The organism is Burkholderia sp. DN3021 (genome assembly GCF_049805555.1).
GTDB lineage: Bacteria > Pseudomonadota > Gammaproteobacteria > Burkholderiales > Burkholderiaceae > Burkholderia > Burkholderia pyrrocinia_C.
In genome coordinates, this window is the sequence record NZ_JBNCAB010000006.1 from 1 (window position 1) to 115,343 (window position 115,343).

The 115,343-nt window shown below is 67.0% G+C and carries 98 protein-coding genes and 5 tRNA genes (1 of these 103 running past the window's edge); 30 read left to right on the plus strand and 73 right to left on the minus strand.

Annotated elements, in window-relative coordinates:
- On the minus strand, positions 1–815 hold an 815-nt coding region (locus ACPUER_RS05130; protein WP_425130544.1), incomplete at its 3' end, for a condensation domain-containing protein.
- A 9-nt stretch (positions 816–824) separates the two neighbouring features.
- Positions 825–10,490, minus strand: coding sequence for an amino acid adenylation domain-containing protein (locus ACPUER_RS05135; RefSeq protein WP_425130545.1), 9,666 nt, complete (start codon positions 10,488–10,490; stop codon positions 825–827).
- A 268-nt stretch (positions 10,491–10,758) separates the two neighbouring features.
- On the opposite strand from ACPUER_RS05135, the gene ACPUER_RS05140 reads away from it, so the two are divergent.
- A complete protein-coding gene (locus ACPUER_RS05140; protein ID WP_425130546.1) occupies positions 10,759–12,504 on the plus strand; it encodes a cyclic peptide export ABC transporter in 1,746 nt (581 codons plus the stop codon).
- Positions 12,505–12,683: 179 nt separating this feature from the next.
- Here ACPUER_RS05140 and ACPUER_RS05145 read toward each other — a convergent pair whose 3' ends face one another.
- The 11 genes from ACPUER_RS05145 to ACPUER_RS05195 form a co-directional block, all read right to left on the minus strand.
- Complete coding sequence (locus ACPUER_RS05145; RefSeq protein ID WP_425130547.1) at positions 12,684–13,706, minus strand: ABC transporter substrate-binding protein; 1,023 nt, start codon at positions 13,704–13,706, stop codon at positions 12,684–12,686.
- On the minus strand, positions 13,703–14,503 hold the full coding sequence (fhuF, locus tag ACPUER_RS05150) for a siderophore-iron reductase FhuF (RefSeq protein WP_072441448.1): 801 nt from the start codon (positions 14,501–14,503) through the stop codon (positions 13,703–13,705). Before fhuF ends, ACPUER_RS05145 begins: the two co-directional genes overlap by 4 nt.
- Positions 14,500–16,590, minus strand: coding sequence for a Fe(3+)-hydroxamate ABC transporter permease FhuB (fhuB, locus tag ACPUER_RS05155; RefSeq protein ID WP_072441451.1), 2,091 nt, complete (start codon positions 16,588–16,590; stop codon positions 14,500–14,502). The genes fhuF and fhuB overlap by 4 nt, the downstream gene beginning before the upstream one ends.
- The gene (locus ACPUER_RS05160) at positions 16,587–17,435 is read right to left on the minus strand and encodes an ABC transporter ATP-binding protein (protein ID WP_175961465.1); all 849 of its coding nucleotides are present in this window, start codon (positions 17,433–17,435) and stop codon (positions 16,587–16,589) included. The genes fhuB and ACPUER_RS05160 overlap by 4 nt, the downstream gene beginning before the upstream one ends.
- Complete coding sequence (locus ACPUER_RS05165) at positions 17,425–18,444, minus strand: TauD/TfdA family dioxygenase (protein ID WP_425130548.1); 1,020 nt, start codon at positions 18,442–18,444, stop codon at positions 17,425–17,427. Before ACPUER_RS05165 ends, ACPUER_RS05160 begins: the two co-directional genes overlap by 11 nt.
- Before the next feature lie 44 nt (positions 18,445–18,488).
- The gene (locus ACPUER_RS05170; RefSeq protein WP_047900635.1) at positions 18,489–18,731 is read right to left on the minus strand and encodes an MbtH family protein; all 243 of its coding nucleotides are present in this window, start codon (positions 18,729–18,731) and stop codon (positions 18,489–18,491) included.
- An 88-nt stretch (positions 18,732–18,819) separates the two neighbouring features.
- Complete coding sequence (locus tag ACPUER_RS05175; protein WP_072441460.1) at positions 18,820–19,488, minus strand: RNA polymerase factor sigma-70; 669 nt, start codon at positions 19,486–19,488, stop codon at positions 18,820–18,822.
- Positions 19,489–19,654: 166 nt separating this feature from the next.
- The gene (locus ACPUER_RS05180; protein ID WP_425130549.1) at positions 19,655–20,677 is read right to left on the minus strand and encodes a fimbrial protein; all 1,023 of its coding nucleotides are present in this window, start codon (positions 20,675–20,677) and stop codon (positions 19,655–19,657) included.
- Entirely contained in the window at positions 20,674–21,420 is a 747-nt protein-coding gene (locus ACPUER_RS05185; RefSeq protein ID WP_425130550.1) for a fimbrial biogenesis chaperone, read from the minus strand. The genes ACPUER_RS05180 and ACPUER_RS05185 overlap by 4 nt, the downstream gene beginning before the upstream one ends.
- A gap of 16 nt (positions 21,421–21,436) precedes the next feature.
- Entirely contained in the window at positions 21,437–23,890 is a 2,454-nt protein-coding gene (locus ACPUER_RS05190) for a fimbria/pilus outer membrane usher protein (RefSeq protein WP_425130591.1), read from the minus strand.
- A gap of 122 nt (positions 23,891–24,012) precedes the next feature.
- Positions 24,013–24,525: a fimbrial protein gene (locus ACPUER_RS05195; protein ID WP_034184132.1), complete on the minus strand. Its 513-nt coding sequence runs from the start codon at positions 24,523–24,525 to the stop codon at positions 24,013–24,015.
- 594 nt (positions 24,526–25,119) lie between these two features.
- Between ACPUER_RS05195 and ACPUER_RS05200 the strand changes: the two genes are divergently transcribed.
- Positions 25,120–25,272, plus strand: coding sequence for a hypothetical protein (locus ACPUER_RS05200; RefSeq protein WP_310143794.1), 153 nt, complete (start codon positions 25,120–25,122; stop codon positions 25,270–25,272).
- 108 nt (positions 25,273–25,380) lie between these two features.
- Here ACPUER_RS05200 and ACPUER_RS05205 read toward each other — a convergent pair whose 3' ends face one another.
- The 3 genes from ACPUER_RS05205 to ACPUER_RS05215 are packed head-to-tail and all read right to left on the minus strand — an operon-like array spanning position 25,381 to position 31,202.
- On the minus strand, positions 25,381–26,844 hold the full coding sequence (locus ACPUER_RS05205; protein WP_425130592.1) for an efflux transporter outer membrane subunit: 1,464 nt from the start codon (positions 26,842–26,844) through the stop codon (positions 25,381–25,383).
- Positions 26,844–29,981: a multidrug efflux RND transporter permease subunit gene (locus ACPUER_RS05210; RefSeq protein ID WP_310143792.1), complete on the minus strand. Its 3,138-nt coding sequence runs from the start codon at positions 29,979–29,981 to the stop codon at positions 26,844–26,846. Before ACPUER_RS05210 ends, ACPUER_RS05205 begins: the two co-directional genes overlap by 1 nt.
- A 15-nt stretch (positions 29,982–29,996) precedes the next feature.
- Positions 29,997–31,202, minus strand: coding sequence for a MexX/AxyX family multidrug efflux RND transporter periplasmic adaptor subunit (locus tag ACPUER_RS05215; protein WP_175961470.1), 1,206 nt, complete (start codon positions 31,200–31,202; stop codon positions 29,997–29,999).
- A gap of 149 nt (positions 31,203–31,351) precedes the next feature.
- On the opposite strand from ACPUER_RS05215, the gene ACPUER_RS05220 reads away from it, so the two are divergent.
- On the plus strand, positions 31,352–32,014 hold the full coding sequence (locus ACPUER_RS05220; RefSeq protein ID WP_425130551.1) for a TetR family transcriptional regulator: 663 nt from the start codon (positions 31,352–31,354) through the stop codon (positions 32,012–32,014).
- Between the two features lie 323 nt (positions 32,015–32,337).
- Positions 32,338–33,603, plus strand: coding sequence for a M23 family metallopeptidase (locus tag ACPUER_RS05225; RefSeq protein ID WP_425130552.1), 1,266 nt, complete (start codon positions 32,338–32,340; stop codon positions 33,601–33,603).
- A gap of 165 nt (positions 33,604–33,768) precedes the next feature.
- Here the strand turns inward: ACPUER_RS05225 and ACPUER_RS05230 are convergent, their stop codons facing one another.
- The 24 genes from ACPUER_RS05230 to ACPUER_RS05345 all read right to left on the minus strand — a co-directional run bounded on the left by ACPUER_RS05230 (position 33,769) and on the right by ACPUER_RS05345 (position 67,219).
- Positions 33,769–34,494: an amino acid ABC transporter permease gene (locus tag ACPUER_RS05230; protein ID WP_425130553.1), complete on the minus strand. Its 726-nt coding sequence runs from the start codon at positions 34,492–34,494 to the stop codon at positions 33,769–33,771.
- Between the two features lie 2 nt (positions 34,495–34,496).
- On the minus strand, positions 34,497–35,219 hold the full coding sequence (locus tag ACPUER_RS05235) for an amino acid ABC transporter permease (RefSeq protein ID WP_175961474.1): 723 nt from the start codon (positions 35,217–35,219) through the stop codon (positions 34,497–34,499).
- A gap of 94 nt (positions 35,220–35,313) precedes the next feature.
- A complete protein-coding gene (locus ACPUER_RS05240) occupies positions 35,314–36,129 on the minus strand; it encodes an ABC transporter substrate-binding protein (RefSeq protein ID WP_175961475.1) in 816 nt (271 codons plus the stop codon).
- Positions 36,130–36,332: 203 nt separating this feature from the next.
- A complete protein-coding gene (locus ACPUER_RS05245) occupies positions 36,333–37,436 on the minus strand; it encodes a fimbrial protein (RefSeq protein ID WP_310143782.1) in 1,104 nt (367 codons plus the stop codon).
- A gap of 131 nt (positions 37,437–37,567) precedes the next feature.
- The gene (locus ACPUER_RS05250; protein WP_425130554.1) at positions 37,568–40,579 is read right to left on the minus strand and encodes a GLUG motif-containing protein; all 3,012 of its coding nucleotides are present in this window, start codon (positions 40,577–40,579) and stop codon (positions 37,568–37,570) included.
- Between the two features lie 80 nt (positions 40,580–40,659).
- Complete coding sequence (locus ACPUER_RS05255) at positions 40,660–41,307, minus strand: fimbria/pilus periplasmic chaperone (RefSeq protein ID WP_425130555.1); 648 nt, start codon at positions 41,305–41,307, stop codon at positions 40,660–40,662.
- Positions 41,308–41,461: 154 nt separating this feature from the next.
- Positions 41,462–44,098, minus strand: a complete 2,637-nt coding sequence (locus tag ACPUER_RS05260) for a fimbria/pilus outer membrane usher protein (protein WP_425130556.1) — start codon at positions 44,096–44,098, stop codon at positions 41,462–41,464.
- A gap of 179 nt (positions 44,099–44,277) precedes the next feature.
- A complete protein-coding gene (locus ACPUER_RS05265; RefSeq protein WP_175961480.1) occupies positions 44,278–45,036 on the minus strand; it encodes a fimbrial biogenesis chaperone in 759 nt (252 codons plus the stop codon).
- Between the two features lie 24 nt (positions 45,037–45,060).
- The gene (locus ACPUER_RS05270) at positions 45,061–45,645 is read right to left on the minus strand and encodes a fimbrial protein (protein WP_175961481.1); all 585 of its coding nucleotides are present in this window, start codon (positions 45,643–45,645) and stop codon (positions 45,061–45,063) included.
- 997 nt (positions 45,646–46,642) lie between these two features.
- The gene (locus ACPUER_RS05275) at positions 46,643–47,947 is read right to left on the minus strand and encodes an MFS family transporter (RefSeq protein WP_034184126.1); all 1,305 of its coding nucleotides are present in this window, start codon (positions 47,945–47,947) and stop codon (positions 46,643–46,645) included.
- Positions 47,948–48,182: 235 nt separating this feature from the next.
- Positions 48,183–49,862 (minus strand): SpoVR family protein, encoded by a 1,680-nt coding sequence (locus tag ACPUER_RS05280; RefSeq protein ID WP_175961482.1) that lies wholly within the window; start codon positions 49,860–49,862, stop codon positions 48,183–48,185.
- Positions 49,859–51,127, minus strand: a complete 1,269-nt coding sequence (locus ACPUER_RS05285; protein ID WP_034184124.1) for a YeaH/YhbH family protein — start codon at positions 51,125–51,127, stop codon at positions 49,859–49,861. The genes ACPUER_RS05280 and ACPUER_RS05285 overlap by 4 nt, the downstream gene beginning before the upstream one ends.
- A gap of 125 nt (positions 51,128–51,252) precedes the next feature.
- Positions 51,253–53,175, minus strand: a complete 1,923-nt coding sequence (locus ACPUER_RS05290) for a PrkA family serine protein kinase (protein WP_175961483.1) — start codon at positions 53,173–53,175, stop codon at positions 51,253–51,255.
- Positions 53,176–53,727: 552 nt separating this feature from the next.
- The gene (locus ACPUER_RS05295) at positions 53,728–55,509 is read right to left on the minus strand and encodes a methyl-accepting chemotaxis protein (protein ID WP_175961484.1); all 1,782 of its coding nucleotides are present in this window, start codon (positions 55,507–55,509) and stop codon (positions 53,728–53,730) included.
- A gap of 283 nt (positions 55,510–55,792) precedes the next feature.
- Positions 55,793–56,722, minus strand: a complete 930-nt coding sequence (gene rbsK / locus ACPUER_RS05300; RefSeq protein ID WP_425130557.1) for a ribokinase — start codon at positions 56,720–56,722, stop codon at positions 55,793–55,795.
- Positions 56,719–57,750: a LacI family DNA-binding transcriptional regulator gene (locus ACPUER_RS05305; RefSeq protein WP_175961486.1), complete on the minus strand. Its 1,032-nt coding sequence runs from the start codon at positions 57,748–57,750 to the stop codon at positions 56,719–56,721. Before ACPUER_RS05305 ends, rbsK begins: the two co-directional genes overlap by 4 nt.
- 35 nt (positions 57,751–57,785) lie before the next feature.
- Positions 57,786–58,805, minus strand: a complete 1,020-nt coding sequence (locus tag ACPUER_RS05310; RefSeq protein ID WP_175961487.1) for an ABC transporter permease — start codon at positions 58,803–58,805, stop codon at positions 57,786–57,788.
- On the minus strand, positions 58,802–60,415 hold the full coding sequence (locus ACPUER_RS05315; protein WP_425130558.1) for a sugar ABC transporter ATP-binding protein: 1,614 nt from the start codon (positions 60,413–60,415) through the stop codon (positions 58,802–58,804). Before ACPUER_RS05315 ends, ACPUER_RS05310 begins: the two co-directional genes overlap by 4 nt.
- 145 nt (positions 60,416–60,560) lie before the next feature.
- A complete protein-coding gene (locus ACPUER_RS05320) occupies positions 60,561–61,511 on the minus strand; it encodes a sugar ABC transporter substrate-binding protein (RefSeq protein WP_175961489.1) in 951 nt (316 codons plus the stop codon).
- 618 nt (positions 61,512–62,129) lie between these two features.
- On the minus strand, positions 62,130–63,056 hold the full coding sequence (locus ACPUER_RS05325; protein WP_425130559.1) for a CysB family HTH-type transcriptional regulator: 927 nt from the start codon (positions 63,054–63,056) through the stop codon (positions 62,130–62,132).
- Positions 63,057–63,131: 75 nt separating this feature from the next.
- Positions 63,132–64,190: a sulfate/molybdate ABC transporter ATP-binding protein gene (locus tag ACPUER_RS05330; RefSeq protein ID WP_175961491.1), complete on the minus strand. Its 1,059-nt coding sequence runs from the start codon at positions 64,188–64,190 to the stop codon at positions 63,132–63,134.
- A gap of 13 nt (positions 64,191–64,203) precedes the next feature.
- Entirely contained in the window at positions 64,204–65,154 is a 951-nt protein-coding gene (cysW, locus tag ACPUER_RS05335; protein WP_175961492.1) for a sulfate ABC transporter permease subunit CysW, read from the minus strand.
- The gene (cysT, locus tag ACPUER_RS05340; protein ID WP_175961493.1) at positions 65,151–66,059 is read right to left on the minus strand and encodes a sulfate ABC transporter permease subunit CysT; all 909 of its coding nucleotides are present in this window, start codon (positions 66,057–66,059) and stop codon (positions 65,151–65,153) included. Before cysT ends, cysW begins: the two co-directional genes overlap by 4 nt.
- A 122-nt stretch (positions 66,060–66,181) precedes the next feature.
- Positions 66,182–67,219 carry a sulfate ABC transporter substrate-binding protein gene (locus tag ACPUER_RS05345; protein ID WP_175961494.1) on the minus strand — a complete coding sequence of 346 codons (1,038 nt, stop codon included), beginning with the start codon at positions 67,217–67,219 and terminating at the stop codon, positions 66,182–66,184.
- Between the two features lie 264 nt (positions 67,220–67,483).
- Between ACPUER_RS05345 and lexA the strand changes: the two genes are divergently transcribed.
- Genes lexA through ACPUER_RS05360 form a run of 3 tightly spaced genes read left to right on the plus strand, consistent with a single transcriptional unit; the run spans position 67,484 to position 69,239 of the window.
- The gene (gene lexA, locus ACPUER_RS05350) at positions 67,484–68,131 is read left to right on the plus strand and encodes a transcriptional repressor LexA (protein ID WP_009689103.1); all 648 of its coding nucleotides are present in this window, start codon (positions 67,484–67,486) and stop codon (positions 68,129–68,131) included.
- A 26-nt stretch (positions 68,132–68,157) separates the two neighbouring features.
- On the plus strand, positions 68,158–68,493 hold the full coding sequence (locus tag ACPUER_RS05355; RefSeq protein WP_175961495.1) for a hypothetical protein: 336 nt from the start codon (positions 68,158–68,160) through the stop codon (positions 68,491–68,493).
- A gap of 29 nt (positions 68,494–68,522) precedes the next feature.
- The gene (locus ACPUER_RS05360) at positions 68,523–69,239 is read left to right on the plus strand and encodes a DUF2939 domain-containing protein (RefSeq protein WP_425130560.1); all 717 of its coding nucleotides are present in this window, start codon (positions 68,523–68,525) and stop codon (positions 69,237–69,239) included.
- Between the two features lie 87 nt (positions 69,240–69,326).
- Here ACPUER_RS05360 and ACPUER_RS05365 read toward each other — a convergent pair whose 3' ends face one another.
- Positions 69,327–69,824 carry a universal stress protein gene (locus tag ACPUER_RS05365; RefSeq protein ID WP_034184109.1) on the minus strand — a complete coding sequence of 166 codons (498 nt, stop codon included), beginning with the start codon at positions 69,822–69,824 and terminating at the stop codon, positions 69,327–69,329.
- 331 nt (positions 69,825–70,155) lie between these two features.
- Between ACPUER_RS05365 and nodI the strand changes: the two genes are divergently transcribed.
- A complete protein-coding gene (gene nodI, locus ACPUER_RS05370) occupies positions 70,156–71,070 on the plus strand; it encodes a nodulation factor ABC transporter ATP-binding protein NodI (protein ID WP_425130561.1) in 915 nt (304 codons plus the stop codon).
- Between the two features lie 6 nt (positions 71,071–71,076).
- Complete coding sequence (locus ACPUER_RS05375; protein WP_034184108.1) at positions 71,077–71,910, plus strand: ABC transporter permease; 834 nt, start codon at positions 71,077–71,079, stop codon at positions 71,908–71,910.
- A gap of 37 nt (positions 71,911–71,947) precedes the next feature.
- On the opposite strand, the gene ACPUER_RS05380 is transcribed toward ACPUER_RS05375, so the two are convergent.
- The 4 genes from ACPUER_RS05380 to ACPUER_RS05395 form a co-directional block, all read right to left on the minus strand.
- Positions 71,948–72,370, minus strand: coding sequence for a hypothetical protein (locus ACPUER_RS05380; RefSeq protein ID WP_175961498.1), 423 nt, complete (start codon positions 72,368–72,370; stop codon positions 71,948–71,950).
- Positions 72,371–72,471: 101 nt separating this feature from the next.
- A complete protein-coding gene (locus tag ACPUER_RS05385; RefSeq protein WP_175961499.1) occupies positions 72,472–73,530 on the minus strand; it encodes a permease in 1,059 nt (352 codons plus the stop codon).
- A complete protein-coding gene (gene mnmH, locus ACPUER_RS05390) occupies positions 73,527–74,654 on the minus strand; it encodes a tRNA 2-selenouridine(34) synthase MnmH (protein WP_425130562.1) in 1,128 nt (375 codons plus the stop codon). Before mnmH ends, ACPUER_RS05385 begins: the two co-directional genes overlap by 4 nt.
- Before the next feature lie 64 nt (positions 74,655–74,718).
- Complete coding sequence (locus ACPUER_RS05395; RefSeq protein ID WP_425130563.1) at positions 74,719–75,672, minus strand: LysR family transcriptional regulator; 954 nt, start codon at positions 75,670–75,672, stop codon at positions 74,719–74,721.
- A 165-nt stretch (positions 75,673–75,837) separates the two neighbouring features.
- On the opposite strand from ACPUER_RS05395, the gene ACPUER_RS05400 reads away from it, so the two are divergent.
- Together ACPUER_RS05400 and ACPUER_RS05405 are read left to right on the plus strand one after the other, a co-directional pair.
- Positions 75,838–77,259 (plus strand): M20 family metallopeptidase, encoded by a 1,422-nt coding sequence (locus ACPUER_RS05400; protein ID WP_425130564.1) that lies wholly within the window; start codon positions 75,838–75,840, stop codon positions 77,257–77,259.
- Between the two features lie 35 nt (positions 77,260–77,294).
- Positions 77,295–78,581 carry an MFS transporter gene (locus tag ACPUER_RS05405; protein WP_175961503.1) on the plus strand — a complete coding sequence of 429 codons (1,287 nt, stop codon included), beginning with the start codon at positions 77,295–77,297 and terminating at the stop codon, positions 78,579–78,581.
- 77 nt (positions 78,582–78,658) lie between these two features.
- Here the strand turns inward: ACPUER_RS05405 and ACPUER_RS05410 are convergent, their stop codons facing one another.
- Together ACPUER_RS05410 and ACPUER_RS05415 are read right to left on the minus strand one after the other, a co-directional pair.
- A complete protein-coding gene (locus ACPUER_RS05410) occupies positions 78,659–79,711 on the minus strand; it encodes an NADP(H)-dependent aldo-keto reductase (RefSeq protein WP_425130565.1) in 1,053 nt (350 codons plus the stop codon).
- Between the two features lie 184 nt (positions 79,712–79,895).
- Complete coding sequence (locus ACPUER_RS05415) at positions 79,896–80,333, minus strand: PaaI family thioesterase (protein ID WP_034184101.1); 438 nt, start codon at positions 80,331–80,333, stop codon at positions 79,896–79,898.
- Positions 80,334–80,509: 176 nt separating this feature from the next.
- Here ACPUER_RS05415 and ACPUER_RS05420 point away from each other — a divergent pair, with 176 nt between their 5' ends.
- Complete coding sequence (locus ACPUER_RS05420) at positions 80,510–80,998, plus strand: winged helix-turn-helix transcriptional regulator (protein WP_425130566.1); 489 nt, start codon at positions 80,510–80,512, stop codon at positions 80,996–80,998.
- Positions 80,999–81,328: 330 nt separating this feature from the next.
- Positions 81,329–81,952 (plus strand): phospholipase D family protein, encoded by a 624-nt coding sequence (locus tag ACPUER_RS05425; RefSeq protein WP_175961506.1) that lies wholly within the window; start codon positions 81,329–81,331, stop codon positions 81,950–81,952.
- A 149-nt stretch (positions 81,953–82,101) separates the two neighbouring features.
- Here the strand turns inward: ACPUER_RS05425 and ACPUER_RS05430 are convergent, their stop codons facing one another.
- Positions 82,102–82,329, minus strand: a complete 228-nt coding sequence (locus ACPUER_RS05430; protein ID WP_034184098.1) for a hypothetical protein — start codon at positions 82,327–82,329, stop codon at positions 82,102–82,104.
- Positions 82,330–82,631: 302 nt separating this feature from the next.
- On the opposite strand from ACPUER_RS05430, the gene ACPUER_RS05435 reads away from it, so the two are divergent.
- On the plus strand, positions 82,632–82,796 hold the full coding sequence (locus tag ACPUER_RS05435) for a hypothetical protein (RefSeq protein WP_244137325.1): 165 nt from the start codon (positions 82,632–82,634) through the stop codon (positions 82,794–82,796).
- Between the two features lie 64 nt (positions 82,797–82,860).
- Here the strand turns inward: ACPUER_RS05435 and ACPUER_RS05440 are convergent, their stop codons facing one another.
- From ACPUER_RS05440 to ACPUER_RS05455, 4 genes are all read right to left on the minus strand, one after another.
- Positions 82,861–83,334 (minus strand): VOC family protein, encoded by a 474-nt coding sequence (locus ACPUER_RS05440; RefSeq protein ID WP_175961508.1) that lies wholly within the window; start codon positions 83,332–83,334, stop codon positions 82,861–82,863.
- Positions 83,335–83,499: 165 nt separating this feature from the next.
- Positions 83,500–84,039 (minus strand): aspartyl-tRNA synthetase, encoded by a 540-nt coding sequence (locus ACPUER_RS05445; RefSeq protein ID WP_425130567.1) that lies wholly within the window; start codon positions 84,037–84,039, stop codon positions 83,500–83,502.
- Between the two features lie 183 nt (positions 84,040–84,222).
- Positions 84,223–84,456: a hypothetical protein gene (locus ACPUER_RS05450; protein WP_347880604.1), complete on the minus strand. Its 234-nt coding sequence runs from the start codon at positions 84,454–84,456 to the stop codon at positions 84,223–84,225.
- Positions 84,457–84,660: 204 nt separating this feature from the next.
- Positions 84,661–84,969 carry a phosphatidylserine/phosphatidylglycerophosphate/cardiolipin synthase gene (locus ACPUER_RS05455; RefSeq protein ID WP_072441557.1) on the minus strand — a complete coding sequence of 103 codons (309 nt, stop codon included), beginning with the start codon at positions 84,967–84,969 and terminating at the stop codon, positions 84,661–84,663.
- Between the two features lie 198 nt (positions 84,970–85,167).
- Between ACPUER_RS05455 and ACPUER_RS05460 the strand changes: the two genes are divergently transcribed.
- Positions 85,168–85,911 (plus strand): DUF695 domain-containing protein, encoded by a 744-nt coding sequence (locus ACPUER_RS05460; RefSeq protein ID WP_175961510.1) that lies wholly within the window; start codon positions 85,168–85,170, stop codon positions 85,909–85,911.
- 131 nt (positions 85,912–86,042) lie between these two features.
- Here ACPUER_RS05460 and ACPUER_RS05465 read toward each other — a convergent pair whose 3' ends face one another.
- Together ACPUER_RS05465 and ACPUER_RS05470 are read right to left on the minus strand one after the other, a co-directional pair.
- Positions 86,043–86,405, minus strand: a complete 363-nt coding sequence (locus tag ACPUER_RS05465; RefSeq protein WP_425130568.1) for a hypothetical protein — start codon at positions 86,403–86,405, stop codon at positions 86,043–86,045.
- A gap of 206 nt (positions 86,406–86,611) precedes the next feature.
- A complete protein-coding gene (locus ACPUER_RS05470; protein ID WP_425130569.1) occupies positions 86,612–87,007 on the minus strand; it encodes a hypothetical protein in 396 nt (131 codons plus the stop codon).
- Between the two features lie 313 nt (positions 87,008–87,320).
- On the opposite strand from ACPUER_RS05470, the gene ACPUER_RS05475 reads away from it, so the two are divergent.
- A complete protein-coding gene (locus ACPUER_RS05475; protein ID WP_425130570.1) occupies positions 87,321–87,785 on the plus strand; it encodes a plasmid fertility inhibition factor family protein in 465 nt (154 codons plus the stop codon).
- 75 nt (positions 87,786–87,860) lie between these two features.
- Here ACPUER_RS05475 and ACPUER_RS05480 read toward each other — a convergent pair whose 3' ends face one another.
- The 9 genes from ACPUER_RS05480 to ssuD all read right to left on the minus strand — a co-directional run bounded on the left by ACPUER_RS05480 (position 87,861) and on the right by ssuD (position 94,538).
- On the minus strand, positions 87,861–88,109 hold the full coding sequence (locus tag ACPUER_RS05480) for a hypothetical protein (protein ID WP_425130571.1): 249 nt from the start codon (positions 88,107–88,109) through the stop codon (positions 87,861–87,863).
- 1,319 nt (positions 88,110–89,428) lie between these two features.
- A tRNA-His gene (locus tag ACPUER_RS05485) sits at positions 89,429–89,504 on the minus strand.
- Between the two features lie 56 nt (positions 89,505–89,560).
- Positions 89,561–90,547, minus strand: a complete 987-nt coding sequence (gene dusA, locus ACPUER_RS05490; RefSeq protein WP_425130593.1) for a tRNA dihydrouridine(20/20a) synthase DusA — start codon at positions 90,545–90,547, stop codon at positions 89,561–89,563.
- 130 nt (positions 90,548–90,677) lie between these two features.
- Positions 90,678–90,926, minus strand: a complete 249-nt coding sequence (locus tag ACPUER_RS05495) for a hypothetical protein (RefSeq protein ID WP_072441576.1) — start codon at positions 90,924–90,926, stop codon at positions 90,678–90,680.
- Positions 90,927–90,981: 55 nt separating this feature from the next.
- A complete protein-coding gene (locus ACPUER_RS05500; protein WP_011351863.1) occupies positions 90,982–91,179 on the minus strand; it encodes a hypothetical protein in 198 nt (65 codons plus the stop codon).
- A 143-nt stretch (positions 91,180–91,322) separates the two neighbouring features.
- Positions 91,323–91,538: a TOBE domain-containing protein gene (locus ACPUER_RS05505; RefSeq protein ID WP_006400187.1), complete on the minus strand. Its 216-nt coding sequence runs from the start codon at positions 91,536–91,538 to the stop codon at positions 91,323–91,325.
- 56 nt (positions 91,539–91,594) lie between these two features.
- Complete coding sequence (locus ACPUER_RS05510) at positions 91,595–92,554, minus strand: ATP-binding cassette domain-containing protein (protein ID WP_425130572.1); 960 nt, start codon at positions 92,552–92,554, stop codon at positions 91,595–91,597.
- Positions 92,551–93,363: an aliphatic sulfonate ABC transporter permease SsuC gene (gene ssuC / locus ACPUER_RS05515; protein WP_152861527.1), complete on the minus strand. Its 813-nt coding sequence runs from the start codon at positions 93,361–93,363 to the stop codon at positions 92,551–92,553. Before ssuC ends, ACPUER_RS05510 begins: the two co-directional genes overlap by 4 nt.
- 17 nt (positions 93,364–93,380) lie before the next feature.
- Complete coding sequence (ssuD, locus tag ACPUER_RS05520; RefSeq protein WP_072441762.1) at positions 93,381–94,538, minus strand: FMNH2-dependent alkanesulfonate monooxygenase; 1,158 nt, start codon at positions 94,536–94,538, stop codon at positions 93,381–93,383.
- Between the two features lie 341 nt (positions 94,539–94,879).
- On the opposite strand from ssuD, the gene ACPUER_RS05525 reads away from it, so the two are divergent.
- Positions 94,880–95,308, plus strand: coding sequence for a hypothetical protein (locus ACPUER_RS05525; protein ID WP_111017165.1), 429 nt, complete (start codon positions 94,880–94,882; stop codon positions 95,306–95,308).
- Positions 95,309–95,416: 108 nt separating this feature from the next.
- On the opposite strand, the gene ACPUER_RS05530 is transcribed toward ACPUER_RS05525, so the two are convergent.
- Genes ACPUER_RS05530 through ACPUER_RS05540 form a run of 3 tightly spaced genes read right to left on the minus strand, consistent with a single transcriptional unit; the run spans position 95,417 to position 97,442 of the window.
- Entirely contained in the window at positions 95,417–96,571 is a 1,155-nt protein-coding gene (locus ACPUER_RS05530) for an enoyl-CoA hydratase/isomerase family protein (RefSeq protein ID WP_425130573.1), read from the minus strand.
- Between the two features lie 31 nt (positions 96,572–96,602).
- A complete protein-coding gene (locus tag ACPUER_RS05535) occupies positions 96,603–96,941 on the minus strand; it encodes a DMT family transporter (RefSeq protein WP_175961519.1) in 339 nt (112 codons plus the stop codon).
- Positions 96,942–96,944: 3 nt separating this feature from the next.
- The gene (locus tag ACPUER_RS05540) at positions 96,945–97,442 is read right to left on the minus strand and encodes a heme-degrading domain-containing protein (protein ID WP_425130574.1); all 498 of its coding nucleotides are present in this window, start codon (positions 97,440–97,442) and stop codon (positions 96,945–96,947) included.
- Between the two features lie 197 nt (positions 97,443–97,639).
- Between ACPUER_RS05540 and ACPUER_RS05545 the strand changes: the two genes are divergently transcribed.
- The 7 genes from ACPUER_RS05545 to ACPUER_RS05575 all read left to right on the plus strand — a co-directional run bounded on the left by ACPUER_RS05545 (position 97,640) and on the right by ACPUER_RS05575 (position 102,932).
- A tRNA-Met gene (locus tag ACPUER_RS05545) sits at positions 97,640–97,716 on the plus strand.
- Between the two features lie 181 nt (positions 97,717–97,897).
- Positions 97,898–98,443 carry an NUDIX hydrolase gene (locus ACPUER_RS05550; protein WP_021161562.1) on the plus strand — a complete coding sequence of 182 codons (546 nt, stop codon included), beginning with the start codon at positions 97,898–97,900 and terminating at the stop codon, positions 98,441–98,443.
- 10 nt (positions 98,444–98,453) lie between these two features.
- Entirely contained in the window at positions 98,454–99,218 is a 765-nt protein-coding gene (aat, locus tag ACPUER_RS05555; RefSeq protein WP_425130575.1) for a leucyl/phenylalanyl-tRNA--protein transferase, read from the plus strand.
- Positions 99,219–99,251: 33 nt separating this feature from the next.
- Complete coding sequence (locus tag ACPUER_RS05560) at positions 99,252–100,082, plus strand: arginyltransferase (protein ID WP_072441596.1); 831 nt, start codon at positions 99,252–99,254, stop codon at positions 100,080–100,082.
- Between the two features lie 97 nt (positions 100,083–100,179).
- Positions 100,180–101,217 carry a quinone-dependent dihydroorotate dehydrogenase gene (locus ACPUER_RS05565; RefSeq protein WP_111017170.1) on the plus strand — a complete coding sequence of 346 codons (1,038 nt, stop codon included), beginning with the start codon at positions 100,180–100,182 and terminating at the stop codon, positions 101,215–101,217.
- A 105-nt stretch (positions 101,218–101,322) separates the two neighbouring features.
- Positions 101,323–102,117 (plus strand): cystine ABC transporter substrate-binding protein, encoded by a 795-nt coding sequence (locus tag ACPUER_RS05570; protein ID WP_204426282.1) that lies wholly within the window; start codon positions 101,323–101,325, stop codon positions 102,115–102,117.
- A gap of 122 nt (positions 102,118–102,239) precedes the next feature.
- A complete protein-coding gene (locus ACPUER_RS05575; protein WP_034184073.1) occupies positions 102,240–102,932 on the plus strand; it encodes an amino acid ABC transporter permease in 693 nt (230 codons plus the stop codon).
- A gap of 52 nt (positions 102,933–102,984) precedes the next feature.
- On the opposite strand, the gene ACPUER_RS05580 is transcribed toward ACPUER_RS05575, so the two are convergent.
- From ACPUER_RS05580 to rnr, 6 genes are all read right to left on the minus strand, one after another.
- Positions 102,985–103,971 carry a Gfo/Idh/MocA family protein gene (locus ACPUER_RS05580; protein ID WP_034184072.1) on the minus strand — a complete coding sequence of 329 codons (987 nt, stop codon included), beginning with the start codon at positions 103,969–103,971 and terminating at the stop codon, positions 102,985–102,987.
- A 101-nt stretch (positions 103,972–104,072) separates the two neighbouring features.
- Complete coding sequence (locus tag ACPUER_RS05585) at positions 104,073–104,789, minus strand: FadR/GntR family transcriptional regulator (protein ID WP_175961523.1); 717 nt, start codon at positions 104,787–104,789, stop codon at positions 104,073–104,075.
- A gap of 273 nt (positions 104,790–105,062) precedes the next feature.
- Complete coding sequence (gene rpiA, locus ACPUER_RS05590; RefSeq protein WP_034184070.1) at positions 105,063–105,764, minus strand: ribose-5-phosphate isomerase RpiA; 702 nt, start codon at positions 105,762–105,764, stop codon at positions 105,063–105,065.
- Positions 105,765–105,855: 91 nt separating this feature from the next.
- Positions 105,856–106,728: an N-acetylmuramoyl-L-alanine amidase gene (locus tag ACPUER_RS05595; protein ID WP_425130576.1), complete on the minus strand. Its 873-nt coding sequence runs from the start codon at positions 106,726–106,728 to the stop codon at positions 105,856–105,858.
- A 97-nt stretch (positions 106,729–106,825) separates the two neighbouring features.
- Complete coding sequence (gene rlmB, locus ACPUER_RS05600; protein ID WP_034184068.1) at positions 106,826–107,569, minus strand: 23S rRNA (guanosine(2251)-2'-O)-methyltransferase RlmB; 744 nt, start codon at positions 107,567–107,569, stop codon at positions 106,826–106,828.
- Positions 107,570–107,717: 148 nt separating this feature from the next.
- Positions 107,718–110,195, minus strand: a complete 2,478-nt coding sequence (rnr, locus tag ACPUER_RS05605; RefSeq protein WP_175961525.1) for a ribonuclease R — start codon at positions 110,193–110,195, stop codon at positions 107,718–107,720.
- 249 nt (positions 110,196–110,444) lie between these two features.
- Between rnr and ACPUER_RS05610 the strand changes: the two genes are divergently transcribed.
- The 3 genes from ACPUER_RS05610 to ACPUER_RS05620 all read left to right on the plus strand — a co-directional run bounded on the left by ACPUER_RS05610 (position 110,445) and on the right by ACPUER_RS05620 (position 112,032).
- A tRNA-Leu gene (locus ACPUER_RS05610) sits at positions 110,445–110,531 on the plus strand.
- A gap of 314 nt (positions 110,532–110,845) precedes the next feature.
- Positions 110,846–111,835 (plus strand): aliphatic sulfonate ABC transporter substrate-binding protein, encoded by a 990-nt coding sequence (locus tag ACPUER_RS05615; protein ID WP_175961526.1) that lies wholly within the window; start codon positions 110,846–110,848, stop codon positions 111,833–111,835.
- Positions 111,836–111,945: 110 nt separating this feature from the next.
- A tRNA-Leu gene (locus tag ACPUER_RS05620) sits at positions 111,946–112,032 on the plus strand.
- Positions 112,033–112,299: 267 nt separating this feature from the next.
- Here the strand turns inward: ACPUER_RS05620 and ACPUER_RS05625 are convergent.
- The gene (locus ACPUER_RS05625) at positions 112,300–112,863 is read right to left on the minus strand and encodes a flavodoxin family protein (RefSeq protein ID WP_175961527.1); all 564 of its coding nucleotides are present in this window, start codon (positions 112,861–112,863) and stop codon (positions 112,300–112,302) included.
- Positions 112,864–113,294: 431 nt separating this feature from the next.
- Between ACPUER_RS05625 and ACPUER_RS05630 the strand changes: the two genes are divergently transcribed.
- The 3 genes from ACPUER_RS05630 to ACPUER_RS05640 all read left to right on the plus strand — a co-directional run.
- Positions 113,295–113,381 (plus strand) — tRNA-Leu (locus tag ACPUER_RS05630).
- Positions 113,382–113,726: 345 nt separating this feature from the next.
- Positions 113,727–114,974, plus strand: coding sequence for an ROK family protein (locus tag ACPUER_RS05635; RefSeq protein WP_425130577.1), 1,248 nt, complete (start codon positions 113,727–113,729; stop codon positions 114,972–114,974).
- Positions 114,961–115,343: the 5' end (the start) of a sugar ABC transporter ATP-binding protein gene (locus ACPUER_RS05640; RefSeq protein ID WP_310134314.1), read on the plus strand. It continues 1,168 nt past the right edge of the window; only the first 383 of its 1,551 coding nucleotides appear in the window; it begins with the start codon at positions 114,961–114,963; the stop codon falls past the right edge of the window. Before ACPUER_RS05635 ends, ACPUER_RS05640 begins: the two co-directional genes overlap by 14 nt.

Sequence of the window (115,343 nt, forward strand, 5' to 3'; positions counted from 1 at the left end):
CCGCGCGCGCTGCGGCGCGCCGGCCGTGCGGCCGCACCCGGCAGCGTCAGCACGCCACGCTGCGGATCGAGCCGTTCGCGCCAGAACGCGAGCTGGCGGTCGCGTTCGCCGGCGTCGAGCCAGCGGCGCTGCCACAGCGCGTAGTCGGCGTACTGGATCGGCAGCGGTGCGAGCGCCACCGGCTGGTCGGACGCATACGCGCGGTAGAACGCCGCGAGCTCTTCCAGCATCACGCCCGACGACCAGCCGTCCGACACGATGTGGTGCACGGTCAGCGCGAGCCAGTGATGCGTCGCGTCGAAGCGGACCAGGTGCGCGCGCACGAGCGGCGCCGCACCGAGATCGAACGGCTCGGCTTCGTCGGCCGTCGCGACGGCCTCCGCGCGCGCGGTGCGCTGTGCGTTCGGCAACGCTTCGAGATCGGTTTCGCGCCACGGGCAGCGCAGCGGCGCGTGGATCGTTTGCGCAACACCGTCCTGCGCTTCGTCGAAGGTCGTGCGCAGCGCTTCATGGCGCGCGATCAGCGCGTCGCAGGCAAGACGCAGCGCATGCGTGTCGAGCGGACCCGTCAGCGCCAGGCGCTCGGTGATGTGATACGCGTCGGGCGCATCGATCAGCCGCGCGTGCAGCCACAGCCGCGTCTGCGCGAACGACGCCGGCACGCGATCGCTGCGCGGCGTGCGCGGCGGGATCGGCAGCACGCGGAAGTCGATGCCGGCCGCGCCGAGCTTGTCGATGAAGACCGCGCGCTGCGCGTCGGGCAGCTGCGCGAAACGCGTCGCGAGCGCGAGCCAGTCGGGTTGAACCTTCGTCATCCGTCGTCCTTATTGGGTTTCCAGTTCGCCGAGCAGCGCGTCGATCGCGCTCGCCGCATCGGTCGCGCCGCGCGCCGCGCAGGCCGCGTCGATCGCTTGCGCGCAGCGCGCGAGCGTGCGCGTGTCGAACAGCGTGCGCAGCGGCAGCGCGAGCCCCCAGTGCAGGTTCGCCTGTGCGTGGGCTTGCGTCGCGAGCAGCGAATGGCCGCCGAGCAGGAAGAAATCGCCGTCGCGGCCGATCGCGTCGACATGCAGCACGCGTTGCCAGATATCCGCGAGCGCGCGTTCGGTGTCGGTCGCGAGTTCGACGGCTTCGGCCGCTTCGCGCACCGGCGCGGGCAACGCGTGGCGGTCGCACTTGCCGTTCGGCGTGACGGGCAATGCGTCGAGCTCGATCAGTTGCGACGGCACCATGTAGGCCGGCAGTTGCGCGCGCAACGTGTCGAGCAGCGCCGCACGGTCGAGCGGGCCCGCGTCACCGCGCGCGACATAGCCGACCAGTTGCTCGTCGCGCACGATCACGACCGCGTCGTTCACGCCGGGCGCCGCGCGCAGCAGCGCCTCGATCTCGCCTGGCTCGATCCGCTGGCCGCGCAGCTTCACCTGCGTGTCGACGCGGCCGAGGTAGTCGAGCGCACCGTCGGCGCGCCGGCGTGCGAGGTCGCCGGTGCGGTACATGCGGGCGCCCGGCACGAACGGATCGGGCACGAAGCGCTCGGCGGTCAGCGCCGGACGGCCGAGATAGCCGCGCGCCAGGCCCGCGCCCGCGAGATACAGTTCGCCGGTCGCGCCGGCCGGCACCGGCTGCCATGCGGCATCGAGCACGTGCAGTTGCAGGTTCGCGATCGGATGGCCGATCGGCACCGCGGCCGCATTCGCGTCGCCGGGGCCGCAAGTCCAGTGCGACACGTCGATCGCGGCCTCGGTCGGCCCGTACAGGTTCACGAGCGTCGCGTTCGGCAGCAGCCGTGCCATCTTCGCGACGAGTTCGGGCGCGAGTGCCTCGCCGCTCGCGACGATCAGGCGCACGCTGTCGCATTGCGCGGCGGCCGGGAAATCGTCGAGATACGCGGCGAACGCGGCGAGCATCGACGGCACGAAATGCAGCACCGTCACGCCGTGCGCATGGATCGCGGCCGCGAGACGCGCCGGATCGCGATGGTCGCCGGGCGCGGCGATCGCGAGCTTCGCGCCGATCGCCAGCGGCCACACGAATTCCCAGACCGACACGTCGAAGCCGAACGGTGTCTTGTGCAGCACGACGTCGTCGCGCGTCAGACGGTATGCATGCTGCATCCACGCAATCCGGTTCGCGAGCGCGCCGTGCGTGTTGCCGGCGCCCTTCGGCTTGCCGGTCGAGCCCGACGTGTAGATCAGGTATGCGAGTCGCGCGTCGTCGATGGCGATGCCCGCAGGTGCTTCTTCACCTTCCTCCGCTTCATCGGCAAGCAGGTCCGCAACCGTCAGCAACTGCGTCGCGGCACCGTCGCCAAGCGCGGCCTCGACCTGCTCGCGCAGATGGGCCTGCGTGATCGCGACGGCCGGCCGCGCGTCGCGCAGCAGGTAGGCGATGCGCTCGGCCGGATAGTCGGGATCGACCGGCAAGTAGGCGGCGCCGGCCTTCAGCACGCCGACGAGCGCCATCACCATGTCGAACGAGCGCTCGACGCACAGCGCGACCGGCGTGTCGGGCCGTACGCCGCGCCGGCGCAGCGCGGCTGCGATGCGCGACGTGCCGACGTCGAGTTCGCGATAGGTCGCGCGATGCACGCCGCCGTGAACGTCCGCGTATTCGAGCGCGATCGCGTCGGGCGTCGCTTGCGCCGCATCGGCGAATTGCAGGTGCAGCGGCTGCCGTTGCGACGCCGGCCATGACTGCGCGGTGTCCTGCGCCAGCGCCAGTGCGTCGCGGGTTGCGTCGTCCGCGATCGACAGCGCGCCGAGCAGCGCGTCCGGCGTGCAGGCCAGCGCATCGAGCGCGCACGCGAACGCATGGTGCCAGGTCCCGACCTGCCGCGCGTCGATGCGCGCGGTGTCGTAGCCGTAGTCGATCGTCAATTCGGTGCCGCTCTCGATCACGAGCGTCAGCGCGAAATCGGTCGCTTCGATGCTGCGCACGCCGCTCAGCGCAAGCGCGCGCGGATCGGCGTCGCGCGCCGTGTCGTCCACCGGGTAGTTCTCGAACACGACCAGCGTGTCGAACAGTGCGCCGCCCGCGCCGCGCGCCCAGCGCTGGATGTCGGCGAGCGGCGTGTGGGCATGCTCGGCGGCCGCCGCGTTCTCGCGCTGCAGCGTTTGCAGCCAGTCGGCCGCACGCTGCTGCGGCGCGGGTGCGGTGATCACCGGCAGCGTGTTGATGAAAAGACCAAGTACCGTGTCGATGTCCGCGAGCGCATCGGGGCGGCCCGCGACGGTCGCGCCGAACGCGACGGCCGGCTGGTGCGTCATCCGCTGCAGCGCGAGCGCCCACGCGCCCTGCACCAGCGTGTTGACCGTCAGCTTCAGTGCGCGCGCCGTCTGCGCGACGCGCGTCATCGCGTCCGCATCGATCGTTGCTCGCCATGTGACCATGTCGGCATCCGCGCGGTCGGCCGCGCGTTCCGCGATCAGCGTCGGCGCGTCGAGCCGCGCGAGGCGCTCGGTCCAGAAGCGTTCGTCGGCATCGCGGTCGCGCGTGCCGAGCCACGCGATGAAGTCGCGATAGCGCAGCGCCGGACGGCTCGCGAACGGCGACACGGCGTCCGGGTCGCGATAGTCGCGCAGCACGTCCGCGAGCAGGCGCGCGGTGCTCCAGCCGTCGAGCAGCACGTGGTGACGCGTCCACACGACGCACCATGCGTCGTCCGTCACGCGGATCAGCGTGAGCCGCATCAGCGGCGGCTCGCGCCAGTCGAAACCGCGTGCGCGGTCGGCCGCGAGCCATGCGTCGAAATCGGCGTCGAGCGTGTCGCCGCGCGTGCGCCAGTCGAGCTGCTCGACCGGCATCCGTGCGTGGCGATGCACGCATTGCAACGGCGCGGCTTCGTCGGGCATCACGCTCGTGCGCAGGATGTCGTGGCGCGCGACGGATGCGTCGAACGCATTAATGAGACGCTCGGCATCGAGCGCGGTCGCGGTCGCGACGAGCTGGTTCACGTAGCTTGCGTGGCCGGGCGCGAACAGCGCATGGAACAGGATGCCCTGCTGCATCGGCGACAGCGGATACACGTCGTCGATCGTGCGCCAGTCCAGCGGCGTGCGTTCGATCGCTGCCTGCGTGAGGCCGGCAGCCTGCGCGAGCGGGAAATCGCCCGGCGTCGCACCGCCGCCGCGATGCGCGACGCGCGACGCGCAGGCATCGACGAGTTCCCGCAGCGCGGCCGCGAAGCGTTCGGCGAACGCGTCGATCGTCGCGCGCTCGAACTGCGGCGCGCCATAGACCCAGCGCACTTTCAGCGTGCGTGCGCCGTCGCGGTCGGTATCGAGGTACGCGTGGATCGCGAGCGTATTGCCGAGCGGCCCTTGGCGGTCGCGCTCGACGCCGGTGCCGCCGAAGCGTGGCACGAGCGTCGCGTCGCGCGGCGCGTCGAACTGGCCGAGATAGTTGAACGTGACGCGCGGGCGCGGCACGGCGGCCAGCGCCGCGCGCGTCGCCGCATCGCCGTAATGCGCGAGCACGCCGAAGCCGAGCCCCTTGTGCGGCACCGCGCGCAGCGTGTCCTTGACCGCGCACAGCGTGTCGCGCGCGGTCGCCTCGACCGGCAGCGTCACCGGGTAGTGGCTCGTCAGCCAGCCGATCGTGCGGCTCGCATCCGCATCGTCGAACAGCGCCTCGCGACCGTGCCCTTCCAGTTCGACGCGGCACGATGCCGCGCCTCCGCGTGCGCCGGATAGCGCCAGCGCGAGCGCCGCGCCCAGCAGTTCGATCGTCTGCGTGCGATAGGCCGCATGCGCATCGGTCAGCACCGCGCGAGTCAATGCCGCGTCGATGGTCTGCACGACGACGGCTGCATCGGCATTCGTCGCCGCTGCGTCCGGATGATCGGGCACGAGGTCATCGCCCTGCGCCATCCCGGCCCAGTACGCGGCTTCGGCCGCGAACGGCGATGCCGGTTCCGTCGCGGCGCGCGCGAGTCGTGCGGCCCATGCATCCGCGCGCAGGCCCGGCTGCGACAGCCGGACCGGCGTGCGGTCGCACGCGGCGCGGTAGGCCGTGTCGAGGTCGTCGAGCAGGATGCGCCACGACACGCCGTCGACGATCGCGTGGTGAATCGCCAGATAAAGCTGTGTCGAGCCGTCCGGCAGCCGTACCGCGCACGCGCAGACGAGCGGCCCGCGGCCGAGATCGAGACGGCACTGCAATGCGTCGAAACGCGCGAGCGCGTCGGCTTCGTCGCGTGCGGCGACTTCGACGAACGGCAGCGCGTCATACGGCTGCGCGGCATCGCTGGCGTGCCACGCGCCGTCCGCACCACGCGCGAAACGCTGGCGAAACGCGTCGTGATGCGTCAGCAGCGCATCGAATGCGCGTGCGAACGCGTCCGCGTCGAACGGCCCGCGCACGTCGAACGCGACCGACTGGTTCCAGTGGCCGCGATGCGGGACGTCGAGCGCGAAGAAGCGTTGCTGCGCGGGCGTCAGGATCGGCGCGGCAGCCGGCGTCGCCACTGCGGTTGCCGTTGCAGGCTGCGCGGTAGCAGTCGCGCCCTCGGTCTTCGCGATACGCGCGAGTTCGGCAACCGTCGGGCCGTCGAACAATTGCTTCGGCGTGAAACGCACGCCGCGCTTGCGCGCCCGGGCAATCACCTGCAGCACGAGGATCGAATCGCCGCCGAGTTCGAAGAAGTTGTCGTCGCGGCCGACCCGCGGCGCCTTCAGCACGGCCTGCCAGACTTCGGCGAGCACCGTTTCGACGGCGCCCTGCGGCGCGTCGCCGGACGCGATCGCGACCGGCGCGGCCGCCAGTTCGCGCAGCGCCGCGCGATCGATCTTGCCGTTCGCGGTCACCGGCAGGCGCGCGAGCGCGACGAACTGCGCGGGCACCATGTAGTCGGGCAGCGTCGCGGCGAGCGCCGCGCGCATCGCGGCCTCGTCGAACGCCGCGCCGTCGCGCATCACGACGAAGGTCGCGAGCCGCAGGCGGCCGTCGTGCTCGATCGCGAGCGTTTCGGCTTGCGCGACCGGGCCGGCCGCGCGCACGGCCGCGCTCACCTCGCCCGGTTCGACGCGATAGCCGCGAATCTTCACCTGGTCGTCGATACGGCCGAGGAACGCGAGACGGCCGTCCGCGCGCAAGCGCACGCGGTCGCCGGTGCGATACAGCCGCGCGCCGGGCGTGAATGGATCGGGCACGAAGCGTTCGGCGGTCTGCGCCGGACGCCCGAGGTAGCCGCGCGCGACGCCCGGCCCGCCCAGATACAGCTCGCCCGTGGCGCCGGCCGGCACGCACGCGCCGAACGCATCGAGCACAAGCGCGCGCGCATTCGGCAGCGGCAGGCCGAGCGGCACGCTGCTCGCGGGATCGCGCACATCGGCGGCGATCGACGCCGTGTCGCACGCAATCGCGCCGACCGTCGCTTCGGTCGGCCCGTAATGGTTGATCACGCGGCAGGCCGGCGCGAGCGCGGCCAGGCGTGCAACGAGCGCCCACGTGAGCGTTTCGCCGCCCGTCACAAGCGCGTGGCGCGGCAGCACGTCGGCCGGCACGCGCGCGTCGAGCAGCGCCTGCAGATGGCTCGGCACGATCTTCAGCACGCCGACGTCGCGGCGACGCATCTCGTCCGCGAACAGGTCGGGATCGAACGCACACGCGGCCGGCAGCAGGTGCAGCGTGCGGCCCGCGCACAGCGCGCCGAACAGCGTCGTGTGGCCAAGGTCGGCGGCGACGGTCGACACCATCGCGAACGATGCGTCCGGCGCGAACGCGAGTTCGTCGAGCATCCCCTGCACGTAGTCGGCCAGTGCGCCGTGCGACACGACGACGCCCTTCGGCGCGCCGGTCGAACCCGACGTATAGATCAGGTACGCGCCCTGTTCCGGATGCGGTGCGACGCGCACGCCGGCTGCATGCGCGAGCGTCGCGTCCTGTGCGAGCGTATCGACGTCGAGCGGCTGAGCGTCGATGCCGGCCGGCCACGCGGCCGTATCCGCGACGAGCGCCCAGCGCGCGCCGCAGTCGGCTGCCGCCGCAGCCAGTCGCGCGGCCGGCTGTGCGGGATCGAGCAGCACGGCAAGCGCGCCGGCCTTCAGCGCGCCGAGCAGGCCGACGACGAAGCGCGCCGAACGTTCGATGCACACGATGACGGGCGCTTCGGCGGCGGCACCGCGCTGCGTCAGCGCGCGCGCGGTGCGGTTCGACGCATCGTCGAGTTCGGCGAACGTCAGCGACGCCGACGCATCGGCGAGCGCGACGCGATGCGGATACGCGGCCGCCTGTCGCGCGAACGCGGCGACGATGTCGGCATGTTCGACGCACAGCGCGCGGCCGTCGCGCGGCTGGCGCAATGCAGCCGATGCGTCGCACGGCAGCGCGGCCGTCGCCCGTTGCGGATCGTTCGCGGCCGCGCCGACGAGCGCAGCATAGCTGTCGAGCCACGCGCGTGCGGTGTCGGCGTCGATGCAGTCGGTCGCATAGGCTGCGACCAGTTCGATCCCGTTCGCGTCGTCGGTGAAATCCAGCGCGAAGTCGAAACGCGCGGCCAGATCGGGCCCCGGCGTAGCAACAGCGGTCGCACCCGGCAGCACGCTGTCGTGCCGCGCGTCGAACTGCTGCGCGAATTTCACGCGCAGCCATTCGTCGCCGCGCTTGACCGGCGGCTTCACCGCATCGACGACACGCTCGAACGGCACGTCCTGGTGCGCGACCGCGTCGAGCGCCGCCGTGCGCGCCGCGTCGACGAGCGCGCGGAACGGCAGCGTCGGCGCCACGCGCACGCGCAGCGCGACAGTATTCAGGAACAGCCCGAGCAACGCGCGCGTTTCAGCGCGCTGACGATGCGCGACCGGCACCGCGACGACGACGTCCGTTTCGCCGGTCAGGCGCGACAGCCATGCGTCGAGCGCGGCCAGCAGCACCGTGAAGACGGTGGCCTGCGCGTCGCGCGCGAGTTGGCGCACGTCGGCCGCGACCGCGTCGGGCAGGCGCACCGACACGCGTGCACCCTGCAGCGTGCGCGCAGCGCCCGGCTGACGGTCGACCGGCAGCGCGATCGGGCCCGGCACGTCGCGCAATGCGCCGCGCCAGTAATCGAGCTGGCGTTCGCCCTCGCCGCCGGCCAGCATGTCGCGCTGCCAGTCCGCGTAGTCGGCGTACTGGATCGGCAGATCGGGCAGCGACGGTTCACGGCCTTCCGCATACGCGCGGTACGCGGCCGACAGTTCGTCGAACGCGCAGCGCGAGCTCCAGCCGTCGGTGATCGCGTGATGCACGGTCAGCAGCAGGCGGTGACGGTCGTCCGCGAGCACGACGAGCGTCGCGCGCAGCAGCGGGCCGCGTGCGAGGTCGAACGGCTCGGCCGCGTCGCGCTCGGCGAGCCGCGCGGCTTGCGCGTCGCGCGCGGCCGGCGGCTGGTCGCGCAGGTCGATGTCGGCGATCGACACCGGCAGTTGCGCATGAATCCGCTGCATCACGACGCCGTCGTCGTTGTCGACGAGCGTCGTGCGCCACGCCTCATGACGCCCGATCACGTGATCGAGCGCGCGCTGCAGTGCGTCGCGATCGAGCGTGCCGTCGATCGTCCAGTGCGCGGCGATGTGATACGCGGCGCTAGCATCGCGCGTTTGCGCGAGTACCCAGAAGCGTTGCTGCGCGAGCGACGCCGCACGGTCGACATGCGGCGCGCCCGATGCGGCCGTATCGGCCGGCGCGCGACGCGCGGAAATGGCGGCCAGCGGCTCGCCGGTCTCGCGTTCCGCGCGATCGACCGTTTCGGCCAGTTCGGCGAGCGCCGGATCGGCGAACAGCGTATCGAGCCGCAGGTTCACGCGCGATGCAGCGCGAATCGCGGCCTGCAACTGCATCGCGGCGAGCGAATCGGCGCCCAGCGCGAAGAAACGGTCGTCGCGCGACGGCGCGGCGTCGAGGCCGAGCAGCGTCTGCCAGAGGCCTGCGAGTTGCTGTTCGGTCGGCGTGCGCGGCGCGTCGCCGGCGCGTTGCGTCGTGTCGCGCGCGGCGGCAATCCGCTCGCGCAGCGCGGCACGGTCAATCTTGCCGTTCAACGTATACGGCAGCGCATCACAACGTACGAACCGGTGCGGTTGCCATGCCGCCGGCAATTGCGCTCCCACATGAGCCTTCAGCGCCGCATCGACGGCCGCCGCGCGCAGCGCGACGCACGCGATCAGCCGCGTCGGCCCGTTGCCGGTCTCGGCGACCACGGCCGCGTCGGCCACGGCCGGATGCGAACGCAGGCACGCGGCGATTTCCGCGGGCTCCACGCGCACGCCGCGCACCTGGACCTGGTCGTCGAGACGACCGAGATAGTCGAATGCACCGTCGTCGCGCAGGCGTGCGAGATCGCCCGTGCGGTAGACGCGCGAGCCGGGTTCGCCGTCCGGATCGGGAATGAAGCGTTCGGCCGTCAGCGCCGGGCGGCCGTGATAGCCGCGCGCGATGCAGACGCCGCCGAGCAGCAGCTCGCCCACGCCATCGGCCTCATCGCCGTCAATACGCGCGACGCGCGGGCCGATCACGCGGCCGATCGGCAGCGACGCATACGCGTCGTTAGCGGCCAGCACCGGCGTCTCGCCCGGCTCGACCGGCCACAGCATCGGCGAGATCACGGCCTCGGTCGGCCCGTAACCGTTGATCAGGCGTACCGACGGAAACGTGCGGCGCACGAATTCGAATGCCTGCTGCGGCAGCGCTTCGCCGCCGAACGCGAGCACGCGCAATGCCGGCGGCATGCCGTCGCGCGCGGCGACAGCCGCGAATTCGCGCAGGTACGCGGGCGGGAACGCGGCGACGTTGACCGATTCGCGCACCATCAGCGCATGCGCGGCGTCGGGCGCGAACGGCTGTGGCGGCGCCACGACGATACTGGCGCCGATCGCGAGCGGCGCGAGCCAGCACTCATGAGCGGCGTCGAAATTGACCGACGCGAAATGCAGCAGACGGTCGCCGGCCTCGATCGGCAGCGCTGCCGCGAGCGCGTCGCAATGCGCGGCGAGCGGCCCGTGTTCGACGACGACCGCCTTCGGCGTGCCGGTCGAGCCCGACGTGTAGATCATGTACGCGGCCGCACGCGGGTGCACAGGCACCTCTTCGTCATCGGCAGCGAAGTTCTGCTCGTCCGCCGCTTCCGCTGCCGCTTCGAACGCGTGTTCGAACGGCGCGCCGAGCGCCGCGCGGCCGGCTTCGTCGACGATGCCGTGCCGCAGTTGCGCATCCTGGACGATCCAGTCGAGGCGCGCGGCCGGATGACGCGGATCGAGCGGCACGAACACGCCGCCCGCCTTCAGCACGGCCAGCAGCGCGACGAACAGCTCGCACGAGCGCTCGACGCAGACGCCGACCCGCACTTCCGCGCCGACGCCGGCTGCGCGCAGTTGCCGGGCCAGCCGCGACGCACGCGCGTCGAGCGCGCCGCGCGACAGGCGCAAGTCGTTCTGGAAAGGTACCGCGATTGCCGGTGCGTCGGGCGCGACGCGCGCCAGTTCGCGGATTCGGTGATGCAGCGCAGTCGGGAAACTCGTCATGTGCGTGAAGTCCTTCGGTCCGGCCGCTTCGGCCAAGTCTCGGGGCCGCTTGGGGCGGCTTCACTGGTGTGACGAACGGCGCGGCCGATTTTTTACCGTTTTGCGCTCAAAGCGTGCTTGGGCGTCTTTTTTGCGGCGCTGCTAAATATTTGCGCGGCCCGTTCGTCTATCAGTGAGGAAAGCCGGAACGGGCGCACGTTGCCCGCCGCTTTCACGTCACCTTTCCGTTTCCGCGTATTCGCTTGCCTTCCCTTTACCGACGTTGCCGATGACTGCTGCCCACGAGCCTTCTTCCCCGCCGTCCCTCGACGCCTCGCCCGCCCGCCCCGCGGCGCGCCTGATCCTCGCGCTGCTGCGCGAAAGCCGTACGTCGCTCGCGCTGGCGCTTACCGCGTGCGTGCTGAACGGCGTCGCGAGCGTGCTGCTCGTCGCGACGCTGAACCGCGCACTCTCGCAGCCCGGTGCGGCCGATGCGTCGCTCGCGTGGCGCTTCGCGCTGTGCGCGGTGATCGCGCTCGTCACGCGGATCGTGTCGGGCACGCTGTTCGCGCGCCTGTCGCAGGACACGATGGCGCGGCTGCGCGTGCATCTCGCGCGGCGCGTCGGCGCGGCCGAGCTGCGCGACATCGAGCGGATCGGCGCCGCGCCCGTGCAGTCGGTGCTGACCGACGACGCGACCAACGTGTCGATGCTGTTCTTCGCGCTGCCGAACCTGGTCATGCACGGCTCGATCGTGTTCGGCTGCCTCGGCTATCTCGCGTGGCTGTCGTGGCCCGTGTGCGTGCTGGCGCTGGCCGCGATCATCGCCGGCTCGCTCGGTTATCACACCGGCGACCGCCGCGCGATCGCGTCGCTCGAAGCGGCCGGCCAGGCGCAGGACCGCCTGTTCGGTTATCTCGGCTCGCTGTTTTCCGGCGCGAAGGAACTGAAACTGCACGATGCGCGCGCGCGCCAGTTCGTCGACGGCCAGCTCGGCGCCGCGATCGGAGAAGTGCGCGACCACCGCCGCCGCGCGTTCAGCGCGTACGCAGTCGGCGTCGGCTGGATCATCTTCCTGTTCTACGTATTCCTTGGCGTGGCGTCGTTCTGGCCGCAACTCGGCGTGCATGCCGATCCGGGCGCGGCGGCCGGCTACGTCGTCGTGTTCCTGTTCATGCTCGTGCCGCTCGACGGGCTGCTGAACAACCTGCCGACCGTCAACGCGGCACGCGTGTCGCTCACGCGGATCGAGGGCGTGATGGCCGAATTCGGCGCGCTGCGCACGGTGCCGCCCGCGGCCGACGCGCCCGACGTACCGCCGGCCGGCGCCGTCACGTTGCGCGGCGTCACGCACGCGTATTTCCACGAGCGCGACGAACGGATGTTCAGCATCGGGCCGATCGACCTGACGATCAAGCCGGGCGAGCTCGTGTTCATCGTCGGTGGCAACGGCAGCGGCAAGACGACGCTCGCGAAGGTGCTGACCGGACTCTACGAGCCCGAGGAAGGCACGATCGAGGTCGACGGCCGCACGATCGGCTGGCGCGAGCGGGCAGCGTATCGGCAGCGCTTCAGCGCGGTGTTCAACGATTTCCACCTGTTCGATGCGCTGCTCGGCATCGTCGATCCCGACGATCCGGCCCGTGCGCAGGCCGATGCGCGGGCGAACGCACTCGTCGCGAAGCTGGCGCTCGACCACAAGGTGAAAGTCGTCGACGGTGCATTCTCGACCCGCGCGCTGTCGACCGGGCAGCGCAAGCGGCTCGCGCTCGTCGTCGCGTATCTGGAAGACCGGCCGTTCTACCTGTTCGACGAATGGGCGGCCGACCAGGATCCGTCGTTCAAGGCCGTGTTCTACGAGCAGCTGCTGCCCGAGCTGCGCGCGCGCGGCAAGGCCGTGATCGTGATCACGCACGACGACCGCTATTTCGACCTCGCCGACCGGCTGCTGAAGCTCGACAACGGGCGCATCGTCAGCGACACGATGCCGGCGCGTTTGCGTGCTCAGGACGGTGTCGACGCGCTGAGCGCGTAAGCCATTCATCGACAGATCGCCGACGCGCGGCAATGGCACCGCGTCGGCGATGTTCGGTCAAGAAGGGAATGTATTGTCGACGCATGGCGGAAAGGGAAAGCCGAGACTATCCACCCTCATGCCGATGACAGCGCCACGTCCGTCAAAGCGGCGTTATCCGCCGACAAACCGCCGCGCGCTCAACGCGCGGCCGGCAGTTTCAACATCGTATCGGTCATCACGTCGGCCAGCTTCAGCGCCGACATCGGCCCGCCGAACCCCCAGATATTGCGTTCGATGAGCGCGATCCGGCGGTCGCGCAGCGCGGGCACGAAGCGCCACACCGGCGAATCGAGTTTCGCCGACAGCGGCACGTCCATCCCCGACGCGGTCACGAACAGCACGGCCAGGTCGCGCTGCGTGAGCAGGTCGGCCGACGTCACGTACAGCGTGCCTTCCCGCGTCGGTTTCTTCGGCCACGGATCGAGCCCGAGCGCACGCGCGAGACCCGCCGACGTGCTGTTGCCCGTATAGGCCCAGTAACGGTCAGGCAAGCCGAGATCCTGCAGCAGCGCGATGCGTTCGCCCTTGCGGCCCGCAGCCGCGAGCCGCGCCGCATTGCGCGCGATCCCCGCATCGAGTTGCGCATCGACCGCCTGCGCGCGCGCGTCGCGCCCCGTCACCGCACCGATCGTCCGGAAGATCTGCCGCATCCAGTCGAGCTGCGTGACGGGCACGCCGCCGTCGGAAACATTCGGGCTGAACTGGAACAGGATCGTCGGCGCGATCCGGTCGAGCGCGTCGAAGATCGGCGCATGCCGGAAGCCGACGCCGATGATCAGGTCGGGCTTGACCGCCGCGATCGCCTCGAGCCCCGGCTCCTGCCGCGAGCCGATGTCGGTCACGTGCGCGAGCCGGTCGCTCTGGTAGCCGAGCCAGCCCGGATAGAACGCGGTATCGGCCATCCCGACCGGCACGAGGTCGAGCGCGACCACGCTTTCCGCGAACATGAAGTCGAGCGCGACCACGCGCCGCGGTCGCGCGGGCATCTTCGCGCTCGCCTGCGACACGACGGGGTTGCCGGCCAGCGACACGGCGCCCGGCGTGCCGGGTCCGCCGCCGGCAACGGCAACCGCACCGGCCGACGCGGGAAACACGCCGCAGCACGCGGCACCGAGCGCGGCGAGTGCGCCCAACGCGTGCCGGCGGCCGGCATGCGTCACCGGATCGCGTCCTGCCCGGCCAGCGCCGCGTCGTCCATCGTCAATAGCAGGGGGCAGCTTCCACACAGTTGCGTTTCTCCAGGAATTTCGTAGCGCAGGCAGCACACGCGGCGCGCGCGAAACGGCGTCGGCAGCAGCGGCGAGCGCGGCACGGCGTCGCGCACCGGCATGCGCAGCGGATTCGGTTCGCAAGCGAAGCACGTCGAGCCGAACAGCCAGCCCGCGTCGCGCACGGGATCGGCCGCGCAAGGCAGCGAACGGCAGGTGTCGAGCAGATAGTCGAGCAGATTGCCCGCGTTGCTCCACAGCACGCGCGGCGTGACGCGGCCCATCGCCGCGAGCAGGTCGATCACCGCGCCGAGATGCTCGACGAGCCCCGCATAGCGCGGCGCGGGATCGTCGCACGGCGCGCCGAGCGCGTCCGCCGCGAAATACAGCGCGGCGGGCATCCCGTCGTCGAGCGCGACGAACGTGCGTTCGGGCGCCATGTCGAGCGGCCGGCCGAGCGTCAGCGCGGCGACGACGCCGGCCGGCGCCGCACGGCCGAAATAGTATTTGCTCCATTGCGAGATCAGCGCGCGCGCATGCCGTGCCGGATCGCCGCCGTAGTGACGGACCATCGCGTCGAGCACGGCCTCGCGATGCGAGGGCAACGCGCTGACGGGCACGACGATGCGGCCCGGTGCGTGTGCGTCGTCGGGCATGCCGAGCCAGACGACGTCGAGATGTTCGGCGAACGGTTCGGGCGCGAACGCCGAGAAGCGCGTGGCCCGCGCGCCGTCGAACGACGGCGTCATCGCCCGGCGCGCCGGGCGCGGCGCCCCTCGAGGATCAGCAGCCCGAGCAGGTACGGCGCGCCGATCAGCGCGGTCAGCACGCCGGCCGGCACTTCGCGCGGCGCGACGACCGTGCGCGCCGCTAGATCCGCGACGCCGAGGATCAGCGCGCCGCACGCGGCCGCGAGCCACAGCCGCGTGCGATGCCGGCGCGCGCCGAGCATCGTCGCGACGTGCGGCGCCATCAACCCGATGAAACCGACCGGCCCGACCGCCGCAACGGCCGCGCACGCGGCGAGCGTCGCGATCGTCAGCGCGAGCGGCCGCAGCGCGGCCACCGGCAGGCCGAGCGCGGCCGCCTGGTCGTCGCCGAGCGCGAGCATGTCGAGCGGTCGCGCGAGCCAAGCGAACACGGGCACCGCAAGCACGCACCACGGCAGTAGCATCGACACCTCGCCCCAGCTGCGGCCATAGGTACCGCCGACGAGCCACACGACGAAGCGCGCGGGCTGCACGCTTTGCTGCGTGATCAGCCATTGCGCGAGCGTCGTCCATAGCGCGCCGATCACGATACCGGTCAACGCAACCGCGAGCGGCGCATAACGATGCCGGTGATTCAGCGCGAGCGTGATCGCGAGCGACAGTCCGCCGCCAATCAGCGTGGCCGCCGCGAGCGTCACGTGACCCATCAACGGCCACGTCGACAATGCGAACAACGTGACGAGCCCCGCGCCCTGCGTGACGCCGAGCACTTCGGGGCCCGCGAGCGGATTGCGCACGACGCTCTGCATCGCGACGCCGCTCACGGCCAGCAGCGCGCCCGCGAGCAGCGCGCACAGCAGGCGCGGCATGCGCAGGCCGATCAGCATTCGCGCGAGCGCATCCTGGCCGGACAGCGCGGCGGACCAGCGCGCGGGCGACAGCCACTCGGGGCCGGCCGACACGCCGACCCACACCACCAGCGCGCCGACCACGACGAACAGCGCCGTGCGCAGCGGCCAGCCGAGCCGTTCGAGCCAGCCGACGAGCCGAGTCGAGCCGCCGCCCGCCGCACGTTCCGCGTCCGCGTGCAGCACGCCCGACCACGCGGCGCCGCGCCGGACCATCGCGAGCATCAGCGGCGTGCCGACCAGCGCGATCGCGACGCCGGTCGACAGTGTCGCGTCGAGTCCCGACGCGAGCACCGCGCTGTCGGTGACGAGCACGAGCGCGCCGCCGGCGAGCGCCGACAGCGGCACCAGCACGCCGAGCCGCGCCGCGCGCGCACCGCGCACCTGGCGCAGCAGGTTCGGCGCGACGAGGCCGACATACGACAGCGGGCCCGCGATGCTGACGGCCACGCTCGTGAACGCGACCGCGACGAGCGTCGCGGCGAGCCGCGTCGCATCGACGCGCACGCCGGCCGCGGCCGCCGCGTCGTCGCCGAGCGTGAGCGGGTTCAGCGGCCGGATCACGAACGGCAGCGCGACCAGCGGCACGACGAGCCAGCGCGCGGCGAGCGCGAGGCCTGTCGCGCCCGGCTGGTACAGGCTGCCGTTGGTCCACAGCGCGGCGCCCGCGATGTTCTGCTCGAAGAACGCGAGCACGAGCGTCGACAGCGCCGCGAACAGCAGCATGCACACGCTGCCCGCGAGCACGAGCCGCAACGGCGTCGCGCGCCAGCCGCCGGCCGCGACGATCGCGACTGCAGCGGCGGCCAGCCCGCACCCGAACAGCAGCGGCACCGATGCGACGCCCGCCAGTGCCGGCACGAGCATCGCCGCGAGCAGGCCGAGCTGCGCGCCGCCCGTCACGCCGAGCAGGTCGGGCGACGCGAGCGGATTGCGCGTGAGCGACTGGAACAGCGCACCCGCGATGCCGAGGCAGCCGCCCGCGACGAGCGCGGCCGCGACACGCGGCAGGTTGAGGTCGAACAGGAACACGTGCGCGAGCGCGGCGGCGTCGCTGCCGGGCGCCGCCGCCCACCACACGCGTAAATCGGGTGCGACGCGCAGCGCCGCGAGTATCGCGATCAGCGCGACGAGGCCGATCGCAATCGTGCCGGCCCGGCCGGTGGCCGCCCCCTTCCCCGTCGCCGCGAGGCGCTTGCGCATCGCGAACGTCGTCATACGGCGAGATCCCGATCGAAGACGCCGGCCGCCTGCGGCGTACCGACGCTCGACGGCCCGTAGGCCGGCACGCACATCGGCGCGCCCGTCTGCGGATGCGCGAGCTTCAGCATCTCGACGCCGAACGCCGCGCGCAGCCGCGCCGGATCGAGCATCGCGTCGGGCGAGCCCTGCGCGACGAGGCGGCCCGCGCGCATCAGCACGATCTCGTCGCTGTACGCGGCCGCCTGGTTCAGGTCGTGCAGCACCCACACGATCGTCAGCCCGCGCGCGCGGTTCAGCGCGCGCAGCGCATCGAGGATGTCGAGCTGGTGATGGATGTCGAGATAGGTGGTCGGCTCGTCGAGCAGCACGATCGGCGCCTGCTGCGCGAGCGCCATCGCGATCCACGCGCGCTGGCGTTCGCCGCCCGACAGCGCGCCGACGTCGCGGCCCGCATCGTCCGCAAGGCCGCTGGTCTCGAGCGCCTCGTCGATCGCCGCATGGTCGGCGCGCGACAGGCCGCGCAGGAAGCCGCCGTACGCATAGCGCCCGTACGCGACGAGTTCGCGCACCGTGAGGCCCGACGGAATCTGGTTGAACTGCGCGAGCATCGTCAGCTCGCGCGCGAGCGCGCGACGGCGAAACGACGCGAGCGGCTTGCCGTTCACTTCGACATGGCCGGCACGTGCGGGCTGCAGGCCCGCGAGCGTGCGCAGCAGCGTGCTCTTGCCGCAGCCGTTCGGCCCGCACAGCGCGGTCACGCGGCCGGCCGCGATCGACAGGTCCAGCCCGTCGATCACGACATGGTCGCGATAACCCACCGTCAATCCGCGCGCGGCAAGCGCGGCGGTACTACGCGTCATCGGTCCTCCGTTCGGTCGCGCGCGGGACCGTGTAACTCTGCGCCATCGCGACGACGACCTTGCGCGGCCCCTCGAACGGGTCGCGCGCATGCGCGGTCAACATGTTGTCGAGCATCAGCACGTCGCCCGTGCGCCACGGGAACACGATGCGCTGCTGGTCGAGCACGCCGCGGATCTGCGCGAGCGCATCGGCCTCGAGCGGCTCGCCGTCGCCGTAGTACACGTTGCGCGGCACGTTCTCGAGCCCGACCGCATCGACGAGCGCCTCCTGCATGTCGTCGTCGAGCGCGGACAGGTGAAACAGGTTCGCCTGGTTGAACCACACGCGGTCGCCGGTGCGCGGATGGCGCGCGACGGCCTGGCAGCGTTCGCGCGTGCGCAGCAGCAGTTCGCCGTCGTCGTCGGCGCGCCATGCGCATTCGATGCCGCGCGCCGCGCACATCCGCTCGACCTCGGCCGGCTCGTCGGTGCCGAACGACTGCTGCCACGGCAGGTCGAGCCCCTGCCCGAAATTGCGCACGTACAGCAGCTCGCGCCGCTCGAAACGCGCGATCAGCGCCGGATCGAGCGTGCGATACACGGCGCGGCTGTCCGCGATCGGCGTCGCACCGCCCTTCGGCGCCGCGAGCGCGCAGTGGAACCAGATCCGCAGCGGCCATTCGCGCGTATACGACTGCTCGTTGTGCAGCGGAATCGCGCGGTGCGGCGGGTATTCGGTCGACGTGTAGACCGCGCCTTCGACCTGGCTGCGCGGCGTCGACGCGTATTCATAGCCGATCAGCGGATCGCCGAACGATGCCGCGAACTGCTGGAACGCATCGATCGACGGCACGTGAAAGCCCGTGAACAGCACGCCGCCCGCCCGTTCGAGCGTGTCGGCGGCGATCTCGCGCGCCAGCGGCGCGACTTCGTCGATCGACATGCCGTCGCTGCCGCGCGGCGACACGACGGTGGGCAGCCCCGGCTCGATACGCAGGTCGTCGAGCGTCGGCAACGAAAGCAGGGTCATGCAACGTCCTCTTCAGGTGGCGCGCCGGGTCGCGGCGCTGCGGGTCACGATGCGCGCGTCGCGCGCTCGCCGTCCATTGCGCGGCGCAGGCTCGCGGGGCGCATGTCGGTCCAGACGGTCTCGATGTGCGCGAGACAGTCGGCCTTCGGGCCGCTCACGCCGACCTCGCGCCAGCCGGCCGGCACGGGCCGGAACGTCGGCCAGATCGAATACTGTTCTTCGTCGTTGATGACGACCGTGTAGACGAGATCGTCGGTGTCGGCGGAAGGCGTCGTGGCTTGCGTCATGATCGGAAAAAAGCAGGAGACGGTTGAAGGATGCGAAGCGGCGGATTGCGCCGCCCCTGTCTGATAGACGATTGGCCGGCGCGTTTTTTTACCGCCGCCGCGCACGGCCGCCCAGGAACACCGGGCACGCGACGCCGCGATGGCACGCGTCGAGGCATTCCGCGCAGTGGCGCTCCGCGTCGCGCACCATGAAATGCACGAGCGTCTGCGATACGTTCAGCGCGCGCGCCGCGGTCTGCAGCGTCTCCTCGCGCAGCCGCACCATCTCGAAGGCCGCGCGGCTGCGCGCCGGCAGGTCGTCGAGCGCGGCCCATACGCGCCGCAGCGTATCGCGCGTCATCAGCGCGGCTTCGGGCGTCGGCTCGGGCGACGGCACGTCGAAGCCGTCGTCCTCTTCCGTGTGATAGACATTTTCGAGGCTCTGCCGGCGGCACGCGTCGATCGACGCATTGCGCACCATCCGCGTCACGTACGCGACCGGCTGGCGCACCGCGTCCTGGTTCGGGAATTCGACGAGCTTCACGAATACGTCGTGCACGACGTCCTCGGCACGGCTCGCGCAGCCGACGAAGCCGCGCGCGACATTGACGAGCATCGCGCGATGCGAAATCAGCACGTCGAGCAGCGCGCCCTGCGCGCGGGGCGCCGCGGCACGGCGCGCACGCGGCGCGGCGCGCGACGGCAGGTCCGGATAACTGCCCAGGAACGGGTTCGCCGTTGCCGCCGCGGGTCGGTCGAGCACTTCCGCCATCGCCATCGATCTGCTCCGTCAAATTCTGAGATAGCGCAATTTAACGTAAACGCAAATCATTCTCAATCCCATTACCGGATACCCCTTCCGGCTGTCAGGATTTGTCTGAACAATTGACGGAATCGTTGTTCGAGCGAAAGCGATCGTGCGAGGCCGGCCGCGCATGCATGTGTCAATAGATAAACAACCGGATCGTCGCCGTCGCATCGAATCGCCCGATCTTCGGCGGCCCGAACGACTTCAGCACCGCGTCCATCAGCACGCTCTGATTCATCACGTTGGACGGAAACTGCGTCAGCGTGAACTGTTCGTTGAACGGAATCGCCTTGCCCTGGCTGTCTTCGATGCCGATGCCGAAATTGCTGTCCTTCGCGGGTACCAGCAAACCGTTCCGAACCGGATAGCTCGTTTCGAAGTACCCGTCGACGCGCACCGCGACGTTGCATTTCTTGGTCAGCGACAACGAGAATCGCTTGCGCGGCACCGCCGGCAGGAAGCCGTTGCCGACCGCCTGCACCTGTCCGAAATTGACGATGCCCGGTTCGGGCGTCACGAGCACGTCGACGAAGCACGGCGTCGGCTTGAGGTTGCGCAGGCCGCTCAGGCGGTACTGGAAACTCGTGCCGAATGCATTCAGCCCGAACTCGCCGTCGAACTGGAACACCGTATAGATATCGCTCGGCGGCTGGACCCAGTTGCCCTTCTTGCGCACGACGACCTGATAGTCGATGCTGATGCGCGTCTGCCGGCAACGCCCGCGGTCGAAGTCGTACCTGCTGCACGGCGGCACCGAATATCCGGTAAACACCCCGCCGCCGCGATTGCTGGTCTTGTCGAAATAGTCGACGCCCTTGTAGCGGATGCCGATCTCGAGCCCCCATGCGGCAGGGTTCGTGCGATTCGGATTCGCGTAGAAATAAATGTTGTCGACGACCTTCAGGCTGCCGTCGTCACCCAGGTCCTTGTAGCAGTACCCCGACGTCGTGCGCACCGGCGACACCCAGATCACGTAGCCGTCCGGCGCGTCGGTCGGATACGACGCAACACCGCCGATCGGCTCGGTCAACGAAGTCGCGCCGCTGTTGGTCAGGCAGCGCAGTGCCCACGCAGGCTGCACGGCCGCGACCAGCAGCACGAGTACGACCCAGCGCAACCATGCCGCCGGCGATTCCCGATCACGAATTCCCCCGTTCATTTCTTCACGCTCTTGCAGGCCCCCGCCTCGCACGCATACTCGACCGCCACCTGGCCGCCGTAATCGTCGATATGCGTGACGAACAGCGTCGACGGCGTCGCGGCCTTGAACGGCACGTCGGCCGTGCTCATCGGGCTCACCATCACCGGCTCGATCGGCACCGGCGTCTTCTGCGCGCCCGAGCTCACGTCGACCACCGTCACGTGATACGGCGTCGGGTTGTCGAACACCAGCTTGTGCGCGGCTGCGTCCACGCGCAGCGTCATCGGCAGCGTCCAATCCTCGTCGCGCGCGGGCTGCACGGCCTTCGGCCGGTAGAACAGCTTCATCTGCGTATGCAGCGCGATCTGCAGCGTGTTCGGCGTATCGGTCTTCGGCGGCACTTCGCGAATGTTCAGGTAGAACACCGATTCGCGATCGGCCGGCAGTTCGGCGCCCGGCAGCTTCGCGATTCGCAGCACGTTGCGCTCGTTCGCCTCGACGCGCTGCAGCGGCGGCACGACCATCAGCGGCGACGTGATCTTGTTGCCCTTCGCGTCCTCGAGCCACGACTGCACGAGATACGGATACGCCGTGCTCTTGTTCGTGATCGTGACGATCGCGGCCTGCTCGCCTTCGTTGAAGATCACGCGCGTGCGGTCCGGCACGATCGCCGCATGCGCGGCGCCCGCGAGCAGCGCGCCGGCGGTCGCGAGCGCGCACGACGCGCGGCGCGGGAAGGAAAGGGAAAGAGAGTTTTTCATCGCAGGATCCGTGGATTCATCGTTCGACCCGTTCGGCCGCTGCATGCGACTCGCCGGGCGTCTGGCACGTCACCGGAATCGGCGTGCCTTCGAGTTGGAGCTGGTTCGGCAGCGCATCGACCGTGCAGAGCGTGCGTTCGCCCGCGCGCACCGCGAGCGACGACTTCGGCTGAACCTGCGTCAGGAACGCCGCACCGCCCTCGCCGACGATGCCGAGCTCCTTGCCGTTCGCCGCGTCCTGCACCGATGCACCGAACGGCAGCGGCTTGCCGGCCGGGTCGGTCAGCGTCAGGTACAGGTTGCTGCCGCGCGCGGCGGAGAACTTCACGAAGCCGATCGCGCCGTCGGTCAGCACCATCCGCTGGATAGGGTTCGTCACCTGCACTTCGAGCGGCAGCTTCTCGACGTTGACGGTCGCGTCGTACACGTTGTACGGCGAGATGCCGTCGAGCACCGCATAGCCGCGCGAATCGGTATGCGTGAGCGTGCCGGACAGCGGCACGTCGGGCACGCCGTCGGTCGACACCAGCAGCCGCGTATCGCCCGCGTTGCCGTTCGCGTGCGCGGACACGCCGTACTGCGTCGCGACGAACGAACCGTCGACCTCGAGCGACGCCGCCGCATATGCATTGGCGAGCGTCGACGCCTGCGCCGTGAGCTGGTACGCCGACGCGCGCTGGCGGAAGCTCGCGTTCGCCGATGCGCGGCCGTCGGTCGCGCCCGCATTGACCTGGTAGGTGCGGCCCTCCGGATCGTCGTAGATGTAGCCCGCGTTCACGCTCGTGCTGCCGCTGCCTGTCGTCAGGTTCGACGTGACGGTGTGGCGGCCGCCGATCGGCAGCGTCGCGGTGATCGAAAACTGGTTGCCGCTCGCGCCCGCGCTCTGCGTGCGAAATGCCGACACGCTGACGTTCAGGTTGCGCAGCGCGCCGACCGAGAACGCATGCGTCAACGTGAGGCCGACGCGCTGCTCGGACGAGCGCGCCCAGTAGGTCGTCTGGTCGTACGAGAAATAGGTCGACGTGTCGCCGAAACGCTTCGACATCGTCGCCGAGTAGCGCTGCTTGCTGTTCGCGAGGCCGTACGCGGTCGGGTCGCCCGTGAACTGCGCGAAGTTCGTGTAGTCCCGTTCGGAGAAGCGGTAGCCGAAGAAGCGCACGTCGGCGTCGAGCCCGTCGAAGTGCTTCGAATAGTTGACGCGGTACGAGTTGCCGTTGCGCGTCGCGCCGTTCCACCACAGGCGCGCCCGCGCATGCGTGACGTCGGCCGACACCGCGCCGAACGCGCCGAAATCGCGGCCGACGCCGAGCGCGATCGACGTATAGCCCGATGCGGCGATGAAGCCGCCGTACACCGTGACGTCGAACGGCAGGCCGTACGCGATTTCGCCGAAGCCGAAGAACGGCGTGATGCCGGCGCCGCCGAACAGGCGCGGCTTGCCGACGGCGGCCTTGTAGCGCAACTGCCCGGTGCGCGCGAGAAACGGCACGGCGGCCGTCGTCACCTGGAAGCGCTGCACGCTGCCGTCCTCTTCCTCGACCGCGACGTCGAGCGTGCCCTGCACGCTCGTGTTGATGTTCTGCAACGCGAATGCGCCCGGCGACACGCGCGTCACGTACAGCACGCGGCCCGCCTGCGACACGGTCACGGTCGCGCTGGTGCGCGCGACGCCCGCGATCAGCGGCGCATAACCGCGCAGCGAAGGCGGCAGCATGCGGTCGTCGCTGCGGATCGACGCGCCCGTCAGCGCGAACGTGTCGAAAATGTCGGAGCTCAGGTAGTCGTCGCCGAACGTCACCGTCGACTGGATCGACGGCAGCACGCGAAACGCGTAAAGCCGGCTGAAGCGAAACGTGCGGTCCGCGTACGCCGTGTTGCCCACGTTCGACTGCGCCTGGTAGTCGCCGCGAAAGCGCCATGCATCCCAGTTCGCGCCGATCGTCCCGTAGGCCTGGATCGAATTCGTCTGCCCGCCGCCCGCACCGAAGTTGCGGTTCGTGTTCGCGATCACGCGATAGTCGAGCATCGCGCCGGGAATCCCTTCGGACCAGCGCTCCGGCGGCAGGTAGGTCGAATCGGTGAATTCGAGCGCGGCCTGCGGAATCGTGATCTTGAGCCGCCCGTCGCTCTTCAGGTAACGCACGGTCGCCCCCTCGATCGCGCCGAGGTCGACGCAACGTCCGCCCTGGAAGCGCGGCAGGTCCTTCGCGAGCGACGGCTTCAGCCCGAACTGCGCGACGAGCTCCGGCCGCAGGCACGGCTTGCCCGCCCCGGACGCGTCGACGGCGACGAACTCGATCGACTGCAGCCCGTAGAACAGGTCGTTGACCTGCACATCGAGCATGTACTCGCCCGGCAGCGTGAAGTCGGCCTGCGAGAACTGCGACAGGTCGACATTGCTCGTTCCGTCGATGTCGAGAAACGACGCATTGAATTCCGTCGCATGGCTCTGGCTGCCGACGACCAGCACGCAGACGCAAAGGAAGGAATGTCTGATTCGCACGCGGCGCTACCGGAAGTCCGAGGAGAAGGAAACAGGAAGGAAAGAAGAAGGAGGAAGGGATGCACGCCCCCCTCCTCCGATACGGACGCTTACTGGTAGCGGACCGTGAAGTTCGCGACGCCGTCGGCGGTACCCGGCGTCACGCCGGCTGCCGTCGCTTCGTACATCGCTGCGAAGCGTGCGATGTTCGTGCCGTTTTGCAGCACGGTCGGGGCCTTCTGCTCGGCGCCGTTGTCGAGGTATTCGCCCGACGCGGCCTGCAGGCGGATGCCGACGTTGGTTGCCGAACCGATCGTGGCGAGCAGCTTCGGCTGACCCGCGCTCGACGTGCCCGTGAACGTGAAGTACGCGTTCTGCGCGATGCTCGTGTCGCAGTCGGTCAGCTTGATGTCGAAGTTGGTCGGCGTGGACTTGTCGCCAGCCTGCTTGAACACGTTGGTCGGCACCTTGCCGAGGTTCACGGTCTGGTTGACCGAGCCCGAATCGATGCCGCATGCGCCCGCGACGATCTCGCCCGTGAAGTTGATCGTGCCGGTGCCCGCTGCGAAGGCCGAGGTCGACAGGGCCGCGAGTGCGACAGCGGTCAGGAGGGATTTTTTCATGACGTTTTCCGTGAGAATTGCAAAGGGAATGGACGACGTGGCGGATACAAAAGGCAGCGTGTGGTTGGCTCCCGTCCGTCACGAGGCGGCATTATCGAGATAATCGTGAAAGTTTTTTGTAAATCATTGTTAAATGCCTCTGACAATGTTCGATTTACACTCGCCAAATTCCAGTCCCTCCCGACAAACCTTCAATCCATCCGATTTATCTCGAAGTTCTTTTTTGCTCCACGGAACCGATTGAAGATTAACGATATTTTTCCTCGATAACCCCAATAATCGCCCTTATCCTTGCTGGCATTGGCTCACGTCGGACTCAATCCGAAAAAGACAAAACATTGTCCAATACCGCCATCGTTGCCGGACGGCAACACCCATATCAAATCATTTTCAACTGACAGGAAATTAACCCCGGCTCTCATCAACCCTGATTTATTGCGCAAACGATTGCGAGGCGAATACAAACGTTTTACCGCGACACTTTGCCGCCCTCATTAGTTCCAACACACGAATTAATCCGACCGTCAATTACCGATCGAGAATCAGGCATTTGCGCGGCCGTCGGCACGCGATGTGCGGGTCCGAATGGACGAGATGAAAAAGGAAGATGCGCGGCGCACGTTTGCGCCGGGTGGCGACGCGATCGGCCGCCGGATGCGGGCCGTTCCGGAAGATGCCCTTCCGCACTGCCACGGGATGAAAAACGGCCTGGATGACTTGCCCGGCAGCGGAAGCCAACGCCGATAGCGATCGGCGATGCAACGGGCAACGATGTCGATCGAGACGACGACCGCACGTCGAATCGTGCGGCCGCCGTCTCGTTGCCCGACGCGCTGCGGCGTCAGGCAACGCACATCATGCGGAAGCCGCGACCTCCGCCGATGCGGGCGCCCAGCCGCCGCCGAGCGCGCGATACAGCGCGATCGCGTTCGCGAGCCTGAGCTGCTTGAGCCGGATCAGTTCCTGCCCCGACTCGTACGTGCTGCGCTGCGCGTCGAGCAGTTCGAGATACGTCGCGACGCCGCCCGCATAACGGCGCTCCGCGAGCTTCAGCCGCGCACCGTCCGCCGTGTAGACGTCCTGCTGCGCAGCCAACTGGCGATCGATCCAGTCGCGCGCGGCGAACGCGTCGGCCACTTCGCGGAACGCGGTCTGCACGGTCTTCTCGTATTCGGCGACCGCGATGTGCTTGCGCGCGTTCGCGACATCGAGGTTCGCGCGATTGCGTCCGCCCGCGAAGATCGGCAGCGTGACGCGCGGCGCGAACGTCCACACGCTCGTGCCAGCCGCGAACAGGCTCGAGAACGCGTCGCTGACCGAGCCGTAGTCGGTCGTCAGCGCGATGCGCGGGAAAAACGCCGCGCGTGCGGCGCCGATCTGCGCGTTCGCGGCCTTGAGCCGCGCCTCGGCCTGCCGGATGTCCGGCCGCCGTTCGAGCAGTGCGCTCGGTGCGCCGGGCGCCACGGGCGCGATCGACAACGTGTCGAGCGCGGTCGCGTCGCCGGGCACGTTGCGCGCGAAATCGCCCGCGAGCAACTGCAGCGCCCGCACGGCCTGCGCATGCTCGCGCTGCAGCGCAGCCTGCGACGCACGTGCGGACGCCACCAGCATCTCGGCCGAGCGCAGCTCGATCGCGTCGCTCGTGCCGGCCGCGTAGCGGCGCTGCGTGAGCGCGGCCATCCGCACGCGTGCGTCGAGCGTGCGCTGCGCCAGCGCGAGCTGCTCGTACAGCGAGCGCTCCGACACATACGCCCCCGCCACTTCGGCGATCACGCCGATACGGACCGTGCGCTGCGCGTCGGCCGTCGCGAAATATTCGGCGAGCGCCGCGTCGGACAGGTTGCGCACGCGACCGAACAGGTCGAGTTCGTACGCGCTGACGCCGACGCCCGCGCGATACAGCCCGCTGATCGCGCTTTCGCGCACGACCGGGTCGTACTGGCGCACGCGTTCATAGCCGAGATTCGCATCGACCGACGGCATCAGGTCCGCACGCTGCACGCCGTACAGCGCACGCGCCTCCTCGAGCCGGCCGGCCGCGATCCGCAGGTCGCGGTTGTTCGCGAGCGCCGCGTCGATCCACGCCTGCAGCGCAGGATCGGTGAAATACGCATGCCAGTCGTCGAGCAGCGCGGCATCGGCCGGTGTCGCATCGGACGCCGCAGCCGGCTCCCGGCTTCCGTCGGCCGGCGCATAGGTGGCCGGCACCGGCGCCGCCGGCCGCTCGTAGCGCGGCGCGAGCGAGCAGCCGGCGAGCGCGAGCGTGGCGGCCAGCGCGAGCTGCACCCGCAGCACGGCGCGTGCATTCAGCGCAAACATCATCGGGATCCCTCCATCGTCGCCGGCTGCGTGCCGCCGCGCCGGCGCGGGCCGACGTCGAACAGGCGGCCGACGATCACGAAAAACAGCGGGACGAGGAACACCGCGAGCACGGTCGCCGTGATCACGCCGCCGAGCACGCCGGTGCCGATCGCCATCTGCGCGCCGGATGCCGCGCCCGTCGCGAACGCGAGCGGCAGCACGCCGACGCCGAACGCGAGCGACGTCATCACGATCGGCCGCAGCCGCAGCCGCGCGGCCTCGAGCGCGGCGTCGACGAGCGACATGCGCTGCGCGACCAGATCCTTCGCGACTTCGACGATCAGGATCGCGTTCTTCGCGGACAGCCCGATCGTCGCGATCAGCCCCACCTTGAAATAAATGTCGTTCGGCATCATCCGCAGCGTGACGCCGAGCACCGCGCCGATCACGCCGAGCGGGACGACCAGCATCACCGCGAACGGGATCGACCAGCTCTCGTAGAGCGCCGCGAGCGCGAGGAACACGACCAGCACCGACAGCGCGAACAGCATCGGCGCCTGCGCGCCCGACAGCCGCTCCTCGAACGACTGCCCCGACCACGCGTAGCCGATGCCGGCCGGCAGCTTCGCGGCGATCCGCTCGATCGCGGTCATCGCCTCGCCGCTGCTGTGGCCTGCCGCGGCCGAGCCGTTGATCGTGAACGACGGATAGCCGTTGTAGCGCGTGAGCTGCGGCGGCCCCATCGTCCAGTGCAGCGTCGTGAACGCCGCGAGCGGCACCATCTCGCCGCGCGCGTTGCGCACGCGCAGCTTCTTCACGTCGTCCGGATCGAGCCGGTGCAGCCCGTCGGCCTGCACGACCACGCGCCGCACCTGCGTGCCGTGCATGAAGTCGCCGATATAGTCCGAGCCGAACATCACCGCGAGCGTCGTGTTGATCTCGTCCATCGACACGCCGAGCGCCGACGCCTTCGCGCGATCGATGTCGAGCTTCAGTTGCGGCGCGTCCTGCGTGCCCGCGAACATCAGGTCGGTGAGCGCGCGGTCCTTGCCGCCCGCCGCGAGCAGCTGCTCGCGCGCGGCGCTGAACGTCGCGTAGTCGAGCCCGCCGCGGTTCTGCAGCCGGAAGTCGAAGCCGCTCGACGAGCCGAGATCGGGCAGCGCCGGCGAATTCATCGCGAACACCGTCGTGTTCGGCGTGCCCGCGAAGCGCTCGTTGATACGCGCGACGATTGCCTGCACATGATCGCGCGCGGCCTTGCGCTCCTTCCAGTTCTTCAGCGTGACGAAGATCATCCCGCCGTTCGGCCCTTCGCCGTACAGGTTGAAACCGCCGAGCGCGAACGTATACGCGGCCGGCTCGTCGTTGCGGATATACGACTCGACCTCGCGCACGCTCTGCATCGTTTCCGCGAGCGGCGTGCCCTGCGGCCGGATCACCATCACCATGAAGTTGCCCTGGTCCTCGTCCGGCAGGAACGCGGTCGGCAGCTGCGTGAGCATCAGCGCCGCGGCCGCGGTCAGCGCGCCGTACACGACGAGCCAGCGCAACGGCTTCTTCAGCATCGCGCCGACACGCGTCGCGTAGCGCTGCGTCGCACGCGCGACGAAGCGGTTGAACCAGCCGAAGAAGCCGCGCTTCTCGTGATGGTCGCCGGACACGGGCTTGAGCAGCGTCGCGCACAGCGCGGGCGTCAGCGACAGCGCGAGGAATGCCGAGAAGCCGATCGACACCGCGAGCGACAGCGCGAACTGCCGGTAGATGTTGCCCACCGCGCCGCCGAAGAACGCCATCGGCACGAACACCGACGTCAGCACCACGGTGATCCCGACGATCGCGCCGCTGATCTGCTTCATCGCCTTGACGGTCGCGTCGTACGGGCCGAGCCCTTCCTCGACCATCAGCCGCTCGACGTTCTCGACCACGACGATCGCATCGTCGACCAGGATGCCGATCGCGAGCACCATCCCGAACATCGTCAGCACGTTGATCGAGAAGCCCGCCGCATACATCACGCCGAACGTGCCCGCGAGCGCGACCGGCACGACGAGCGTCGGGATCAGCGTCGCGCGCAGGTTCTGCATGAACAGGAACATCACGAGGAACACCAGCACACCGGCCTCGATCAGCGTCGTGACGACCTTGTTCATCGACACGCGCACGAACGACGACGTCTCGTACGGAATCTGGTACTTCACGCCCGGCGGGAAGTACGCGGACAGCTCGTCCATCGTCGCGCGCACGCGCTTCTCGGTCGACACCGCATTCGAGCCCGGCGCGAGCTTGATGCCCATCCCGGTCGCGACCTTGCCGTTCACGTAGGACGGATAGTTGTAGTCGTTGCCGCCGAACTCGACGCGCGCGACGTCGCGCAGGTATAGCGCGGAGCCGTCGGCCTGCGTGCGCAGCGCGATCGCGCCGAAATCGGCCGGCGTCTTCAGCGGCGCGTCGGCGAACACGGTCGCCGCGATCGGCGCGCTGGCCGGCACCGCGCTGCGGCCGATGTCGCCGATCGTCACGCGCGCGTTGTGCGCGCGCACCGCCGACGCGATGTCCGACGCGGTGAGGCCGTGCCCGGCCATCTTCACCGGGTCGGGCCAGATCCGCATCGCATATTCGGCGCCCCAGAACTGCACCTTGCCGACGCCGGCGACGCGGCGCAGCGCCTGCACGACGTTCGCCGATGCATATTCGCCGAGCTGCACGTCGGTCATCCGGCCGTCGTCCGACGTCAGCGACACGACGAGCTGGATGTTGTCGGCGGCCTTCTCGACCTGGATGCCGTCGCGGCGCACGGGCTCGGGCAAGCGCGCCTCGACCGTCTTCAGCCGGTTCTGCACTTCGACGGCCGCGAGATCGGCGTTCACGCCCTGCTTGAACGTCAAGTACAGCGACGCCATCCCGGCGCTGCTCGTCGCGGACGTATACATCAGCCCCGGCGCGCCGTTCATTTCGCGCTCGATCAGCGCAGTCACCGATTCCTCGACGACCTGCGCGGACGCACCCGGGTATGTCGCATAGATGCTGACGACGGGCGGCGCGATGTCCGGGTATTGCGCAACGGGCAGCGCGCGGATCGCGAACGCGCCGCCCAGCATGATGAAGATTGCGATCACCCACGCGAAGACGGGGCGATCGATGAAGAAACGTGCCATGGTGGTTTGAACCGGTCAGGTTTGACGGGCGGCCGCGTGCGACGCGGCCGCTGCCGGCGCCGCCTTCGACGGCGGCGCCTTCTCGACGGGCTTGACGGCCGTATCGGGCGCGAACTGCGCGGCGTTGTCGACGATCACGCGCTCGCCGCCCGTCAGGCCGCGCGTGATGCGCCAGTCATGGCCGCTCATCTGGTCGGCCGCGACCTCGACGTCCTTGACCTTGCCGTTCGTGCCGACGACACGCACCGACGTGCGATCGGTCGTGCGCAGCAGCGCGTCGCGCGGCACGAGGATCGCCCGCTGGTCGACCGCCGTGTCGAGCGCGATCCGCACATACGCGCCCGGTAGCAGCTCGCGCTCCGGATTCGGGAACAGCGCGCGCATCGCGACGGTGTCGGTGGTCGGGTCGACCGCGAGATCGCTGAACAGCAGCTTGCCTTTCAGCGGATACGCGCTGCCGTCGGCGCGCAACAGCGTCACCGCGATGTCGTGCTGCGCAATGCCCGTCGCGCGGCCGCTCTTCACCGCGCGGCGCAGCGCGTCGACGTCGGCGGCCGGCTGCGAGAAGTTCACGTAGATCGGATCGAGCTGCTCGACGGTCGTGAGCGGCGTCGCCTGGTCCTGGCCGACGAGCGCGCCTTCGGTCACGAGCGCGCGCCGTGCGCGGCCCGCGATCGGCGCGGTGACGGTCGCATAGTCGAGCTGCAACTGCGCACGCGCGAGCTCGGCCTTCGCGGATACAACCCCGGCTTTCGCCTGCGTGTCGTCGGCAACGGCCTCGGTATGGTCGCGCTCGCTGACGGCGCGGTCGCGCACCAGATCGTCGTAACGGCGGCGCTTGTCGCTCGCCGCGAGCGCGGCGGCCTGCGCCTTCGCGAGCGCACCCTGCGCGGCGTCGCGCGCGGCCTTCAGCGGCGCGGGATCGATGCGGAACAGCACCGCGCCCTGCTTCACTTCCTGGCCTTCCTCGTAGGTGCGCGCGGTGACGATGCCCGCGACCCGCGCGCGCACTTCCGCCTGCCGGTACGCGTCGAGCCGGCCCGGCAATTCGACGGTCATCGGCACGGCTGTCGGTCGTACCGTGACGACGGTCGCCTGCTTCGCGGTCTCTTTCTCCGCGTCCTGCCCGCCCTTGCCGCATCCGGCCACGACGAGCGCTGCCGCCAGCGCGAACGGCGCCAGCCGGCGGCAGCGCGACAGGAAGCAATTGTTGTTATTCATGGTGACCTCGGATCGTTCGCCGCCGATAAAATGCGGCGGCTCAGGGTGGTCGATTATAATCAGTCACGACTGATTAAATAAACGCTGTTTCAACCTGACCGCCACACTGTCTCAATAAAACGACAGCGAATTGTAAGGAAACTCACGACATGGCCCGCAAGACCCGGGAAGAATCGCTCGCCATCAAGCACCGGATCCTCGACGCCGCCGAGCTCGTGCTGCTTGAAAAAGGCGTCGCGCAAACCGCGATGGCGGACCTTGCCGAGGCCGCCGGGATGTCGCGGGGCGCTGTCTACGGCCACTACCGCAACAAGATGGAAGTGTGTCTCGCGATGTGCGATCGCGCGTTCGCGCGCACGTCGGAAGGTTTCGACGCGGGGGACGGTCTGCCGCCGCTCGCCACGCTGCGGCGTGCCGCGTCGCACTATCTGCAGGAATGCGGCGAGCCGGGCCCGATGCAGCGCGTGCTCGTGATCCTCTACACGAAGTGCGAGCAGAGCGAGGAAAACAGCGCGCTGCAGCGGCGCCGCATGCTGCTCGAGCTGCAAATGCTGCGAATCACGAAGGCGCTGCTGCGCCGCGCGATCGCGGCCGGCGAACTCGCCGCCGATCTCGACGTGCATCTGGCCGCCGTCTATCTCGTGTCGCTGCTCGAAGGCGTGTTCGCGTCGATGATCTGGACCAACCGGCTGCGCGGCAATCTGTGGAACGACGCCGAAGCGATGCTCGACGCCGGCTTCGACGCCGTCCGCACGTCCGCCGCACTGCGCGGCCGCGCGCAAAAATTGCCGGACCGGCGAAAATTATCGTAACAAATTCTGATTTAACCCGATTTACCGCACTGCGAAACGAATGAGCTGACCCCCTTTAAAATTTTTAACGTTTCGCGGAACATCGGTAGACTGACGCTGTCATCATTCTTTAGCGTCTTCGTGATAACCGGGTTCGACCCGGTAAACACGCCGCCGTTCGAAGCGGGCCCGCCCCGCGCGTTGGGTCGAACGGAAACGACACAGGCCCCTGGCGGGGCCTGTTTTGTTGCACGCCCGCCGCCCGCCCCGTCGCCATTCGACGATTGAGCCGCCGGCGGCCCCTGCCCACACCCCTTTGAACCGCTTTCCTGGATGTGGACACCTTGGTCAAGCCTGCCGCAAGTCCTGATGCTTTCGCGCCCGGCCGCGCGCAGCGCGTCGTGCGCGCGCTCGTGCCGGCCGCCGTGCTCGGCGCCCTCGCCGCCCTCGGCCTTGCCGCCGCGCTGCCGGCCGTGTCGCAACTGCCGGGCGCCGTCGACTCGGGCACGGCCGTGCTGCCGCAGCGCGTGCTGTCCGACACGCCGTTTCCCACCGCACAGCATTTCGTGACGAGCGAGCTCGCCCGCACGCTCGGCGAGCGCAATGAATACGGCGAACGCAACGACCGCAGCCTGCAGCCGGGCCTGTTCGCGCCGCTCAGCGCACACCGCAACGACATGCTCGGCTATGCGAGCCTGTTCCAGCTTGCGCCGCCCGAAAACCAGCACGGGATGCGCGCGGGCGACATCGAGCTCACGCTGTCCGATACGCTGAACCGGCTCGACGTGCCGCCCGAGGTGCGCATCCAGCTCGGCGATCTCGTCACCGGCAAGGTCGCGATGCGCGCGAGTGCGCAGCGCGGCGACTATTACCGCGTCGCGTTCGACACGACCGACGGCACGCCGCGCCTCACCGCGCTCGAACTGCGGGTCGCCGGCCGCACGTTCGGCGCGATCTGGTTCCGCGCGCCGGGTGCCGAGCACGGCGCGTACTACACGCTCGACGGTTCGCCGCTCGAAGCCGCCGCGTTCACGATGCCGGTCAAGTGGACGCGCATCAGCTCGTTCTTCGGCGAGCGCGTCCATCCGCTGTCGCAGGCGATGGCGTTCCACACGGGCGTCGATCTCGCCGCACCGTCCGGCACGCCCGTCGGCGCGGCGGCCGACGGCGTGGTGTCGTTCGTCGGCACCGATCCGGGCGGCTACGGCCGCTACGTGATCGTCGATCACGCGGACGGCTACTCGACCTACTACGCACACCTGTCCGCGTTCGCGCACGGGCTCAAGACCGGCGAGATCGTGAAGCAGGGCCAGCGGCTCGGCTCGGTCGGGATGACGGGCGCCGCAACAGGCCCGCACCTGCATTTCGAAGTGCGCGTCGCGAACGACCCGGTCGACCCGCTCGTCACGCTCGCCAACGCGCAGACGGCGCTGTCCGACATGCAGCTCACCGCGTTCCGCCAGGAAGCGGCGCAATGGCGCTTCCGCCTCGCGTCGGTCAATACGACGCCGTTCGCGTTCGCGCAGAACGACGGGCCGCTGTGGGGCGATTTCGCGACCGACAAATCGACGCTGCGCGCGGTCTTCAACACGCATTACTCGGCGTCGTGACGCGCGTGCCGCCCGCCGTCGCTCCGGAAGCGGCGGCGCAGGCGGCCGGCCATCTACCGTTCCTGTCCGTACTACACGCCGGGCCCGACCTGCCCGGTGTGCAGTACGCTGCGGATATTCACTCGCGCTTCCCCACTGGCCGTTCGTCACGGCCACGGCACACCGTTACCGCGCGGGTTCCGTGCGCTCGGCGCTCGCCTGCTCGACGCGTTCCGCACGCTGGCCGCGCGACAACAGCCAGCGTGCCGCGCCGTCGAGCGACGTGCACAGCACCAGATAGATCGCCGCGACGAACAGGAAGATCGGCGCCGGATACACCATCAGCCGGTTGTTCACCTGCGTCGCGACGAACGACAGTTCCGGCACGCCGACGATATACGCGAGCGACGTGTCCTTCACGAGCGCGACCCACTGGTTGACGAACGACGGCGTCATGATCCGGATCGCCTGCGGCAGCAGCACATGACGCACCGTCTGCCAGCGTGTGAGCCCGAGCGACAGCCCGGCCTGCCATTGGCCGTCGCCCGCGGCGACGATGCCCGCATGCACCGCATGCGCGAGATACGCGCCGCCGACGAGCGCGAGCGCGCAGACGACCGTCGCGAGCCCCGGCACATCCATATGCAGCAGCACGGGCATCAGGAAGTACGTCCAGAAGATCAGCATCAGCACGGGAATCGCGCGGAAGAACCCGATGAACGCGAGCAGCAGCACGCGGGCAGGACCGCGCGCGAGCGCCATCGCGACACCGAGCGCGATGCCGAGCACGGCCGATCCAACGGCCGACGCGATCGCAAGCACCAGCGACAGCGCGGCGCCGCCGAGCGGGCCTTCCGGGAACGCGCCGACGAGCAGGTACGGCAGGTTGGCGAGCAGCAGCGAAAAATCCATCGTCAACGCCCCGCCCCAAGCCGGTCGCGCCATTGCGTGGCCGCATACGCACCGGCCTCGATCGCGGCCACCGCCGCGACGTACAGCAAGGTCGCGACGCCGAACGCGGCGAAGGTCTTGAACGTTTCCGTTTCGACCTGCCGCGACGCATACGACAGCTCGGCCACGCCGATCGCCATCGCGAGCGATGAGTTCTTCACGAGATTCATGTATTGGCCGAACAGCGGCGGCAGCGCGATGCGCACGGCCTGCGGCAATACCACGTAGCGCAGCGACTGCATCGGCGTGAGGCCGAGCGCGGCTGCCGCGTCATGCTGCGCGCGGCGCACGCCGCGCAGGCCGGCTTCGCATTCCTCGGCGACGAACGCGGCCGTGTACGCGCTCAGCCCGACCCAGCCCGCGACGAATTCGAACGATGGCCATGCGAGCGTCAGCGGGCCCGCGCTCACTTCATGGCGCGCGTTCAGCCACGCGATCCACGTGTCGGGCAGCAACGACGCGACGCCGAAATACCAGAACAGCAACTGCACGAGCAGCGGCGTGTTGCGGAACGCGACGACATATGCGGCCGCCGCCGTGCGCCGCACCCTGCCGCGCGCATGCCGCACGACCGCGAGCAGCAGCCCGCCGGCGGTCGCGGCGACGGCCGACGCGGCCGCGAGGCCGAGTGTCAGCAGGAAACCCTGCCAGAGCCAGGACAGATATTTGGGAGCCAACCCGAGCATGCTGAGGGACGTGCGCGAAGCACGCGATCGGAACAAAACGGAAAGCGCCGCGCTGCCGATGTTCCGGCAAATCGCGGCGCGCGTGCGACGCGGCTCAGGTCTTGTCGCCGATGCGGAAGATGCGCGTGAGCGGCGTCATCGTCGTCGGCCCGAACCATGCGTCGTAGATCTGCACGGCGCGGCCGTTCGCCTCGAGCCCCTTCAGCGTGTCGTTGACGAAGCCCAGCAGGCGCGTCTCGCCCTTCGGCACGCCGACGCCCATGTAGTCGTTCGAGATCGTGAAAGCGGGGATCTCGTAGTTCTGCTTGTCGGGCACGTTCGCGAGCAGGCCGATCAGCTTCGGGCCGTCCTGCGTGATCGCCTGCACGTTGCCGGCGCGCAGCGCGGCGAACGCGAACGGCGTGTCGTCGTACGCGACGATCGTCGCCTTCGGGAATTTCTCGCGCAGCGTGATCTCGTTCGTCGTGCCCTTGTCCGCGCCGACACGCAGGCCGTTCAACTGGTCGGCCGATTTCAGCACGCCCTTCTTCGCGAGAAACTGCTGGCCCGACGAGAAATACGGAATGCTGAAGTCGACCTGCTTCGCGCGCTCGTCGGTGATCGTGAAGTTCGCGAGCACGAGATCGACCTTGCCGGACGTCAGGAACGGAATGCGGTTCGCGGGGTTCGTCGGCTGCAGTTGCAGCTTCACGCCGAGCTTGTCGGCGAGCGCCTTCGCATAGTCGACGTCGAGGCCGACGACGTGGTTGTTCTTTGCATCGACATAGCCGAACGGCGGGTTGCTGTCGAACGTCGCGACGCGCAACACGCCGGCCTTCTTGATGTCGTCGAGACGGTCCGCATGCGCGACCGTGCCTGCGGTGACGAGCGCAGCCCCGACGAGCCACGTAGCGAGAGTGTGGATTTTCATGAGCACGACCTGATTTGTTATGAAGGCCGCCGCGGATCGCGCGGCGGCCGGTTCGAGGAACATCGCGGCCGAGTGTGGGGTCGCGAAGCCGCTAACGTAGCAGCGCGTGCGGCGAATCCGAACCAACAAATGGTGCTTTGCTCAGCGGGTTTCGTGATGACGCCGGGCCGGCGCCGGCCTGATCGCCGAACCGCCCATCGCCTTCACGGGAACGTAAACGAAAATTCCGCACCGCCGCCGGCATAGCCGGGCTGCAGCTCGGCGTCCGCACCGGTACGAATGTACTGCGCGCGCAACGGCATCACGGCCATGTCGCCGGTGCGGCGCATCGGATACTGGGTGGCCGTGCCCGGCTCGCCGTACGCGATCCGCTCGCCGGTCAGCGCATTCGTCATCACGATGTTGAACCCGCGCGCGACCGTCTGCCCGGCCGGCGCGCTCAACTGCAGCAGCGTCTTGTCCGGATTCGGCTGCACGGCCTTGTCGCGGAAACTGATCGACGGCTTTGCCGCTGCCGCGCACTGGCTGAGCGCGATATCGAAGCTGATCGGCTTCGACATCGCGTTCACGCTGGGAAAATTGCTGATCGAAAACTGGCCGAGCGTCACCGGCACGATCATGTTCGACTGGATCTCGCAGCGGTTCGGCACATGGATCTCACACTCGCTGCCGATGCAGACGTTGCCGACGCCGACAAAGGCCTTCACCTGCTTGCACAGATTGGGCGGCGTCGTATGCTCCGGCACCGTCACCGTGCCGCCGATCGACGCGACGCCTTTCGGAAAGTCGATCGCATAAATCGCGACGGTCGGATTGCCCGGCAGGTTCTTGACGACCAGCTTGCCTTCCGGCAGATCCGAAACAGGCTTGTCGAGCACCAGATACTGCCGGAAGCGCGCCATCTGTGCATCGTTGCCGCCTTCTCCCGCTCGACTGAGTTCGGTCTTTGCGGTTACCACCGGCCGTGCACCTTGCTGCAGCGTGCGCTCGCTGCTGTCGTTGGACACGCCGGCCCATTTGAAGCCGATCCCGTTGACATTCGTCTGCGCAACACCGTCCGCGATGACGCTGCCCGGCGTCCAGTGTGCGGCACTCACCAGTTCGTGCGCCGTCGGCGCGGTGCCATACTTGAATGAGACCAACAGCGAAACCGTGCGTTGATACAGGGTCGCGCCGACCGGCGTCGTACTCGTCAACGGCGTGATCATGCGCCAGGGTGACGCTTCGGTGTTGGTGAACGTGCAATCCAGCGCCGTCGAACCACTGCCGCCTTGCGCCATAGCGTGTGTGCCGAATGCAAGAACCATGCATCCCGCCGTCGCCAGGCGACGCATCACCCGGCCGACTCGCCCGAGCCGGCGCCGTTGAATCGTCGTCATGCTGCCCTCCCGTTGAATCGGCGGCGGGCGCCGGCCATGCTCGCCCGCCGCCTGCTGCATTACTCGATCACACCGAGATTGAGACCGGCAATCTTCTGCAGCGCAGCCTCGCCGGATGCGACACTGTTGCGGAAGATGCCCCGGTTGATGCCAACGAGGCCGCCGAAGGTCTGGTTCGACGATCCATTGATCCGCCCGCTTGCGGCAGAGCGCTCGACGAGCCCCGCGTTCAGGCCGACCAGGCCGCCGAGCGTCGAGTAGCAGCCGGCGCTGATCGTCCCCGACGCCGACACGTCGCGTAGCGTGCCGAGGTTTTCGCCGGCAAAGCCGCCCACCGTGCTCGACGAGCCGCCCGTCACGTTGCCGGTTGCCGACGCGGCCTCGATCGTGCCGAATCGCGTGTTCGCGCCGGCGAACCCGCCCACCGACGCGCCGGTGCCGGCCGACACGTCGCCGCTCGCGTCGACGTTGGCCAATTCCGCCTCGTTGCTGCCGACGAAGCCGCCCGTCTTGCTGTAACTGCCGCCCGTCGTCTTGCCGCGTGCGACCGCGTGACCAATCCGGCCGCCGAGATGACTGCCGACGAAACCGCCATTGGCGCCCTGACCACCCGTTACCGCACCATGCGCTTCCGCCATGTCGATGAACGCGTTGTCGCCGAGGTTGATGCCGACGAAACCGCCTGTCGAACCTGTCGATGCGCTCGAGACGGTGCCCAGCGCCTTGCTGTCGGCCACCTTGCCCTGGTTCAGCCCGACGAAGCCGCCGATTGCCTGCGCGTATCGGCCATCCACGACACCGCTCGCACTCGAACCGGTGATCGTGCCGGTATTGTTGCCGACGAACCCGCCTGCCGTGCCGCTCGAGCCGCCCGTTACGCGCCCCAGCGCCGATCCGTCGACGATCTTGCCGAGCATGTTCGCACCCACAAGCCCGCCGACGTTCACGCCGGCGAGGTTGTAGCCGGATGTGGTGCCGGATGTGGTGCCGCGGCTCGTCGAGCGCAGAATTTCACCACCCCGGTTCACGCCGACGAGACCGCCGATCGACGCGCGGTTCGATGCGCCGCCGGATACGGTCGCGTTGGACTCGCTGTCGGACACGATGCCGGCAAGCTGATCCAGGCGGTTCTCGCCGACCAGGCCTCCGACGGCGTCCGACATGCTGTTGCCCGTTACCGATCCCGAATACGACGTCCGGGAAATCTCGCCGCTATTGATGCCGACCATACCGCCCAGCGCATTGTTGCGGCTGGCGCCGGCACTCACCTGCATACCCGTCGCGGTCACGTTCGAGATCTTGCCGGCGTTTTCGCCCACCAGCCCGCCGATGGCCACCGGCCCCACGCCCGACGCAGCGCTGACACGCAACGACTTCAGGTTGAGGTTGGCGAGCGTGCCGGTGTTGCGGCCGAACAGCCCCGCATACGCATCGCTGCTCGCGATGGTGAGGTTGCTGATCGTGTTGCCGAGGCCGTCGAACACGCCGGCGAACGACGCGCCCGAACCGATCGTCTTGAACGCGGTGCCGTAATAGTAGGAACCGGCGATGTCGTTGCCGAGCACGTACAGCCCGTCGAGATTCGCATTGACGGCCTGCAACTGCTGCAGATTCTGGATCACCGTATAGCGATAGCCGTTCGATTCGAAACCGGCGCCTACCCCCGACAGCGTCACGGCCGCGCCGCCCGACAGCGAGTGCGCGACGCCGTAGTCGAGCGTCAGCAGCGCGTTCGCGCCGGTCAGCGCGATCGGGGCCGCGATCCGCACGTTCTGCTTCGCGTCGATGGCCACCCGCGCATTCGCGCCCGTCGCGCGCAGCGCGCCGTTGACCGACACGTCGCCCTGCCGGCTGGCCAGCGTCAATCGGTTGCCGCCGGCCCAGGTCACCGGCCCGTCGACCGATAGTTGCCCGCGTTCCGCGACCAGTTCGACATCGGTGGTCGCGAGATTGCGCGACAGCGTGTCGGCCACGATCGTGCCCGGCTGGTTCGCACCGGCCTTGACCGACACGTCGGACGACGCGATGCGCCAGGTGCCGACGCGCCCGTTGGTCGCGCGCGTGTCGACCATCGCGCCGAGCGCCACCTTCACGTCGGCGCCGCGGGTTTCGACCGTGCCGCCGTTGCCCGGCATTGTCGCACTCGCGTTCAGCACGCCCGCGACGTTGACGGTGCCGGCGTCGTGACCGTCCAGCGAGATCCGGCCCGCGGCATTCCTGAGCGTGCGCGCCTCGATGACGCCCTGGTTGTTGACCACCGTGCGCAGCAGCGTATCGGCGGTCTTCGCGCTCATCAGCACCTGCCCGCCGTCGGCCCTCAGCAACTGCTCGTTGCTGACCAGCGCGTTGACGATGCCCTGGTCGATCTGCACGCTGAGCAGCTTGCTGCCGTCGAAGTTCAGCGTGGCGTCGCTGCCCGCGCCCAGCGCGACGGTGCCCATCTGCGCCTGGACGATCCCCTTGTTGATGACTTTCGCGCCGAGCAGCGCGATCGCGCCGCCTTCGCCCGCCACGAGATTGCCGAAGTTCTGCACTTCGCTCGGAGACTGGCCGGAAAACCGGTAGCGGCCTGCCTCGAAGTCGTCGTTCCTGATATCCAGTGTCGTCGCCACCAGGCCGCCGACATTGACCTGCGCGCTCTTGCTGAACAGGATCCCGTTCGGATTGACGAGGAACACGCGGCCGTTCGCATCGAGATTGCCGTGGATTGCGCTGCCGTCCTGGCCGACGACCCGGTTCAGCGCGATCGACGCCGCGGACGGCTGGTTGAACGTGACGCGCTGCCCTTTGTCGATGTTGAACGTTTGCCAGTCCGTCACCAGCTTGTCGCTATGCTGGTTGATCGACATCTGCTGCCCGTTGTCGTAACGGTGAATGTCGCCTTTCCCGGACACGATCTTCTCGCCTGTCGGCAGCGCATGCACGGACGTCGCCGCACCGCAGGCGAGCAGCGCCAGCACCGAGACGACACGCGCACGCGTCGCGGACTTGCCGTGCCGGCGTGCCCGTTCGCCGGCGACCTGCCAGGCGCCTTGCGCATCGTTCCATATCAAAGAGTAGGTCTTGTTCACTTTCGTTTTTCCTTGTTGTGGTTGAATCCCTGCCGATGCCCGCGGCAGGACGGGTACTGCAAGCATTCCCGCCCCGTCGGTCACGGCGGCGCGAGCCGCGCCCGGTATTCGTGCGTTGCACCGCTGTCGTCGACGGCGTCGAACACGATCTCGCCCGGCCCCGCGCCGGCCTGCGTGCCGATCGGGATCTCGGCCCGGCCGAACGGCGCGACATCCGTCGCCGTGTTCGCCGGTACCGCACGCTCGCCGTTCAGCAACACGCGCGTCAGCGTCACGTAGTACGGCGTGGGATTGAGCGCGACGATCGACGACGCTGCCTTCGTGCCGGCGTGCGTCCATGCGAGCCGGTTCGGTGCGTCGTCCGGGTCGCCATCGAGACCGGGCGGCCGAACCAGCAGCTTCATCCTGAGCCGGTACGCGATGCGCAGCGCGTGGTCGCCCGCCGGCGCGGCCGGCGGTACTTCGAGCAGGTTGATCCAGAAACAGGATTCCCGGTCCGCGGCGAGGCCGCCGCCGACCGACTGCACACGGATCGACAACGGCTGCCCCGGATCGAGCCGGGCGAGCGGCGGCGCGACGACGAACGGCACGCGCAGGCGGCTCGGGTCGGCGTTCGCATCGCCATCGTCGATCCAGGCCTGGACGAGAATGGGGGCGTCCCCGCCGTTGCGCGCGAAGATCGTCAGTGCGCGCGCATCGCCCGGATAAACGAAGCGGGTACCGGTCACGGACAACGCTGCGTCGCACCGGACCGTGCCGAAGCTCGCGACGCAGGCCAGCGCCGCCGCGCGCACGATGCGGCCGGTGCCGGGACATCCGCGCAAACGGCGTGGCAACGTGCGGATGACGGAAGCGAAACGAAAAGCCGAGCCGTGCATCGGGCTAGCGCTCCTCGATACGGCCGGCCGACGGTACGGCCGCCGTCGGCATCACCGTCGCCGCGCGGCAGATGCCCGCCAGCGTCACATAGCCGCTACCCGAACGCTGCGCGGCCGGCACCGCGTAATCGATCACGCACTGCTGATCCGCGCGCGTACCCCATTCGACGCGAATCCGGCCGTCGTCCGCAGCACTGCGCACGAACAGGCGGCTGCCCTGTCCGACCACGCCGAGCGCCTCACCGGTACCCGCGTCGAGCGCACGCGCAGCGAACGGCAGCGGCCGACCGTCGTCGGTCTGCGCATCGATCAGCAGCGCGCGCGCCTTCAGCGTGTCGTAAGACAGCATGACGATCGAACCCGAGCGCGGGGCAACGCTGTGCGACACGGTCTTCAGTTCGACGTCCTCGGGCACGTCCTTCGGATCGATGTCGATCTTGTTGAGCTGATACGGAATGAGGCTCGGCACGATCGCGTAACCGAAGCGGTCGACGCGTGCGCTCGTGTTCGCAACCAGTGCGCCGCGCGCGTTCGGCGCGTGTACGACACCGATGGTCTCGCTCAACGTGGGCGCCGGTGTCAGGCCGCCCGGGTGCAGAACGAGGCCGCCCGTTGCGCTCGCCGACGCCTGCTGGTAGTCGCGCCCGATGCCGAGATTCGCCGACAGCGACACGGCCGGCCGCTGATAGCCGACGCCGAAACTGCCCGACGACGCCCGGTTGTTGCCGTCGTAGCTCGACGACAACGAATACGATCCATCGTTGCGCTCGCCGAAACGGCCCGCCAGGCTCGCCGAGGCGCTCGTACCGTTGCTGCTGTCGTGCGTCATCAGCGTGCTGAAGATCGGTGCGCGTCGCGCGTTGCGCCCCAGCGGAATCGATACGTTCAGGCTCGCGAGCGTGCTGCCCGCCCCGCCGCCGAACGACGGCTCCCGCGCGGACAGGTTGCGCACGCGCTGCACCGACGCGGTCACCGTGGCGTCGCGCCACTGCGTGCTGTAGCCGAGCGTGAAGCTGAGCGACTGTCCGCCTCCCGCCCAGTAGCTGAGCGCCGATCCGTTCGCATAGAGGTTGCCCGACCGCCCGATCCGCTGGCTCACGTTGAGATCGACCCGATTGCGCAGCCGCGAAAACGACGCCGCGCCCTGGTCGCTCCGGCCGTTCAGCAGCAACGCGTCGCGCAGGCCAAGATAGCCTTTCGTCGAGTAGCGATACGCGAGCAGCGAAAAGTTCGTGCCGCTGTTCGGCAGGTTCTTGCTGTATGACACGCGGATACTCGAGCCGGTCAGGCGCTCGCTGCCTGGCGGCTGGGTCCGCGCGATCGTGACGTCCGCCGCGAAGCCGCCGATCGACGTATTGAGCGCGACGCCCATCAGCATCGACTGGTAGCGGTTCGCGAACGCGGCGCCGCCGTAGGCCGTCACCGCATTGCTGACGCCACGCTGCATGGTGAACTGGCCGACGTACTGCGTGCCGATGTCGCCGCCGAGTTCGATCGCCTGCCCCGCCATCGCGCTGAACCGTGTGCTGCCGGGGCGCAGCAGCTGGACTGTCGTCGCGAACGGAACCACGAAGCTGCGCGTTTCGCCGTTGGCCTCGGTCACCGTCACGTTCAGGTCGCCGCCGTAGCTCATCGCCTGCAGGTTGTCGATCGCGAACGGTCCCGGCGCAACGGTCGTCTCGTGAACGAGATAGCCGCGCTGGTAGATCGATACCTTGGCATTCGATTGCGCGACGCCGCGCACGACCGGCGCGTAGTAGCGCTGCTCGTCGGGCAGCATCCGGTCGTCGCTGGCAATTTGTACGCCGCGAAACGACACGGCGTCGAACAGCGCACCGCTCGTCGAGCTTTCGCCGGCCAGCAACTGCGCACGCCAGTCGGGTAGATCGGTCTGCGCGTAAACGTAGCCGCGTTGATAGCGGGCGCCGCCGCGCTGCGACCAGGTGAGGTTGCCGTTGTGGCGAATCCGGAACCGCCCGGCGCTCGCGGCCATCGAAAGGCCCGTGTAGAGCTGCGAGAATTCGTAGCCGCCGGAACGCGTCGTGAACACGCTTGCGTTGTAGTTCAGCCACGCGGCCGGCACGCCGTTCGTCCAGTTCGCCGGATCGACGTAGGTACTCCGGCTGGCGAGCCGCATGTAGAACTGCGGCACCGTCAGATACAGTTTCTGTTCGGCCGCATCGAACGACAGCGCGGCGCCAGGCACGTATCGAGACGGTGCATCGCAGATCGGCCCGTCGGGCATCGGATTCGGCGGCTGGCTGGCGTCCTGGCCCCGCGCGCTTCGGTCGAGGTCAACGCCGGCCCGCTGCAGCAGCAGCCGGTCATAGCAAGGCAGCACGTCGCCACGCGCGTCGTGACGGAACGTGATGTCTTCCACGCCACGCCACTGCCCGTTGACGATCAGGTCTGCACGATGCACGCCCGGCGCGACGGCATTCGGACGCCCGAACGGCGTCGTATCGATCGGTTCGCTGTCCGGGCCATGCATCAGCATCGAATCGTCGAAGTGCGTCTCGCCGGCCGCCGGCGCAACCGGCGACGCGCTTGCGGTCGCGCGGCGCGCGTCTTCCCGCGCGACCGGGTCGATCGTATCCGCGACGGCGTTCGTGCCCGACGTCATCGCGACCGACGCGAACACGGAAGCGACCGCCAGCAGACAAGGCCGCTGCGGAAGCCGCGGGGCAAGCCTCGACGCGCATGAAGATTGGAAACCTGCTGAACTGCGCATGTGGATTCAGTTAATTCGCATGCCGAATCGATTATCCGGGACCGGCATGCTGGATCGTGCCTTCTGGATGCGTTGCGTGGACAGACTGCTCAGTCGGTCAATTTTTTGGTTATCGTGCTTTGCCCGCCGTAGTCGTCGATGGTCACGAAGCGCACGGCCGTCGGGCGATGCGACAGCGCGGCGGCGCCCTGCAACGGGAAGCGCTGGGAGCCGAACGGTGCGACCATCCCCCCACCGGCCGGGATGAACGTGCCGCCGATGTCGCCCTCGACCATCCCGAACGAAACGTAATACGGCGTCGGATTGGAAACCTCGAGCGATACCTGCCGTCCGCCCTCGTGCGACGCATCGGCAGACGCCTTCCACACCAGTTTGTCCTGCGCCGTTTCGACGTCGTTCGCGAGCGACGAGGGCCGGTAAAACATCTTGATGCGGGTTCGGAAGGCGAAGCGCAGCTGGTTGTCCGCGTCTTTCTGTACCGTCGGCACCTCGAGCACATTCAGCCAGAACACCGATTCACGGTCGACGGGCAACTGCGCCTGCATGTTCGTAATGCGCAGCACGGCGCCCCTCCCTGCTTCGACGCGCACCAGTGTCGGCGCAACCACGAATGGCGTGCGCATCTGTTCGGGCGGAACGTCGGCGCGGCCGTCGTCGATCCAGCTCTGCGCGAGTACGGGTTCGGTGCCCGAATTTTCCATCCGGACCGTCACGTCGCGAGCACGCTCGGGGAAAATCACCCGGGTACCGTCCAGCAAAAGCGCCGCCTGCGCCAGCGTGGCGCAGACGGCCCACGCCATGACACCGGACACGACTTGTAAATAAGGATAACGAATTGACAAGGTCATGACGTGGAACGAGAAATGCACCGATCAGTGGTAAGCGAGCATATAGCGGATGAACGAATTGCCCGAACCAGTCTTGATCGCATCCGGCGCGGCCGTCGACACGTACGATGCCGTATAGGTCAGGGTCGCGGCGTTGTTCGCGACGATCGCGACCTGGGCATCCGCGATGTTCTGCGGCGTGCCGAGCATGATCTTGCCGGCCTTTCCGTTACCCGCGTCGCTGATCTGGATCTCGACGCCTTCCGCCGGCTTCGTGCCGATGAGCTTCAGGTTGCCCGTCGCGGGATTGATGTTCACCGACACCGGATCGAATTCGATCACGACCTTCGTGCCGTTGGTACAGCCCGTGTTGCCGCCGATAGCCAGGTTGAACGTGACAGGCGTCGACGTCGCACCGATCTTGTCGAAGGTGCTCGGGCTGATGCTGTGGCCGAGCGACACCTCTTTCCGGTTGCCGGGGCCAGGAGCCTCGCCATTGATGTTGCAGGTGACGTCGGAGATGCTGCCGTTGAAATCGAGCTGGCCGTGGAACGCGTGGGAAACCGACGGCACCAGTGCGACACTCGCGATACCCGCTGCAACGCAACTCCGAAGCAGATTCATTTTCATCGTTGAATTCCTCTAAAAATGGATGATTTTTCTCGGAACAGACCGATCGGCACACGGGCATTCAACCCTTCCGCCGACTGCCCGCGACACGGATCGGATCGCCTTATTCCGGAAGACTGGATGATTCCGTCCGAAAAATGACGACCGAACCATTTTATTTACCCAAGCAACTTCCCGATATCGTACGAGTAAGAAATATCGGGACCATTTTTCCATTTACGAGAAATTCAAATGACCGCATAGGCCAACGATCGTGTCTTCTGCCTGCGGTCGCCGCTATTGGAGCGTGCCATGCCGGCCAGACCGCGCCTATGGCTCGTCAACCGGCATCCGACAAACGGCCCGACAGGGTGAAATGCGGCCCGATCGACACTTTTCATCGCATGCGGCACAAAGCCCCAAAAAAAATCGACGAATCCGTTCAGCGCTAACGATTATTTATCTTGAAAACAAACCAATCCGGAATGTCTCATTGATACAAATCAAAAATTTGACAAATCCCATAAGCAAACTTCTCAAACCTCCGCCTTTCACAAAGGAATTAACCGTACATATCGCGCATTGGAAACCGGATTTCGCTTTCCATACCGATTCGCCATCGCGAGCGGGCATTTCTTCCAGCGATCGCGTCGACGCACACACCGCGATGGACTTGTCCCATTCGCATCGTTCCGGGATGGATCCGGACCGACACCCACCCCGCCTCGGCCGGCAACGGACGCAGCACGCAAAAAAACGCCCGCTGCAAGCAGCGGGCGCGAATCCCAGTCAAGGAGGTGTCACACGAACTACGGGTTCAGAATAAAAGGAGCGCCGGCCGACGACAACGAATGGATCGCCATATCGATATCGCGTGCGCGTCGATACGCTTGCACGGGTTCGCACGAACATGGCCCGTCCGCTGAAAAAAAACGGCGCCCCGCCGCAATGGCGGGACGCCGCTGGTGGTGCGCCGGGGGGCTGCGCCGGCCGGATGGTCGGGCAGCGCCGTGCGCGATCACGGTTCGTTGCGCAGATACCCTTCCTTGCTCGGATCGCGCATCCGCCACGACACGATCAGCGAGATCGCGCACAGCACCGTCACGTACCAATAAAAGGTTTCCTCGCTGCCGATCGACTTGAACCACAGCGCGACATACTCGGCCGAGCCGCCGAAGATCGCGTTCGCGACCGCGTACGACAGGCCGACGCCCATCGCGCGCACTTCCGGCGGGAACATCTCGGCCTTGATGAGGCCGCTGATCGACGTATAGAAGCTGACGATCGCCAGCGCGACCGTGATCAGCACGAACGCGGCCACGGGGCTCGTCACGTCCTTCAGCGCATGCATCAGCGGCACCGTGCCGATCACCGCGAACGAGCCGAACAGGATCATCGACGTGCGGCGGCCGATCTTGTCGGACAGTGCGCCGAACACCGGCTGTATCAGCATGTAGACGAGCAGCGCGACGGTCATCACGTTGCTGGCCGTCTTCGCGTGCATGCCGGCCGTGTTCACGAGGTACTTCTGCATGTACGTCGTGAACGTATAGAAGATCAGCGAGCCGCCGGCCGTGAAGCCGACCACCGTCAGGAACGCGCCCTTGTGCCGCCACACGCCGCGGATCGTGCCGGCGTCCTTCTTGTCGCGCGATGCGCTCGTCGACGTCTCGTCGAGCGATTTCCGCAGGTACAGCGAGATCAGCGCGGCCGCCGCGCCGACGACGAACGGAATGCGCCAGCCCCACGCCTTCAGTTCATCGGTCGACAGCGTCTGCTGCAGGATCACGAGCACCAGCAACGCACAAAGCTGGCCGCCGATCAGCGTCACGTACTGGAACGACGCGAAGAAGCCGCGCCGGCCCTTCAGCGCGACCTCGCTCATGTAGGTCGCGCTCGTGCCGTATTCGCCGCCCACCGACAGGCCCTGGAACAGGCGCGCGACCAGCAGCAGCGCCGGCGCGAGCGCGCCGATCTGCGCATAGGTCGGCAGCACCGCGATCACGAGCGAACCGCCGCACATCATCAGCACCGAGATCATCATCGCCGCGCGGCGGCCGTGACGGTCGGCGATGCGGCCGAACAGCCAGCCGCCGATCGGGCGCATCAGGAAACCGGCCGCGAACACGCCGGCCGTGTTCAGCAGCTGCGTCGTCGTGTTGCCGCTCGGGAAGAACGCCGGCGCGAAGTACAGCGCGCAGAACGAGTAGATGTAGAAGTCGAACCACTCGACGAGGTTGCCCGATGAGGCGCCGACGATGGCGAACACGCGCCGCCGGGTGTCATGCGCGGACAGCGCAGCTTGGTCGGTCTGGACGTCCATGGATTGGTCTGTTCCTTTTAATGCTTTCTGGGCGAGACGGCTTGGGGGCCGCCGCGTGCGGTCGCTCGCGGCACCGGTTCCGGCGGCACGGCGCTACGGGATTTTAGCGAAATGTAAAGTAACAGGCTTTCCGGGTTCGTCCGGATGTAGAAAATTTTTCTCCCGCCGCGCGTTCGTCATATGAAAACGCCAGCCCGCAGGCTGGCGTCCGATGCAAACTATTCGAAAGCGGCGCTCACACGCGCACCTCCGGCGGCACGTAGCGGCACTCGTAGCGCTTGCGCACGGTGCCGGCCTCGTCGACGCTTTCCAGGTACACGTCGAACTGCCAGAGCCGCGCCATGTGCTTGAGCACTTCGTCGCTGTCGTTCGACAGGTGGCGGTTGTCGGTCATGAAGTGGCGCAGCGTGAGGCTGCGGTCGCCGCGCGTGTTCACGGCCCACACCTGGATGTTCGGCTCGCGGTGATGGATGTCGTACTGCCGCGACAACGCCTGCCGCACGTACTGGTAGCCGGAATCGTCGTGGATCGCCGACACCTCGAGCGAATCGCGCATGTCGTCGTCGAGCACCGAGAAGAGCCGCATCTCGCGGATCAGGTTCGGCGACAGGTACTGCGCGATGAAGCTCTCGTCCTTGAAGTTGCGCATCGCGTAGTGCATCGCCGGCAGCCACGGGGTGCCCGCGATCTCCGGAAACCACTTGTAGTCCTCTTCCGTCGGCGCTTCGCAGATCCGCCGGATGTCGCTCATCATCGAGAAACCGAGCGCGTACGGGTTGATTCCGCTGTAGTACGGTTTCGTGACGGGCGGCTGGTAGACCACGTTGCTGTGCGAATGCAGGAACTCCATCATGAAGCTGTCTTCCAGCTTGCCCTGGTTGTACAGCGTGTTCAGCAGCGTGTAGTGCCAGAACGTCGCCCAGCCTTCGTTCATCACCTGCGTCTGCCGCTGCGGGTAGAAATACTGGCCGATCTTGCGCACGATGCGGATCACTTCCCGCTCCCACGGCTCGAGCAGCGGCGCGTTCTTCTCCGCGAAATACAGCAGGTTCTCCTGCGGCTCGGACGGATAGCGGTCTTCCTGCTCCTCCATCAGCTCAGGTTTCTTGCCCGGCAGCGTGCGCCACAGTTCGTTCACCTGCGACTGCAGGTACGCCTCACGCTCGCGCCGCAACGCCGCTTCCTTCGACAGCGACGGCTTCTGCGGCCGCTTGTAGCGGTCGACGCCGTAGTTCATCAGCGCATGGCACGAATCGAGCAGTTCCTCGACGCGATCGAGCCCGTAGCGCTCCTCGCATTCCGCGACGTAGTTCTTCGCATACACGAGATAGTCGATGATCGCGTGCGCGTCGGTCCACAGCCGGAACAGGTAGTTGCCCTTGAAAAACGAGTTGTGCCCGTACGCCGCGTGCGCGATCACGAGCGCCTGCATCGTCATCGTGTTCTCTTCCATCAGATACGCGATGCACGGGTTCGAATTGATGACGATTTCGTACGCGAGGCCCATCTGGCCGCGGCGGTAGCTCTTCTCGGTCGAAAGGAAGTGCTTGCCGAACGACCAGTGGCGGTAGTTGACGGGCATCCCGACCGACGCATACGCGTCCATCATCTGTTCGGCGCTGATCAGTTCGAGCTGGATCGGGTAGATGTCGAGCTCGTATTGTTCGGCAACCTGCGAGATGTGCGTGTCGTATTCCTCGAGCAGTTCGAACGTCCAGTCGGACGGGCACGGCAGCGGCTTGCGTTCGGCAACGTTCATACGCGCTTCCTTTTGCCCGGAACCGGGCAAGTCGGCGGCCGGCGGCGACGGTTCGGCCTGCGCGCGTTGCTGCGATGCGGCAGGACCGGCCGTGTTGTCGCCGGAGGGGCGCGGCTCGTAGCCGCGCGACTCGTTGTGCAGATGGCGGGTCGTCATGACGTTTCCACCTGCTTTTCGAACAATTCGCGAAACACCGGGTAAATGTCGGCAGCCGATTCCACTTTTTTCATCGCGAGATGCGGTTGCGACAGCGCCAGTTGCGCGTATTCCAGCCACAAATTCTGCTCTTCCGGCGCGACCTGGATATACGCGAAGTAACGCGTCTTCGTGAGGATATCCTCTTCCAGGATTTTGCGACACTTGGGCGAATCATCGGTCCAGTTGTCGCCGTCGGACGCCTGCGCGCCGTAGATGTTCCATTCGGTCGGCGAGTAACGCTCGTTCTGCACCTTGCGCATCAGTTCGAGCGCGCTCGACACGACCGTGCCGCCGCTCTCGGTCGAATGGAAGAAGGTATCCTCGTCGACTTCCTCGGCGCGCGTATGGTGACGGATGAACACGACCTCGATGCGCTCGTAGTTGCGCTTGAGGAACAGGTAAAGCAGGATGAAGAAGCGCTTCGCGAGATCCTTGCGCTGCTCGTCCATCGAGCCCGACACGTCCATCAGGCAGAACATCACGGCCTGGCTCGACGGCTGCGGCTGCTTCACGCGGTTGATGTAGCGCAGGTCGAACGGATCGATGAACGGAATCCGCCAGATGCGCCCCTTCAGGTGATGGATCTCGGCCTCGAGCGTCGCGATTTCCGCGCGGCGGTCTTCCGGATCGCTCTTCATCGCTTCGAGCTGTGCCTCGAGTTCGCGCAGCTCGTTGACGAGCGGCGAGCCGAGCGCGATGCGCCGGCCGAGCGCGCTGCGCAGCGAGCGCACGACGTCGATGTTGTTCGGCGTGCCTTCCGCCGACCAGCCCGCGCGCACGTTCTTCCAGCTCGGCACCGTCAGCAGGTGCGTCTTCACGAGGCGCGGCAGCTCGAGATCGTCGAAGAAGTACTGCATGAACTCGTCGCGCGACAGCTCGAACACGAAGTCGTCCTGCCCTTCGCCCTCGTTGCTCGCCTGACTGCCGCCGCCGCCCGAACCGCCCTGCGGGCGCGGGATCTTGTCGCCGCGCACGTAGTCCTCGTTGCCGGGATGCACGTATTCACGGCGCCCGCCCGGCCCGTGCCGGAAATTCGGCTCCGCGATGTCCTTGCGCGGGATCGTGATGCTCTGCGTGCTCTGGATATCCTTGATGCTACGGTCGCGCACCGCGTCGGACACGGCACGACGAATGTAGTTCTTGACGCGACGCAAAAAGCGTTCGCGGTTGGCGATACTCTTGTTCTTGCCGGCCAGCCTGCGGTCGATGATTTGATGAAGCACTGCCGGTCTCCCGCTCGAAAGTCGATATGCCGGGACGCTCGCCGCACATGCCGTCTCCCGTCATGCGGGCGGCGCCCCTGAAAGCGCCCGTGCGGACTCGCCGCACGGGCTCGGTACCGCGCGCGTCATGACGACTTGCGCACGCGCAGATACCAGTCGCAAAGCAGCCTCACCTGCTTCGGCGTATAGCCCTTCGCGACCATCCGGTTTACAAAGTCCTCATGCTTGCGCTGCTCCTCCGCCGAACCCTTTGCGTTGAACGAAATCACCGGCAACAGTTCCTCGGTGTTCGAGAACATCTTCTTCTCGATCACGACGCGCAACTTCTCGTAGCTCGTCCACACGGGGTTCTTGCCGGCATTCGCCGCCCGCGCACGCAACACGAAGTTCACGATCTCGTTGCGGAAATCCTTCGGATTGCTGATGCCGGCCGGCTTCTCGATCTTCTCCAGCTCCGCGTTCAGCGCGGCGCGATCGAAGCTCTCGCCCGTATCGTGATCGCGGAATTCCTGATCCTGGATCCAGAAGTCGGCATACGTGACGTAGCGGTCGAAGATGTTCTGGCCGTACTCCGAATACGACTCGAGGTAGGCCGTCTGGATCTCCTTGCCGATGAAATCCGCGTAGCGCGACGCGAGCACGTCCTTCACGAAGGACAGGTACTTCTGCTCGGTTTCCGGCGGGAACTGCTCGCGTTCGATCTGCTGTTCGAGCACGTACATCAGGTGCACGGGGTTGGCCGCAACCTCGCTCGAATCGAAGTTGAACACGCGCGACAGGATCTTGAACGCGAAGCGTGTCGACACGCCCGTCATCCCTTCGTCCACACCCGCGTAGTCGCGATATTCCTGGTAGGACTTCGCCTTCGGATCGGTGTCCTTCAGATTTTCGCCGTCGTACACCTGCATCTTCGAGAACAGGCTCGAATTCTCCGGCTCGTGCAGGCGCGACAGCACCGAGAACTGCGACATCATCTTCAGCGTGCCCGGCGCGCATACGGCCTCGGCGAGCGACGAGTTGCGGATCAGCTTCTCGTAGATCTTGATCTCTTCCGACACGCGCAGGCAGTACGGCACCTTCACGACGAAGATCCGGTCGAGCAGTGCCTCGTTGTTGCGGTTGTTGCGGAACGCCTTCCACTCCGACTCGTTCGAGTGCGCGAGGATGATCCCGTCGAACGGAATCGCGCCGAAGCCCTCGGTGCCCTTGAAGTTGCCTTCCTGCGTGGCGGTCAGCAGCGGGTGCAGCACCTTGATCGGCGCCTTGAACATTTCGACGAATTCGAGCAGGCCCTGGTTCGCGAGGCACAGGCCGCCCGAGTAGCTGTATGCGTCGGCGTCGTCCTGCGCATACTGCTCGAGCTTGCGGATGTCGACCTTGCCGACCAGCGACGAGATGTCCTGGTTGTTCTCGTCACCCGGCTCCGTCTTCGCAATGCCGATCTGCCGCAGGATCGACGGATAGCGGCGCACGACGCGGAACTGGCGGATGTCGCCGTTGTATTCGTGCAGGCGCTTGACGGCCCACGGGCTCAGGATGCTCTTCAGGTAGCGGCGCGGAATGCCGTACTGTTCCTCGAGGATCGGGCCGTCTTCGTCGTAGTCGAACAGCCCCAGCGGCGATTCGTTGACGGGCGAGCCCTTCAGTGCATAGAACGGCACGCGCTCCATCAGTTGCTTCAGACGCTCGGCGATCGACGACTTGCCGCCGCCCACCGGACCGAGCAGGTAGAGGATCTGCTTCTTCTCTTCGAGCCCTTGCGCGGCGTGGCGGAAATACGCGACCACCTGCTCGATCACTTCCTCCATTCCGTAGAACTCACGGAATGCGGGATAGACCTTGATGACCTTGTTCGCGAAGATCCGCGACAGGCGCGGCTCGTTGCGGGTATCGATGTGTTCAGGTTCCCCGATTGCTGCCAGCATGCGTTCACCAGCCGTCGCGTACGCGGATGGATCGTTCTTGCAGAGCGCGAGATACTCCTCCAGCGAGAGCTCTTCCTCTCGCATTTTTTCGAAGCGGTTCGCGAAGCTGCTGTAAATATCCATGCTACCTCCCTCGCCTGAGTCTGAAGACGTGCCTGCCTTCGTACGACTGCGCAGAAGCAAGCGCGTTCGAATTCATCCTAAACCCTTTCTAATTTTTTTTCACGAACTCTTCGTATGAAGTTCGTCATTCTCGACAACACCGCTTGGACAACGTATTTCGTCGTTTTACAATCGACCTCCCGAGCCGCAGAAACTGCATCCGTCGCGTCTCGTCGAACAACGGATCGTCTTGTGCGTTGGACACTTCCGACGTCGTCACGCCCCCCTTCATCCCTATACGTTCGAGCCGTCGTTTACGACGACACGCCGCGCGCACCGTTACAATTTTTTTGCCGTGCCCCTTACGGAGATACCCGTACGACGGATGCGGGAACACGACGCGCACCGTTGCGCGTATTGCGCGCATCCGTCGGTGCTGGTCGCGCGATGTATGCGACGATGCGTGACCGTTCACGCGCGCTGTCACATTTTGTCCGCCGCCGAAACGACGACGCCCGCATGTCGCGGGCGTCGTTCGTCACCAAATGGGGATAGATGCGCGGCACGCGCGAATCAGAAGGTCTCCCAGTCGTCACCGCCGGCGGCAGCAGCGACCGGCGCCGCTGCGGGCGCTGCGGATGCAGCCACGGGCTTGCGCGCCGGCATCGCCGCAGCCATGCGCTTCGGCGGTGCATCGCGATCGTCGCGCGCAGCAGCCTGTTGTGCCGGTGCCGGCGCGGCAACCGCCGCCGCGGGGGCGCGCGATGCGTGACGCACTGCGACCGGCGCGACGGCGCCCGGGCGTGCCGCTTCGTCGTCGAGCTGGAATACCGACGCCGTTTCACGCAGGCGCGCGGCCTGTTCATCGAGCGACTGCGCGGCGGCCGCGGCTTCCTCGACGAGCGCCGCATTCTGCTGCGTGACCTCGTCCATCTGCGCAACGGCGCGCGCCACCTGGTCGATCCCGCCGCTCTGTTCCTCGGACGCCGCGGCGATTTCGCCCATGATGTCCGTCACGCGCTGCACCGCACCGATCACGTCGCTCATCGTGCGCCCCGCTTCGTCGACCAGCGTGGAACCCGACCGGATGCGCTCCACCGACGCGTCGATCAGCGCCTTGATCTCCTTGGCCGCGGTCGACGAACGCTGGGCGAGGCTGCGCACCTCGCCCGCGACGACCGCGAAGCCGCGCCCTTCCTCGCCCGCGCGTGCGGCTTCGACGGCCGCATTCAGCGCAAGAATGTTGGTCTGGAACGCGATTCCCTCGATGATCGCGATGATGTCCGCGATCTTGGCCGAGCTGTCGTTGATCTCGCCCATCGTGCCGACCACCTGGCCGACCACCGTATTGCCCTTGTTTGCAATCTCCGATGCATTCGCGGCCAGCGCGCTTGCCTGGCGTGCATTGTCCGCGTTCTGTTTCACGGTGCCGGTCAGCTGTTCCATGCTCGATGCGGTTTCCTGCAGCGCAGCGGCCTGTTCCTCGGTGCGCGACGACAGGTCGATGTTGCCGGCCGCGATCTGGCGGGCCGCGGTCGCGATCGACTCGCTGCCGCCGCGCACGGTGCGAACCGTGTCGACGAGCCCCCGCTGCATCTTCGCGAGGCCGTCGAGAAGCTGGCCCATCTCGTCGCGCCGGTGCACGACGATCGGCCGGCGCAGGTCGCCTGCGGAAATCGCGTCGAAATGCGCGAGCGCGTCCGCGATCGGGCGGCCGATCGCGCGGCTCAGCGTCAGCCACGACAGCAGCGCGGCGCCGATGCCGGCCGCGAGCGCGACGATCGACAGCACGCGCAGCGTGTCGTACACCGATTGCGCATGATCGAAGCCCTCCTTTGCACCGGTGAACTGGAAGTTGCGCAGCGCTTCGCCCGCCACCGAGAGCTCGGTGTAGAGCGCCTGGAGCTGCTTGGCGCCGTCGCCGATGCGATCGCGCTGGTCGGCCACGACGATGCTCACGAACGCGTCGCAACTGCGTTGCAGCGCCAGCCGCTTCGCGGCGACATCCTGCGCCAGGCGATCCTCCTCCGCGTCGCGCGGCAGCGCGAGGTATTTCTGCCACCACGCGTCGGACTGCGTGCGCATCGCGCGGCTGCGCTCGATGGCCGCCGCCGAGTCGGGCGTGCCGGACAGCAGCGCCGCGCGGTCGAGCGCGAGGCGCTCGCGCGCGGCGAACATTTCCGCGACCGCCACGTCGACCGCACTCGGCATCTGGTTCGTGAAAATCTCGCGCGTCGAGTCGTTCGCACGCGTCATCCCGTACAGCCCGAGCACGCCGGTTACGCCCAGCAGCACCGCCAGAAACGCCATCGTCAAACCGATGCGCGCACGAATCGTCAGGTTTCTGAAGACCATCATCCTTCCTGTGTTGCGTCGTCATGAACGGGCCGGGCCCGTTGGCTCGAAGCATTGCTTCACTCCGTGCATTTACGACCGTACGCTGCACAACTTGATGGTTTCCACGGTATTTTTTCGAATTATTCGTCTGTTTATTTCATCCTTCTGAATAATTGGCGCGAGATCCGGGCGGCGACAAACAGGATGGGAGAAGGCTCGCGCGACGCCGGCCGGGGCAGCAGACACGGCCGGGCCGTCTCGTGCGACGGGCCGGCCGTCATGCGGCATCAGGGATCCAGCCCTATTCGGCCAGTTCCGCGAGTGTCGGAATCGACGGCTGCGCGCCCGCTCGCGTGACCGACAGCGCCGCCGCGCGTTGCGCGAAGCGGATGGCCGTGTCGACGTCCGCGCCGGCTGCGATCCGCGCGGAAAAGCCGCCGATGAAGGTATCGCCGGCTGCCGTCGTGTCGACGGCCTGCACGGTCGGGGCCGGATAATGCCGCGCGGTGCCGTCGGCCGTCAGCGCGAGCACGCCGCGCGCGCCGAGCGTGACCAGCACGTTACGCGCGCCGCCGGCCTGCAGCGCACGCGCGGCGGCTTCGGCACCGGCCGGATCGCGCACCGGCAGCGCGGTGAGCGCGGCCGCCTCGACTTCGTTCGGGATCAGGTAATCGACGAGCGGCAGCCAGCCGTCCGGCAGCGGCGCGACGGCCGGGGCCGGATTGAGCACCACCGTGCGGCCGAGCCGCCGCCCGGCCGACAGTGCCGCGAACACGGCATCGGGCGGCGTCTCGAGCTGGCAAATCAGCACGTCGGCCGACGCCAGCGCGGCTTCGTGCCGTGCGATCGTATCGGTCGTGACCTCGCCGTTGCCGCCCGCGACGATCACGATCGCGTTCTGGCTCGCATCGTCGACGACGATCAGCGCGACGCCGGTCGACGCCGACGCGCTCGTCGCGAGCCCCGTGCAGTCGATGCCCTCGGCTTCGAGGCCCGCGCGCAATGCCGCGCCGTGCGCGTCCGCGCCGACGCAGCCGATCATCGCGACCTGCGCGCCGAGCCGCGCGGCGGCAACGGCCTGGTTGCCGCCCTTGCCGCCGGCCGCCTGCGCGAACGCGTGCCCGGCGAGCGTTTCGCCCGGCAGCGGCAGCCGCGGTGCCCGCACGACGAGATCCATGTTCAGGCTGCCGACCACCGTCACGCGGCCGGCGCCCGCAGCGGCCGCCGTCATGCGCGACCGCCTGAGCCGGCCGGTTCGCGGTAGATCGCCGTCGATTCGCGCAGCACGAGGCGCGGCGACACGACGCGACGGCGGCTCGGCACGGCCGTCGAGCCGCCGCCGATCCTCTCGATCAGCGTCTGCGCGGCCATTTCGCCGAGCGCGCGCACCGACTGGCCGACCGTCGACAGCGCAGGATACGTGTAGCGGGAAAATTCGATGTCGTCGAAACCGATGATCGAGCAGTCGTCGGGCACGCGCAGCCCGCGCTCGGCGGCCGCGCGCAGCGCGCCGACGCCCATCAGGTCGTTGCCCGCGAAGATCGCGCTCGGCCGCACCGATTCGAACAGCCGCGACGCCGCGTGATAACCGCCGAGGCACGAAAAGTCGCTTTCCGCGATCGCGCCCGGCACGATGTCGACCCCGCGCTCGGCCATCGCGCGGATGAAGCCGTGCACGCGCATCGCGCTGACGGCCGTGTCGGTCGGCCCGGTGATGCAGCCGATCTTCGCGTGCCCAAGTTCGAGCAGGTGGCGCGTCGCCAGGTACGCGCCGCGTTCGTGGTCGATCTGCACGAGATCGGCCGCGAGCCCCTCGATGTTGCGGTCGACGACGACCAGCGGCGCATGCGTGTCCGCGAGCGTCTGCGCCAGCACCGCATCCTCGCCTGCCGATGCGACGATCAGCCCGTCGATGCGCTTTTCCTGCAGCACGCGCAGGTAGTTGCGCTGCTTCACGGGATCGTCGTCCGAGTTGCAGAAGAACACGCAATAGCCGTTGGCCGCGCACTGATCCTCGATGCCGCGCGCAAGCTCCGCGAAGTACGGATTCGTGCTGTTCGGCACGACGAGGCCGATGGTCGCCGTCGCCCGCGCCTTCAGCGAGCGCGCCACGGCCGATGGCACGTAGTTCAGCTCGCGGATTGCGCCCTCGACCTTCGCACGCACATCCGCGGACACCGGCCGCGAATTGTTCACCACGTGCGAGACGGTCGTAAACGACACGCCCGCCATGGCCGCCACATCCTTGATCGTCGCCATTTCCCGTTTCTCTCTGGTCTGTTCTGTCTGTCTTTCTACCGCGCGCGTGCGCGCCGGCTGCGATACGTATCGAGCACGACCGCCACCACGATCACCGCGCCGGTGATGATCCGTTTCGTCGGCTCGTTCGCGCCGATCTGCGCCAGCCCCGCGGCCAGCACGGAGATGATCAACACGCCGAAGAACGTGCTGATCACCGAGCCGCGCCCGCCCATCAGGCTCGTGCCGCCGATCACGACAGCCGCGATCACCTGCAGTTCGAGGCCCACGCCCGCGTTCGGATCGGCCGCCTCGAGCCGCGAAATCTGGAACAGCGATGCGAGCCCCGCGAGCGCGCCCATCAATGCGAATACGAGGATTTTATACGGCCGCGGGTTAACCCCGGCAAGTCGGACGGCTTCCTCGTTCGTGCCGATCCCGACGAGATAGCGTCCGAACACGGTGCGCGTGAGCACGAACTGGGCTGCGATCATCACCGCGACCGCGATCAGGAATGCCGGCGAGATGCCGAGCGCGATCGGGTTCGACAGGAAATCGAACGCGTCGCCGATATAGGCCGTGCGCGAATTCGTCAGCTGATAGGCGAGGCCGCGCGCGGCCTCCAGCACGCCGAGCGACACGATGAACGACGGGATCCGCCAGCCGACCGTGACCGCGCCCGTCAGCGCGCCGGTGGCGGTCGCGACCGCGATCCCGATCAGCGCGGCCGGCAGCGGCCCCCACTGCCATTTCAGCGCGGCGACGCTGACCATCGACGCGGCGAGCGCAAGCACCGAGCCGACCGACAGGTCGATCCCGGCGATGATCAGCACGAAGGTCATCCCGACCGACATCACGACGAGATCGGGAATCTGGTTCGCGATCGTGCTGAACGTGTCGTAGGTCAGGAAATGCGAACTCAGCGCCGAAAACAGCGCGATCATCGCGGCCAGCGCGCCGGCGAGCCCGAGATAGTTCGACAGGCCGAGCCGCGTGCCGGACAGCGTGCGCGCGCGGCGCCCCGTCACGTCCTGCTGCGCGCCTGCATCGGTCGGGGATACGGGAGGCTGGGTCATTGCGGTCGTCCTGTCGTCGAAGTGCCGGGAGCGGCGCCCTGCGCCGGTCCCGCGTCCGGATGCTGCGCGCCGCCCGGCGGCGTCTCGCGGCCGAAGCCGGCGAACGCCGCGGCCAGCAGCGCATCCTGGGTCCAGTTGCCGCGCTCGAACACGGCGGTCATGCGCCCGGCCGACATCACGCCGATCCGGTCGCAGATCAGCATCAGCTCGCGCAGGTCGCTCGACACGACGACGAGCGCGCGGCCTTCGCGCGCGAGCGCGCCCATCAAAGTGTAGATCTCGAATTTGGCGCCGACGTCGATCCCGCGCGTCGGTTCGTCGAACAGCAGCACGCCCATGTCGCGCGCGAGCCAGCGGCCGATCACGACCTTCTGCTGGTTGCCGCCCGACAGCTCGCCGACCGCCTGCGCGGCGCCGTGCGTGCGGATCCGCAGCGCGTCGATCTGCCGCTCGGCGAGCGCCGTTTCGCGCGCTGTGTCGACGATGCCGCCGCGCGCGAGCCGGTCGAGCTGGCCGAGCGACACGTTCGCGGTGACCGACTGCGACAGCAGCAGCCCTTCACCCTTGCGATCCTCGGTAATCAGTGCGATGCCATGCTTCACCGCATCGACCGGCGAACCGATCCGCGCCGGTTTCGGCGGCTGGCCGACCGCGATCATCCCGGCATCGGGCGTATCGGCGCCGTAGATCAGCCGCAGCAATTCGGTGCGCCCCGCGCCGATCAGCCCCGAAATGCCGAAGATCTCGCCCGCGCGCACCTCGAGCGACACGTCCCGCACGGCCGACCCGCGTGTGAGGCCCGACACGACTAGCCGCGGCGCGCCGATATGGCGTTCGCCGAGATCGATGTGCTCGCCGACCTCGCGCCCGACCATCAGCGTGACGAGCCGGTCGGACGTCGTCGCCGCCATGTCGCCCGCATGCACGAGCCGGCCGTCGCGCAGCACCGCGACGCGCTCGGCGACGCGCGCGAGTTCCTCGAGCCGATGCGAGATGTAGACGATCGCGACACCGCGCGCCTTCAGCCGGTCGATCTGCTCGAACAGCAGCGCGACTTCGCGTGCGGTCAGCATCGCGGTCGGTTCGTCGAGGATCAGCACGCGGCAGTCGCCGATCAGGTTGCGCGCGATTTCGACCATCTGTTGATGGCCGATGCCGAGCGCGCCGACGGGCGTATCGGGATCGACCGTGTCGAGCCCGACCTGCGCCATCGCGGCGCGCGCGTCGTCGCGCAGCCGCGCGCGGTCGATGATCCCGAAGCGCCGCGGCAGGCGGTTCAGGAACAGGTTTTCGGCAACCGTCAGCGTTGGCAGCAGGTTCAGCTCCTGCATCACCATGCGCACGCCGAGCGCCTCGGCCTGCGTGCGGCTCGCCGGCGCATACGCTTGGCCGCCGAGCTGCATCGTGCCGGCGGTCGGTTCGACGAGCCCGCCGATGATCTTGGACAGCGTGCTCTTGCCGGCGCCGTTCTCGCCCGTCAACGCGAGCGCCTGGCCCGCCGCGAGCGTCAGCGTGACGTCGGCGAGCACGGGTTCGGCATAGGTCTTGCCGATGCCGGATACGGACAGCACCGGGGCGGCTGAACGGGAGGGTTGGAAGGTCGGTTCCATCGCGATCCTGGTTGCGGCCGCGCGCACGCGGCGCGCGGGTGTGACGCTCACTAGTGCATGTGCATGCCGTGGCCGTGATCGCGCTCACACCGGATAACGGCCGCCGCGCCCGATTCTTGAGGGCGGCGGCCGCACCGGCGCGGCGTCACTTCGTCACGAGATCCACCGGCGTCTCGACCACGCCGGACATGTCGGCCTGCTTGCGATGCTCGGCGATCGCCTTGAGCGCCGTGTCGATGCCGAACACGGCCTGCTTCGCCGCGTACTGATCGGCGGTCGCGAGCACGCGGCCGTCCTTCAGCATCGGCTTGATCGCGTTGATGTTGTCGTAGCCGACCACGGCCACCTTGCCCTGCTTGCCGGCCGCGCGCACGGCCGACACGGCGCCGATCGCCATGTTGTCGTTGCCGCACAGCAGCGCCTTCAGGTTCGGGTATTCGTTGAGCATCGCGGCAGCCACCGCATTGCCCTTGTCGATCTCCCATTCGCCGGACTGCACCGATACGACCTTCATCCCGCCCGCCTTCATCGCGTCCTCGAAGCCGGCCGTGCGCTGCTGCGCATTGGTCGTCGTCGACACGCCTTCGAGGATGCCGACCTGGTCGCCCGCCTTCAGCTTCTTCGCGAGGTAGTCGCCGATCTTGCGCGCGCCCTTGCGGTTGTCGGGGCCGACGAACGGCACGTTCAGGTTCTTCGACTTCAGCACGTCGGGATCGAGCCGGTTATCGATGTTCACGACGATGACACCCGCGTCGACGGCCTTCTTCACGACCGGCACGAGCGCCTTCGAATCGGCCGGCGCGAGCACGATCGCGTCGACCTTCGACACGATCATCTGCTCGACGATGCGGATCTGGTTCGCGGTGTCGGTCTCGTCCTTGATGCCATTGGTGATCAGGTCGAACTGATTCGCGTTGTGTTTCTGGTATTCCTTCGCGCCGGTTTCCATGGTCAGGAAGAACTCGTTGGCGAGCGACTTCATCACGAGCGCGACCTTCGGCTTGGCCGCAGATTGCGCGTGGACGGCCGGTGCGGCGGCGACCGCGACGGCGGCCAGCGCGGCGGTCAGGAAGCGACGGCGAAAGCGGACATTCATACACATCTCCTGGCGACTGGCCCGAAGGGCCGGACTGTTGTTTTAATGTAAGCAAACGTTTGCGCCACACTACCCGGGCAATGGCCATCGATGCTGCTGTCGGTACCACGGAATGGAAGCGAGGCAGACGGCCGACTGCCTGGCGCGTGCTGTTGTTTACGCGCCGCCGCCGGCTGGAAGCCGGCGGAGTGAAGGCTATGCTGTACCGATTCGCTTCGGCGCGCAACCTGTCTGATCAATATTTAAGGGTTTTTTCGGAGTGCGCGATCGTGCGTCGCGACGCGCAAAAGCCACACTTGCGCAGGCCGCCGCGCGTCACGCAGGGACCTGCGGCACCGGCTCGTCTTCATCGGCCGACGGCGGCTCGCCGAAGCGGTTCGCATGCGGCGTCCGGCAACGAAGCCGTTCATCACAAACTAAGCGATCGCGCCGACGATCGGCACGAAGTGCAGCAGCATCCACCACCCGACTTGTCGATGCCGTGCAACCGCTTCACGCCGACGGCAAGCAACGACCACACGGCGACGGCACATCCGCCGCTGCCTCGTGCATCGCCTCCGGCGCGCGCATGCCGCGCCGCCCGGGGCAACCACCCGAACGGCGCGCGAAGCGCTGCCGTCAGATGGCTTCGCGCAACATCCCCGCGATTTCTGCTTCGTTCAGGTGCGGCGCGAACATCTCGATCAGCCGGTACGCATACGCGCGCAGGAACGCGCCCTTGCGCAGCCCGACCCGCGTCGTGCTCGCCTCGAACAGGTGCTGCGTATCGAGCGCGACGAGGCCCGTGTCGCGCTGCGGATCGTAAGCCATCGCCGCGACGACGCCGATCCCCATCCCGAGCTCGACATAGGTCTTGATCACGTCCGCGTCGATCGCGGTCAGCACGACGTCGGGCACGGCACCCGCCGCCGTGAACGCCTGGTCGATGTGCGAGCGGCCCGTGAAGTCCTGGTCGTACGTGATGATCGGGTACTCGGCGATTTCGTCGAGCGTCAGGTTCTCGCGGCCGACGAGCGGATGGCCCTTCGGCACGACGACCGTGTGGTGCCACGAATAGCACGGGAACGTGACGATGTCCGGATAGCGGTCGAGCGCCTCGGTCGAGATGCCGAGATCGGCCTCGCCGTTCAGGATCATCTGCGCGATCTGCTGCGGGCTGCCCTGACGCAGCGCGAGATGCACCTTCGGGAACACGTCGGTGAACTGCCGGATCACCTTCGGCAGCGCGTAGCGCGCCTGCGTGTGCGTGGTCGCGACGACGAGGTGGCCGCTGTCCTGGTCCGCGAACTGGCGTGCGACGCGGCGCAGGTTCTCGGCGTCGAGCAGCATCCGCTCGATCAACTGGTGCACGGCCTTGCCCGGCTCCGTGAGGCCCGTCAGCCGCTTGCCGCGCCGAATGAAGATGTCGACGCCCAGCTCATCCTCGAGATCCTTGATCTGTTTCGACACGCCCGACTGCGACGTGTACAGCACGTTCGCGACTTCCGTCAGGTTCATGTTCTGGCGCACCGCTTCGCGCACGAACCGCAATTGCTGAAAATTCATGGGTATGCCTCTTAGGCTGTCGTTGTTTGATGGTCGAATCGGAGCGAATTCCGCCCCCTGCCCTGCATGCTCGCTTCAACGCGCGGGAAACACGCGCACTGCGCGCGGCACGGCCGTCGCGCCGTCGCCGACCTGCAGCGAGAGCGCACGCCATGCATCGCGATCGAGTTCCGCCTCGAGTGCGCCGCCCGCGCGCGCCTCGAGCTCGACGCGCACCGAGCCGCCCAGCGGGATCACGCGGCGCACGTCCACGGCGATGCCGTCCCGGTGCCCTTCTCCTGCCGGCCAAAGCTGCAGGTCGTGCGGCCGCACGTATGCGTTCGCGGGGCCCGCGAAGTCGGCGTCCACCTCGATCGGCGCAGCAGCGCCCTCGGCGACGAAGCCGCGCCCGGCGACCGTGCCCGGCAGCCGGTTCGCCGCGCCGAGGAACTCGTACACGAACGCGCTCCGCGGATGATCGTAGACGTCCTGCGGGCTGCCGACCTGCTCGACGTGGCCGCGGTTCAGCACGACGATTCGATCGGCCACCTCCAGCGCCTCCTCCTGGTCGTGCGTGACGAAGATCGTCGAGATGTGCAGGTCGTCGTGCAGGCGGCGCAACCAGCCGCGCAGCTCCTTGCGGACCTTCGCGTCGAGCGCGCCGAACGGTTCGTCGAGCAGCAGCACCTTCGGCTCGACCGCGAGCGCACGGGCCAGCGCGATGCGCTGGCGCTGGCCGCCCGACAGCTCGGACGGATAGCGCTGCGCGAGCCAGTCGAGCTGCACGAGCTTCAGCAGCTCGTGCACCTTGTCGCGAATCGCGGCTTCCGACGGCCGCTCGCGGCGCGGCTTCACGCGCAGCCCGAACGCGACGTTCTCGAACACCGTCATGTGGCGGAACAGCGCGTAATGCTGGAACACGAAACCGACCTGACGGTCGCGCGCGCCGACCGACGCGACGTCGAGCCCCTGCAGCACGACCTGGCCGGCGTCCGCGTGCTCGAGGCCCGCGATCACGCGCAGCAGCGTGGTCTTGCCGCAGCCGGACGGCCCGAGCAGCGCGACCAGCTCGCCGGGCGGGAAGTCGAGCGACACGTTGTCGAGCGCCGTGAAATCGCCGAAGCGCTTCTGAAGGTTACGGACGGTGATACCCATTCTGGTTGCCTCTTTACGATTTCGACGAAACGGCGGCGACAGGGCCGGCATGTACGGGAACGGCGTCGCGCGCGCCGGCCAGTTCGGCGGCGAGATGACGCTCGGCGAGCAGCTTCAGCGCGAGCGTGACGAGCGCGAGCAGCGCCAGCACCGACGCTACCGCGAACGCCGCCGCGAAGTTGTATTCGTTGTACAGGATCTCGACGTGCAGCGGCATCGTGTCGGTCACGCCGCGGATGTGGCCCGACACGACCGACACCGCGCCGAATTCGCCCATCGCGCGCGCGTTGCACAGGATCACGCCGTACAGCAGGCCCCACCTCACGTTCGGCAGCGTCACGCGGCGGAAGATCTGCCAGCCCGACGCGCCGAGCACGCGCGCGGCTTCTTCCTCGTCGGTGCCCTGCGCCTGCATCAGCGGAATCAGCTCGCGCGCGACGAACGGGAACGTGACGAAGATCGTCGCGAGCACGATGCCCGGCACCGCGAAGATGATCTGCACGTCGTGATCCTGCAGCCACGGCCCGAGCCAGCCCTGCGCGCCGAACAGCAGCACGTACACGAGGCCCGAGATCACCGGCGACACGGAGAACGGCAGGTCGATCAGCGTCGTCAGCAGCGCCTTGCCGCGGAATTCGAACTTCGCGATCGCCCACGATGCGCACACGCCGAATACGAGATTCAGCGGCACGGCGATCGCGGCGACGATCAGCGTGAGCTTGATCGCCGCCCATGCGTCGGGATCGGCCAGCGATTCGAGATAGAAGCCGACGCCCTTTCTCAGCGCCTCGACGAACACCGCGGCGAGCGGCACGACGAGGAAGAACGCGAGGAACACCAGCGCGATACCCGTGAGCAGCCAGCGCACGACGCGCGACTCGCTGACGGGGTCGAGCCGGTTCGCGGCGCGTCCTTGCGCGGCCGACGACGGGGTTTTCAGCACGACGGTGGCCTTCTGGCTCATTGCTGGCCTCCTGCCGCGGTTGCGGCGACGGTCGCGGGCGCGGGGCCGCTTGCGCCCTTGCCGGACGAGCCGCGGCTCGTCCGGCGCTGCAAATACCATTGCAGCGTGTTGATCAGCAGCAGCATCAGGAACGACACGACCAGCATCACGACCGCGAGCGCGGTCGCGCCCGCGTAGTCGTATTGCTCGAGCTTCGTGATGATGAGCAGCGACGTGATCTCGGATTTCATCGGCACGTTGCCGGCGATGAAGATCACCGACCCGTATTCGCCGAGCGCGCGCGCGAACGCCAGCGCGAAACCGGTCAGCAGCGCCGGCAGCACGGCCGGCAGCACGACGCGGCGGAACGTCAGCCAGCGCGATGCGCCGAGGCATGCGGCGGCCTCTTCCTGCTCGCGCTCGAAATCCTCGAGCACCGGCTGCACGGTGCGCACGACGAACGGCAGCCCGATGAAGGTCAGCGCGACCAGCACGCCGGCCGGCGTGAACGCGATCTTGATGCCGAGCGGCGCGAGATACTGGCCGACCCAGCCGTTGGTCGCGTAAACGGCCGCAAGCGAGATGCCGGCGACCGACGTCGGCAGCGCGAACGGCAGGTCGACGATCGCATCGACGAGGCGCTTGAACGGGAACGTGTAGCGCACGAGCACCCACGCGACGAGGAAGCCGAACACGGCGTTGATCAGCGCGCCGCCGAGCGCGGCCGAGAACGTCAGCCGGTACGACGCGAGCACGCGCGGCGACGTGACGGCGGTGACGAACTGGCCCCACGACAGCGTCGCGGTTTTCAGGAACGTGGCGGCGAGCGGAATCAGCACCACGAGGCTCAAATAGGCCACCGTGATGCCTAGCGTCACGCCGAAACCGGGCAGCGCGCTCGGCTTGCGAAAGGTGTACGTCGTCATCGGATGCTCTTGCTGGATCGATGCTGCTCATGGGCCCGACGCAAACGCCGGCGCGATGAATTGCGCCGGCGGCCCGTCGGGGATGCGGCGCGCTGTCGTGGCGCGCCGCTGTCGTTATGGCGTTACTGCGGCTTGTAGATCGAGTCGAACACGCCGCCGTCCGCGAAATGCGTCTTCTGCGCATTCGTCCAGCCGCCGAACGTGTCGTCGACCGTGTACAGCTTCAGCTTCGGGAACTGCTTCGTCAGTTCCGCCGGCACGCTCTTCGAACGCGGCCGGTAATAGTTGCGCGCCGCGATCTCCTGGCCCTGCGGGCTGTACAGGAAGTTCAGGTACGCGTCGGCCAGCTTGCGCGTGCCCTTCTTGTCGACCACCTTGTCGACCACCGCGACGGGCGGCTCGGCCAGGATGCTCACCGACGGCACGACGATCTCGAACTTGTCGGTACCGAATTCCTTGACCGACAGGAATGCCTCGTTTTCCCATGCGATCAGCACGTCGCCGATCCCGCGCTGCACGAAGCTCGTGGTCGCGCCGCGCGCGCCCGAATCGAGCACGCCCGCATTCTTGTAGAGCTTCGTGACGAACTCCTTCGCCGTCTGCTCGTTGCCGCCCGGCTTGTGCACCGCATACGCCCACGCGGCCAGGTAGTTCCAGCGCGCGCCGCCCGACGTCTTCGGGTTCGGCGTGACGATCGAGATGCCCGGCTTGGTCAGGTCGTCCCAGTCCTTGATCCCCTTCGGATTGCCCTTGCGCACGAGGAACACGATCGTCGACGTGTACGGCGACGCGTTGTCGGGCAGGCGTTTCTGCCAGTCCTTGTTGACGAGCCCCTTGTTCGCGAGCGCGTCGATGTCGTACGCGAGCGCCAGCGTGACGACGTCGGCCTGCAGGCCGTCGAGCACCGAGCGCGCCTGTGCGCCCGAGCCGCCGTGCGACTGCTTGAAGTTGACCGTCTCGCCCGTCTTCGCCTTCCACTCCTTGCCGAACGCCTGGTTGAAGTCCTGATACAGCTCGCGCGTCGGGTCGTACGACACGTTCAGGAAGGTCGTATCGGCCTGGGCGTGTGTCGCGACGCCCAGCGCCGCCGCCGCGCCCAGCGCGAGTGTTGCGATCAGGCGGCCCATTCCGCCCGCCAGCCCCGTATTGCGCTTCGCCATCCTTGGTTCTCCAGTGTTGTCGGTATTGCGATGTCGGGCCAGTCTAGCGAACGGCTTACATGATTAAAAATAATCGTTCCTCATTTTTTAATACTCAAAAGTGCTAACGCATACGGGATGGACGGTTGCGGCAGATGAACCGGCGTCCGGACGTCGCGAAATCGCGCCGGAACCGGCGCGATCGCGTCGAACCTCAAGTAACGCTTGAAATTCGCGAAGTACTGTATAAAAATACAGCTCACTGTCTATCCATACAGTTGAGCCATGACCAAACTCACCGCCCGTCAGCAGCAAGTGTTCGACTTGATCCGTCGCGCGATCGAGCGCTCCGGATTCCCGCCCACCCGTGCCGAGATCGCGGCCGAACTGGGCTTCAGCTCGCCGAATGCAGCCGAGGAGCACCTGCGCGCATTGGCGCGCAAGGGCGTGATCGAGCTGGCCGCCGGCGCATCGCGCGGCATCCGCCTGCTCGGCATCGACGACGCCCCGCACCAGTTCACGCTGCCGCACGCCGGCCTGATGCAACTGTCGCTGCCGCTCGTCGGCCGCGTCGCGGCCGGTAGCCCGATCCTCGCGCAGGAGCACATCTCGCAGCATTACGCGTGCGATCCCGCGCTGTTCTCCAGCAAGCCCGACTACCTGCTGAAGGTGCGCGGCCTGTCGATGCGCGACGCCGGCATTCTCGACGGCGACCTCCTCGCCGTGCAGAAGCGCACGGAAGCGAAGGACGGCCAGATCATCGTCGCGCGTCTCGGCGACGACGTCACGGTCAAGCGCCTGATGCGCCGGCCGGGCGGTCTCGAGCTGATCGCGGAGAACCCGGATTACGAAAACATCTTCGTCAAGGCCGGCAGCGCGGAATTCGCGCTGGAAGGCATCGCCGTCGGGCTGATCCGCTCGGGCGAACTCTGACATTCCGTCTCGCTGAGGAGAACATCATGGAACGCCTTGCCCGTCTGCTGCCTTTCCGTCAATTCGGTCGCCTGCGTCATCTGCGCGGCCGCACGCCTTGCGCACCGCTGTCCGCGGCAGCGCCTGTGAAAGAAGAAGTCGCAGTCGAACGGCAGGCGTCCCTGCTGCCGTCGGCGCTCCCCGCTTTCGCGCGGGTATCGCTGAATGCCGGCCTGAATCATGCGGAACCCGCGCGCCGCGCGCCGGTGCGCGTCTATCACGGCCGGTCGCGCCTGATCATGGTCGGCACGATCGATGCCGTGTGCCGGATGATCGATCGCTGCATCGCGGAGGAACGATCGGCCGCGCAAAGCGGTCTCTGATTGCGGAACATTCCCGCACCGGAGGCAACGTGACTGGATCTTCGGGCCGCACATGGCGGCTCAAGTCCCTGCTGATCGCCGTACTGGCCGTCGCCGTCATTGCGGCGATCGGTTATGCATACGCATCGCCATACGTCGCGCTCGGTCGCCTGAAATCGGCGATCGATTCGCGCGATGCGCAGGCCATCAGTGAATATGTCGATTTTCCGTCGCTGCGCATCAGCCTGAAGCAGCAGGTCACGGAAGAGTTGATGCGCCGGATCGACGCGGTGAAGAAGGAGAATCCGCTCGCGGTGATCGGGGCGCTGATCGGGTCCGCACTGATCGGCCCGATGGTCGATGCGTACGCGACCCCGGAGGGCGTGGCCGCGCTGATGAGCGGATTGCCGCCGCGCGGCAATCCGGGCGAGCGTCCGCCCGAATGGTCGAATCTGCCGCAAGGCAATGCACCGGCCGACACGCCGGCCGCACCGCCGGTCAATCCGGCTCCGGCAAGTGCAGCTGTTCCAGCCAGTAACGCGGCCGCTACGGCTGCGTCATCGCCGGCACCGGCATCTGCCGCGCCGGCCAGCGCGAACGATGCAACGCACACGCCGCATCAGCAGCAAACCAGTGCCGGCTACCGGAATGTCGATGAATTCGTCGTGACCTACCAGCGCAGCGCCGATGGCACGCGCTATGCGGCAGTATTCCACCGCTTCGGGCTGTTTTCGTGGAAGTTGTCCGCGATCGACCTGCATGCGTAGCCGGTCGCGCGCGACGCCCGCGCCGCGGATGCAGTGCGGCGCCTGACCGGTGCGAATCGCCGGTCAGGCGACCATTGCGTCATTGGATCATTTGCCGCTCGCCGTGGCCGCTTCACGCTCGCGCGCGATTTCGGCCTTCTGCTCCTCCGCCGACGAACACGCAACCAGAATGCTGCAGTTCACGCGATCGAGCAGTTGCGTATTGCCCGACCCCATCCACCATCTCGATAGCCCGCTGCGGCACCGGTGGCCGACGACGACGAGGTCGACCTTCAGCTCCGACGCGAGATTCGCGATTTCGTCGATCGGATAGCCGAACGCGAAATGGCCTTCGGCCTGCACGCCGCGCTCGCGCAGCCAGTTCACGCCTTCCTGCAGGATTTCGCGCGCGGTTTCCTCGAAGCGGCCGCACGCGACGTCGGTCAGCAAACCCGCGCTTTGTGCAATGCTCGAACGCATGTCGACGACCGACAGCAAGTGCGTTTCGGCCTTCAGGTCCATTGCGAGATTGGCGCCGCAACGCAGTGCCTTGCGCCCTTCGAGCGAGCCGTCGTAACACAGCAAAATCTTGTTGTAGCTAGCCATGAAACCTCCCTATCGCGACAACGAGCCTACGCATTCATCATGGTGCGCCGCAATTCAGGACGCAAGGGATGGAAAACGCTGATTCGCCCCGCTCGGCGCGTGCGCGATGATGCGGTGCACGATCGGTGCACACTTGCATCGCACCGTGCAGGCCTGCCCTGAAGAGACGCAGCCGATGCACTAGAATGGCTCGTTCGTATTCCAGCAGGCCATAACGTGCCGGCGTCGCGCGCTTCGGTCATGCCCCTGTGACCCGCATTCGTCCGATCCGTTCGCCAACCGGCCACGCATCGGGCGGCGGAACGCACCCGCTTACAACGACAACATGCCCATGTCCGTCGCACCGATCGATCTCCGCAACGTCGAAAAGCGCTATGGCGACAAACTCGTCGTCAACGGCCTGTCCTTCAACGTACAGGCCGGCGAATGCTACGGCCTGCTCGGGCCGAACGGCGCCGGCAAGACCACTACGCTGAAGATGTTGCTCGGCCTCGCATATCCCGATGCGGGCACCATTTCGCTGTGCGGCGAACCTGTTCCATCGCGAGCGCGGCATGCGCGCCAGCGTGTCGGCGTCGTCCCGCAGTTCGACAATCTCGACCCCGACTTCACCGTGCGCGAGAACCTGCTCGTGTTCAGCCGCTATTTCGGGATGTCGGCTCACGCTGCGCGCGCGCTCGTGCAGCCGCTGCTCGAATTCGCGAAGCTCGAGAACAAGGCCGACGCGAAGGTCGGCGAGCTGTCGGGCGGCATGAAGCGCCGCCTCACGCTCGCCCGCGCGCTCGTCAACGATCCCGACGTGCTGGTGCTCGACGAGCCGACGACGGGCCTCGATCCGCAGGCGCGGCACCTGATGTGGGAGCGGCTGCGCTCGCTGCTCGCGCGCGGCAAGACGATCCTGATCACCACGCATTTCATGGAAGAAGCCGAACGCCTGTGCGACCGCCTGTGCGTGATCGAGGAAGGCCGCAAGATTGCCGAAGGCGCGCCGCATGCGCTGATCGAATCGGAGATCGGCTGCGACGTGATCGAAATCTACGGGCCCGACCCGGCCGCGCTGCGCGACGAGTTATCGGCGTTCGCGAAGCGCACCGAGATCAGCGGCGAGACGCTGTTCTGCTACGTGAGCGACCCGGAGCCGCTCAGCGCACGACTCAAGGGTCGCTCTGGGTTGCGCTATCTGCATCGCCCGGCCAATCTGGAGGATGTATTCCTGCGGCTCACGGGCCGCGAAATGCAGGACTGATCGACCATGGACGTCCGCAACTATTCCGCCACCGCACCTTCGGCACCGCCGCGCGAATCACGCTTCGCGATCGCGATGCCGGCGAACGCAACCAACTGGGTCGCCGTATGGCGGCGCAACTATCTCGTCTGGCGCAAGCTCGCGCTCGCGTCGATGTTCGGCAATCTTGCCGATCCGATGATCTATCTGTTCGGGCTCGGTTTCGGGCTCGGCCTGATGCTCGGCCATGTCGACGGTGTGTCGTATATCGCGTTCCTCGCAGCCGGCACGGCCGGGTCGAGCGTGATGATGTCCGCGAGCTTCGAATCGATGTATTCGGGCTTCTCGCGGATGCACGTGCAGCGCACCTGGGAAGCGATCATGCATACGCCGCTCGCGCTCGGCGACATCGTGCTCGGCGAGATCGTCTGGGGAGCCAGCAAGGCCATGCTGTCGGGGGCCGCGATCATGCTCGTCGCGGGTGCGCTCGGCTATGCGCAGTTTCCGTCGATGCTCGCGGCACTGCCTGTGATCGCGCTCGCGGGCCTCGCGTTTGCCAGCGTCGCGATGATCGTCACGGCGCTCGCGCCGTCCTACGATTTCTTCATGTTCTATCAGACGCTCGTGCTGACGCCGATGCTGCTGCTGTCGGGCGTGTTTTTCCCGATCACGCAGTTGCCGCCGGTCGCGCAGCACGCCGCGCATGCGCTGCCGCTCGCGAACGCGGTCGAGCTGATCCGGCCCGCGATGCTCGGCCGGCCCGCGACGGACGTCGCGTTGCACGTTGCGGTGCTCGCCGGCTATGCGGTCGGCGGATTCCTGCTGTCCGCGTGGCTGTTCCGGCGGCGGATGATGCGCTGACGGCCGGCGCGCGCAGCGCCGGCTTCATGCGGCGACGTTACTCGTCGTCGTCGCTCCACGGAATCTCGACGTCGGTCAGGAACGCGACGGTCGCGAGCGGGCCGCCTTCCTGGCGGCCGAGCTTGCCGTCCGCGCGATGCCATTCGACGCGGAACTGCGTGCCCGGATCGTCGGCGATCAGATAGACCGAGCGCAGCTCTTCCTTGTCGGCTTCATCCACCGGGCCGTCGAACGACACCAGCATCTTCTGCGGCCACACCCCGTTGACGGGATCGTAAATGCGGTCGCCCTGCGGAATGTCGATGCTGGCGTCGACGCCGATCGTTGCGGAGGCCTCGATGATCATCGTGCCGAGTGCGTTCAGCACGGCAGTCGCCCGCGCGGAATTGGCCTGGCGGATCGCGAGATCGCCGCGCGTCAGCGCCTTTTCGAGTCGAGGATGAATCTTCGGTTGGGTCATGCGTTTTCCTGTTTGCTTCTTGTAAAGGGCGCCGCACGCGTGAAGCCGCGGCGCCGGATGAATACGACGATCGCGCCCGCCCGGCGCGCCGCTTGCGCGCGTCAGAACCCGAACGCGATCGCGAGCAAGCCGCTCACGATCCCGAACACGACGACGAGGGTCGCGACGATCGCCAGCATGTAGGGCTTGAACGAACGCGCGAGCATCGCGAGCGACGGCACGCTGATCGGCGGCAGCGTCAGCAGCAGCGCAGCGGCCGGGCCGACGCCCATGCCGAGCGACAGCATCGCCTGGATGATCGGCACCTCGCCCGCCGTCGGGATCACGAACAGCATGCCCGCGACCGCGAACGCGACGATCCAGCCGAGATGATTGCCGATGTCCGGGCCGATATGCGGGAACAGCCATGCGCGCGCGGCGCCGAGCAGCAGCACGAGCACGATGTATTCGGGCACGAGTCGCACGGCCATGCGGGCAAGCAGCTTCATCCAGCGGACGAACGGATTGCCGGCCGCGGCCTGTTCGGCCGCCAGCGCGGCGAGCTGCGCATCGTCGATGCTGCGGTCTTCAGGGCGAGCGATGCGGTTCAGCAGATAACCGATCCCGAACACCATTGCAATGCCGAGCACGAGGCGCAGCGCGCTCCAGTGCCAGCCGAGCACGAAGCCCATGAAGACCAGCGCCGCCGGGTTCAGCACCGTGTTGCCGAGCCAGAACGCGACCGCGCCGCCCGGCGACGCATGGCGTGCACGCAGCCCCGCGACGACCGGCGCCGCGCAGCACGTGCACATCATCCCGGGCAGCGACAGCAGGCCGCCCGCGGCGACGCTGCCGAAGCCCGTGCGGCCAAGCACGCGCGCGACCCAGTGCGCGGGCAGCAGCGCCTGCACGGCCGAACCGAGCAGCAGGCCCAGTACCATCGCCTGCCAGATCGCCTTGCCGTACGCCCACGCGTAGTCGAGCGCAGCCTTCAGCGACGGCTCGGGTGCGGCCGCCGACGTGCCCATCAGGATCGACTGGCCGATCGAATGGTGCTCGGCGGCAACGAACGCCTTGTTGTAGTACGGGAACCATTTCACATAGAACAGTCCCGCGACCGCGATCAGCAGGAAGGTCATCCAGCCGACGGCCGGATTGGGTTGGGTGCGTGTGGTCGTCATCGTGTAGTCGTCGATTGGTTTTTATCGGTTTCGGGTTTCGCGCCTGCCGCAAGCGCGGCCGACGCGGGCAGCCCGGCCTGCGCGAGTTGGGCCAGCAGCGCGCTTGCCTGATCGCGCACGTCGGCCGCGTTGGGCCGGAAAGCGAACGTCAGCGCCCGGTTCGGCTTGCCGTACGCCGCGCGGTAGGTGCGCGCATAGGCGGGATCGTAATGCTTGTCGATCAGCAAGGTGAACAGTTCGGCCCGCGCGTTCGCATCGATCAGCGCGTTCCAGTGCGCGACCTCTTCGCGGCTGTGCAGGCCGATCAGCCGATGGAGCTGCGCCTTGAACGCGGCCGGCTCGTCGAACAGGTGGCCGTAATCGTCGAGCAGGAACGCGATGCGCTCGTCGTGCGCCGCTTCGACCTGCACCCACGGCCCCGCGTGAAACGCGTCGATCAGCGCGATCGGCAACTGCACGAGCCCGATCCTGCGGCTTTCCGATTCGACGAACACCGGCCATTCGGGGTCGAAACGTCCGAGCGTTTCGACGAGCCCCGAATCGAACCCCTTCTGCGCCGGCTGCGGCGTGCCCGGCAGCGCGCCAAGCAGCGAGCCGCGATGGCACGCGAGCGCCTCGAGATCGAGCGTCTGCGCGCCCGCGTCGCGCAGCGCATTCAGCAGGCGCGTCTTGCCGCAGCCCGTATGGCCGACGAGCGCGATATAGCGAAAGCGAGTCGGCAGCGTGTCGAGCGTCGCGCATACCGAGCGGCGGTACGCCTTGTACCCGCCGTCGAGCTGGCGCGCCTGCCAGCCGATCAGGTTGAACCAGGCCGTCATCGAGCCGGAGCGCTTGCCGCCGCGCCAGCAATAGATCAGCGGCCGCCAGTTGCGCGGACGGTCGGCGAACGTCGTGTCGAGATGGCGTGCGATGTTGCGCGCGACCATCGCCGCGCCGACGCGGGTCGCCTCGTACGGCGACACCTGACGGTACATCGTGCCGACGAGCACGCGCTCTTCGTTGCTGAGCACGGGCGCGTTCAGCGCGCCGGGAATATGGTCCTCGGCGAACTCGAGCGGCGTGCGCACGTCGATGATCTCGTCGAACTCGCCGGCGCGATCGAGGGTGACAATCAGGTTTTTCAATTTGGCGTCGAACAGGGGCGATGCGGCTCGGTGAGCCGCATGGGCGCGGAAGGCGGATTGACGATTATCTCACGGGCCGGCGTCTCGGGCCGCGCGCGGCGGCCGGCGGCGACGATGCGACCTGCATCGCGTCGATCAGATGGTCGCGGAACGCCCGTACCGACGCGGGCAGATCGCGCCCCGCCATCGTCTGCACCTGGATGCTGCGCTCGCGAAGCTGCGGGTTCGTCACGGGCACGACGACGAAGCCGTCCGCATCGAAGCGGTCGCGCACCGACAGCAGCCCCGTGAACATCACCGCGCCCGTGCGCCGCGCATAGCCGTACATCGCCGCGGTGTTGTTGCTCGTCAGTTCGGGCTCGAGCAGCAGCCCGTCGAGCGCGCACGCGATGTCGATCAACTGGCGCACCGTCGTACCCGCCTCGGGCAGCACGTGCGGATGCCGCGCGACATCGGCGAGCGACACCGCGGCGCGCGCCGCGAGCGGATGGTCGCGCCGCACCAGCGCGAAGATCGGCGCGCGCTCGGTGTGCTCGACGCGCACGCCTTTCTCCGGTGCGAGGCTGAAGGTCAGCGCGACGTCCACGTCGCCGTCGCGCACACGCCGCGTCGCGTCCGCCGGCGACACGACCCACACGGAGAAATCGACGCCCGGGTGGCGCGCCTTGAAGCTCGCGAGCGCGCCGGGCAGGAAATCGATCGCGAACCCCTCCGAGCACGCGATCTTCAGCAGGCTGCCGTGCAGCGCGTCGAGCCCACCGATGTCCTTCATCACATGCTCGGCCTCCAGCAGGCTGCGCTGCGCGAAGGCCAGCAGCCGCTCGCCGGCCTCCGACAACGCCATCCCGCGCGGCCGGCGCTCGAACAGCGGCTCGCCGAGCTCGCTTTCGAGCTTCGCGATCTGGCGGCTGATCGCCGACACGGCCACGTGCAGCCGCACGGACGCGTCGCTGATCGAGCCGGTGCGCGCCACCTCGACGAAATACCGCAGCGCCAGGCCATGCAGGAAAGCCGCCATCGTTCTGTCTCCACGCCGTTCTCGGCCGCGCTGCTTTGCCTTTTCGGCAAAGGAAGGTTCGAAATTCGATCATTGTGACAAAAAAAACGGCTTTCTAGAATCGATCGCACTTCACGCTGCACGCGCGATCCGCGCACGCCGCCAGCCCGACCGAGGAGACCCGATTTGAGCCGTACCGCCGCCATCCAGCACGCGCTGAACCAGTTCGAATCCGGTGCGTTCTTCGCGACCCTGAGCCGCCGCGTCGGCCTGCGCACCGAAAGCCAGGAAAGCGGCACCGAAGCCGCGCTGCGCGCCTACCTCACCGACGAGATCGCGCCGGAAGCCGCCCATCTCGGCTTCACGTCGCGGATCGTCGACAATCCCGTCGACAGCGGCGGCCCGTTCCTGCTCGCATCGCGCCACGAAGACGACGCGCTGCCGACCGTGCTGATCTACGGTCACGGCGACGTCGTGCGCGGCTACGACGCGCAGTGGCGCGCGCCGCTGTCGCCGTGGACGCTGACGGCCGACGGCGACCGCTGGTACGGCCGCGGCAGCGCCGACAACAAGGGCCAGCACACGATCAACCTGGCCGCGCTGGCGAGCGTGCTCGACGCGCGCGGCGGCCGGCTCGGCTTCAATGCGAAGCTGCTGATCGAGATGGGCGAGGAAACGGGTTCGCCGGGCCTCGACGCGCTGTGCCGCCAGGAGCGCGACGCGCTCGCGGCCGACGTGCTGATCGCGTCCGACGGCCCGCGCATCGCCGCCGCGCGCCCGACCGTGTTCCTCGGCTCGCGCGGCTCGGTCAACTTCAGGCTGAGCCTGCGCGCCCGCGACGGCGCGCACCACTCCGGCAACTGGGGCGGGCTGCTGCGCAATCCGGCGATCGTGCTCGCGCATGCGCTCGCGAGCCTCGTCGACGCGCGCGGCGCGATTCGCGTCGCGGGGCTGCGCCCGCCGCCGATCCCGGCCGCCGTGCGCGACGCGCTCGCCGATCTTTCCGTCGGCGGCGGCCCCGGCGATCCGGCGCTCGACGCCGATTGGGGCGAGCCCGGCCTGTCCGCGGCCGAGCGCGTGTTCGGCTGGAACACGTTCGAGATCCTCGCGTTCAAGGCCGGCAACCCCGAGCACCCCGTCAATGCCATCCCGCCCGCCGCGTATGCGCACTGCCAGTTGCGCTTCGTCGTCGGCACCGACTGGCAAGCGCTGCATGCGCACCTGCGCGCGCACCTCGATGCGCACGGTTTCGGCGACATCGAGATCGACATCGAACGCGGCGCACCGGCGACGCGCGTGCCACCGGACGATCCGTGGGTCCGCTGGGCCGTCGCATCGCTGGCGCGGACCACCGGCAAGAAGCCCGCGATCCTGCCGAATCTCGGCGGCACGCTGCCGAACGAAGTGTTCGCCGACACGCTCGGGCTGCCGACGCTGTGGGTGCCGCACTCGTACCCGGCGTGCTCGCAGCATGCGCCCGACGAGCACCTGCTCGCGAGCGTCGTCAGCGAGGGGCTGCAGATGATGGCCGGCCTCTTCTGGGATCTCGGCGACGATGCACCGCCCGTTCGCCGCGCGGCGCCCGCCGCGGCCGGCGCCACCCTGTAACGCGCTTCGCCCCTTTCTCGGGACCTGCACACACGATGAATACGACTACCCTGACCTCGCAGGAAGCCGCCCGCCCCAGCGCCGCGAAGATCCGGCGCATCATCTTCGCGGCGTCGATCGGCAACGCGCTCGAATGGTTCGACCTGATCGTCTACGGCTTCTTCGCGGTGACGATCGCCAAGCTGTTCTTCCCCGCGACGAGCGAAGCGACCTCGCTGATGCTGACGCTCGGCACGTTCGGGCTGTCCTACCTGATCCGGCCGATCGGCGGCTTCGTGCTCGGCGCGTACGCTGACCGTGCGGGCCGCAAGGCGTCGCTGCTGCTGTCGATCGCGATGATGATGGCCGGCACGCTGCTGATCGCGCTGATGCCGACCTACGCATCGATCGGTATTCTCGCGCCGCTCGGGATCATGCTGTCGCGGCTGATGCAGGGCTTTTCCGCGGGCGGCGAATTCGCGAGTTCGACTGCGTTCCTCGTCGAGCACGCACCGCAGCGGCGCGGCTTCATGTCGAGCTGGCAGTTCGCGAGCCAGGGCCTCGCGACGCTGCTCGCATCGGGCTTCGGCGCGCTGCTGACGTCCACGCTGACAACCGCGCAACTCGAAAGCTGGGGCTGGCGCGTGCCGTTCCTGTTCGGTCTCGCGATCGGCCCGGTCGGGCTGTACATTCGCCGCTACGTCGACGAAGGTGTCGAGTTCAAGACGCAGGCACGCTCCGAAGCGCCGGTGCGCGAGCTGTTTGCGGACCAGAAGTTGCGGCTGATGTTGTCGATCGGCGCGCTGGTGATCTCGACCGCGATCAACTACATGGTGTTGTACATGCCGACCTACGCGATCAAGCAGCTCGGGCTGCCCGCATCGACGGGCTTCGCGGCGACGCTCGCGACCGGCTTCGTGCTGACGCTCGTCACGCCGGTCGTCGGCCATCTGTCCGATCGCACCGGGCGGATCCGCATGATGGCGGTCGCGGCTGTCCTGATGCTCGTCACCGTGTGGCCGACGTTCGCGTGGCTCACGCGCCACGCGTCGTTCGCGACGATGCTCGCCGCACTGGTCTGGATCGGTGCGATGAAAGCGATGTACTGCGGCGCGCTGCCGGCGCTGATGGCCGAGCTGTTTCCGTCGCAGACGCGCGCGACGGGCCTCGCGGTCAGCTACAACACGGGCGTCACGCTGTTCGGCGGCTTCGCGCCGTTCGTCATCACCTGGCTGATCAGCACGACCGGCAACCGGCTGTCGCCGGCGTTCTACCTGATGGGCTGCGCACTGCTGAGCCTTGCCGCGCTGTTCGTCGCGCGCACGCGGCTCAAGATGCGGTAACGCAACCGGCGACGGCGCGCCGATGCGCCGCCGCTGCGGCCTGTCGCGGCATCGCTGCCGCGCGGGCCGCACGCCGTTTACGGCGCCGGGTTCGGCTGCAGTTCGTGCAGCGCGTCGATCTCGGCGAGGATCTCGTCGGACAGCTTCACGTCGATGCTGCCGATGTTCTCCTTCAACTGCTCGAGCGACGTCGCGCCGACCAGGTTGCTGCGCACGAACGGCCGGCTGTTGACGAATGCAAGCGCGAACTGCGCGGGCGACAGCCCGTGGCGCTTCGCGAGCGCGACGTACCGGGACGTCGCCGCGACGGCCTGCGGCTTGCTGTAGCGCTGGAAGCGCTCGAACAGCGTGATGCGCGCGCCGGCCGGGCGCGCGCCGTTCTCGTACTTGCCGGACAGCCAGCCGAATGCGAGCGGCGAATACGCGAGCAGGCCGACGCCGTCGCGATGCGTGAATTCCGACAGCCCGTTCTCGAACGTGCGGTTCAGCAGGCTGTACGGATTCTGGATGCTCGCGATGCGCGGCAGCCCGAGCTTCTCGGCCGCACGCAGGAACTGCGCGACGCCCCACGGCGTTTCGTTCGACACGCCGATCGCGCGCACCTTGCCGGCTTTCACGAATTCCGCGAGTACGCCGAGGGTTTCGTCGATCGGCACCGTATACGCGTCGTCGACCCACGGATACGCGGGCCGGCCAAACGTCGTCGTGCTGCGATCGGGCCAGTGCAGTTGGTAGAGATCGATATAGTCGGTCTGCAGCCGCTTGAGGCTGCCGTCGAGCGCCTCGGTCAGGTTCTTACGGTCGAACTGGTTGCCTTCACCACGAATATGGCGCGGGTTGTGCGGCTGCCGTGCCGGGCCCGCGATCTTCGTCGCAAGCACGATCCGGTCGCGCTGCGCGCGATGCTGCGCGAGCCAGGTGCCGATGTACTGCTCGGTGCGCCCTTGCGTGTCGGGCTTCGGCGGCACCGGATACATCTCCGCGGCATCGATCAGCGTCACGCCCTGCCCGATCGCGTAGTCGATCTGCTCGTGCGCGTCGCGCTCCGAATTCTGTTCGCCCCACGTCATCGTGCCGAGACCGACCAGGCTGACCTCGATGCCCGAATCGCCGAGTGTTCGGTATTCCATGCTGTTCCTGTCGCGTCGGTGGAAAGCAGAAACGCTATCACATTGAAGCGATCGCTTCAGACGTGCGCCGCGTGCGCTTACAGGCGGCCTTCGGCTCTGCCATGAATGCGCGGGCAACGGCCTTGCAACCTGCGTCGCACGTCCGCAGCATCCTCCCGCAGCCGGCTCCGCCTGCCGCCGTTCGTTACTGAGGCCGCTGAATGAAGCAGGTCGCCGACGCATGCGCGACGATCTTGTCGTCCGGCGTCTTCAGCGTGCCCTCCGCGACGCCCAGCGAACGCGACAGGTGAATCACGCGCCCTTCCGCGATCAGGTCGACGTCGCGCGGCACGGGCCGCAGCATCTTCACATGCAGATCGACCGTGCCGTAGCCGACACCCGCGTCGAGCATCGAATGCACCGCGCAACCCGTGACCGAATCGAGCACCGTCGCGGCGAACCCGCCATGCACGCCGCCGAGCGGATTCAGGTGCCGACCATCCGCCCGCGCCGAAAATTTCACATAGCCGAGTTCGACGTCCAGCGGACGCATCGGGATCGTCTCCGAAATCGACGCAAGCGGCACATCGCCCACCACCGCGGCACGCAGCAGATCGAGACCAGACAGGGAAAGCGGATTCATCGGGTTGTCTCCGGGTTGAAAGCGCGTCTCCGCGCGAGTAAGTTCTAAATAGGAACTCATTATTGTCAACGATGCCGGCCGTTGTCAACGCAGCCGCGCCCGTTGCAACCGAAGGCGGGTTCTATAATCGAACCCGCTATTTCGCTGAACCGCCGCAAGACGCAAGAGACTCGACGATGAAATGGGATGACATCGGCACGCTGAACTGCTCGGTCGCGCGCACGCTCGCCGTACTCGGCGACCGCTGGACCATGCTGATCCTCCGCAACGCGTTCCTCGGCTGCCGCCGCTTCGACGCGTTCCAGGCACAGCTTGGCCTCACGCGCCATGTACTGGCCGAACGCCTCGCACGGCTCGTCGACGAAGGTGTGCTGGTCAAGCGCGCGTATCAGGAGCGCCCGCCGCGCTTCGAATACCGGCTGACGGAAAAAGGCCTCGACCTGTACCCGGCCCTGCTCGCGCTGATGGCGTGGGGCGACCGCTGGAAGGACGACGGCCAGGGGCCGCCGGTGCAGTTGCGTCACCGTACCTGCGGCCAGTTGATGCATGCGGTTACCGTGTGCTCGGCCTGCGGCGAACCGCTCGACGCACGCGACGTGCAGCCGGAGCCCGGGCCCGGATGGATCGCGCCCGACGAAACCGGGGCGCCGACGGTCGAGGATTGACGCGCGGCATGCGCATGCCTGCCTGATGCACACGAGCCGCGTTTTGCACGCGTGCTTCCGTCACGGGCCGCACCGAGCCCGCTCGCCTGCACGCGTGCCTTGCCTGCACGCCGATGTCCCGCAACGGCACGCGCAATCGCACGCCGTCGTCAGCGACATCCATCGATCGACCTGATCGCGCGTGCAGTTGCCACGCAACGCAACTTTGCGTCATCGCCTCCGCCGCCAGCGATCACCGCGCGGGCAATTCATTCGCATCCGCGCGTGACCGCGCCGCCGCGTCTGCGTTACACTCACGGCCCGCTGTCTCGAAATTGTTCGCTGTCCAAGATGTTGTCGCGCAATCGCCTCGCCGCTGCCTGCCTCGCCGCTTCCCTGCTCGCCACACCGTTCGCCGCCTTCGGCAAGACGCAAAGTGAATCGCTGCTTCAGCAGGCGATCGACCTTGTGTCGCGATGGCTGCCGGCGCCTACCCACGAAGCACCCGCGACACAGGTTGTCGAATCGGCGTTCTCGCCCGACGGCGGCGCCGAGGCACTCGTGCTGAAAGCGATCGGCGCCGCGCGCAGCTCGATTCGCGTCGCCGCGTATTCGTTCACGTCGCCGCCCGTCACGCGCGCGCTGCTCGCTGCAAAGCGACGCGGCGTCAATGTCGCCGTGGTCGTCGACGACAAGGGCAATCGCGCGAAGAGCAGCAAGCAGGCACTGAACCTGCTCGTCAACGCAGGCATCCCGACGCGCACGATCGACGCCTATGCGATCCATCACGACAAATACCTCGTGATCGACGCCGAGCACGTCGAGACCGGTTCGTTCAACTACAGTGCGTCGGCGTCCAGCCGCAATTCCGAGAACGTCGTCGTGGTGTGGAACAATCCGCAACTCGCGTCACGCTACCTCACGCACTGGCAAAGCCGCTTCGACCAGGGCACGCCGTATCGCTCCAGCTACTGACCACGCCGCGCTTTCGCACGGCCCTCGACACGTCGCATTCGATCCGCCGTGTTACCGATGATCGTCGAGCGCGGCGCGGGTATCAATTCGGCCGAATGGCCAGCACGCCGCATCGCGCATCGAACGATACGCGCGACGGTCCGCCGCGCTCAATGGATTTCAGGCAACCGCGCGGTCGCGGCACCAACCTGCGTGGTCGGCACACAGCGGTTCGCGTGCCCGTCCACGCCGCTTGCCGCCGACGTCGACAAACCGTGGGCGCCGCCGGGCAGCGCGTTGCGCACGCAATCCGTGCTGAATGTCAGCGTGTTCTGAACCATCGGGTAAAGGAGATACAGCGCAAACGCGAGATACCCCGCGTACAGGATTCGAACCATGGTGCGATAGGATGCGATGAACGATTGGACTCGTCCTGTTTACGGCACCGCGACGAGCACCTTGAGGCATCGCGCAGCCGATTCCGCATCGGGACACAACGCTGGCCCATGCCGCCCGCTTCTCGCCGCATCTTCATCGATCCGTGCGGAGCCGAAAACGCCCGTCGCGCGGCCTGCGGCCTGGCGACGCGCCGAATCATGCGCATACGATCCGATGACCGGCGGGACAAAGGACAAGCCCACGCAAATCGCACCGAAACCGGCCGACGTCGCCGAGCCGGTCGAACGCGTGGCGCAAGCGCTTGCGTTGCGCAACATGCGCCGACGCGCGCGGCTACGCGATCCGGCTCAGCGTCGGCCACGCCGCCTGCGATTCCGCGCGCCATCGCGCGGTGGCCGACCTGCTCGCATCGGCCGACCACCGGATGTACGAGCACAAGCAGCACGGCAAGACGGCCGGCGCCTGAGCGCGGGCGAACCGGACAGGCGCATGCCGCCGCCCCGTCGTTCAACCGAGGTTATTTGGCCGCGTCAGCTTCCGCACGGCGGTGCGCTGGCCATCGCCTCCGCGATCTGCTCGGGCGTCAGGTCGCGCTGATGCGTCGCGAGCGACCAGCGATGCCCGAACGGATCCTCGACCTGTCCATAGCGATCGCCCCAGAACATGTCGGCGGCCGGAATCGTCACCGTCGCGCCGGCCGCGACAGCCTTCGCGATCGCCGCATCGGTATCCGGCACGTACAGATGCAGGCAGACGGCAGTGCCTTTCAGCGCCTTCGGCCCAAGCGCGCCGTGCTCGGGCATTTCATCCACCAGCATCAGTGTCGAATCGCCAATCGCGAGGCACGCGTGCGCGAGCCTGCCGTCAGGCATCGGCAGGCGAAACTGCTCGCTCGCATCGAATGCGCGCTTGTAGAAGTCGATGGCTGCGGCTGCGCCGGCGCAGATCAGGTGCGGCGTCAGCGTGCGCATCCCTTCCGGGATCGGTTTGACGGACGTGGACATGGGTGTCGCTCCTTCAGTCGGTTGTCGTATCGGGAAACGGGACGGACGCGCAATGCGCACGCCTCCGATACCACGACGGACGAACCCGACGGAAATCGACACGGCACCCGACATTTTTTGTTTTCTTGAGTGCCGGGTCGTTCAGGTCACGCTCATCGGGCGCAATCAGCCCGCTCGGTCGGCCCGGTCGTCCTGCCCGCCAAACTGCCGGCGACACGCTTCCAGCAACCCGGCCACCGCGTCGAGCGGAAAATCGGCAAACCGGGCGATCGGCAGCATCACGCCGCCCGGCACCTTGGTGCGCGACGAATGCGCCGAGAACTGGTAGCCGATGTAACGATTCCCGGCGACGCGGATGATCCGGAACTCGGTGACGTCGCGCCATTGCGTGACGGGCCTTTCGCGTGCGGAGCCGATCAGCCTGAAACCCGTTTCGTCGACATGCAGCGCCATCTTGCGTCGCGACGAGACGAAGAAGGCGACACCCGCCAGCGCCAGCAGCACGGCCAGCGCCGCGACGGGCCAGAGCGTCGGGGCGGCCGCATAACCGCATAGGCTCGCCGCGGCCAGCACCGCGCACGCGATTGCCCTTCTTTTCAGGCTCCGGCCGTCGACCGCCAGCGTTACCGGCAACTGGCCGATGACCGTTCCCGCGACGGGATCGACGTGCAGGTCGGAATCGTTCGTTTCGCGTTCGTCGTTCATCGTTCAATTACTCGCATCGGCGGCAATCGGCACATCGAGATCGGGCGCCATATCAAGGCTCCGCGAACGAACCGGAAAACAGGGATTGGCGATGGGAAATCGTTGCGGTCGAGAACGTCGTGCGTTTCCGCGCACCAGCAATCTTTCGTTCGCCGGGAACGGGCACCGTTCAGTCGGCACCGGTCAATTGCACACCTTGACGGTGCCGTTGGTCGTGCATTGACCGACAGCCCAGTGACTTTGCCCTGCCAGCTGAGGCGCCAGGCCGATGCCGCGAATCGGCGCTGCCGGCGACGCCGCCGGAACGGCTGCGGTCTCGGGCGACGGCTGCACAGGCGTTGGCCTGGACGCGGTCTGGCAGGCAGCGAGCGCCAGACAAAGCGCGGATGCCAACGGGGCGATGACAGGTCTGGACATGGTCTCGTGCGCGTTTGCGCCATTCGCTTTGGTGCCGGCCCGCCGCACATCGCGCGGCCCGTCAAACCGCTCGGCGCGATCGGCAATGCAGTACGACGGTTGTTCGATACTACTCCTCGCGTTCGACGTTGTGTGGGCGGCCTTTCGGCCGGGTGCCGCAATCAATGCGGCGGCGCCCGCTACCGCCGGCACGCGTCGTTCCGGTCAGATCTGCGGAAGATCCCGCAACGTGCGCGACTCGCTCGTCGCATCGATGTCGAGTTCGATGCCTTCAGACGCATCGCGATACAGCACGCGTTTCAGCCTGGGCCCGATCGCGGTGGCATCCGATGCCGAGAAGATCGCGCGGACATCGTTGCCGGACGCGAGTGCGCGCGCCACTTCCGCCACCGGCGCCTCGCTCGGCGTCGCCGCCCACGACCGGTCGGCCGGATTCACGGCCGCCCAGCGCACGTGCGTCACGCGCGCGCTGAGCGGATCGATTCGGACACCATTCACCGCAAACATCGACATCGGAATCTCCTTCGAATTTTTTTGCGGTCCGCTTTTGCGGCCCGTCACGCAAATGCGCAGGATCACGGGCAGCCCCGGATCTCGCATACGTTACCCGCGGGGCTGCCATCACGCGCACCTCTCCGGCAAACGCGATTTTCGATGATACATTGGGACGCTTTGAAACCGTCAACAGACAATCGTGTACGGGAGAAACACATGACCGACGCCTGGGGAACCTTCCCTGCCAGAATGGGCGACCATCAGGCTTTCATCAGCTTCAACCACAGCTTTGCGGAAATCGCGGAGGGCGATCCGCGCACGTCGCTGCTCAGCGTGCGCGTCCCCTTCGCGCACCCGACGCCCGAAGGCCTGCCGACCGGCGACGAGTTCGCCGATCTCGCGAAGATCGAGGATCTGCTGGACGCCACGATCACCGCGAAAGGCGGCGTGCAGGTCGGCCGCATCACCGTCGACGGCAACCGGGATTTCCTTTTCTACGTGCCGTTCGACGAAGAGGCGGCGGCGGAACTCGTCGACTCGCTGGCCGAACAGACAACCTACGCGCTGCAGTACGCACACCAGGACGATCCGGACAAGGAAGCGTACTGGCAGACCCTTTACCCGACCGACGACGACTGGCAGATCATGCGCGACATGCGCGTGCTGGATGCGCTGCGGCAGAAAGGCGACGCCAGCGACGTGAGCCGGCGCGTGATGCACTGGGCGTACTTCCCGGACCCGAGCGACGCACACCAGTTCGCGGACTGGGCCGAAGCGAAAGGCTATCCGGTCGAATCGGTCGCGCCGACGGAAGACGGCAAGTCGGCCGTGCGGTTTTCGCACGAAGGCACGATGGCGCTGGCCGACATCACGCGCCATACGATCGCGATCAATCGCGAGGTGCGTTCGCTCGGAGGGGAATACGACGGATGGGAAACCAGCGTCGAACAGGCTGATTGAGCGGGTCGACATACCCGCTGCGTACGACGTGACGCTACGCGTCAGGTGCAAAAAATTCCCGGCAGCGTTGCTGCGCGCTGCCGGGATCAAGGCATCGCCGGCCGAAACCGGCGATGGGCCTGAGGGTTCGCTCAGGCACGAGGAAAGCGATTCATGCGGATCAGGCGAACGGATATCGGGGTGCGCCTGGTTCGATTGCGCAGCCTGCCGAACGCCTGTTCGGTTCCGCCGACGCAGCTCTCCGGCGTCGGGCGGGCAAAAAGCCCCCGCTCCTGCGCGAGCGAGCGGGGAAACAGTTGACCGGGCCGGGGAAGAACGGTCAACCGGCCAAATTGTGATCGCGGGCCGCGCGACGGTCTGTGCGGCAACTCACCCTTTGTCGACAAGATGGCGGCGTCAGGCAGGTCCGCATGCCGCGTGGCGTCGCGGTCCGAGCGCAAGACCTGCGACCGGCAGCGGCGACGATCGCGCCAGCCGTCGGCAGCGTTCTTCATTTCATGTTTGGAGTTCTATTTTGTTTTAGTTCAAGCGGACGTTTTTCAGAAGCGGCCCAGTTTCCGGTAAGTCGCGGGTGATGTCAAAGCAGGATTATTCTATTTTCTCGAGAGCCGTGATTTCGGCTTCATTTTCTCGCATCGATTTTCGTGAAGCCATGTTTCACGAACGCAATAACCAGCGGCAGGAAAACCCGGTTTCGTCATTACGGCGAGCTGCTGGAAAACCAGTCGGCTACCATATCGATCCAGTCGACATCGCTGACGATTTCAATGACCGTTTCGCCGACGATTTCGGCAGTCGATGAACCTGTTGACGCCGCCCCGGCGGCAACCGCGTTTGCCTTCGCAATTTCGACCGACGCGCCGGACCTCGGGTCGGCAAGCCGCTCCAGCCAGTCGACGATATTTGCACGCGCATCCTCTTCATCGGCGAAGTCATTCCGCTCGAGAAAGCGGTCGAACACGATCCACGCGAGCGTCTTGCTTCGCGAATCGGATTCCAGTTTCCGGTCGACAACGCCCGTCCGACCGGACTCCCTGATTTCGAGCGTCGCCGTGAAACAGTAATCGAGATATTCGATTTCAAGTTTCGACGACATGGTTTTCTCCGGTCAATCTGCCCTCTCTGTTCTTTTGACGATCCGCGCCTGCCCGGCTTCGCGACGCCGTATGAAGCATGCGTGAATTTCGCGCGGCGCGTCCTTTCCGCTGCAAGTATCGCGATATTCCCACGACCTGTCGATTTCGACCGCCGACGCATGACCGCATCCGCTTTGCCAATCGCGCCTTGTGCACATCCGGTTCCGCTGCGATTCGTTCCGTTTTCCTATTCCGGGTATCGACCTGCACCGCTGTCGTAATCGCGCTGCTAAACTCCGGCCACGAAGACCGCTTGCGCCACCAGAGGAAATAATGACGCTCGCCCGCGCACAACTGAATGGCGTGGATGTCTGGATTATCCAGCTTCCCGGGCATGCCCCCTATGCCTATACGCACCTCAAGCGGGTATTCCCGTCCGACGACTCGCGACATCGGGTCGTGACGATCGACCTGACGAAACTGCTGACATGCGCCGACCGCGACACCACCGACTATGTGCTGCCGTCGGTTCAGTACTGGGCTCCCGGAAAAGCCGCGGGTATTCGCGAATTCCTCGATCCGGACCAGGACAAGATTCCGGAGATGCCGTTCATCACGTTTCGCGAGACAAGAACGCGAACGCTGCTCGGCATCCCCGGCTTGTCGAAAGTCGGCGTCGCGTCGTTCCGCAACGGCCAGCATCGCGCACGCTATCTTGCCTATGCCGGCGCGACGACCCTGCCCGTCGAGGTGCACGAGACGGAGGCCGATTTGCTCATGCGATATTGCGGCGAGTAACAGACGAGCAAGTTCGGCTTCCGCCCGGGAATGGCTGCATATCGTGCGGCCGTTCGTTCGGATCGCGGCAAGCCGCTAGGCCTGTATCGCGTAGATCCGATCGGTGACCTCCGTCTGGCCGATCCGGCTCGTTTCGATACCCGCCAATTGCCAGCCGTTGTGCTCATAGAAGCCGATCGCGCGCACGTTGCCTTCCAGCACCGACAGATGGACCTTGTCCACGCCGATCGTCCGGGCGGTTTGCCAACTCAGGGTGTGCAGGCGAGCGATGAGGGGCGCGTCGTGCGCTGTCGCGGCGCGAAGCGTGGTCCGGGTTTCCGGCATCGGTTGGCAACTCCTTCTGCTTGTTCTCTTGATCGGAATGTCTCGTCGCAAAATATACCGTTCTTTGAAACATGCATGCCGTGACGGTTCGCCGCCGGGACATCTGCGTGCAGGCAAAAAAAATCCCGACGCCTTCACTGGTCGCCGGGATCGAACGGCCCTGCAAGGCATGAGGGCACGAGGAAGACGACACATTACACGCATGCAAGACTGTTGCGCTTTGTCGGTTCGTGCCAAATCCCTGCGCTATTCCGCCAAATTTCCGGTTTCCGTCGCCGTAAACGAAAAAAGCCTGCTCACGCGAAGCGCGAGCAGGCAAGAAAACGGATCAGCATCCGAGGCACGAGGGCTGTCCTGAAAAGATAACGGCACGGCGCGTGCAAACCTTAGCCCCACGAACGGATCGCGGTCGAAACGGGCTGCTGCACGTAACGTCGCTACCTGAGAGGTGCCCGGATCGCTGAATACTCTGCATCGCTCACCAAGGCGCCGCCATTGCTTCCCGTTGCAAATCTCCTATTCTTCAGCGGATAGCATCACTCCGGAGACTGCAAATGAACCGGCCGAACTACCGGATATTGGATGTGCCTCTCGTCGGTCAACGAAAAAATTCCGATGGCACGTGGCTGATGCTGAGAAGGGAAACGAAGGCCTGCAACCACATGGAGATATGGCGTGCTGGTATGCGGCCGCATGCATGGTCTCGTATTACCGTCGCCCCGGACCACGTCGTGGCCTACCGGAGATATGGCTCAAGGATAAGGGACTCCCTTTAACTTCGATCAGTGACCTCGCCACAGCCGAAGGTCTCATCCCCCTCACGCAGCCAGAAGAAGACGAAGATATTGCAGAATGGTTGGAAGCTACAAAAATTGCCTGCTCGTGAAGGATTCACTCAAAAAACACTATTGAATTTCGATTCGCTCCGATCGACGAAGGCACGTGCAACGCTCATTCACGCAGATATCTGCCGCCGCAATTTTCCACGGCCCGCGGTACGGAACTTGATGGGAAGACGAACAAGCATTCCGGCGAATGCTTCTGGACGACAATCCTGAAACGACTCGGAATTCGCTATCGCAGCCCGTACAACCTGCGACATCGCTACGCGACAGCAATGCTGATGGCCGGCATGACCCCATGCCTTTTGCGCGAAACAGCCCGGACACGACATCGAGATGTTCCTGACGACTTACGCGAAACGGATGAATGGCGAGCAGAACGCTCTGGCGATGGCGAGACTCGAATCGATGCTGTTCCCCGAGTTGTCCCGCGCAAAGCAAAACAGGCGCCGAAGCGCCTGTTTTGATCGAGAATTTTGGGGTGGCTGATGGGACTCGAACCCACGACGACAGGAATCACAATCCTGGACTCTACCAACTGAGCTACAGCCACCACTGATACTGCTTTCTGCTCTTCGCTGTTTTTGTTTCAGCAGCGAAGAAGCAAGATTATACGAAGTCTTTTGAATCTTGCAAAGCCTTTTTTTCAAAAAATTCTTCGGCTTCGTTCAGATGCGCGCGCGCCTCGTCGAACACGGCCAGATCGCCGCGCGCGAGCTTCTTGTTGTCGGACAGCACGCGACGCCAGCCGCGTGCGCCGGGCACGCCGCGATACAGCCCGAGCGCATGCCGCACGATCGCGCCGAGATAGGTTCCGCGCTTCAGCTCGGCCGCGCAGTATTCGATCAGTTGCGCTTCCGCTTCTTCGCGCGTCGGTATCGCACCCGTCGATCCGTAGAAGCGCGCATCGACCTCCGCGAGCACGTACGGGTTGTGATACGCCTCGCGGCCGAGCATCACGCCATCGACATGCTCGAGATGCTGCGCGACTTCGTCCAGCGTCTTGATGCCACCGTTGATGACGATCTCCAGCGACGGAAAATCGCGCTTCAACTGATACGCATAGTCGTACTTGAGCGGCGGGATCTCGCGATTCTCCTTCGGCGACAGCCCCTTCAGGATCGCGTTGCGCGCATGCACGACGAACGTTTCGCAGCCGGCCTCGGCGACCGTGCCGACGAAGTCGCGCACGAACGCGTAATCCTCGACCGCGTCCACACCGATCCGGTGCTTGACCGTAACCGGCACCGACACCGCATCGCTCATTGCCTTCACGCAGTCGGCGACGAGCTGCGGCTCGTTCATCAGGCACGCGCCGAACGCGCCGCGCTGCACGCGCTCGGACGGACATCCGCAATTCAGGTTGATTTCGTCGTAGCCCCACTGCTCGCCGAGCTTCGCGGCGCGCGCGAGATCGTCGCGTTCGCTGCCGCCAAGCTGCAGCGCGACCGGCGATTCGTTCGGCGTGAACGCGAGATGCCGCTGGGCATCGCCGAACAGCAGCGCACCCGTCGTGATCATCTCCGTATACAGCCACGTATCGCGCGTCAGCGTACGGTGGAACGACCGGCAATGGCGATCGGTCCAGTCGAGCATCGGCGCGACGGATACGCGGCGGGGAGGAAGCGAGGACGGTACGGACATGGAATTCGGGCAACAAGCCAGGCGGCGCGGAAACAACCGAACATTTTACCGCAACATGGGCCGCACCTGCCCGGCGCCCGCGCTAGTCGCCCTCGCCCAGTTCCGCATCGACCGCCCTTCGCGCCTCGTCGAGCACGCGCTCGATCACGCGCCGTTCGGTCAGCAGCAACCCGTCGACCTTGACGAGCCGCCAGTCGATCCGCACGGCGTCGCCCTGCAGCACGCGGTAGTGCGCATGCTCGCCGTCCCAGACCTGCTCGGTCTTCACCTCGATCTCGAAGCCGCGGTACGGCTCGCTGAAATCGCCGAGGTCGCTGCCTCTCGGTTCCATCGCACGCTCCGTGGCGACGCGGCGCCAGGCCGCCCATGCAACCGGCGCCGCGCGCTCAGTCGTATTCGTCGGACAAAAAGGATTTGCCGTCGGCCGTCAGGTCGACGCGGTCGGCCGCCGCCTGATAGATCAGCCCCTCGTTCAGCAACGCATAGACGACGTCGCCAAACGCGGCAGGAACCGGCCGGCTTTCGCCGAACTGGTCGATCCACTTCAGCGCCTCGATGGCTTCGGGGGAAAGGATGGGGGTCATGCGTTGCCCTCCGGCATCGGTGTCGTTCCATCCTAACACTTCGTCCGGACGCCGAATACCGAGGCAAACGCGCTGCGGGAATGCCGGACGACGCCAACGGGCAGGCGGCCCGTCGGCGCCGCACCGGCGCAGGAAGCGCGCGCTCAGAGACGCGCGATCGATACTTCGGTCGACTTCACGAGTGCGACGACTTCCGCGCCGACCTTCAGTTCGAGCTCGTCGACCGAGCGGGTCGTGATCACCGACGTGACGATGCCGAACGGCGTCTCGACGTCGACCTCGGACACCACCGGACCGCGAATGATCTCCTTCACCTTGCCTTTGAACTGGTTACGCACGTTGATTGCAGTGATGCTCATCGGGTTGATCGCTCCGAAGAAAAAGTCTCAGAACGGGCGGCCGGAGCCGCCCGGATTTAAACGGCCCAGCGGATCTGCCCGACCGGTCGAACGTTGTCTGCTTCATGCACCGCGCCCGGTTCGGCCGCGCCTGGCCCGCCGGCAAGCACGCGCTTCAGCACGCGGTCTTCCAGCGCCGCAAACGCCGCCGATGCGCGAGCACGCGGCCGGTCGAGCGGTACGGGCTGGTCGAGCGCCACACGCCCCTGCTCGATGAGCAGGATGCGGTCGCCGAGCGCGACCGCCTCCTGCACGTCGTGCGTGACGAGCAGCGCGGTGAACCGATGCTCGCGCCACAAGCGCTCGATCAGCGCATGCATCTCGATGCGGGTCAGCGCGTCGAGTGCGCCGAGCGGTTCGTCGAGCAGCAGCAGTTGCGGCCGGTGCACGAGTGCGCGCGCCAGTGCCACACGCTGCCGCTGGCCGCCCGACAGTTGCGCGGGCCAGTCGTTCGCCCGCTCCAGCAGGCCGACTTCATCGAGCACCACACGCGCGTCGTCGCGCGCGCCGCGCCCGAGGCCGAGCATCACGTTCTGCAGCACGGTCTTCCACGGCAGCAGGCGCGCATCCTGGTACATGATCCGCGTATCGAGCGCACCGCCGCCGTCGCCGCGCGTCACGAGCGCGCCGCTGCTCGGCTGCTCGAGTCCCGCGACGAGGCGCAGCAGCGTCGACTTGCCGCAGCCGCTGCGGCCGACGATCGCGACGAAGCTGCCGCGCGCGATGCCGAGTTCGACGTTGTCGAGCACGGCGCGCGCGCCGAAGCGCTTGCTGACGCCCGACAGCGTCACCGCGTCGTCGGGTGCCGGGCTTCCCGCGCGCCGCCGCGCAAGCGGAACGACCGATGCGCTGCCGTCACGATCGAGAATCGCCGCGTCGCGCGCATCGCCGTCCGCGACGCGTGCCTGCGCGAGCTCGGCCTCGAGGTCTGCGCCGGCGAGCGGGCCGTAGGCGGCCGCCGAAGTCGTCGCATTCATGCCTTTGCTCCTGATTGGTAAGCGGGGTGCCAGCGCAGCGTCACGCGCTCGAGCCATTTCGCCAGCACATCGGCCAGCTTGCCGAGCACCGCGTACAGCAGGATGCCGACCACCACCACATCGGTTTGCAGGAATTCACGCGCATTCATCGTCATGTAGCCGATGCCCGACTGCGCGGAGATGGTTTCCGCGACGATCAGCATCACCCACATCAGCCCGAGCGCGAAACGCACGCCGACGAGGATCGACGGCAACGCACCGGGCAGGATCACGTCGCGGTACAGCGCGAAGCCGCGCACGCCGTAACTCTTCGCCATTTCGATCAGGTTCGCGTCGACCGAGCGGATCCCGTGATACGTGTTGATGTAGACCGGGAAGAACACGCCGAGCGCGACGAGGAACAGCTTCGCCTTCTCGTCAATGCCGAACCACAGGATCACGAGCGGAATCATCGCGAGCGCCGGGATGTTGCGGATCATCTGGATCGTCGAATCGAGCGCGACCTCGGCAGCCTTCGACAGGCCGGTTGCGAGCCCCAGCGCGAGACCGACGCCGCCGCCGATCGCAAAACCGAACAGCGCGCGCCACGTGCTCACCTTCACGTTCGCCCACATTTCACCCGACGTCACGAGCGACCACGCCGCCCGCACGACCGCAACCGGCTCGGGCAGCACGCGGGTCGACAGCCAGCCGGTGCGCGCGCCGGCTTCCCACACAACCAGCAGCGCGAGGGGCACGAGCCACGGCGCAACGCCGCGCCATGCGCGGGCGGCCACGGCGGCACCCGTCGTCGACGTTTTCGTTGTCATCGCAGGCCTCTCCTCGCTCAGCTCTGGCTTGCCTTCGGCAGATAGTTGTTGCCGACGATCTCGCCGAACGGCCCCGACAGCGGGCCGGCCGGCCGCTGCGCGCCCTTGCCCTTGATCAGCGGGAACACGAGTTCGGCAAAGCGATACGACTCCTCGAGGTGCGGGTAGCCGGACAGGATGAACGTCTCGATGCCGAGGTCCGCGTATTCGCGCATGCGCTCGGCGACCTGCTCGGGATTGCCGACGAGCGCGGTGCCCGCGCCGCCGCGCACGAGACCGACGCCGGCCCACAGGTTCGGATACACCTCGAGCGCCTCGCGACCGCCACGCTTGCCGCCGTGCAGCGCGGCCATCCGGCGCTGACCTTCCGAGTCCATGTTCGCGAACGCCTTCTGCGCACGCGCGATCGTGTCGTCGTCGAGGCGGCTGATCAGTCGCTCGGCATCACGCCATGCTTCGTCCTCGGTCTCGCGCACGATCACGTGCAGGCGAATGCCGAACTTGATCTTGCGGCCGCGCGCCTCCGCGCGGGCACGGATGTCGGCGATCTTCTTCGCGACCGCCTCGGGCGGCTCGCCCCAGGTCAGATAGGTATCGATATGATCGGCGGCAATCGCGTGTGCGGCCGGCGACGAGCCGCCGAACCACAGCGGCGGATGCGGACGCTGCACGGGCGGATAAAGCGCCTTGCCGCCCTTCGACTGCAAGTGCTTGCCGATGTAGTCGAAGCCGCCGTTGTCGTGCGACGCGGCAAGCAACCCGCGCCAGATGTTCAGGAAGTCGTCGGTGATCTCGTAACGCGTATCGTGATCGGCGAACAGGCCATCGCCTTCGAGTTCGGCCGCATCGCCGCCCGTCACGACGTTGATCAGCAGGCGGCCGCCCGACAGGCGGTCGAACGTCGCGGCCATGCGCGCCGACAGCCCCGGCGACGCGATACCGGGACGGATTGCAACCAGGAACTTCAGGCGCTGCGTCGCCGGAATGAGGCTCGACGCAACGACCCACGCATCCTCGCAGGAACGACCGGTCGGCAGCAGCACGCCTTCGTACCCAAGCGTGTCCGCCGCGACGGCGACCTGCTTGAAATAATCGTAATCCGCGGCGCGCGCGCCTTCGGCCGTGCCGAGGTAGCGGCTGTCGCCATGCGTGGGGATAAACCAGAACACATTCATCTGCTGCTCCTGCTTGACTGTTCTTGCCGAAATTTGAAAAAAACGTCGCCCTGCTCGCGTCGCGGACGAGCGACGCATGCATGGTGTGCGTTCGAATCGGGATGGTTCGCCGGTCAGGCCGTGCAGCGGGCAAATACGCGATTGCACGGCTGTTTCTGGGAAATCAGTCTAGGGATCGGGGCAGGGCTTTGGAACGATTTTTTTGAGCTTAGGTTTTCCGCTTTCGTGATTAGCACGACGCTGGAGCGAATATCGCGGCGACCGGGCCCTATAATGGCGTACCTATCCGAATAACTCCGCGCGCACGGCCCCGGCCGTGCGTGCCTGCGGTGCACTCATCGATGCAGAAAGTCATCCTGCCGTTCCTGTCCGGCTTCCTTGCCGCCCTGTTCTTCCGCGAGGCCACGCTCGCCCTCCTTCACACAGCGGACCTGATCGCCGCGGCCGGCTTCTCCACGCAGCCGTTCGCGCCGCTCGGCATTCCTGAATTTGTCGCGAACGCGCTGATCAGCGCGTGCTGCGCGATCCCGATGGCATGGCTGTTGCGCGTGTCGCCGGAACGCGAGGCGTCGTGGATCGGCGCACTCATGTTCGGCGGCATCGTGCTGACTGCAGCACGCGTGTTCGCGATCGATCCGCTGCGCGGCATCTGGCCGTCGGGCAACATGATGCCCGTGCTCGCGGCCGGCTTCGCGGCGAACGCGGTGTGGGGCTTCGGCGCGCTCGTGTTCATGCGCGCGTTCATGTCGGACGACGCGGGCAACGAGTAACGCGGGCCCGGTCTCCGCGCCCTTCGACCGCAGAGCGATCGACGGTCAATAGACGAAAAGGCCGCCTGCATGTGCAGGCGGCCTTTTCGTTTCTGTCTCGCGCGCGGGTCAGTCGTTCAGGTTCCGCAGCGGATGCGTGTCGGGCGTCCACGGGCAGTCGAACATCGCGAGCACCTCGGCCCGATCGATGTCCGCGGCCGACTTGAAGCGCCAGGCCGGCTGGTGATCCTTGTCGACGATCAGTGCGCGCACGCCTTCGATCACGTCTCCGCGCGCGAACGTCGAGCGCGTGAGATCGAGATCGCGCCGCAGGCAATCGGCCATCGTCGCACCGCGTGCGCGTTCGACGACTTCGAGCGACACGGCCATCGACAACGGCGACAGTTGGCCTCGCATCGCGTGGGTCGCCTTCTCGACCCACCCGTCGACGGCCGCGCAATCCGGCTCGGCATCGAGCGACGCGAGGATTGCGTTGATGTCGGGCTGCGCGAAATGGCGGTCGATCCCGGCGCGCGCATCGGCCAGCGCCGACGTGTCCGGCGTCGGCACGACCTTGTGCGCGGCAGCCGCGTCGGCCACACAGGCGACGGCCTGCGCACCGCTGTCGATGCGCGCGCTGCGCAGCGTATCGAGCAGCGTCGGCAGCGCGGCATCGGGCAGATAGACGTCGGCGAGCCGCGCGTACAGCGCACCGGCCGCGTCGAGCGTCGCGCCCGTCACGGCGAGATAACGACCGATCGCGCCGGGCGTGCGCGCGAGAAACCAGCTCATCCCGACGTCCGGGAACAGGCCGATGCGCGTTTCGGGCATCGCCATCTTCGTCGAATCGGTCACGACGCGCAGGCCGCCCGTATGCCGCGCCGCCTGCGAAATACCCATGCCGCCGCCCATCACGACGCCGTGCATCAGCGCGATATAAGGCTTCGGATAGGTGAAAATCGTATGGTTCAGCGTGTATTCGTCGATGAAGAACGCGTCGATCGCATCGCGGTCGCCGCGCTGCCATGCGTCGTGGAAAAAGCGCACGTCGCCGCCCGCGCAGAACGCGCGCGGATGCGGACTGTGCACGACGACCGCAACCACCTCCGGATCGTCGCGCCACGCGTCGAGCGCCTGCTGCATCAGCCGGATCATGCCGCCCGACAATGCGTTCAATGCCTTCGGCCGGTTCAGCTCGAGAAAACCGATGCGGTTCGCGACATAGGCGCGCACGTCAGGCTGGGCGGATTCGGCGGAAACGGCAGCGGAAGTGGAATCGGTCATGAGGGCCATCCGGCAAATGGCAGTCGCACGCTCAGTGCGACTGCATCTTCGAGAACAGGTTCAGCACCACGACGCCCGAGATGATCAGCCCTAGGCCGATCACCGCCGGCACGTCCGGCACCTGACGATAGAGCAGCATCGCGACGAGCGTGATCAGTACGATTCCGGCGCCCGACCAGACTGCATAGATGATGCCGACGGGCATCGTGCGCAGCGTCAGCGACAGGCAGTAGAACGCGATGCCGTAACCGGCGACGACGAGCGCCGACGGCCAGAAGCGCGTGAAGCCGTCCGCCGCGCGCAGCGCGGACGTGCCGACCACTTCCGCGACGATCGCGATCGCGAGCCATGCGTATCCGGGAAGCTGCATCGCTCAGCTCCTTGCGAGAGCCAGCACGGCGTAGTCCTGGCCGAGCTCGGCACACAGCGCCTCTACGACGAATTCGTGGTCCGCGCGCTGCGGCAGCCCCGACGCGGTGATCGAGCCGATCACGCCGGCGCCCGCAACGGTCAGCGGAAACGAACCGCCGTGCGGCGAATATTCGGCGATCGGCAACCCGTGCTTGTCCGCCAGCGTGGCGCCGGCCTGCTGCATGCGCAGGCCGATCGCATACGAGCTGCGCCGGAAATGCGCGACGACGTTGCGCTTGCGGCGCACCCAGTCGGCGTTGTCGGGGGTAGCACCGGCGAGTGCCGCGTAGAACAGCGGCTGGCCGAACGTGACGATGTCGATCGCGATGGCATGGCCGCGCGACGTCGCGAGCGCATGCATCCGGTTGCCGAGCGCCCACGCGCGGACCGGGTCGAAATGGGGAAACACGAGCGCCTGTTCCTGCGCGCCGATCGATTGAAGATCGTGAGCGATGTCCATGAATCCGTCGATGCAATAAGGTGAGCCGCAGCGGTGCCGATGCGATCGCGCACGGCGCCGCTACCGAAGAGACGAAACAAACCGCTCGATTCTAGCGCACGCGCCCACCGTACCGTCCCCGCAAGACGCGACACGCGATTGTCAGAAAGTGCTTGCGCGCGCTCGGGTAACTCCTTATAATTCATTTCTTCGACGGACGCGGGGTGGAGCAGTCTGGCAGCTCGTCGGGCTCATAACCCGAAGGTCGTAGGTTCAAATCCTACCCCCGCAACCAACGTCCCGATTCATGCAAAAAGCCCGGCCCAGCGCCGGGCTTTTTGTTTTTCCGTACCCGATCCCCACACCCTCTTCGCGCACGCATGCCGCTTCGCACGGCACGCCGCCCGCATGTGCAGGCGTTCGAGAATGCCGCGCCCCGGTGATACACTCGCATCACCTCGTCCCTTCCACTCGACATGAAATTCTGCTCCGTCTGCGGTCACGAAGTCATCGCGCGCATTCCTCCGGGTGACAACCGCGAGCGCTTCGTCTGCGATCACTGCGGCACGATCCATTACCAGAATCCGCGCAACGTCGTCGGCACGGTCCCGGTCTGGGGCGACCAGATCCTGCTGTGCCGCCGCGCGATCGAACCGCGCTACGGATTCTGGACGCTGCCCGCGGGCTTCATGGAAATGGGCGAGACGACGGCCGAAGCCGCCGCGCGCGAAACGCTCGAGGAAGCCGGCGCGCGCGTCGAGGTACAGAACCTGTTCACGCTGCTCAACGTGCCGCACGTGCACCAGGTCCACCTGTTCTACCTCGCGCGGCTCACCGATCCGGGTTTCGAAGCCGGCGAGGAAAGCCTCGAAGTGAAGCTGTTCGACGAAGCCGACATCCCTTGGGACGAAATCGCGTTCCCGACCGTCAGCCAGACCCTGCGATTCTTCTTCGCCGATCGCGCCGCCGGCGACTACGGCGTGCACACCGGCGATATCTTCCGCTCGCTGCGCAACGGCTGAGCTCGTCCCCATGGTCCCCTGGCTCGGCCCGGACGATCCGTTTCCGCCCATCGAACGCGCGCTCGGTCCCGCGACCGGCGCGCCCGGGCTGCTCGCCGCGAGCGCCGACCTGCTGCCGTCGCGCCTCATCGACGCATACCTGCGCGGCATCTTCCCGTGGTACTCGGACGGCCAGCCGGTGCTGTGGTGGAGCCCCGACCCGCGCATGATCCTCGTGCCGGCCGAATTCAAGGTGTCGCCGTCGCTGCGCAAGACGCTGAAGCGCGTGCTGCGCGAGCCCGCATGGGAAGTGCGTGTCGATCACGACTTTCCGGGCGTGATGCGCGCCTGCGCGCAGGCGCCGCGCCGCGGGCAGCGCGGCACGTGGATCACGGCGGAGATCATCGACGCCTATACGTCGCTCTACCGCTCCGGCAACGCGCACAGCATCGAGACGTGGCACGACGGGCGCCGCGTCGGCGGCCTGTACGGCGTGTCGTTCGGGCGGATGTTTTTCGGCGAATCGATGTATGCGGATGCCACCAACGCATCGAAAATCGCGCTGGCCGCGCTCGTCGCCCATCTTCGCGACCAGGGGCTGGAGATGATAGACTGCCAGCAGAATACGTCGCATCTAGCGTCGCTCGGCGGCCGCGAGATCGCACGCAAGGCCTTTGTCGCTCACGTGCGCCGCGCGGTAGCCGAACCGCCGATTCCGTGGCAGTTCGACAAGCGCGTGCTCGCCGCGCTGACGGGCCCCGCCGAAACGGCGGCGCCCTCCGGGATCGAGCGCTAGCGCGGCACTCCTTCCCTGCATCGAGAGCTGCCCATGACTCACCCGACTGAGCTGCCGCTTTCACCGCTTTCGGCGCTGCAATTCTATGCAACGGCGCCCTATCCGTGCAGCTATCTGGACGGCCGTATCGCGCGCTCGCAAGTCGCGACGCCGAGCCACCTGATCAACTCGGACATCTACACCGAACTCGTGAAGGCCGGCTTCCGGCGCTCGGGCGTCTTCACGTATCGCCCGTACTGCGACGGCTGCCGCGCCTGCGTACCGGTGCGCGTGCCCATCGACGCGTTCGTGCCGTCGCGCACACAGCGCAGGATGTGGAAACGGCACCGCGCGCTCGTCGCGACGGTCTCGCCGCTGCACTACGACGAAGAACACTACGCGCTCTACATGCGCTACCAGTCCGCGCGTCACGCGGGCGGCGGAATGGATCGCGACAGCCGCGACCAGTACGAGCAGTTCCTGCTGCAGAGCCGGATCAACTCGCGCCTCGTCGAATTCCGCGACCTCGACGCCCCAGGCGGCGAGCGCGGCAAGCTGCGCATGGTCAGCATGATCGACATCCTCGGCGACGGACTGTCTTCCGTCTACACGTTCTTCGAGCCCGACGACCGGCACACGAGCTACGGCACCTACAACATCCTGTGGCAGATCGAGCAGGCGAAGAGCCTGGGCCTGCCGTACGTGTACCTCGGCTACTGGATCCGCGAGAGCCCGAAGATGGCGTACAAGGCGAACTTCCACCCGCTCGAAGGGCTGATCGACGGCCGCTGGAAGATACTCGATCCAGAACGGGTCGACCTGCCGCCCGTCGATGCTGCACTGGCCCGCGCGCCGTTGCCGGGCGGGCATTCCGGCTCGGGCTGACGCGCACCGCGGGGCTGCGAAGCGAAGCACGCCCCTGCCGCGCAACTCCCGGTAAAATAGCGGGTTGTCATTCATTCCGGCTGCCCGCCCAATTCCCGTGTTCAGTTCCCTCTATCCGCTGGCCCGCGCATCCCTGTTCAAGATGGATGCGGAAGACGCTCACCACCTCACGCTGCGCGCGCTCGGCGCGGCCGGCCGCACGGGCCTCGCCTGCGCGCTGTCGGCCCGCGTGCCCGACGCGCCGCGCACCGTGATGGGGCTCACGTTCCGCAACCCGGTCGGCCTCGCGGCCGGCCTCGACAAGGACGGCGCGGCCATCGACGGCCTCGCGGCGCTCGGCTTCGGCTTCATCGAGGTCGGCACGGTCACGCCGCGCCCGCAGCCCGGCAACCCGCGCCCGCGGATGTTCCGCCTGCCGCAAGCCGAAGCGCTGATCAACCGGATGGGCTTCAACAACCACGGCGTCGACCAGTTCGTGAAGAACGTCCAGGCCGCCCGCTATCGCGGCATCCTCGGCCTGAACATCGGCAAGAACGCCGATACGCCGATCGAACGCGCGGCCGAGGACTACCTGTACTGCCTCGAACGCGTATACCCGTTCGCGAGCTACGTGACGATCAACATCTCGTCGCCGAACACGAAAAACCTGCGCCAGCTGCAGGGCGCGGGCGAGCTCGACGCGCTGCTCGCGGCGCTCAAGGACAAGCAGCAGCGCCTCGCCGACCTGCACGGCAAGCTCGTGCCGCTCGCGCTGAAAATCGCACCCGATCTCGACGACGAACAGGTCAAGGAAATCGCCGACACGCTGCTGCGCCACAAGATCGAAGCGGTGATCGCCACCAACACGACGCTGTCGCGCGCGGCCGTCCAGGGCCTGCCGCACGCGGACGAAGCCGGCGGCCTGTCGGGCCGGCCGGTGTTCGACGCGTCGAACGAAGTGATCCGCAAGCTGCACGCCGAAGTCGGCAGCGAAGTGCCGATCATCGGCGTCGGCGGCATTTTCTCGGGCGAGGACGCCCGAGCGAAGCTCGCGGCCGGCGCGTCGCTGGTCCAGCTTTATACGGGCTTCATCTACCGCGGCCCCGCGCTCGTCTCGGAATGCGTGAAGGCGATCGCCCGCGAGCGCACCGCGTAAGTAATATAGGCATAAACAAACGATATTTATCGACCGATTGCATTTTTGCTATCATCGGTCGCACTATCGGAACAGAGCCCCCGCTGGGGCAAGGAAGCTCACACGATGAAATTTTCGCTGCTGAAGAAGCTGCTGGTTGCGGGCCTGATCGGCTCGTCGTTCGCCGCCGCCACCGCGCATGCGGCCGATCTCCTCGACCAGGTGAAACAACGCGGCACGCTGCGGATCGGCCTCGAGGGCACGTTCCCGCCGTTCAACTCGAAGAACCCGCAAGGCGAGCTCGTCGGCTTCGACGTCGATGTCGCGAAGGCCGTCGCCGCGAAGCTCGGCGTGAAGGCCGAGTTCGTGACGACCGAATGGAGCGGCATCATCGCGGGCCTGCAGGCCGGCAAGTTCGACGTGATCGCCAACCAGGTCGGCATCACCGACAAGCGCAAGGAGACGCTCGACTTCTCGCCGGCGTACACGTACTCGTCCGCGCAACTGATCCAGCGCAAGGACGACTCGCGTGACTTCAAGTCGCTGGAAGACCTGAAGGGCAAGAAGCTCGGCGTCGCGCTCGGCACGAACTACATGGACATGGCGAAGTCGGTGCCCGGCATCGACGTGAAGACGTACCCGGGCGCGCCCGAGTACCTGCGCGATCTCGCGGCCGGCCGCCTCGACGCAGCGCTCAACGACCGCCTGATGCTCGCGTACCTGACGAAGAATTCGCAGCTGCCGCTGCGCCCGGGCGCGAACGTCGGCTCGGCGAACCCGTCGGGCATCCCGTTCAAGAAGGGCAACCCGAAGTTCCAGAAGGCAATCGACGACGCGATGGCCCAGCTCGCGGCCGACGGCACGTTCACGAAGATCTCGGACAAGTGGTTCGGCATCGACGTGACGAAGCCGATCAAGTAAGCACGCCTGCATTTCCCGCCTGACGGCGGGCCGGACAGGGCGGCATCCGCAACGATGCCGCCCTTTGCTTTATTCGTCCGGTTTATGATTGCGCTTTCGCGCACGCATCCGATTCGTATTCCATGTCGACAACGTCCCTGCTCGTCCAATCGCTGCCGGTGCTCGCCCAGGGCGCCGTACTGACCGTCAAGTTCGCCGTGCTGTCGATGGTGTTCGGCCTGCTCGGCGCTGTCGTGCTCGCGATGATGGGCATCCGGCAGAGTGAGCCGCTCGACGGCTTCGAACGCATCTGGGTCAATGCGCTCGCGTGGCTCGCGCGCGCGTACGTGAGCCTGATGCGCGGCACGCCGCTGCTCGTGCAGATCTTCGTCATCTACTACGGGCTGCCGAGCCTCGGCATCTCGCTCGAACCGACGCCGGCCGGCGTCATCGCGCTGTCCGCGAACGTCGCGGCTTACATGTCCGAAAGCATGCGCGGCGCAATCAACGGCATCCACCGCGGCCAGTGGCTCGCGTCGTACAGCCTCGGGCTGTCGTGGGGGCAAACGCTGCGCTACGTGATCGGCCCGCAGGCGCTGCGCATCGCGGTGCCGAGCCTGTCGAACAGCCTGATCAGCCTGATCAAGGACACGTCGCTCGTGTCCGTGATCACCGTGACCGAATTGCTGCGCAGCGCGCAGGAAGTGATCGCGGCGACCTACCAGCCGCTGCCGCTCTATCTCGCCGCCGCGGCCGTGTACTGGATCCTGTGCCAGATCCTCGAATGGGCGCAGCGCTGGTACGAAAAGCGCCTGTCGCTGCCGTCGCGGCACTGAGCGCACGCCATCCGCCGGGCCGCGCACGCGGGCCCGGCACCTTCGTTCCCGCCTACTCGCCCGAATAGCGCACGCCGAGCGCGGCACGCGCGGCATCGGTCATCGCGATCATCTGCCGCGAATGGTCGTGCGTCATGATCGGGCTTTCGGTTTCGCCTGCGCGCAGCAGGTCGCAGAAATGCGCGGTCTCGTAGTTCAACCCGCCGCCTTCGGCCGGCGCGTCGAGTTCGACGGTGCGCCCGTCCGCATAACGGATCGTCGCGCGCGCGGGGTTCCACCATTTCTCGTGAATCGTCACGTGCCCGCCGGCCGCGGCGATCAGCGCATCGCCGCGGCCCATCACGTCGAGCCCGCAAAAGAGCTGCGCGATCCCGCCGTTCGCATGCAGGCTGTTCAGGCTCGCGAACATGTCGACGCCCGTCGCGCCGACGCGGCCGAGCGTCTGCACGTCGAGCGCCGCGCCGAGCCAGTCGACCGCGAGAAACGCCTCGTAGATCCCGATATCGAGCAGCGCGCCGCCCGCGCGATCGAGGCGATAGACGGAATGGTCGCCGGGTACCGACGACGATGCGCACCCCGCGCGCACGAGCCGGATCTCGCCGATCGGATCGTCATGCAGGTGCGCACGCAGCTGGCGGTACAGCGGAAAGAACGGCGGCTTCATCGCTTCCATGAAAAGCCGTCCGGCGTCGCGTGCCGCACGCAGCACGGTATCGAGTTGCGCCGCGTTCAGCGTCGCGGGCTTTTCGCACAGCACGGCCTTGCCGGCGGCAAGTGCGGCCAGCGTGTACTGCGCGTGACTGTCATGGAGCGTCGCGATGTAGACCGCGTCGATGTCGCTCGCGAGGAGTGCTTCGAGGCTCGCGGCAGGCGTGCCGCCGCATGTCTCGCAAAAGGCTGCCGCTGCGTCGGCGCGGCGGGCCCAGGCACCGGCGAGCGTGGCGCCCGGCACGTGCGCGAGGCTTTGCGCGAAGCGGCGCGCGATGCTGCCTGCGCCGACGATGCCGAAGCGCACCGGGCGGTGGTCGTTGTCGTTCATCCTGATCTTCCGTGTCGGTCGTATGACGGTAGCCGGCACGCTGCCGGCCGGCCGTCATGATAAACGGCTCACCGGCACACAGATGAGCGACGCGAGCAGCGTCAGGCGCGCACGGGCACGTCGACGGAGAAATCGCGCGAGATCTCGTCGGCGCTGAAATCGATTAGCGCGAGCGAAGCCGCTTCGGCTTCGCGCGGATCGCGCCGTTCGATCGCATCGACGACACGCGCATGCGCCTTCACCGCGATCTCGTGCGCGCCTTCCTTCTGCACGACGCGCGGATTCACGAGACGCACCGCACCGCGCACGATCGCCGCCATCTGCTGGAAGAACTGGTTGCCGCTCGCCTGCACGATCCGCGTGTGCAGCAACTCGTCCGCCGTGTCGTAGCCGGGGTCGCCGGGCTGCAGCACCTTGAACGCATCGAACGCTTCGCGGATCCCCGCGATGTCGGCCGCGGTCGCACGCACCGCCGCCTGCGCGGTCGCGCGCGGTTCGATCAGCATTCGAAATTCGATGACGTCGCGCATGAACTGCGGATCGGGTTTTGCCCGAAATCGCCAGCTCACGACGTCTTCGTCGATCATTCGCCAGTCGCGCATCGGCCGCACGCGCGTGCCGACTTTCGGCCGCACGTCCAGCATGTCGCGCGCAAGCAACATCGACAACGCTTCCCGCATCACCGTGCGACTCACGTCGAACTCTTTCGACAGCACGTCCTGTGGCGGCAAGATGCCGCCGTACTTGTCTTCGACGATACCCGAGACAAGCCCATCCATCACTTTGGCGACCAGTGACCGGTCTTTGCCCTGCTCCATGACACCTCCCCGTGCGTCGATTTGCGAACATCTGCTCCGCAGTTCCGCCGGCCCTGGTTACTACTGTTCTTATGATCTATAAGTTGATGAGTTCGAGGATATTTCGCTATCTGGTAAACACCTGACAGGGTTATCCCTCTTTTTGACGGGGTGATTTATAAGGCTACAAAAAAGGCCCGGGAAGCGCGCTGCGCCTGCCGGGCCGTGATTTCCACAAGATTTAAACATGCAGTCCATTACGGGTTCCTGATACCGTTACGGACTGCTTCTCATTCAGCTCGATTCGGCCGAATAAACGATCGTTTCAACGCCGTTTTCCGTGCCGAGCAAGCACAGATTCGCGCCGCGCTCGGCAAACAACCCGACGGTCACGACGCCCGGCCATCCGTTCACCTGCGCTTCGAAGCCGCGCGGATCGGCGATCTGCAGCCCCTTCACGTCGATGATCTCGTTGCCGTTGTCGGTGATGTACGGTGCGCCGTCCTTCGTCACGCGCAGCACGGGCACGCCGCCGAGCGCGGTCACGCGCCGGCCGATCGCCGTGCGCGCCATCGGCACGACCTCGATCGGCAGCGGGAACGCGCCGAGCACCGGCACGCGCTTGCTGGCGTCGGCGATGCAGACGAACGTGTCGGCCACCGACGCGACGATCTTCTCGCGCGTGAGCGCGCCGCCGCCGCCCTTGATCATCGCGCCGCTCGCGTCGATCTCGTCGGCGCCGTCGACGTACACCTGCAGCGAGTCGACCTCGTTCAGGTCGAACACCTTGATGCCGTGCGATTTCAGGCGTTCGGTCGTGGCGACGGAACTCGACACGGCGCCGCGATAGCGCGACTTGACGACGGCGAGTGCGTCGATGAAGCAGTTGGCGGTCGAGCCGGTGCCGACGCCGATCACGGCGCCTTCCGGCACGTTCTGGATCACGTAATCGGCGGCGGCCTGGCCGACGAGGCGTTTGAGTTCGTCTTGAGTCATGGCGTGGAAATGCTGTGGGATTGCGGAAAACCGCCAGTTTACCGGACTCGGATGACGGCCCGCGTTTTTCGGCGCGCGGCGCGCGGCGCGTTCAGGGTGCGACCGCCGCTGGCGCGTTGTCCATCGGCTGCGTGCCGGGGAAGTATTTGTCGAGCAGCGCCTGTGCGATCGCGTCGCTTTCGGCGTCCGGATTGCCCGCATAGTCGGACGGACGGAAATGCATCTGGAACGCCGCGAATACGCGCCGCGTGCGCGCGTCGAGCACGCCGTCGGTCGGCACGTCGTAGCCGTAGCGCGCGAGCTTGAGCTGCAGTTCGCGCACATCGACCAACGCGTGCGGATCGCGGCCGCCGAGCCGGGCGGCCACGGTTGCATCGTCCGGCCACGCGCCGACGCCGGCCAACGCGAGCGCATGCCACGGGAACAGCGGACCCGGATCGATCTTGCGTTGCGGCGCGATGTCGCTGTGCCCGACCACGCGCGTCGGCGGGATCGCGTAGCGTACGACGATGTCCTTCGACAGGCGGGTCAGCGCATCGATCTGTTCGGGCGAATACGGCTGCCAGGTGCGATTCTGCGGATCGAGCGGCCCGCGGTTCACGTTTTCGATGCCGATCGACGCCGCGTTCAGTTCGGTCGCGCCCTGCCACTCGCTGACGCCCGCGTGCCATGCGCGCATCGATTCCGGAACGAGCTGGTAGACGACGGGCATCCCGTGTTCGATGCGCGGCTGCGGCGGCACGACGTAATGCACGCTGACCGAATCGCCCGTCAGCGTGCGCAGCGACTTCGCTTCGTCGCTTTCGGTGTAATGCATCACGAGAAAGCGGATCCGCGAATCGGCACCGCGCGCGTACAGGCTCGTGTCGGCGTAGTAGGTGCCGCGTTCGACGAGCGACGGCGACGTGCAGGCAGCCAGCAGGCATAGCACGGCGCATGATGCGCCGAGGCGAAACAGGGTCATCGGTCGCAAGTTCCGGAGAGCCGCGTGCCGCATCGCATCGCGGCACGCGTCGTTCGGGTCATGCCAGGCACGCGCATATTGCGCGAGACAGGATGCGTCAGCCCTTCACGCGCCGCTGGCGCACGGCTTCGTACAGGCACACGCCGCTTGCGACCGACACGTTCAGGCTTTCCACGCTGCCGGCCATCGGGATGCTCATCACCTCATCGCAGGTGTCGCGCGTGAGCCGGCGCATGCCTTCGCCTTCCGCGCCCATCACGAGCGCGACGGGGCCGTCGAGCTTCGTATCGTAGAGCGTCGCCGACGCCTCGTCCGACGTGCCGATGATCCACACGCCGGCTTCCTTCAGCTCGCGCAGCGCGCGCGCGAGGTTCGTCACCGTGATGTACGGCACCGTATCGGCCGCGCCGCTCGCCACCTTGGCCGCGGTCGCGTTCAGGCCGACCGCACGGTCGCGCGGCGCGATCACCGCGTGCGCGCCGGCGGAATCGGCAACGCGCAGGCACGCGCCGAGGTTGTGCGGATCGGTGACGCCGTCGAGCACGAGCAGCAGCGCGGGGCCCTGGATGCCGTCGAGCAGCTCGGACAGGTTCTGCGCGAGCGGCACGTCCTCGACACGCGCGACGACGCCCTGGTGGCGCTCGGTATGGGCGAGGCCCCACAGGCGCGTTTCGTCGGCCGCGATCAGCCGCACGCCCGCTTCCTTCGCGGTGTGCAGGAAGTCCTGCATGCGGCGGTCGCGGCGCGTCTGGTCGTACAGCACCTCCGCAACCGTCGATGCATCGTGCCGCAAACGTGCGGTCACCGCATGAAAACCGTAAAGAACCTTCAGACGTGACATGACTGGAACAACCTTCGATCAAACGTGCGGCCGTGCGACGCGCGCAGCCGCGATCCATGGAAAAGGAAAGCGCCGCGTTGCCGGCCGATGACCGGTGACGCGGCGTCTCTCGATACTGCAGGGCGTGCGCTTGCGCCGCCCCGAACGCTCAATACTTCTTGCGGGCGCGTGCCTTCTTCGCGGTCGGCTTCGCCGTCGCACCGCCGCTGCCGCCGCTGCCGCCCTTCTTGCGTGCGGCACGCGCTTCCTTCACCGCGACGCTCGGTGCGCTTGCGGCCTTCTTGCGGCGCGGCGCGAGCTCTTCCGCCTGCGGCAGCGCACGCACGCGCGGGCCGTTGCGATCGGCGCCGGCACCTGCGCCTGCAGCAGCCGGCGCGGGCGACGGGCGCGGCGCCTTCACCGGCGTATCGCGCACGAGGCGGAAATCGATCTTGCGCGCGTCGAGATCGACGCGGCTCACCTGCACGCGCACGCGGTCCGACAGGCGATAGCGGATGCCCGTCCGTTCGCCGCGCAGCTCATTCTTGATCTCGTCGTACTGGAAGTAGTCCGAGCCGAGTTCCGTGACGTGCACGAGCCCTTCGATGAACAGCGTGTCGAGCTGCACGAAGATGCCGAACGACGTGACGCCGTTCACCATCCCGCCGTATTCCTCGCCGAGCTTGTCGCGCATGAAGTAGCACTTGAGCCATGCCTCGACGTCGCGCGACGCTTCGTCCGCACGCCGCTCGTTCGCCGAGCAATGCAGGCCGAGCTCTTCCCAGATCGCCGTGTTCGAGCGCGAGCGGTTGCGCGCTTCGTCGTCGGCCTGCTGCATCGCGCGGGCGCGCGGCGACAGCGCGGTGTTCAGCTCGAAGCCCTCCGGCGCCTTCGGCACGTACTTCTTGCCGGACAGGATCGAATAGATCGCGCGGTGCGTGAGCAGGTCGGGATAACGACGGATCGGGCTCGTGAAGTGCGCATACGCCTCGTAAGCGAGACCGAAGTGGCCGATGTTGTCCGGGCTGTAGACGGCCTGCTGCATCGAACGCAGCAGCATCGGCTGCAGCATCTGCGCGTCGGGCCGGTCGCGGATCTGCGCCATCAGCGCCGCGTAGTCGCTCGCATGCGGCTTGTCGCCGCCGCCGAGCGACAGGCCCATGCCGCGCAGGAACGCACGCAGGTTCTCGAGCTTCTCCGGCGTCGGCCCCGCGTGCACGCGGTACAGGCCCGCATGCTTGTTGCGCTTCAGGAAGTCGGCCGCGCAGACGTTCGCGGCCAGCATGCACTCCTCGATCAGCTTGTGCGCGTCGTTGCGCTGGCGCGGCACGATCTGCTCGATCTTGCCCTGCGAGTTGCAGACGATGTAGGTCTCGGTCGTGTCGAAATCGATCGCGCCGCGCTTCTGCCGTGCGGCGAACAGCGACTTGTAGACGCCGTACAGGTTCTGCAGGTGCGGCAGCAGGTCCGCGCGGCGCGCGGCCTCCGGCCCCTTCGTGTTCGACAGCACGGCCGCCACTTCGGTGTACGTAAGGCGCGCAGCCGAATGGATCACGGCCGGATAGAACTGGTACGCCTTGATCTCGCCGCGCGCGGTGATCACCATGTCGCACGCGAGCACGCAGCGGTCAACTTGCGGGTTCAGCGAGCACAGGCCGTTCGACAGTTTCTCCGGCAGCATCGGGATCACGCGGCGCGGGAAATAGACCGACGTGCTGCGCTCGAGCGCGTCGGCATCGAGCCCGTTGCCCGGCTGTACGTAGTACGACACGTCGGCGATCGCGACGATCAGCCGGAAGCCGTCGCCGCGACCGACCTTGACCGGCTCGCAGTAAACGGCGTCGTCGAAGTCGCGTGCGTCCTCGCCGTCGATCGTCACGAGCGGCACGTCGCGCAGGTCGACGCGGAAACGCAGGTCGGCCGGCCGTACCTTGTCGGGCAGCGCGGCGGCTTCGTCGAGCGCCGGCTGGCTGAATTCATGCGGCACGCCGTACTTGCGCACCGCGATTTCGATTTCCATGCCCGGATCGTCGATGTCGCCGAGCACTTCGACGACGCGGCCGAGCGGCTGTGAATGACGGCTCGGGAAATCGGTCAGCTCGACGACGACGACCTGCCCGACCTTCGCCTTCTTCACGTTCTGCGTGATCAGGATGTCGTGGCCGATGCGCTTGTCTTCCGGCGCGACGATCAGCGCGCCGTTCTCGTTGAGCAGGCGGCCGATCACGCGCTTGTTCGCGCGCTCGGTGACTTCGACGACATGCCCTTCCGGCCGGCCGCGGCGATCGTAGCCGACGATCCGCGCGAGCACGCGGTCGTTGTGCATCACCTTCTGCATTTCGCCATTCGGCAAAAACAGGTCGTCCTGGCCGTCGTCGCGGATCACGAACCCGTAGCCGTCGCGATGCCCTTGCACGCGCCCTGCGACGAAATTCGACGGATGAGTCAACTGGTAGTGGCCGCGCTTGTCGAGGCGGATCTGGCCGTCGCGCTCCATCGCGGCGACACGCCGGAAGAACCCTTCGCGCTCCTGACGCTTGATCGACAGTGCTTCGGCGATGTCGTTGGCAGCCAGTGGCGCATCGCTCGTACGCAGCACGCCGAGAATTTCTTCACGGCTCGGAATGGGGTACGGATATTTGCTCAAGGGTTTGTCGATGATTGTTCTCGTTGCGTTGACTGATGGTGCACGGCATCAACATAGAGGTGTCCGTCAGACAGTTCTATATTGACGGCGGCGGGTCATTCTATCACCCGCCTGTGTCGCCAAATGACCGGAATGCCGCGGGCGGGCGCGACGGCGGCCGGTTTGCGATGCATCGCAAAAAAGTGTTGACACGAATAATTGGGGCGCTATAATTTCGCTTCTTTGCAGCAAGCAGCTACTGCAAAACGTGCCCAGGTGGCGGAATTGGTAGACGCACTAGGTTCAGGTCCTAGCGGTGGCAACACCGTGGAGGTTCGAGTCCTCTCCTGGGCACCACTTATATTTAAAAAGGTCGGCTTCTAGCCGGCCTTTTTTCATTTCCGACTCGGGAAAAAGAGCGACCTACTCGCCGATGAACCTGCGCAGCAACCGGCACGGCTCGTCGAACCCGGCCTTCATGAATTTCCGCAGGCGCGCGGATTGAGCGCCTGCGGTGCGATCTCCGGACTCTGCGCGGCGACCGCCTCCCCGCCCACCCTTATGCCCGCCAGTCGGATCGATAGCAGAATTTATCGGTTATCGCCCGCCCTCCCCGTTGGTACGTTAGCCGGCCCGCTTCATTGCAACGAACCCGACGAGGAGCACGATTCATGACGTCGATGAACCGCCGCGCGTTCGCGCGCGCGATGCTGGCCGCAGGCCTCACTGCGGCGGGCGTCCGAACGCACGCCGAGACCACGCCTGCCGCATTGCGCATCGGCTACCAGAAGTCGTCGACGCTCATCACACTGCTCAAGACGCGCGGCACACTCGAGCAGGCGCTTGCGCCGCTCGGCCTGCGCGTGTCGTGGCATGAATTCGCGAGCGGGCTGCCGCTGACCGAAGCGCTCAACGTCGGCGCCGTCGATTTCAGCGCCGACGTCGCCGACACGGTCCCGGTCTTCGCGCAGGCCGCGCATGCGCGTTTCGTGTACGTCGCGCAGGAAGCGCCGTCGCCGAAGGCACAGGCGATCGTCGTCAAGCAGGACAGCACACTTCGAACGCTCGCCGATCTCAAGGGCAAGCGCATCGCGGTCACGAAGGCGGCCGGCAGCCACTACCTGCTGCTCGCCGCACTCGCACGCGCAAAGCTCACGCCCGCCGACGCGGCGATCCACTACCTGACGCCCGCAGATGGCCGCGCAGCGTTCGAGCGCGGCAGCGTGGACGCATGGATCACGTGGGATCCGTATGTCGCGTCGGTCGACCGGAATCCCGACGTGCGGATTCTGGCCGACGGCAACGGACTCGCGTCGTACCAGCGCTACTACCTCGCATCGAGCAGTTTCGCCGCCGCGCGGCCCGACGTTGTCCAGATCCTGTTCGACCAGTTGTCGCAGGCCGGCGCGTGGTTGCGCGACCATCCGCAGGAGGCCGCGAATACGCTTGCGCCGATCTGGGGGCTCGACGCGGCGGCTATCGCACGCGCGAACGCGCGACGCAGTTACCTCGTCCGAGCAGTGGTCGCGCAAAACTTCGGCGAACAGCAGAAGATCGCCGACACGTTCCTCGCGGCCGGACTGCTGCCGGCACGCGTCGATACAGGCCAGGCGCAGCGCTGGAATTTCGCGGCAAAACGCGCGGATCCGGTCGGCGCGTGAGACTCCGTCGCACAAGGATGCAATATTTTTATCGCTTCGGATGAAATTGTGTTGACAGACTTCGAAGACACGCTAGAATAGCGGTCTTCACATCGCAGCAAGCGAAACGTGCCCAGGTGGCGGAATTGGTAGACGCACTAGGTTCAGGTCCTAGCGGTGGCAACACCGTGGAGGTTCGAGTCCTCTCCTGGGCACCACTTATTTAAAAAGGTCGGCTTCTGCCGGCCTTTTTCTTTTTCAGGCCCAGGAAGCAAAGCGCCTGCGCGCTTTGCGGGAGGACTCGAAAGGCTGCGCTTGCAAGCACAGCCGGGGTCGCGCTCGTGTGACCGAGTCCTCTCCTGGGCACCACTTGTTTTCTAAAAAGGTCGGCTTCTAGCCGGCCTTTTTTCATTTCCGGTTCCACATCGGCGCCACCCATCCGTCAGCCGGACGACCATCGACACAGCGCCGACCGGCCATCGGCTTCAGGCACCGTTCCAGCGTTTCGCGGCAATCGCGACGCGCTCGCCCAGCAGTTCAGCCGTCTTTCGATCGCTCTCGAGAATCGCATCGCCGCCCTCGTCCGCATTCGCCTGCGCCATCGCACCGAGGAACGACCCGAGTCGATTCAGATCGTTGACCGAACCCGTACTGCTGTTGTTGCCGGGCATCAGACCGAGGCTGACCCACAGCATCTGATGCTGGGCAGCGAAGACAGCAAGCTGCTGCAGCGTCGCCAGTTTGTCGCCGCTTTGCGACGCCGACACCGTAAAGCCGGCCGCCAGCTTGTCTCGCCACTTGCCCCAATGCTTCGACGATGCGTCCATGAAGCCCTTGAACTGCGCGGACGCGCTGCCCATGTAGGTCGGCGAACCAAAGACGATCGCCTTGGCATCGCGCTCCAGATACTCCCAGTGTTCGTCGATCGCGTCGACAGGGATCAGCTTGACCGACGCACCGTCGACCTTCTCGACACCACGAGCGACTGCGTCCGCAATGACGGCCGCATGACCGTAGCCGCTATGAAAAACCACTGCGATTTCAGACATCGGAAACTCCTTTTTGGTTATTCCATAAAAACGTTACCGCGATAGTAACAGAAATGATCGCGATGCAAATGCGTTCGCTTGCATGTACCGCGCGCTCCATAGCGGCAGACGACTACACGATGCGCACGGTGTCGCCAAGCGAGCGGACAACTGCGCGGCGCCCACCGCCTGCATTCGCGAGTCGGCGCGGTACGACAGGCACACCGACAATAACTTCTCCGGCGACGGACTTGAACCTGCGTTCAGGAAATTCGCTCGCTCTTCTCCGGCAGCAATCCTTCGCATCGGGATCGCCCCAGCAGCGATACTCGAACACGGCAAATCCGGCATGCGCCCTTTTCTCGCCCCCCTCAAAGACGGTGCAAAATCTGTTGACAAGCCTTTCGGGCACGCTATAATTGCGATCTTTCGCATCGCAGCAAGCGAAACGTGCCCAGGTGGCGGAATTGGTAGACGCACTAGGTTCAGGTCCTAGCGGTGGCAACACCGTGGAGGTTCGAGTCCTCTCCTGGGCACCACTTATTTAAAAAGGTCGGCTTCTAGCCGGCCTTTTTTCATTTCCCTCTTGCATCATTCACACCGTCCTGTTGATCCGCACGGTGTGCCCCCCTTCCCTTGCCACCTACCGGACGGACAAATCGTCGTCGCGTCCGCAGCGAACACGCGCCCGCCACGCGAATTCCAAAGTTTTCGCCCCCCGGCTCCGCAATCCATCCCCATTTCCCAAGACCCACCCCGCCACCCCTCATCCACGGCAAAAGCCGGGATTTCCCTAGGCTGACATATCGGCGCTCACGCGGTTAAATAAATCAACGTGATTTATTTAATGCGCTGCCGCACAGCGCAACATGGAAGGAGACGCCATGAGAAGCCCGCACATCGGCCAGGGAAGTAATTCGGCCAACGTGCGCCGTTACAACGAGCGCCTGCTGCTGAAGACGCTGCGCCGCGCAGGCAGCGCGTCGAAGGCCGACCTTGCGCGTCTCGCGAGCATGACGGGCACGGCGGTCGGCAGCATCATCGCATCGCTCGCCGATGCGAAGCTGATCGAATTCGCGGGCCGCACCGAAGGCCAGCGCGGCCAGCCGGCATCGTTGATCCGCCTCGACCCGCGCGGCGCATTCGGCATCGGCGTCCATCTCGACCGGATGCGCATCGAAACCGCGCTCGTCAACTTCGCGGGCGACGTGCTCGGCCGCCGCTCGCACGACACGCTGCTGCCCCCTCCCGCCGACGTGCTCGAGATCGTGCGTCACGACATCGACGCGATGCAGGCCCTGCTCCCCGACCACGAACGCGCCCGCCTGACCGGCATCGGCGTCGCGCAGCCTTACAACCTCGGCGCGTGGATGCGCGAACTCGGCCTCGCGCCCGACACGTTCCGTGCATGGGAAGACGTCGATTTCGCGAGCGACCTCGGTCATGCGGTGTCGCTGCCCGTGTTCGGCGAAAACGACGGCAACGCGGCCGCGATCGCCGAGCTGTTCTACGGATACGGCCGGCAGTGCGACGACTTCGTCTACCTGTTCATCGGACCGGCGATCGGCGGCGGCATCGCGATCGACGGCGACTGCCTGCGCGGCGTGACCGGCAATGCAGGCGACATCGCCGTGATTCCCGTGCCGCCGAGCCGGCTGGCATCCGCGCCGCCGCCGCGCGGCCCGTGGGACATCCTGCTCGCGCGCGCCTCGCTGCACGCGCTCGTACGCCATCTGCGCCATCACGGCGAGACGGTCGAGAACCGCGCCGATCTCGCAGCCTGCATTGCCCGCGGCCTGCCGGCCGTCGACGAATGGATCAACGACTGCGTCGACGCGCTCGCGCCGGCGTTGCGCGCGGTGCTGTGCGTGGTCGATGCGCCGGTAGTCGTGATCGACGCCGATACCGACGCGGGCCTGCTCGACGCGGTCACGACGCGCCTGCGCTCGGCACTGGTTGCCACCGCGCCCGAAGCGCGCGGCACGCCGACGCTCGTGCGCGGCACGTTCGGCGCCGACGCCGGCGCGATCGGCGCGGCCACGCTGCCGATGTTCTTCAACTTTTCCCCGCGGGCCGGCATCCTCAAGGGCGCCCGCACCGACTCGCAGGAGGTCAACCATGTCGCGGTCTGAGTCCCGCCCGCTGCTCGAAATGCGCCGGATCAGCAAGACGTTCCCGGCCGTGCGCGCGCTCGACAATGTCAGCCTGACCGTCTATCCGGGCGAGATCCACTCGCTGATGGGCGAGAACGGCGCCGGCAAATCGACGCTGATGAAGATTCTGTCGGGTGCGTATCGCGCCGACGCCGGCGGCGAGATCCTGATCGACGGCGAACGCATCGACATCGACGGCCCGCTGGCCGCGCGCGATGCGGGCGTCGCGGTGATCTACCAGGAGCTGTGCCTGTCGCCGAACCTGACCGTCGCGGAAAACATCTACGTCGGCCGCGAACTGCGGCGCGGCAACCGGCGCTGGGGCACGATCGACCGCGCGGCGATGGC

What these genes read in the sequence shown, in the direction of transcription:
- ACPUER_RS05135 (WP_425130545.1), bottom strand. Translation starts at nt 10,490, where the DNA reads ATGACGAGTTTCCCGACTGCGCTGCATCACCGAATCCGCGAACTGGCG.
- ACPUER_RS05140 (WP_425130546.1), top strand. Translation starts at nt 10,759, where the DNA reads ATGACTGCTGCCCACGAGCCTTCTTCCCCGCCGTCCCTCGACGCCTCG.
- fhuF (WP_072441448.1), bottom strand. Translation starts at nt 14,503, where the DNA reads ATGACGCCGTCGTTCGACGGCGCGCGGGCCACGCGCTTCTCGGCGTTC.
- fhuB (WP_072441451.1), bottom strand. Translation starts at nt 16,590, where the DNA reads ATGACGACGTTCGCGATGCGCAAGCGCCTCGCGGCGACGGGGAAGGGG.
- ACPUER_RS05160 (WP_175961465.1), bottom strand. Translation starts at nt 17,435, where the DNA reads ATGACGCGTAGTACCGCCGCGCTTGCCGCGCGCGGATTGACGGTGGGT.
- ACPUER_RS05165 (WP_425130548.1), bottom strand. Translation starts at nt 18,444, where the DNA reads ATGACCCTGCTTTCGTTGCCGACGCTCGACGACCTGCGTATCGAGCCG.
- ACPUER_RS05170 (WP_047900635.1), bottom strand. Translation starts at nt 18,731, where the DNA reads ATGACGCAAGCCACGACGCCTTCCGCCGACACCGACGATCTCGTCTAC.
- ACPUER_RS05175 (WP_072441460.1), bottom strand. Translation starts at nt 19,488, where the DNA reads ATGGCGATGGCGGAAGTGCTCGACCGACCCGCGGCGGCAACGGCGAAC.
- ACPUER_RS05180 (WP_425130549.1), bottom strand. Translation starts at nt 20,677, where the DNA reads ATGAACGGGGGAATTCGTGATCGGGAATCGCCGGCGGCATGGTTGCGC.
- ACPUER_RS05185 (WP_425130550.1), bottom strand. Translation starts at nt 21,420, where the DNA reads ATGAAAAACTCTCTTTCCCTTTCCTTCCCGCGCCGCGCGTCGTGCGCG.
- ACPUER_RS05195 (WP_034184132.1), bottom strand. Translation starts at nt 24,525, where the DNA reads ATGAAAAAATCCCTCCTGACCGCTGTCGCACTCGCGGCCCTGTCGACC.
- ACPUER_RS05200 (WP_310143794.1), top strand. Translation starts at nt 25,120, where the DNA reads ATGAAAAAGGAAGATGCGCGGCGCACGTTTGCGCCGGGTGGCGACGCG.
- ACPUER_RS05205 (WP_425130592.1), bottom strand. Translation starts at nt 26,844, where the DNA reads ATGTTTGCGCTGAATGCACGCGCCGTGCTGCGGGTGCAGCTCGCGCTG.
- ACPUER_RS05210 (WP_310143792.1), bottom strand. Translation starts at nt 29,981, where the DNA reads ATGGCACGTTTCTTCATCGATCGCCCCGTCTTCGCGTGGGTGATCGCA.
- ACPUER_RS05215 (WP_175961470.1), bottom strand. Translation starts at nt 31,202, where the DNA reads ATGAATAACAACAATTGCTTCCTGTCGCGCTGCCGCCGGCTGGCGCCG.
- ACPUER_RS05220 (WP_425130551.1), top strand. Translation starts at nt 31,352, where the DNA reads ATGGCCCGCAAGACCCGGGAAGAATCGCTCGCCATCAAGCACCGGATC.
- ACPUER_RS05230 (WP_425130553.1), bottom strand. Translation starts at nt 34,494, where the DNA reads ATGGATTTTTCGCTGCTGCTCGCCAACCTGCCGTACCTGCTCGTCGGC.
- ACPUER_RS05235 (WP_175961474.1), bottom strand. Translation starts at nt 35,219, where the DNA reads ATGCTCGGGTTGGCTCCCAAATATCTGTCCTGGCTCTGGCAGGGTTTC.
- ACPUER_RS05240 (WP_175961475.1), bottom strand. Translation starts at nt 36,129, where the DNA reads ATGAAAATCCACACTCTCGCTACGTGGCTCGTCGGGGCTGCGCTCGTC.
- ACPUER_RS05245 (WP_310143782.1), bottom strand. Translation starts at nt 37,436, where the DNA reads ATGGTTCTTGCATTCGGCACACACGCTATGGCGCAAGGCGGCAGTGGT.
- ACPUER_RS05265 (WP_175961480.1), bottom strand. Translation starts at nt 45,036, where the DNA reads ATGACCTTGTCAATTCGTTATCCTTATTTACAAGTCGTGTCCGGTGTC.
- ACPUER_RS05270 (WP_175961481.1), bottom strand. Translation starts at nt 45,645, where the DNA reads ATGAAAATGAATCTGCTTCGGAGTTGCGTTGCAGCGGGTATCGCGAGT.
- ACPUER_RS05275 (WP_034184126.1), bottom strand. Translation starts at nt 47,947, where the DNA reads ATGGACGTCCAGACCGACCAAGCTGCGCTGTCCGCGCATGACACCCGG.
- ACPUER_RS05280 (WP_175961482.1), bottom strand. Translation starts at nt 49,862, where the DNA reads ATGACGACCCGCCATCTGCACAACGAGTCGCGCGGCTACGAGCCGCGC.
- ACPUER_RS05290 (WP_175961483.1), bottom strand. Translation starts at nt 53,175, where the DNA reads ATGGATATTTACAGCAGCTTCGCGAACCGCTTCGAAAAAATGCGAGAG.
- ACPUER_RS05295 (WP_175961484.1), bottom strand. Translation starts at nt 55,509, where the DNA reads ATGGTCTTCAGAAACCTGACGATTCGTGCGCGCATCGGTTTGACGATG.
- rbsK (WP_425130557.1), bottom strand. Translation starts at nt 56,722, where the DNA reads ATGACGGCGGCCGCTGCGGGCGCCGGCCGCGTGACGGTGGTCGGCAGC.
- ACPUER_RS05305 (WP_175961486.1), bottom strand. Translation starts at nt 57,750, where the DNA reads ATGGCGACGATCAAGGATGTGGCGGCCATGGCGGGCGTGTCGTTTACG.
- ACPUER_RS05310 (WP_175961487.1), bottom strand. Translation starts at nt 58,805, where the DNA reads ATGACCCAGCCTCCCGTATCCCCGACCGATGCAGGCGCGCAGCAGGAC.
- ACPUER_RS05315 (WP_425130558.1), bottom strand. Translation starts at nt 60,415, where the DNA reads ATGGAACCGACCTTCCAACCCTCCCGTTCAGCCGCCCCGGTGCTGTCC.
- ACPUER_RS05320 (WP_175961489.1), bottom strand. Translation starts at nt 61,511, where the DNA reads ATGAATGTCCGCTTTCGCCGTCGCTTCCTGACCGCCGCGCTGGCCGCC.
- ACPUER_RS05325 (WP_425130559.1), bottom strand. Translation starts at nt 63,056, where the DNA reads ATGAATTTTCAGCAATTGCGGTTCGTGCGCGAAGCGGTGCGCCAGAAC.
- ACPUER_RS05330 (WP_175961491.1), bottom strand. Translation starts at nt 64,190, where the DNA reads ATGGGTATCACCGTCCGTAACCTTCAGAAGCGCTTCGGCGATTTCACG.
- cysW (WP_175961492.1), bottom strand. Translation starts at nt 65,154, where the DNA reads ATGAGCCAGAAGGCCACCGTCGTGCTGAAAACCCCGTCGTCGGCCGCG.
- cysT (WP_175961493.1), bottom strand. Translation starts at nt 66,059, where the DNA reads ATGACGACGTACACCTTTCGCAAGCCGAGCGCGCTGCCCGGTTTCGGC.
- ACPUER_RS05345 (WP_175961494.1), bottom strand. Translation starts at nt 67,219, where the DNA reads ATGGCGAAGCGCAATACGGGGCTGGCGGGCGGAATGGGCCGCCTGATC.
- lexA (WP_009689103.1), top strand. Translation starts at nt 67,484, where the DNA reads ATGACCAAACTCACCGCCCGTCAGCAGCAAGTGTTCGACTTGATCCGT.
- ACPUER_RS05355 (WP_175961495.1), top strand. Translation starts at nt 68,158, where the DNA reads ATGGAACGCCTTGCCCGTCTGCTGCCTTTCCGTCAATTCGGTCGCCTG.
- ACPUER_RS05365 (WP_034184109.1), bottom strand. Translation starts at nt 69,824, where the DNA reads ATGGCTAGCTACAACAAGATTTTGCTGTGTTACGACGGCTCGCTCGAA.
- nodI (WP_425130561.1), top strand. Translation starts at nt 70,156, where the DNA reads ATGTCCGTCGCACCGATCGATCTCCGCAACGTCGAAAAGCGCTATGGC.
- ACPUER_RS05375 (WP_034184108.1), top strand. Translation starts at nt 71,077, where the DNA reads ATGGACGTCCGCAACTATTCCGCCACCGCACCTTCGGCACCGCCGCGC.
- ACPUER_RS05380 (WP_175961498.1), bottom strand. Translation starts at nt 72,370, where the DNA reads ATGACCCAACCGAAGATTCATCCTCGACTCGAAAAGGCGCTGACGCGC.
- ACPUER_RS05385 (WP_175961499.1), bottom strand. Translation starts at nt 73,530, where the DNA reads ATGACGACCACACGCACCCAACCCAATCCGGCCGTCGGCTGGATGACC.
- ACPUER_RS05395 (WP_425130563.1), bottom strand. Translation starts at nt 75,672, where the DNA reads ATGGCGGCTTTCCTGCATGGCCTGGCGCTGCGGTATTTCGTCGAGGTG.
- ACPUER_RS05405 (WP_175961503.1), top strand. Translation starts at nt 77,295, where the DNA reads ATGAATACGACTACCCTGACCTCGCAGGAAGCCGCCCGCCCCAGCGCC.
- ACPUER_RS05410 (WP_425130565.1), bottom strand. Translation starts at nt 79,711, where the DNA reads ATGGAATACCGAACACTCGGCGATTCGGGCATCGAGGTCAGCCTGGTC.
- ACPUER_RS05415 (WP_034184101.1), bottom strand. Translation starts at nt 80,333, where the DNA reads ATGAATCCGCTTTCCCTGTCTGGTCTCGATCTGCTGCGTGCCGCGGTG.
- ACPUER_RS05420 (WP_425130566.1), top strand. Translation starts at nt 80,510, where the DNA reads ATGAAATGGGATGACATCGGCACGCTGAACTGCTCGGTCGCGCGCACG.
- ACPUER_RS05425 (WP_175961506.1), top strand. Translation starts at nt 81,329, where the DNA reads ATGTTGTCGCGCAATCGCCTCGCCGCTGCCTGCCTCGCCGCTTCCCTG.
- ACPUER_RS05430 (WP_034184098.1), bottom strand. Translation starts at nt 82,329, where the DNA reads ATGGTTCGAATCCTGTACGCGGGGTATCTCGCGTTTGCGCTGTATCTC.
- ACPUER_RS05440 (WP_175961508.1), bottom strand. Translation starts at nt 83,334, where the DNA reads ATGTCCACGTCCGTCAAACCGATCCCGGAAGGGATGCGCACGCTGACG.
- ACPUER_RS05445 (WP_425130567.1), bottom strand. Translation starts at nt 84,039, where the DNA reads ATGAACGACGAACGCGAAACGAACGATTCCGACCTGCACGTCGATCCC.
- ACPUER_RS05450 (WP_347880604.1), bottom strand. Translation starts at nt 84,456, where the DNA reads ATGTCCAGACCTGTCATCGCCCCGTTGGCATCCGCGCTTTGTCTGGCG.
- ACPUER_RS05455 (WP_072441557.1), bottom strand. Translation starts at nt 84,969, where the DNA reads ATGTCGATGTTTGCGGTGAATGGTGTCCGAATCGATCCGCTCAGCGCG.
- ACPUER_RS05460 (WP_175961510.1), top strand. Translation starts at nt 85,168, where the DNA reads ATGACCGACGCCTGGGGAACCTTCCCTGCCAGAATGGGCGACCATCAG.
- ACPUER_RS05465 (WP_425130568.1), bottom strand. Translation starts at nt 86,405, where the DNA reads ATGAAGAACGCTGCCGACGGCTGGCGCGATCGTCGCCGCTGCCGGTCG.
- ACPUER_RS05470 (WP_425130569.1), bottom strand. Translation starts at nt 87,007, where the DNA reads ATGTCGTCGAAACTTGAAATCGAATATCTCGATTACTGTTTCACGGCG.
- ACPUER_RS05475 (WP_425130570.1), top strand. Translation starts at nt 87,321, where the DNA reads ATGACGCTCGCCCGCGCACAACTGAATGGCGTGGATGTCTGGATTATC.
- ACPUER_RS05480 (WP_425130571.1), bottom strand. Translation starts at nt 88,109, where the DNA reads ATGCCGGAAACCCGGACCACGCTTCGCGCCGCGACAGCGCACGACGCG.
- dusA (WP_425130593.1), bottom strand. Translation starts at nt 90,547, where the DNA reads ATGCTCGACTGGACCGATCGCCATTGCCGGTCGTTCCACCGTACGCTG.
- ACPUER_RS05495 (WP_072441576.1), bottom strand. Translation starts at nt 90,926, where the DNA reads ATGGAACCGAGAGGCAGCGACCTCGGCGATTTCAGCGAGCCGTACCGC.
- ACPUER_RS05500 (WP_011351863.1), bottom strand. Translation starts at nt 91,179, where the DNA reads ATGACCCCCATCCTTTCCCCCGAAGCCATCGAGGCGCTGAAGTGGATC.
- ACPUER_RS05505 (WP_006400187.1), bottom strand. Translation starts at nt 91,538, where the DNA reads ATGAGCATCACTGCAATCAACGTGCGTAACCAGTTCAAAGGCAAGGTG.
- ACPUER_RS05510 (WP_425130572.1), bottom strand. Translation starts at nt 92,554, where the DNA reads ATGAATGCGACGACTTCGGCGGCCGCCTACGGCCCGCTCGCCGGCGCA.
- ssuC (WP_152861527.1), bottom strand. Translation starts at nt 93,363, where the DNA reads ATGACAACGAAAACGTCGACGACGGGTGCCGCCGTGGCCGCCCGCGCA.
- ssuD (WP_072441762.1), bottom strand. Translation starts at nt 94,538, where the DNA reads ATGAATGTGTTCTGGTTTATCCCCACGCATGGCGACAGCCGCTACCTC.
- ACPUER_RS05525 (WP_111017165.1), top strand. Translation starts at nt 94,880, where the DNA reads ATGCAGAAAGTCATCCTGCCGTTCCTGTCCGGCTTCCTTGCCGCCCTG.
- ACPUER_RS05530 (WP_425130573.1), bottom strand. Translation starts at nt 96,571, where the DNA reads ATGACCGATTCCACTTCCGCTGCCGTTTCCGCCGAATCCGCCCAGCCT.
- ACPUER_RS05535 (WP_175961519.1), bottom strand. Translation starts at nt 96,941, where the DNA reads ATGCAGCTTCCCGGATACGCATGGCTCGCGATCGCGATCGTCGCGGAA.
- ACPUER_RS05540 (WP_425130574.1), bottom strand. Translation starts at nt 97,442, where the DNA reads ATGGACATCGCTCACGATCTTCAATCGATCGGCGCGCAGGAACAGGCG.
- ACPUER_RS05550 (WP_021161562.1), top strand. Translation starts at nt 97,898, where the DNA reads ATGAAATTCTGCTCCGTCTGCGGTCACGAAGTCATCGCGCGCATTCCT.
- aat (WP_425130575.1), top strand. Translation starts at nt 98,454, where the DNA reads ATGGTCCCCTGGCTCGGCCCGGACGATCCGTTTCCGCCCATCGAACGC.
- ACPUER_RS05560 (WP_072441596.1), top strand. Translation starts at nt 99,252, where the DNA reads ATGACTCACCCGACTGAGCTGCCGCTTTCACCGCTTTCGGCGCTGCAA.
- ACPUER_RS05570 (WP_204426282.1), top strand. Translation starts at nt 101,323, where the DNA reads ATGAAATTTTCGCTGCTGAAGAAGCTGCTGGTTGCGGGCCTGATCGGC.
- ACPUER_RS05575 (WP_034184073.1), top strand. Translation starts at nt 102,240, where the DNA reads ATGTCGACAACGTCCCTGCTCGTCCAATCGCTGCCGGTGCTCGCCCAG.
- ACPUER_RS05580 (WP_034184072.1), bottom strand. Translation starts at nt 103,971, where the DNA reads ATGAACGACAACGACCACCGCCCGGTGCGCTTCGGCATCGTCGGCGCA.
- ACPUER_RS05585 (WP_175961523.1), bottom strand. Translation starts at nt 104,789, where the DNA reads ATGGAGCAGGGCAAAGACCGGTCACTGGTCGCCAAAGTGATGGATGGG.
- rpiA (WP_034184070.1), bottom strand. Translation starts at nt 105,764, where the DNA reads ATGACTCAAGACGAACTCAAACGCCTCGTCGGCCAGGCCGCCGCCGAT.
- ACPUER_RS05595 (WP_425130576.1), bottom strand. Translation starts at nt 106,728, where the DNA reads ATGACCCTGTTTCGCCTCGGCGCATCATGCGCCGTGCTATGCCTGCTG.
- rlmB (WP_034184068.1), bottom strand. Translation starts at nt 107,569, where the DNA reads ATGTCACGTCTGAAGGTTCTTTACGGTTTTCATGCGGTGACCGCACGT.
- ACPUER_RS05615 (WP_175961526.1), top strand. Translation starts at nt 110,846, where the DNA reads ATGACGTCGATGAACCGCCGCGCGTTCGCGCGCGCGATGCTGGCCGCA.
- ACPUER_RS05625 (WP_175961527.1), bottom strand. Translation starts at nt 112,863, where the DNA reads ATGTCTGAAATCGCAGTGGTTTTTCATAGCGGCTACGGTCATGCGGCC.
- ACPUER_RS05635 (WP_425130577.1), top strand. Translation starts at nt 113,727, where the DNA reads ATGAGAAGCCCGCACATCGGCCAGGGAAGTAATTCGGCCAACGTGCGC.